General features: G+C 50.7%; 86 protein-coding genes, 1 tRNA gene and 6 pseudogenes (2 of these 93 only partly in view). 42 read left to right on the forward strand and 51 right to left on the reverse strand.

Annotated features, from left to right (window positions below; genetic code table 11):
• The 4 genes in view from C8275_RS05195 to C8275_RS05210 are tightly spaced (at most 42 nt apart) and all read right to left on the reverse strand, a layout consistent with a single transcriptional unit that may run on beyond the window.
• Positions 1–1,342: the 5' portion of a RagB/SusD family nutrient uptake outer membrane protein gene (locus C8275_RS05195; protein ID WP_106484371.1), read on the reverse strand. 644 nt of this gene lie to the left of the window's left edge; the window shows 1,342 of its 1,986 coding nt (coding positions 1–1,342); the start codon lies at positions 1,340–1,342; its stop codon lies beyond the left edge, outside the window.
• Between the two features lie 17 nt (positions 1,343–1,359).
• Positions 1,360–4,515 carry a TonB-dependent receptor gene (locus tag C8275_RS05200; protein WP_106484372.1) on the reverse strand — a complete coding sequence of 1,052 codons (3,156 nt, stop codon included), beginning with the start codon at positions 4,513–4,515 and terminating at the stop codon, positions 1,360–1,362.
• 37 nt (positions 4,516–4,552) lie between these two features.
• The gene (locus C8275_RS05205) at positions 4,553–6,169 is read right to left on the reverse strand and encodes a fimbrillin family protein (RefSeq protein WP_106484373.1); all 1,617 of its coding nucleotides are present in this window, start codon (positions 6,167–6,169) and stop codon (positions 4,553–4,555) included.
• A 42-nt stretch (positions 6,170–6,211) separates the two neighbouring features.
• A complete protein-coding gene (locus C8275_RS05210) occupies positions 6,212–6,661 on the reverse strand; it encodes a fimbrillin family protein (RefSeq protein WP_157948181.1) in 450 nt (149 codons plus the stop codon).
• Between the two features lie 510 nt (positions 6,662–7,171).
• Between C8275_RS05210 and C8275_RS05220 the strand changes: the two genes are divergently transcribed.
• The 3 genes from C8275_RS05220 to C8275_RS05230 are packed head-to-tail and all read left to right on the forward strand — an operon-like array spanning position 7,172 to position 11,657.
• Positions 7,172–9,526 carry a SpoIIE family protein phosphatase gene (locus C8275_RS05220; RefSeq protein WP_199881862.1) on the forward strand — a complete coding sequence of 785 codons (2,355 nt, stop codon included), beginning with the start codon at positions 7,172–7,174 and terminating at the stop codon, positions 9,524–9,526.
• Between the two features lie 31 nt (positions 9,527–9,557).
• Entirely contained in the window at positions 9,558–11,345 is a 1,788-nt protein-coding gene (locus C8275_RS05225; RefSeq protein ID WP_106484377.1) for an SLC13 family permease, read from the forward strand.
• 12 nt (positions 11,346–11,357) lie between these two features.
• Complete coding sequence (locus C8275_RS05230; RefSeq protein WP_106484378.1) at positions 11,358–11,657, forward strand: STAS domain-containing protein; 300 nt, start codon at positions 11,358–11,360, stop codon at positions 11,655–11,657.
• A gap of 122 nt (positions 11,658–11,779) precedes the next feature.
• Here the strand turns inward: C8275_RS05230 and C8275_RS05235 are convergent, their stop codons facing one another.
• The 4 genes from C8275_RS05235 to rplS all read right to left on the reverse strand — a co-directional run bounded on the left by C8275_RS05235 (position 11,780) and on the right by rplS (position 14,550).
• The gene (locus tag C8275_RS05235; protein WP_022385375.1) at positions 11,780–12,310 is read right to left on the reverse strand and encodes a methylglyoxal synthase; all 531 of its coding nucleotides are present in this window, start codon (positions 12,308–12,310) and stop codon (positions 11,780–11,782) included.
• A 689-nt stretch (positions 12,311–12,999) separates the two neighbouring features.
• A complete protein-coding gene (locus tag C8275_RS05240; RefSeq protein ID WP_022384786.1) occupies positions 13,000–13,605 on the reverse strand; it encodes an RNA polymerase sigma factor in 606 nt (201 codons plus the stop codon).
• A complete protein-coding gene (locus C8275_RS05245) occupies positions 13,602–14,033 on the reverse strand; it encodes a DUF4476 domain-containing protein (protein WP_106484379.1) in 432 nt (143 codons plus the stop codon). The genes C8275_RS05240 and C8275_RS05245 overlap by 4 nt, the downstream gene beginning before the upstream one ends.
• Before the next feature lie 163 nt (positions 14,034–14,196).
• Positions 14,197–14,550: a 50S ribosomal protein L19 gene (gene rplS / locus C8275_RS05250; protein WP_022384784.1), complete on the reverse strand. Its 354-nt coding sequence runs from the start codon at positions 14,548–14,550 to the stop codon at positions 14,197–14,199.
• A gap of 214 nt (positions 14,551–14,764) precedes the next feature.
• Here rplS and C8275_RS05255 point away from each other — a divergent pair, with 214 nt between their 5' ends.
• The 4 genes and pseudogenes from C8275_RS05255 to ltrA (C8275_RS05270) all read left to right on the forward strand — a co-directional run bounded on the left by C8275_RS05255 (position 14,765) and on the right by ltrA (C8275_RS05270) (position 18,760).
• Positions 14,765–15,553, forward strand: a complete 789-nt coding sequence (locus tag C8275_RS05255) for a 5'-nucleotidase C-terminal domain-containing protein (protein WP_157948182.1) — start codon at positions 14,765–14,767, stop codon at positions 15,551–15,553.
• Complete coding sequence (locus tag C8275_RS05260) at positions 15,550–16,419, forward strand: metallophosphatase (protein ID WP_106484381.1); 870 nt, start codon at positions 15,550–15,552, stop codon at positions 16,417–16,419. The genes C8275_RS05255 and C8275_RS05260 overlap by 4 nt, the downstream gene beginning before the upstream one ends.
• Positions 16,420–16,683: 264 nt before the next feature.
• A complete protein-coding gene (locus tag C8275_RS05265) occupies positions 16,684–16,851 on the forward strand; it encodes a DUF362 domain-containing protein (protein ID WP_022384781.1) in 168 nt (55 codons plus the stop codon).
• Between the two features lie 502 nt (positions 16,852–17,353).
• Positions 17,354–18,760 (forward strand): annotated as a pseudogene (ltrA, locus tag C8275_RS05270) (group II intron reverse transcriptase/maturase).
• A 256-nt stretch (positions 18,761–19,016) separates the two neighbouring features.
• Here ltrA (C8275_RS05270) and C8275_RS05275 read toward each other — a convergent pair.
• From C8275_RS05275 to C8275_RS05285, 3 genes are all read right to left on the reverse strand, one after another.
• The gene (locus C8275_RS05275) at positions 19,017–20,057 is read right to left on the reverse strand and encodes a sugar kinase (RefSeq protein ID WP_106484382.1); all 1,041 of its coding nucleotides are present in this window, start codon (positions 20,055–20,057) and stop codon (positions 19,017–19,019) included.
• Positions 20,058–20,234: 177 nt separating this feature from the next.
• Entirely contained in the window at positions 20,235–20,606 is a 372-nt protein-coding gene (locus tag C8275_RS05280; protein WP_022384779.1) for a hypothetical protein, read from the reverse strand.
• 47 nt (positions 20,607–20,653) lie between these two features.
• On the reverse strand, positions 20,654–20,878 hold the full coding sequence (locus C8275_RS05285) for a hypothetical protein (protein ID WP_106484383.1): 225 nt from the start codon (positions 20,876–20,878) through the stop codon (positions 20,654–20,656).
• A gap of 87 nt (positions 20,879–20,965) precedes the next feature.
• Between C8275_RS05285 and C8275_RS05290 the strand changes: the two genes are divergently transcribed.
• The 5 genes from C8275_RS05290 to C8275_RS05310 all read left to right on the forward strand — a co-directional run bounded on the left by C8275_RS05290 (position 20,966) and on the right by C8275_RS05310 (position 26,432).
• Positions 20,966–21,586 carry a peptidylprolyl isomerase gene (locus C8275_RS05290; RefSeq protein WP_106484384.1) on the forward strand — a complete coding sequence of 207 codons (621 nt, stop codon included), beginning with the start codon at positions 20,966–20,968 and terminating at the stop codon, positions 21,584–21,586.
• A 132-nt stretch (positions 21,587–21,718) separates the two neighbouring features.
• Positions 21,719–22,873: a PCMD domain-containing protein gene (locus tag C8275_RS05295; RefSeq protein WP_106484385.1), complete on the forward strand. Its 1,155-nt coding sequence runs from the start codon at positions 21,719–21,721 to the stop codon at positions 22,871–22,873.
• On the forward strand, positions 22,870–23,634 hold the full coding sequence (locus C8275_RS05300; RefSeq protein WP_106484386.1) for a porin family protein: 765 nt from the start codon (positions 22,870–22,872) through the stop codon (positions 23,632–23,634). The genes C8275_RS05295 and C8275_RS05300 overlap by 4 nt, the downstream gene beginning before the upstream one ends.
• Positions 23,635–23,872: 238 nt before the next feature.
• Positions 23,873–24,952: a chorismate synthase gene (gene aroC / locus C8275_RS05305; protein WP_022384775.1), complete on the forward strand. Its 1,080-nt coding sequence runs from the start codon at positions 23,873–23,875 to the stop codon at positions 24,950–24,952.
• Positions 24,953–25,076: 124 nt separating this feature from the next.
• The gene (locus C8275_RS05310; RefSeq protein WP_106484387.1) at positions 25,077–26,432 is read left to right on the forward strand and encodes a dipeptidase; all 1,356 of its coding nucleotides are present in this window, start codon (positions 25,077–25,079) and stop codon (positions 26,430–26,432) included.
• Positions 26,433–26,533: 101 nt separating this feature from the next.
• Here C8275_RS05310 and C8275_RS14955 read toward each other — a convergent pair.
• Positions 26,534–26,674: pseudogene (locus C8275_RS14955) on the reverse strand (IS1380 family transposase); the annotation flags it as partial.
• Positions 26,675–26,764: 90 nt separating this feature from the next.
• Between C8275_RS14955 and C8275_RS05315 the strand changes: the two are divergent.
• From C8275_RS05315 to C8275_RS05390, 16 genes are all read left to right on the forward strand, one after another.
• A complete protein-coding gene (locus tag C8275_RS05315) occupies positions 26,765–27,364 on the forward strand; it encodes an RNA polymerase sigma-70 factor (RefSeq protein ID WP_106484388.1) in 600 nt (199 codons plus the stop codon).
• A gap of 23 nt (positions 27,365–27,387) precedes the next feature.
• Entirely contained in the window at positions 27,388–28,446 is a 1,059-nt protein-coding gene (locus C8275_RS05320; RefSeq protein ID WP_199881864.1) for a FecR family protein, read from the forward strand.
• Between the two features lie 222 nt (positions 28,447–28,668).
• Positions 28,669–32,247 carry a TonB-dependent receptor gene (locus C8275_RS05325; RefSeq protein ID WP_234395708.1) on the forward strand — a complete coding sequence of 1,193 codons (3,579 nt, stop codon included), beginning with the start codon at positions 28,669–28,671 and terminating at the stop codon, positions 32,245–32,247.
• A 13-nt stretch (positions 32,248–32,260) separates the two neighbouring features.
• Positions 32,261–33,724 carry a RagB/SusD family nutrient uptake outer membrane protein gene (locus tag C8275_RS05330; protein WP_106484390.1) on the forward strand — a complete coding sequence of 488 codons (1,464 nt, stop codon included), beginning with the start codon at positions 32,261–32,263 and terminating at the stop codon, positions 33,722–33,724.
• Positions 33,725–33,731: 7 nt separating this feature from the next.
• Complete coding sequence (locus tag C8275_RS05335; protein ID WP_106625733.1) at positions 33,732–34,637, forward strand: hypothetical protein; 906 nt, start codon at positions 33,732–33,734, stop codon at positions 34,635–34,637.
• A gap of 16 nt (positions 34,638–34,653) precedes the next feature.
• Positions 34,654–37,191 carry a zinc-dependent metalloprotease gene (locus tag C8275_RS05340; protein WP_106484391.1) on the forward strand — a complete coding sequence of 846 codons (2,538 nt, stop codon included), beginning with the start codon at positions 34,654–34,656 and terminating at the stop codon, positions 37,189–37,191.
• A gap of 1,972 nt (positions 37,192–39,163) precedes the next feature.
• Entirely contained in the window at positions 39,164–40,570 is a 1,407-nt protein-coding gene (gene ltrA / locus C8275_RS05345) for a group II intron reverse transcriptase/maturase (protein ID WP_106484112.1), read from the forward strand.
• Between the two features lie 247 nt (positions 40,571–40,817).
• Positions 40,818–42,545 carry a lysine--tRNA ligase gene (lysS, locus tag C8275_RS05350; RefSeq protein ID WP_022383714.1) on the forward strand — a complete coding sequence of 576 codons (1,728 nt, stop codon included), beginning with the start codon at positions 40,818–40,820 and terminating at the stop codon, positions 42,543–42,545.
• A 10-nt stretch (positions 42,546–42,555) separates the two neighbouring features.
• Positions 42,556–43,557, forward strand: coding sequence for an NAD(P)H-dependent glycerol-3-phosphate dehydrogenase (locus tag C8275_RS05355; protein ID WP_022383713.1), 1,002 nt, complete (start codon positions 42,556–42,558; stop codon positions 43,555–43,557).
• 13 nt (positions 43,558–43,570) lie between these two features.
• Positions 43,571–44,917 (forward strand): glucose-6-phosphate isomerase, encoded by a 1,347-nt coding sequence (locus tag C8275_RS05360; RefSeq protein WP_106484392.1) that lies wholly within the window; start codon positions 43,571–43,573, stop codon positions 44,915–44,917.
• A 132-nt stretch (positions 44,918–45,049) separates the two neighbouring features.
• Positions 45,050–47,086 (forward strand): patatin-like phospholipase family protein, encoded by a 2,037-nt coding sequence (locus tag C8275_RS05365; protein WP_106484393.1) that lies wholly within the window; start codon positions 45,050–45,052, stop codon positions 47,084–47,086.
• 21 nt (positions 47,087–47,107) lie between these two features.
• Positions 47,108–47,842 (forward strand): HAD-IA family hydrolase, encoded by a 735-nt coding sequence (locus tag C8275_RS05370; RefSeq protein WP_022383710.1) that lies wholly within the window; start codon positions 47,108–47,110, stop codon positions 47,840–47,842.
• Positions 47,843–48,064: 222 nt separating this feature from the next.
• Positions 48,065–48,373 (forward strand): DUF4286 family protein, encoded by a 309-nt coding sequence (locus C8275_RS05375; protein WP_106484394.1) that lies wholly within the window; start codon positions 48,065–48,067, stop codon positions 48,371–48,373.
• 4 nt (positions 48,374–48,377) lie between these two features.
• Positions 48,378–48,614, forward strand: a complete 237-nt coding sequence (locus tag C8275_RS05380) for a (4Fe-4S)-binding protein (RefSeq protein ID WP_106484395.1) — start codon at positions 48,378–48,380, stop codon at positions 48,612–48,614.
• Between the two features lie 74 nt (positions 48,615–48,688).
• Complete coding sequence (gene ric / locus C8275_RS05385; RefSeq protein ID WP_106484396.1) at positions 48,689–49,423, forward strand: iron-sulfur cluster repair di-iron protein; 735 nt, start codon at positions 48,689–48,691, stop codon at positions 49,421–49,423.
• Positions 49,424–49,934: 511 nt separating this feature from the next.
• The gene (locus C8275_RS05390; RefSeq protein WP_157948183.1) at positions 49,935–51,515 is read left to right on the forward strand and encodes a hypothetical protein; all 1,581 of its coding nucleotides are present in this window, start codon (positions 49,935–49,937) and stop codon (positions 51,513–51,515) included.
• A gap of 118 nt (positions 51,516–51,633) precedes the next feature.
• Here C8275_RS05390 and C8275_RS05395 read toward each other — a convergent pair whose 3' ends face one another.
• The 12 genes and pseudogenes from C8275_RS05395 to C8275_RS05450 form a co-directional block, all read right to left on the reverse strand.
• Complete coding sequence (locus tag C8275_RS05395) at positions 51,634–53,730, reverse strand: peptidylprolyl isomerase (RefSeq protein ID WP_022383707.1); 2,097 nt, start codon at positions 53,728–53,730, stop codon at positions 51,634–51,636.
• Between the two features lie 169 nt (positions 53,731–53,899).
• Positions 53,900–55,162 (reverse strand): hemolysin family protein, encoded by a 1,263-nt coding sequence (locus tag C8275_RS05400; RefSeq protein ID WP_106484398.1) that lies wholly within the window; start codon positions 55,160–55,162, stop codon positions 53,900–53,902.
• A 5-nt stretch (positions 55,163–55,167) separates the two neighbouring features.
• The gene (gene lptC / locus C8275_RS05405) at positions 55,168–55,791 is read right to left on the reverse strand and encodes an LPS export ABC transporter periplasmic protein LptC (RefSeq protein WP_199881866.1); all 624 of its coding nucleotides are present in this window, start codon (positions 55,789–55,791) and stop codon (positions 55,168–55,170) included.
• Positions 55,792–55,817: 26 nt separating this feature from the next.
• On the reverse strand, positions 55,818–56,579 hold the full coding sequence (locus C8275_RS05410) for a hypothetical protein (protein ID WP_106484400.1): 762 nt from the start codon (positions 56,577–56,579) through the stop codon (positions 55,818–55,820).
• 15 nt (positions 56,580–56,594) lie between these two features.
• Positions 56,595–57,932, reverse strand: coding sequence for a hypothetical protein (locus C8275_RS05415; RefSeq protein ID WP_022383703.1), 1,338 nt, complete (start codon positions 57,930–57,932; stop codon positions 56,595–56,597).
• The gene (locus C8275_RS05420) at positions 57,919–58,647 is read right to left on the reverse strand and encodes a type III pantothenate kinase (RefSeq protein ID WP_022383702.1); all 729 of its coding nucleotides are present in this window, start codon (positions 58,645–58,647) and stop codon (positions 57,919–57,921) included. The genes C8275_RS05415 and C8275_RS05420 overlap by 14 nt, the downstream gene beginning before the upstream one ends.
• A gap of 321 nt (positions 58,648–58,968) precedes the next feature.
• Positions 58,969–59,709: a hypothetical protein gene (locus C8275_RS14705; RefSeq protein ID WP_199881868.1), complete on the reverse strand. Its 741-nt coding sequence runs from the start codon at positions 59,707–59,709 to the stop codon at positions 58,969–58,971.
• 374 nt (positions 59,710–60,083) lie between these two features.
• Positions 60,084–61,340, reverse strand: a complete 1,257-nt coding sequence (locus tag C8275_RS05435; RefSeq protein ID WP_106625735.1) for an ATP-binding protein — start codon at positions 61,338–61,340, stop codon at positions 60,084–60,086.
• Positions 61,341–61,669: 329 nt separating this feature from the next.
• A pseudogene (locus C8275_RS14805) lies at positions 61,670–61,750 on the reverse strand (DNA-binding protein); the annotation flags it as partial.
• A 74-nt stretch (positions 61,751–61,824) separates the two neighbouring features.
• On the reverse strand, positions 61,825–62,010 hold the full coding sequence (locus C8275_RS14810; protein ID WP_234395709.1) for a hypothetical protein: 186 nt from the start codon (positions 62,008–62,010) through the stop codon (positions 61,825–61,827).
• Between the two features lie 98 nt (positions 62,011–62,108).
• Positions 62,109–62,546, reverse strand: a complete 438-nt coding sequence (locus C8275_RS05445) for a hypothetical protein (protein WP_106484401.1) — start codon at positions 62,544–62,546, stop codon at positions 62,109–62,111.
• Between the two features lie 86 nt (positions 62,547–62,632).
• A complete protein-coding gene (locus tag C8275_RS05450) occupies positions 62,633–62,824 on the reverse strand; it encodes a hypothetical protein (RefSeq protein ID WP_106484402.1) in 192 nt (63 codons plus the stop codon).
• Positions 62,825–63,452: 628 nt separating this feature from the next.
• On the opposite strand from C8275_RS05450, the gene C8275_RS05455 reads away from it, so the two are divergent.
• The 7 genes from C8275_RS05455 to C8275_RS05485 all read left to right on the forward strand — a co-directional run bounded on the left by C8275_RS05455 (position 63,453) and on the right by C8275_RS05485 (position 72,485).
• Positions 63,453–63,989, forward strand: a complete 537-nt coding sequence (locus tag C8275_RS05455) for a hypothetical protein (RefSeq protein WP_157948184.1) — start codon at positions 63,453–63,455, stop codon at positions 63,987–63,989.
• A gap of 7 nt (positions 63,990–63,996) precedes the next feature.
• Positions 63,997–64,551, forward strand: a complete 555-nt coding sequence (gene fic / locus C8275_RS05460) for a protein adenylyltransferase Fic (protein ID WP_106484404.1) — start codon at positions 63,997–63,999, stop codon at positions 64,549–64,551.
• Between the two features lie 93 nt (positions 64,552–64,644).
• Positions 64,645–65,823: a DUF4105 domain-containing protein gene (locus C8275_RS05465; protein ID WP_106484405.1), complete on the forward strand. Its 1,179-nt coding sequence runs from the start codon at positions 64,645–64,647 to the stop codon at positions 65,821–65,823.
• A complete protein-coding gene (locus tag C8275_RS05470; protein ID WP_106484406.1) occupies positions 65,820–67,394 on the forward strand; it encodes an alkaline phosphatase family protein in 1,575 nt (524 codons plus the stop codon). The genes C8275_RS05465 and C8275_RS05470 overlap by 4 nt, the downstream gene beginning before the upstream one ends.
• A 126-nt stretch (positions 67,395–67,520) precedes the next feature.
• Positions 67,521–70,823 (forward strand): preprotein translocase subunit SecA, encoded by a 3,303-nt coding sequence (gene secA, locus C8275_RS05475; RefSeq protein ID WP_022383692.1) that lies wholly within the window; start codon positions 67,521–67,523, stop codon positions 70,821–70,823.
• A gap of 129 nt (positions 70,824–70,952) precedes the next feature.
• Entirely contained in the window at positions 70,953–71,954 is a 1,002-nt protein-coding gene (locus C8275_RS05480; protein ID WP_157948185.1) for a DUF6340 family protein, read from the forward strand.
• 87 nt (positions 71,955–72,041) lie between these two features.
• A complete protein-coding gene (locus C8275_RS05485) occupies positions 72,042–72,485 on the forward strand; it encodes a hypothetical protein (RefSeq protein ID WP_022383690.1) in 444 nt (147 codons plus the stop codon).
• 869 nt (positions 72,486–73,354) lie between these two features.
• Here C8275_RS05485 and C8275_RS05490 read toward each other — a convergent pair.
• From C8275_RS05490 to C8275_RS05515, 6 genes are read right to left on the reverse strand one after another with little or no spacing between them, the layout of a single operon-like run.
• Entirely contained in the window at positions 73,355–75,577 is a 2,223-nt protein-coding gene (locus tag C8275_RS05490; RefSeq protein WP_106484408.1) for an endo-1,4-beta-xylanase, read from the reverse strand.
• Between the two features lie 39 nt (positions 75,578–75,616).
• A complete protein-coding gene (locus C8275_RS05495) occupies positions 75,617–76,621 on the reverse strand; it encodes a DUF5627 domain-containing protein (protein WP_106625736.1) in 1,005 nt (334 codons plus the stop codon).
• A gap of 45 nt (positions 76,622–76,666) precedes the next feature.
• Entirely contained in the window at positions 76,667–78,442 is a 1,776-nt protein-coding gene (locus C8275_RS05500; protein ID WP_106484409.1) for a RagB/SusD family nutrient uptake outer membrane protein, read from the reverse strand.
• A gap of 20 nt (positions 78,443–78,462) precedes the next feature.
• Positions 78,463–81,306 carry a SusC/RagA family TonB-linked outer membrane protein gene (locus C8275_RS05505; protein WP_106484410.1) on the reverse strand — a complete coding sequence of 948 codons (2,844 nt, stop codon included), beginning with the start codon at positions 81,304–81,306 and terminating at the stop codon, positions 78,463–78,465.
• Positions 81,307–81,340: 34 nt separating this feature from the next.
• Positions 81,341–83,242, reverse strand: coding sequence for a RagB/SusD family nutrient uptake outer membrane protein (locus tag C8275_RS05510; RefSeq protein WP_106484411.1), 1,902 nt, complete (start codon positions 83,240–83,242; stop codon positions 81,341–81,343).
• 12 nt (positions 83,243–83,254) lie between these two features.
• Positions 83,255–86,380 (reverse strand): TonB-dependent receptor, encoded by a 3,126-nt coding sequence (locus C8275_RS05515; protein ID WP_106484412.1) that lies wholly within the window; start codon positions 86,378–86,380, stop codon positions 83,255–83,257.
• A gap of 1,387 nt (positions 86,381–87,767) precedes the next feature.
• On the opposite strand from C8275_RS05515, the gene C8275_RS05520 reads away from it, so the two are divergent.
• The gene (locus tag C8275_RS05520) at positions 87,768–88,328 is read left to right on the forward strand and encodes a flavodoxin (RefSeq protein ID WP_106484413.1); all 561 of its coding nucleotides are present in this window, start codon (positions 87,768–87,770) and stop codon (positions 88,326–88,328) included.
• Positions 88,329–88,504: 176 nt separating this feature from the next.
• Here the strand turns inward: C8275_RS05520 and C8275_RS05525 are convergent, their stop codons facing one another.
• The 18 genes and pseudogenes from C8275_RS05525 to sppA all read right to left on the reverse strand — a co-directional run bounded on the left by C8275_RS05525 (position 88,505) and on the right by sppA (position 105,835).
• Entirely contained in the window at positions 88,505–89,308 is an 804-nt protein-coding gene (locus C8275_RS05525) for a hypothetical protein (RefSeq protein ID WP_157948186.1), read from the reverse strand.
• Between the two features lie 4 nt (positions 89,309–89,312).
• Complete coding sequence (locus tag C8275_RS05530; RefSeq protein WP_199881957.1) at positions 89,313–90,479, reverse strand: tetratricopeptide repeat protein; 1,167 nt, start codon at positions 90,477–90,479, stop codon at positions 89,313–89,315.
• A complete protein-coding gene (locus C8275_RS14710; protein ID WP_199881869.1) occupies positions 90,463–90,741 on the reverse strand; it encodes a hypothetical protein in 279 nt (92 codons plus the stop codon). The genes C8275_RS05530 and C8275_RS14710 overlap by 17 nt, the downstream gene beginning before the upstream one ends.
• 14 nt (positions 90,742–90,755) lie before the next feature.
• The gene (locus tag C8275_RS05535; protein ID WP_106484416.1) at positions 90,756–92,918 is read right to left on the reverse strand and encodes a zinc ribbon domain-containing protein; all 2,163 of its coding nucleotides are present in this window, start codon (positions 92,916–92,918) and stop codon (positions 90,756–90,758) included.
• A gap of 81 nt (positions 92,919–92,999) precedes the next feature.
• Positions 93,000–93,065: pseudogene (locus tag C8275_RS14960) on the reverse strand (zinc-ribbon domain-containing protein); the annotation flags it as partial.
• A gap of 6 nt (positions 93,066–93,071) precedes the next feature.
• Positions 93,072–94,667 (reverse strand): C25 family cysteine peptidase, encoded by a 1,596-nt coding sequence (locus C8275_RS05540; RefSeq protein ID WP_157948189.1) that lies wholly within the window; start codon positions 94,665–94,667, stop codon positions 93,072–93,074.
• Between the two features lie 27 nt (positions 94,668–94,694).
• Positions 94,695–94,760: pseudogene (locus tag C8275_RS14965) on the reverse strand (zinc-ribbon domain-containing protein); the annotation flags it as partial.
• Between the two features lie 5 nt (positions 94,761–94,765).
• Complete coding sequence (locus C8275_RS05545) at positions 94,766–96,034, reverse strand: DUF6175 family protein (protein WP_157948190.1); 1,269 nt, start codon at positions 96,032–96,034, stop codon at positions 94,766–94,768.
• 5 nt (positions 96,035–96,039) lie between these two features.
• Positions 96,040–96,918, reverse strand: coding sequence for a penicillin-binding protein activator LpoB (locus C8275_RS05550; protein ID WP_234395710.1), 879 nt, complete (start codon positions 96,916–96,918; stop codon positions 96,040–96,042).
• Between the two features lie 509 nt (positions 96,919–97,427).
• Positions 97,428–98,249 (reverse strand): annotated as a pseudogene (dinD, locus tag C8275_RS05555) (DNA damage-inducible protein D); the annotation flags it as partial.
• On the reverse strand, positions 98,246–99,196 hold the full coding sequence (gene rhuM / locus C8275_RS05560) for a Fic family protein (protein ID WP_106484420.1): 951 nt from the start codon (positions 99,194–99,196) through the stop codon (positions 98,246–98,248). The pseudogene dinD and the gene rhuM, both read right to left, overlap by 4 nt.
• Complete coding sequence (locus C8275_RS05565; RefSeq protein ID WP_199881870.1) at positions 99,183–99,347, reverse strand: hypothetical protein; 165 nt, start codon at positions 99,345–99,347, stop codon at positions 99,183–99,185. The genes rhuM and C8275_RS05565 overlap by 14 nt, the downstream gene beginning before the upstream one ends.
• Before the next feature lie 42 nt (positions 99,348–99,389).
• The gene (locus C8275_RS05570) at positions 99,390–100,157 is read right to left on the reverse strand and encodes a DDE-type integrase/transposase/recombinase (protein WP_106484421.1); all 768 of its coding nucleotides are present in this window, start codon (positions 100,155–100,157) and stop codon (positions 99,390–99,392) included.
• 750 nt (positions 100,158–100,907) lie between these two features.
• Positions 100,908–100,980, reverse strand: a tRNA-Phe gene (locus tag C8275_RS05580).
• Between the two features lie 164 nt (positions 100,981–101,144).
• Entirely contained in the window at positions 101,145–102,185 is a 1,041-nt protein-coding gene (gene thiL, locus C8275_RS05585) for a thiamine-phosphate kinase (RefSeq protein ID WP_022383656.1), read from the reverse strand.
• Between the two features lie 9 nt (positions 102,186–102,194).
• Positions 102,195–103,004 carry a purine-nucleoside phosphorylase gene (locus tag C8275_RS05590; RefSeq protein WP_106484423.1) on the reverse strand — a complete coding sequence of 270 codons (810 nt, stop codon included), beginning with the start codon at positions 103,002–103,004 and terminating at the stop codon, positions 102,195–102,197.
• Complete coding sequence (gene lpxK / locus C8275_RS05595) at positions 102,964–104,055, reverse strand: tetraacyldisaccharide 4'-kinase (protein ID WP_106484424.1); 1,092 nt, start codon at positions 104,053–104,055, stop codon at positions 102,964–102,966. Before lpxK ends, C8275_RS05590 begins: the two co-directional genes overlap by 41 nt.
• 13 nt (positions 104,056–104,068) lie before the next feature.
• On the reverse strand, positions 104,069–105,835 hold the full coding sequence (gene sppA / locus C8275_RS05600; RefSeq protein ID WP_106484425.1) for a signal peptide peptidase SppA: 1,767 nt from the start codon (positions 105,833–105,835) through the stop codon (positions 104,069–104,071).
• Between the two features lie 919 nt (positions 105,836–106,754).
• Here sppA and C8275_RS05605 point away from each other — a divergent pair.
• Positions 106,755–107,732: an acyltransferase gene (locus C8275_RS05605; protein ID WP_106484426.1), complete on the forward strand. Its 978-nt coding sequence runs from the start codon at positions 106,755–106,757 to the stop codon at positions 107,730–107,732.
• A gap of 288 nt (positions 107,733–108,020) precedes the next feature.
• Here C8275_RS05605 and C8275_RS05610 read toward each other — a convergent pair whose 3' ends face one another.
• Positions 108,021–108,422 carry a GNAT family N-acetyltransferase gene (locus tag C8275_RS05610; protein WP_106484427.1) on the reverse strand — a complete coding sequence of 134 codons (402 nt, stop codon included), beginning with the start codon at positions 108,420–108,422 and terminating at the stop codon, positions 108,021–108,023.
• Positions 108,423–108,436: 14 nt separating this feature from the next.
• Positions 108,437–109,324: a helix-turn-helix domain-containing protein gene (locus tag C8275_RS05615; RefSeq protein ID WP_106484428.1), complete on the reverse strand. Its 888-nt coding sequence runs from the start codon at positions 109,322–109,324 to the stop codon at positions 108,437–108,439.
• A 59-nt stretch (positions 109,325–109,383) separates the two neighbouring features.
• Here C8275_RS05615 and C8275_RS05620 point away from each other — a divergent pair, with 59 nt between their 5' ends.
• On the forward strand, positions 109,384–110,904 hold the full coding sequence (locus tag C8275_RS05620) for an IS1634 family transposase (RefSeq protein ID WP_106484429.1): 1,521 nt from the start codon (positions 109,384–109,386) through the stop codon (positions 110,902–110,904).
• A gap of 142 nt (positions 110,905–111,046) precedes the next feature.
• On the opposite strand, the gene C8275_RS05625 is transcribed toward C8275_RS05620, so the two are convergent.
• Positions 111,047–111,307 (reverse strand): AraC family ligand binding domain-containing protein, encoded by a 261-nt coding sequence (locus tag C8275_RS05625; protein ID WP_106625738.1) that lies wholly within the window; start codon positions 111,305–111,307, stop codon positions 111,047–111,049.
• Between the two features lie 189 nt (positions 111,308–111,496).
• On the opposite strand from C8275_RS05625, the gene C8275_RS05630 reads away from it, so the two are divergent.
• From C8275_RS05630 to C8275_RS05645, 4 genes are all read left to right on the forward strand, one after another.
• Positions 111,497–111,802, forward strand: a complete 306-nt coding sequence (locus C8275_RS05630) for a hypothetical protein (RefSeq protein ID WP_106484430.1) — start codon at positions 111,497–111,499, stop codon at positions 111,800–111,802.
• A 91-nt stretch (positions 111,803–111,893) separates the two neighbouring features.
• Positions 111,894–112,808: an AEC family transporter gene (locus C8275_RS05635; RefSeq protein WP_106484431.1), complete on the forward strand. Its 915-nt coding sequence runs from the start codon at positions 111,894–111,896 to the stop codon at positions 112,806–112,808.
• A 338-nt stretch (positions 112,809–113,146) separates the two neighbouring features.
• A complete protein-coding gene (locus C8275_RS05640) occupies positions 113,147–114,655 on the forward strand; it encodes a sigma-70 family RNA polymerase sigma factor (RefSeq protein ID WP_199881872.1) in 1,509 nt (502 codons plus the stop codon).
• Positions 114,656–114,744: 89 nt separating this feature from the next.
• Positions 114,745–115,343 carry the 5' portion of a methyltransferase domain-containing protein gene (locus C8275_RS05645; RefSeq protein WP_106484433.1) on the forward strand. 175 nt of this gene lie beyond the right edge of the window, so 599 of the gene's 774 nt are visible here — the first part of the coding sequence; it begins with the start codon at positions 114,745–114,747; its stop codon lies beyond the right edge, outside the window.

The raw sequence follows: 115,343 nt of genomic DNA on the forward strand, positions 1-115,343 counted from the left end.
CGTAGGGCTGTCCGCCCATCACGCCTGCAGGAGTCGACCAGTCGAGCATTTTCGGCAGTCCGTTGACGCGGGCACTCTCATAGAGACGCGGGTCACGAGTCAGCGTCAGGTCGCCCCCTTCGAGCGTGCCGGTCATGAACATGGCGTCCAGCCTTCCTTCCGCCTTGGTCTTGTCCCAGTCGAAAGGTTTGCCGTCAGCCCACGGGAACATCTCGACATACTCCTGCGTCGGAGTGTAGGAGTTGCGTCCCAGGTCCGCCCAATAGTGCCACATGTAGGTGGCGGACTTGAAGGCATCATAGCCATTGGTGCGGACGGAGTGCAGAATCTCGCGGCTGTCCTGTGCGATGTACGCCATGCGGTAAGCCCAGCGATAGCCTGCCGGGGTGTTGTTGACCGACTGCTTCAGTTCGTAGAACCCGTTCTGCCGGAGCGCGTTCATGAAGTCCTCGCAAGCCTTCAGGCAGTTGTCCCACAACTCTTTCCTGTAGCCTCCGTACCACACGAGATGTTTCTGTTCCGCCTCCGACGAACCCCCGGCGTAGCCTTGCGCATCGTTGAACAGAGGAGAAGCGGCAAACTGCCAGATTTTGCACTTCAGCGCCATGGCTCCCGCCTTCGTCCATCGTCCCGTGTAAGTCGGACTGGTGGCTGCGGTGGAGCCGTCGTAAGCCCAGGGCAGTGCGCCCGAGTTGATGGCGTCGTCGAGCATCTCAATCATGAAGTTCACGGTCTCCTCCACCGTTGCCCGCGGATTACTGTAGCTCGATTCGTTGCCGATGAATGAAGAGCGCAGGATGGGCAGTCCGCCATAGTGTCGGAACATGTCGAAGTAGCGGGTTGCGATGAGGCACTTTGCCTCTGCCACCATGCGGGCTTTCTCGGAGGCACTCAGGTCGGGCACCTTGTCGATGTTTTCGATGAGCAGCCAGCACCAGCGTGTGACCTCCCAGACCTTTTCGTCGTTCCAGCAGAACTTGTCCTCGCGACGGACGTAGTTCGCCTTGTGGATGCCCGTGTAGTATTGCGAATAGATGGTCGGTGCCGCCCAGTGCAGCTGCCAGCAGTCGGACAAGGCTTCCGCTTTGCCCACATAGGCGCTGCTGGAGACGGGCAGCGAGGTGTCGTCCTTGTACGGCAGTCCGTAGTATTGCCGTCCGTAGATGGCGTTCAGGAACTGCTGGGTGTAGAGCGCACTGGAGAACACCGTGTCTTTGGTGGCTGTTCCTCCCGGTGCCTTGTCCAGGAAGGCATTCCCGAATTTGATGTCATCCACGCACGAGGCAGCTCCGACGGACGCGAAGAGCAGGGCGCCGATGACCCAGGTATATGTAGTTCTCATAGTTGTTTGCTTTTAAGTTAGAATCCCAGTTTTAAGCTCAGTGTGTAAGTGCGTGCCAGTGGGTAGGACGGGGCATTGCTAGCCCGGGTCTCCGGGTCTCCCCAGAGATAGGGTGTGAAGGTCAGCAGGTTGTAGCCGCTCAGGGCAAGCTGGCAGGTGTTCATCTTCAGCTTCTTCATCCAGGGGAAGTTGAAGTTGTAGGCCAGCTGGAGCGTCTTCAGGCGCAGGTACTTCGAATCCTTCTCATAGAGCGTGCTCGATGCGTAGTTGTTGGTCGCATTCTCCCAGGTCGGACGCGGATACTTGGCGCTCTGCGACGGATTGTCGGGTGTCCATGTGTTGTCGAGGTGGTAGGCCAGCAGACCGCCCGTCGTGGGTCCCGTTGCCGAGGTGAAGGGCTGTCGGAACACATCGGAAATCATGCGCGACACGTTCCACGCGGCTGTCCACTGGCTGTTGAACTCCCAGTTCTTCCAGCTGAAGCCGAAGTTGAAGCCGAGCATGTACTCCGGGTCGTCGGTGTAGCCGTAGTCGCGGCTCATGTCGTTCACGTCAATCTTGCGGTCACCGTTCAGGTCCACATAAACGGCGTCACCCGGACGCAGTTCCGCCATCTGTTGCGGATAGGGGCGGTGGAAAGTCTGCTCATACAGGTCCGGCGTCTGTTCGTCGTAGTAGCGCCAGAACACATATTGCGACCGCGCCCCGATGCGGTGTCCCTTCTGATACTGGTAGAGGTTGCTTTGCGGAGCTTCCTTGCGGTCGATGACCTCGTTCTGGTTCTGCGACAAGTTGAGGTTTGCCCAGTAGCGGAAGTCGTCGCCGAACTTGTCGTTCCACTTCAGGGACAGTTCCCATCCCCAGCTGTCGACAGCTCCCAGGTTGGCAAAAGGCACGCTGAAGCCGATGATGCTGGGAGCGGTCCCGTCCTGCAGCAGGATGTTGGTGCGGTGTTCCCGGTAGTACTCGAAGGTCGCGCGCAAGCGGTCGTCGAAGAAGTTGGCGTCGATACCGTAGTTCTGTTTGAAGGCTTTCTCCCAACCGACGTCGGCATTGTTCTTCGATGCTTCGCGGGCGCCCAGGCTGATGGTTCCGTTCTCGATGCCGAAGTTGTATCCATAGCCTCCGTTGCGGTTGGGGGACTCGCTGTTGTTGATTTCATACGGGTCTGCCAGGTAGAGGAAGCGCAGGTCCTTGTTTGTGGTCTTGTCGTTGCCCACAAATCCGAAGCTGACGCGCAGCTTGAGGAAGCTGACGTACTTTTTCAGCGGTTTGAAGAAGTTCTCCTCGCTGAGTATCCATCCCGCTGAGCCGGCAGGGAACGTACCGAAGCGACGTTCCGGAGCGAAGTTCTCCGAGCCGTTGTAGCCGATGTTGAACTCAGCCATGTAGCGGTTCTTGTAGTCATAGGTTGCACGTCCGACCAATCCGACATAGCCGCGGGGAATGTCGCTGTAGGTCGAGCCGTAGTAGTACTCCTTCGACTGGTTGTAGAGCACCAGGGCGCTGACACTGTGGTCGCCGAAGGTGCGTGCGTAGTTGAAGCCAGCCTCCATGTACCAGTCGCGTCCTTTGCCGGTCTTCTGGCTGTATCGGATGTCGGTGTTCTCGCCCGACTTGCGGTACTTCAGTGAACCGTCCTCCTGAATGACCGGCGTATAGACTGCCACGGCGCCACCTTCGCCATACTTGTAGATGGTGAAGTCGCTGTTGTAGGAACCTTTCAGCTTGAACGAGAGTCCCTTGGTCAGGAAGTCGAGCTTTTGGTCTATGACGAGGTCGGCGTTCAGCTTGTTGTTGCTCTGATGATTGGTGCCGGTACCGTAGTAAGCCATGCCGGTGCCTCCCGTGAACGGCAGCTGCAGGTCGCTGTAGTCGGTGGCGGTCACGATGTAGCGTCCGTCGATGATGCCGGGGCTGGAGAACGGTGTGGCATAGTACATGTTCTTGATCATGCCCGACGCGCCCTGGCTGGTGTGCGGCTTGTCGGAGTTGTCCACGTTGCCGCTCAGGTTGATTTGCAGCGTGGTGCTCTTTGTCACGGTGAAGTCGAGGTTCGAGCGGTAGTTGAACCGCTGGTAGGAGTAGTCCAGGTTATAGGGGAGGCTGAAGTTGTTGAACAGGCCGCCCTGCGTATAGGCTCCGGCAGAGATGAAGTAGCGCACCGTCTTCGTGCCGCCCGAGATGCTCAGGTTGTGCTGGCTCTGGAGCGTCCGGTCCTTCATGATGTAGTCCGCCCAACGGGTGTCGGGGAAGCGGATGGGGTCGGAGTGGTCCTTGAACTTCTGGATAATCTCGTCCGAGAACATCGGTGTCATCCCGTCCAGCTCGCGCATCCGGTTGTAGAACGTGGCATAGTCGTAAGAGTCTGCCTGTTCCACCATCTTTGTCGGTGTCAGGATACTGGCAGACGTGGTGAAGGATATCTTCGCCTTGCCTTCTGCGCCACGTTTGGTCGTTATCAGGACGACGCCGTTTGCCCCTCGGATGCCGAATACAGCCGTGGCGGAAGCATCCTTCAGGACGGTGATGCTCTCGATTTCATTCGGGTCGATGTCGTTCATGCTGCGTTCCACGCCGTCGACCTGAATCAGCGGCGATGAATCCCCGAAGGTCGCCTTGCCGCGGACGAAGATGCTCGCCGCATCCGAGCCCGGCTCTCCGGAATACTGCACGGTGGTCAGACCGGTCATCTGTCCGCCCAGGACATTCGATACCGAGCCTACCGGTGTACGGGTCAGGTCTTCGGTCTTCACACTGGCGACTGCACCGGTCACGGTCACTTTCTTCTGCACACCGTAGGCGACGACCTGCACCTCCTGAATCATCTGTGTATCCTCGTGCAGGGTGATTGTCATGCCCGGACGGGCCTCCATGGTCACCGTCTGATAGCCGATGAAAGAGATGGTGAGCCTTGTGCCCGGTTTGACTTTGATGGAGAAGTTTCCGTCGATATCGGTGATGGCACCCGCCTTTACACCTTGCACCTGTACGCTTGCACCGATGACCGGTTCGCCTTTATCGTCCACGACCGTACCCTTGAGGATGCCCTGCTGCTGTTCCATCCGTGTCTCGGCAAGGACCCTGCTCCCGGCGAGGGGCGAGGCTGCAAATGCCGACACAAACAGGACCAGGGGTAGGGTCGTGCCTGTTATGTAGTTTTTCTTGTTCATAGATATCTGTCTTTAGGAGTAAGGAAGCATGCGGCAATCAGAAGGCTGCCATCATGCGGAATTGTCCGGCTCGTGAGCCGCGTTCAGCCAGGACGGTATAGAGCCCGCCTTCCATGCCGTGGGTCCATTGGTATACCTCGCTGCGCAGGACGCTCGTCCAGTAGTGTCCGGACTGTGCGGTAGTGGAGACGAGTTCCTGTCCGCCGGCTTTCGTCAGGCTGCTGTTGAGCTGGCTCAGGTTGTCTGCTACCTGTTGCAGACCTTTGGCGGACGGGAGGTACCACGGACTTGCCGATGCAGGAAGTTCCACGGCGGAGCGGTATGCCTGGATGAACTTGCAGGCATAGTCGCAGGTCGAGGGAGAACCTTTTCCCTCTTCCGTCACCATGGTCATGAGGACCGTGTTGTTGTAACCGAAGAAGGCGGGATACATGGCGAGCACATCGTTCTTCAGGCTGCCGTTGCGGCTGGTGTTGCAGTAAACGAACTTGCCTGCCCATTCCGCATCGTCATCGAACCAGGTATCATACGTACCTGACTTGCCGGAGTGGTATTGGGAAGTGGTGGAGCCGTCTTCCAGCGCAGCATTGTTCAGCGCCAGTATCAGTCCGTGAGAAGCGGAAGGATAGTCGCGGAAGAGCGCGTCCTGCACATCGCTGCAGGCATCCGGAGCCATGACGTGCGGCTGCGGATTGCCGGCGTATGCCACGATGCCCACGACATTTGCCGGGACCGTCTCCGCATCCTTGCTTACCAGGGAGCCGTCGGCGCAGAAATAGTCGCCTATGGCAAGGGTATAGCTGATCTTGCCTGCATCCTTTATGGTGTATTTCTTTGCGTTGCCACCTTGCAGGTTCCCTTTGGCGCTGTACTCCATCAGTTGGGTACCGGTGTAGGAACCGCCGATGGTGAAGTCCTTGCCGGGATTGACCAGTGCCAGGTAGGTATGGGTCGCTGCGTCGTAATGCGGATGTGCTGCCTTGCCGTTGATTTGGAAGTCCGCAGGTGAAACGTTCATCTGATAGTCGTCCAGTCCCGGATTGGTGAAGTCATAGGTCAGCTTCGGCATCTCCAGCACGACGAGGCTCATGCGGTGGGTCATCGTGAAGGCTACTTTGCCTTGCAGACGTTCCCCCTCGGCATCGCTTGAACTGGTCATGAGGTCTTGCTTCGTGTAGTTGTCGCCGCTTTGGTCGGACTGGATGTTCCAGGTGTTGACATACGATTCGAACGGGTCGCCCGTCTGTGTGGCTGCATCCCATTTCCCGGCGTCGAACTTCACATCTTCGCTGTAGGGATAGTAGGCGAAGAACTTCATGTATTTGAATTCCGTGCCCTTGTATTCGATGGGTTCACCCTCCAGCTCCCAGTTTCCCTCCTTGAAGGTGAACTTGCGGTTGGATATTTTCTCGACCACCTTGCCGCTGCGTACGGCAAACACGCCGATGGCATCCCCATCGGTGAAAGTGGTCTTGTAGGCTTGGTCGATGGCACGTGTGCCGTCGGTCGTGGCATAGCCGGAATCGGAGATGCTGATGGTCAGTCCTTGTACGGAAGAGGCGGTCAGGTCAGGCTCGTTCTCTTGGGAACAGGAAACGGTGGCAGACATACCGGCTGCCAGCAACGCGATGGATAAGTATGCGGATAGTTTCATGATATGAACTTGTCTTAGTCTGTTAATAAGATGAGATAAAGGCTATTTCTTCGGGGTTGCCTCGATGTCCTCGTTGGTGATGGTGCCCCAGTCTGAAGGGGTCATGGTGGTCTCTGTACCCACTACGCCCGGGTCAGGCTCCAGGTTGCCGCCGTCGACATCTTTCCACGGGCTGATTTGCGTCCCGGTGATGGTCAGGCGAATCGGGCTGTCGTTGTAGTCGTTGGCTGTCAGGGTGTAGTTGTAGGAGTAGCCCGGAAGCAGCTCTTTCAGGTTGGTGATTTCCACCTTATAATATACGCGGGTTGTTTTCGTGCTCATGGCACCCTCGATGAGCAAACCTTCGCTTCCGAGAGTCTGCGGAAGGAAGAAGCCGGTGAAGGTGTGGTTGTTCGCATCGGTCAGGCTCTGGTAGACACTGGCGCCGGCAGCGTCCTCGTCGACAGCGGTCTGTCCTGTCTTGGGGTCGAAAGTTCCGTTGAGTTTCGTCAACTCTTCACAAATGTATGTAAAAAGCGTTATCTGCAAGAGATTTCCCGGTCATTCTGCTAAAAGGGGCAGAAAATACATGCTTTTGGTAAATATTCCATGTCCGCTTCCTTCCCGTACAGCCCGTAATGGGGCGGTTTTAACGATTCCGGGACTCCTGAAGAGGAGAGACTATGTACTGTTTGTTGGATAAATAGGATGTTTGGTATGTTAAGAATTTTTCTTGCGTCCGCTTCCCTTGTTTCCTTCTTCGTTTCTATTTTGTCCGCTGCTCTGAACTGCATTTCAGACCTTGCCAATATAGGCGATGCTGTGCCTTTCTACCTTCTTTCTGCTGCTGTCTGAAGAAAAATACGGTCATTTTTGTATAGCTATGCCGCGAGATTCTTCTAAATTTGCACGGTTAATAGAATGGACAGGGTCTGCTTGCGAGCCGGAACTTATCCATTTGTAGCTGAAGAGTTATCTTGTTGCTTTAGTCCGGTTATACCCGGAAAGAAACATACACATCACATGAAAAGATGGAACCCCGACTTCATGAGCCATTCCTTTACGGCTCGTTTGCGCGTTTATGTCGTAGGCTTCACCGCCTTGCTGTTCATTCTCGCCTTTTACGTGATTTTTCGTTTTTCCTACCGCTTCATCCGTGAAGAGGCGGTACACCGTGCCGATGCACAGCTCGATAACACCATCCTGCGCATTGACGGTGTGCTCAACTCCGTGGAGACGGCAGTTGCCAATTCCTCTTGGGCGGTCGGCGAAGAGCTGAACAAGCCCGACTCCCTCTATACACTCCTGACCCGTTTCGTGGAACGCAATCCCATCATCAGCGGGAGTGCCGTTGCCTTCCGCGAAGACTTCTTCCGCGACAAGGGCTCCTACTACTCACCCTATGTGTTCAAGGACGCCAATGGGGATATCCGTCGGCGACAGCTGGGAACCGAACGCTACAATTACAGCGAAAAGGAGTGGTTCTCCCGTCCGATGCAGACCGGAAAGGCGCATTGGAGCGAACCTTACTACGACACCGGAGGAGGAGAGATGCTCATGACGACTTATTCCCAACCTCTCTATGATGCCGATCACCGCATGTACGGCGTCTTTACGGCAGACATCTCGCTGGCATGGCTAACCGAGCTGGTGAACGGAATACGCCCTTATCCGCGTTCCTACAACCTGATGATTGGCAGGGAGGGAACCTACATTGTCCATCACCGTCCGGAACGTATCCTGCATGAGACCATCTTTTCCGCTACCAAGACCATGAAGGACTCGACTACGCAGAAAATCGGGCGCGACATGCTGGCAGGCAGACGGGGTATGGAGGTGTTGCAGAACGACGACACGCTCTCCTACGTGTTTTATGCACCCATCGAGACGACGGGATGGTCGGTCGCCACGGTCTGTCCACGCGAGGAAATCTTTGCCAGTCTGGACAAGATACAGTGGTGCGTGGTGCTGATTGCCGTAGTGGGACTGGTGGTGCTCGGACTGGTCTGCGGACACATTATCCGTCACATTCTGAACCCTTTGTCACGCTTTGCACAGGCGGCCCGGCAGATTGCGGGAGGAGACTTCCAGACACCGTTGCCTCCGAGCCCGTATGACGATGAGATGGGACAGCTGCGCGATGCGTTCGAGTACATGAAGCGCGAGCTGGCGGAATACATGGAGGAGCTGCAACAGACGACGGTCCGCAAGGAGCGCATCGAGAGTGAGTTGCGCATTGCCAGTGAGATACAGATGGGCATGATTCCCAAACTTTTCCCGCCTTTCCCGGAACGGAAGGACATCGACCTCTATGCCATCCTGAAGCCGGCAAAGGAGGTGGGCGGCGACCTGTATGACTTCTTTATCCACGAGGAGAAGCTGCTCTTCGTGATTGGCGACGTGTCGGGCAAGGGGATTCCTGCCTCACTGCTGATGGCGGTTACCCGAAGCCTGTTCCGTACGATTGCCGTTCACCGGAAGACGGCGGGTGAAATAGTTGCTGCCCTGAACCGTGCGGTGGCGGACAACAACGAGTCGAACATGTTCATCACCCTGTTCGTCGGAGTGCTCGACCTGGCATCCGGCGAACTGGACTACTGCAATGCGGGGCACAATCCCCCGGTGTTCCTGCAGACGGGGGGGAAGCCGCGCCTGTTGTCCTGCCTGCCCAATATACCGATAGGTGTATTCAAGGACTTCGACTACGTGGCGGAGTCCGGACGTCTGGATAACGGCAGCCTCCTGTTGCTCTACACCGACGGACTGACCGAGGCGGAGAACCCGTCGGAGGAGTTGTACTCCGTGGAACGTCTGCTGGCGACCCTCGAAGGCATGCAGGAACTGCCGGCACAGGAAATTATCCGTACACTGGAGCGGAGCGTGAAGGACTTTGCCGGTGAGGCGGAACAGAACGACGACCTGACCATGCTGGCTCTCCGCTTGAAGCACGACCCGGATTCGCAGGAGATGGAACTGGTGCTGGAGAACCGGCTCACGGAGATTCTCCGTCTGGAGGACTTCGTCAAGCAGGCGGGGCAACGTGCCGGTATCCCTGCCGATGAGACGGAGATGGTGCTCCTGGCAGTAGAGGAGGCGGTCACGAACGTTATCCGTTATGCATACGGTGACGGGGAGGGTCTTATCCGTCTGACGGCAGCATGCCGGGACGGCAACCTGGTTTTCGAGTTGCGGGACAGCGGACAGGCTTTTGACCCGACACAGGTTCCGGAAGCCGACGTGACGCTTCCCGCAGAAGAGAGGACGCCGGGAGGACTGGGACTTCTGCTGGTGCGGCGCATCATGGACGAGGTCCGCTACCAACGGACGGACGGTGAAAACCGGCTGACACTGGTGAAGAGGGGCAAGCTGACAAGCTGAAACAACATTTCTAACTAAATAAAGCAAAACGATGGAAAGTATCATTTTTCTAGGAATGAATCCGGATATGTGGATTGTCTTGCTGACCATACTGGTGGTCTTCGGCTTGATGCTCTTCACAAAACTGCCGGGTGATTATGTGTTTATGGGCAGCATGGTGGTGTTTGTCACTACGGGTGTCCTTCCGGTGGACGAAGCGCTCAGCAGCTTCAGTTCGGAGTCGGTCATCATGACGGGCGCCCTGTTTGTCATCATTGCCGGACTGGTCTATTCCGGTGTCCTGCAATGGATTGTCAAATACTGCCTGGGCATGCCCAAGACGTACGGGAAGGCACTGTTGCGCCTCATGTTTCCCGTGGCCATGCTGAGCACGGTGTTGAGCAATACGACGGTGGTTGCCCTGTTCCTGCGTGCGGTGAAGATGTGGGCAAGAAGGTTGGGCATCGCCCCTTCAAAACTGTTGATTCCCTTGAGCTATGCCTCGTGCATGGGAGGAACCATCACGCTCATCGGTTCGCCTACCAACCTGGTGATTGCCGGTTTTTATGCCGACGATACGGGGGAGGCGATGGGACTGTTTACACCGACGGTCGTGGGTGTGTTCTGCCTGGTGGTCGGTATTCTCTCCACACTGGCATTGAGCCGGTTGCTGCCTGTACGGAAATCGCAGGAGGATGCGTTGGAGAATGTCTCTGACTACACGGTCGAGCTGCTGGTGCCGACGGAATGTCCTCATGTGGGAGAGACTGTCGAGGAAGCCGGGCTTTACAAGGTCCCCGGCGGACACATCATTGAGATTATCCGTTTTGACCATGAAATCATCTCCCCGGTGAGCAAGGACGAGTTCATCTTCGGTGGTGACCGTCTGGTGTTCTCCGGTGATGTCGAGCGGATTCTGGAACTGCGGAAGTCCCATCAGCTGGTCAATGCCACCCACCACGTGTTTACTCTGGATGAAGTCGACCGCAACCGGCGCCTGCAGATGGCGAACGTCCGTTTCACCAGTCCGCTGGTGGGCAAGAAGATGGAGGACACTGACTTTGAAGAGAAGAATGATGTGGTCCTGATTGCCGTTGCCCGGGAGGGAGAACGCATCCAGCAGAGTCCCCGTGAGGTCGTGCTGGAGAAGGGAGACACGCTGCTGCTGGAGTGCAGCCCCTCGTTCCTGAAGCATCCTGCCAATTACCAGGCGGACCTGCAGTTGTTTGATTCGGAGAAAGTGCCCAACATCGGTTCCAAGACCATTGTGTCTTCGCTGATTATGGTGGCGATGATTCTGCTGTCGTCATTCAATGTGCTGCCTCTCATGACCTCCTGTTTCCTGGCAGCCTTTGCCATGATTATCACCCACTGTTGCAGCATCCGGCAGGCACGCGAAAGCATCGACTGGGGCATCCTGCTGATTTTTGCAGGTTCCGTCTGCATGGGACTTGCCATTGAGAAGGTGGGTCTTGCCGAACTCCTGGCAGCCAAATTGTTGTCCTTCTCGGGGAACAGTCCGCTGCTGACCCTGACCTGCGTCTGCCTGTGTGCTATCATCCTGTCCGAGCTGGTCAGCAATACGGCGGCTGCCGCCATCCTCTATCCGGTTGCCTATCAGGCTGCACTGACGATGAACGTCAACCCCATGACATTCTGCATCGGGCTGCTCATTGCCGTCAGCTGCTGCTTCGCTTCTCCCGTGGGTTCACCGACACACATGCTGGTGTACGGTCCCGGCGGTTACCGTTTCTCCGACTTCATGCGGCTGGGTCTCATCATGAATGTCATCATCCTGGCAGCTACCTTGTTCATAACCCCGATTGTTTTCCCTTTTTAACTCGATAAAATCATGAAAGTATCTCTTACAACCAACGATTCAAAAACGACCGTCCGCATTGAAGGCCGGCTGGACACGGTTGCAGCGAACGACCTGGAACAGGCATTGTCCCCGGTGTGGGAACAGAGCCATCCCGATTTGTACCTCGACTGCCGTGACATGGAGTACATCAGCAGTTCCGGCTTGCGTGTGTTTTTGAAGCTGAAGAAATATGTGTTGGCTCAGAACGGACGTCTTGAAGTCAGTGAACTACAGCCGATGGTGAAAGGCGTGTTCGAAATGACCGGCTTCGCCAAGTTGCTGCTCAGCTGACGGGTAAACAAGCGGACAAGGAGGTTGCAGCCGTATCCCGACACGTTCGTTGTCTCGGGACAGCTGAAACCTCCTTGTCCGTTTTTCAATGTTTTCGTTTCCGGTCCGACTTTCTCCCTCCGTTAGTCCTCGGACTTCTTTCTGTTTTTCCGCTTTTTCACCTGTTCTACAGCCTCCGAAACGATGGGGCGGTTGGCGAAACGTTGGGCATAGTTGGTATAGTCGGGATGGATGCGTTCATACGTCGGGTCGGTGAAGAGCGGACTGGTAATGATGTGGTCCGCTGTCGAGCGGTTGCAGCAGAACACGATGTTCTCCACGCCGGCAAGACGGGTCAGTGCCTTCACATCGGTGTCGTGCGGCTGCAAGGTCATGGGGTCGGTGAAGAAGAACAGGTAGTCGATCTCCCCCTCCACGATGCGCGAACCAATCTGCTGGTCTCCTCCCAGGGGTCCCGATTTCAGGAGGGTGATGTCCCATTCGATGTCGGGATGCTTTTCCTCCAACGCCTTCTTGATGAATGTTCCCGTAGTACCGGTGCAGTAGAATTTATGTCCGATGAGGCGTTCCGAGTTCCACAGCACCCATTCAATCATGTCTTTCTTCATGGCATCGTGCGCCACCAATCCGATTTTTCGAATAACTTTTGTCATAAGTATTTCATTTTTAGTGAACTTCCAGCACAAAGGTAGCGAATCGCCGGAAATGTGCAAGCAAGTCCTGACGAAAAGTTCTGGACGAGGTCCTGAAAACAGAATGTAAGCGATTCCTCTGTTTTGCTTGACAGAATTTCTCATTTGACTGTTTCCAGCTAACGCGTACTTTTGAAAAATCGGGCAAGATAGGCTTTTTTAGGAATATTCATGCGATGGCTCGTGCATACTTATTCCAAATCCGGGTCAAAAACGAATAATTATACCGCGAAACAATATTGTTTGGGAAGTCAAACACTTGTGTTTGGTACGTCAAACAATATTGTTTGATGAGTGAAACAATATTGTTTCATCCGTCGAAGTCAAGATTTCGAACAGTGAAACACTTGTTTTATGGTTTGGGAACAATTATTTAGTGATTTTTGCCTCTGGCTTGTTCCGGAAGACGTTCGATTGGGAACTATGATATTGACAGGTATGTGTTTCATTCTCCTTTCTTGCTGATGATATTTTCGTCCCAGTTTGTGTATGTATGCAGGCAATTATTTCCCGGTTCTGACAATGTGTATTTTGCGAATCGCCCGAGAAGGCCCGTTTTGCGCACAAACTTGCAGTTGGCTGCGAGGAAGGGCACTCTCAGGCGATTCGTTTGACACTTTGACAAAGTGATAGTTGGGGGTGGAATGCAATCACCCCATAAGCAGCAACCAGAGCATCCATTTCCCTCCCAGTTTCTTGCGGAGCTGCGAGAGGGCATAGGCATAATGGTTGCGGACCGTGTGGGGTGAAATGTCCAGTTGGCTGGCAACTTCCCGGTAGGAGAGTCCCTGGAAGATAATGAGTCGGAGTACCTGACGGGCACGGTCAGGCAGGGCATCGATGGCACGGTGAAGTCGCCCGAGGATACGCTCGCGGTCGGAATCACTCTCGGCAGTCAGCTCGTCGATGAGGCTGTCGGTCACGCTCTCCAGGTCGACGAAAAAATAGCGTTGCTCCTCCTCCATGCGTTTCAGAGAAGCCTTTGCCACTGCCCCGAACAGGTAGGCACGCACCGAACCGGTGAAGAAACGTCCGCGATGATTGCGCCACAGCGAGATGAAGGCCCCTTGCACGAGGTCCTCGATGTCGTCGGGGGACAGCAGGTAACGGGTGGCATAGAGGCAGAGCGGACGGTAATAGTGACTGAAGGCAAGGCGCAGGCACGTCTCGTCATCCTGTTGCAGCAGGGCGGCAATCTGTCTGTCCAGGTCAGAGACGGACGGACATCGGGTGGACTTGAGGGTATCGGTTGTCATCGGCGGGGACGGAGCAGCTCACGGGCTGTGTCGCGGTTGGAGGAGAAGGAGAATTCGTCCAGGATGTCGATGATGTTTTCCGGGTCAGCAAGGTTTCCGCGGACGAGGCGTACGATGTCCAGCCGTTCGTCGTCAAAGTCTGCCAGCTCTTTCATCAGACGGATGCACTGGTCGCAGGTGATGTGGCGTTCGATCAGGGCAGCTTCGAGCAGACAGCGGCGGTCGTCGCTGAAGGAGACTTCTTTTGCCAGCTTGATGATGCGTCCGAGTGCATGGTTGCTCAGCACCTGCATCCGGTAGTGGTGGGGGTACTGTTCCACGGAAGTCCGTTCCGGAACAGACGGACGGGTGGCGTTGTCGTTCCCGTCTGCAGAAACGGAGACGGACAGGAGCAACAGACCGAGAACGGGAAAGAGGATTTTTTTCATCGGTATGAATGGTTTGCAACGGGTTGGTGTCGTGAGAGGCACCGTTGGTTGGGGTTTAGGGCGGCAAGATAGCCAATTCGTGTGAGAAGACCATAGGGACGAGGCAATAAAAAAGGGAATCCGTAGTTTCGGACTCCCTTTTTTATGCTGTTTAGCCAACGAATTAGAGGCTGACTCTCTTTTCTTTGATTCTGGCTTTCTTACCGGTAAGTGCACGCAGATAGTACAATTTGGCGCGACGTACTTTACCGATTTTGTTGACAGTGATGCTGTCGATGGCCGGAGACTCGATGGGGAAGATACGCTCAACACCCACTGTGCCGGACATTTTGCGAACCGTGAAACGCTTTTTGTTTCCGTGTCCTGCGATTTTGATAACAACACCGCGGTACATCTGTACACGCTCCTTGTTACCCTCGACGATACGATAAGCTACGGTAACGGTGTCACCAGCTTTGAATTTCGGATGCTCTTTACCGGTAGCAAATGCTTCTTCTGCAATTTTAATTAAATCCATTTGTTCGTTTTATTAAATTGTTTATCGTGACCAACGCAACATATCAAGTTACTCTTCCTGTGACAGCGATTGCGCGGAAAGCGGTGCAAAAGTACACGATATTTGTCACACTCACAAGGCTTCCCTTCAAATATTTTCCTGAAAGAGTGTGATTCTTTGCTTTTTACGTACCTTTGCACGTCTTTCCGCCCGGATGCGGTCTGAAATTGTTTTTATGAAGAGAAGCATAAACCCCCGACTGACCCTGATTTACAGCATCGCCTTGCTGCTGTCTGCCTCCTGTACGTCGTCCCGTCCGCCGGTCATCCATTCGCTGACGGGTGGACGGTTGGAACTGACAGCTGCCCTTGATGCGGCTCCCGACACGGCGGTGCAGAGGTTGGTCCACACTTATAAGAATCGCATAGACCGTGTGATGAGTCCGGTGATAGGTCGTGCCGCCGTACCGTTGACGGCAGACAGCATGGACAGTCCATTGTCCCTACTGGTGGCGGATGTGTTGCGTGAGGCGGCTGTCCGTCACTGTGGCAGGAAGGCGGACGTCGGCATCATCAACATCGGTGCCATCCGGAGTGCATTGCCTGCCGGCGACATTACGTTGCGCCACCTTTATGAGGTGCTTCCTTTCGATAACCGTTTCTGTGTGCTCACCCTGTCGGGCAGCCAGCTTCGGGAGTTGTTTGCCGCGGCGGTGCGCGAACGGTCGGTTGCCGTTTCGGGTTGCACACTGACGGCGGATGCGTCGGGACATCTGTTGGCAGCGACGGTCGGCGGAAGTCCGCTGGATGACACATGCACCTATCGGGTGGCGACCATCGACTATCTGGCGGAAGGAAACAGCAGGATGGTGGTCCTCGGGACCGTGACACAGAAGGAATTTCCGCCGGGTGTCTACCTGCGCGACCTTTTCGCTGACCATCTCTCGTCCCTCCGTGCTGCCGGAGACTCGCTGACAGCTCCGTCACAGCGCCGTATCCTCTTACAATCAGAAACAGCACCATGAACCGTTTGAACATCTTCCTGCTCTGCCTGCTGATGGGGTGGTGTGTCGTCCTCCCGACGGTGCAGGCACAAGACAAACTCTACATCTATCACACGAACGACACCCACAGCACCATCGACCCGGTGGAACCTGCTTATCCCGACACGGCATTGGCAGGCAAGGCAGGAGCCGTCCGTCGTGCCACCCTGCTTCATCGGCTGCGCAAAGAGCATGGCGCCGACCGGGTGCTGCTGTTTGATTCGGGCGACTTCTCGCAAGGCTCCCCTTACTACGCCCTGTTTAAGGGAGAGGTGGAGATAGACCTGATGAACGCGATGGGCTATGATGCCTGCACCCTGGGCAACCATGAATTTGATTTCGGGTTGGACAACCTGGCACGTCTCGTTCGCCGGGCACACTTTCCTGTGGTCTGTGCCAACTACCACTTCGAAAACACACCGCTCGACGGGCTCATCAAGCCCTACGTCATCCTGCATCGGGGCGGACTGAAGATAGGCGTATTCGGACTCAGCCCGCGTCCGCAAGGACTTATTTTCTCGGAGTACTACCGTGGCGTACGTTACGAGGACCCTGTCGTTGCAGCCAACCGGGTCGCTGCCCTGCTGAAGCGGAAGAAACATTGTGACCTGGTGATTTGCCTCTCTCATTTGGGTTGGAAGGGAGCGGAGAGCGACGAGACGCTGATAGCCTCCACCCGTCATATCGACCTGGTGCTGGGCGGTCATTCGCATTCCTACTTCGAACATCCGTTGACTTATCTCAACCTGGACGGACTCCCTGTCCCGGTGCAGCAGATGGGCAAGTACGGACGTTTCCTGGGCTGGATAGAGGTGGATTATAGCCGGGAATCCTCCCGCTCGGAGTGATGCTTGTTTAGAAACACTTTTTTTGAAATGACGGAAGCAACCTTCCGTCGTACCGTTCATCCCGAAACCTATCTTCCTGCAATCCTTTTCCTTACAAACGGTTAAAGACGAATAACGAACAGTAGTTCCCTGTCCGTCCTCCGATGCCGTTATTTAGAACGGATACAAATTATCCCGTTTTGCCTAGTAGAGATTACAATCAATGGAAGAAAGGTGTATATTTGCAGCGTTGAATTGGTACTAACAACTTAAATTGATAAGAAAATGGCTTACGTAATTAGTGACGATTGTATCGCTTGCGGTACTTGTATTGACGAATGTCCGGTTGGAGCAATCTCTGAAGGTGACAAATACTCTATCAACCCGGATATGTGCACCGAGTGTGGTACTTGTGCAGATGTTTGTCCTTCTGAAGCTATCAGCTTGGGCTAATATCCGAAGAACTACAAAGTCAGACAAAGATTTAGACGAAGGGTGCGTCGCACGAAGCGATGCACCCTTCTTTTAGTACGCTCGGCATGAGTGTTGTCTAACGGGTGCAAGTCCCGAGTAAGCCCTAATAGCGGGAATTACATAGCCCCAGGCAAGGGTGTTCATCGCGAGGTGAAATCTGAAGGAAGCCGTCGGCAAACATCTGGCCTAACGAACAGAAACTTCATACAAGGCATATGACCGTGGGTAAGATTGCTAAACAAATCGAAGCCCTATAGCTATTCGGAACGGTCGGTGTAGATGAAGTAGGTATAAGATGGAAAGACAACGCCCTTATCCGAGGAGGTCTCACGGACACTTCGAATAGTTTTTTTTTTTTACGAAAGAAGTGGAGTAAAGCTTGTCGTGAGAAGTCAGCAGACGCCATAGTAGTGCAGCTGTCGATAGAGTTTCATGAAGGGCAGAACCTAGCAATTAAACGATAGTAATTTAAAAATACCATATGAAGGACAGAATGCAGAAAACAATATCACGTTTGTATGGCTGCCCTCAAAGGAATAGGTTGGAAGCCGAAAGATATGGGGGAGTGCAGACCTTTATGTGAATGTGTGAAGACAACATCGTGGAAGTACCATTCGACAAGGAACACCTTTTCGAGCAAATTCTCAGTCCGTCAAATCTCAACAGAGCCTACAAAACAGTGGTGAGAAACAAGGGATGTGGTGGTATCGACAAGATGTCGTGCGAGCAATTGCTCCCATGGCTCCTGACCAATAGGGAAATGCTCCTTAGTTCCTTGATGGACGGCTCTTACCGTCCGAACCCGGTAAGAAGGGTAGAAATCCCCAAAGACAATGGCAAGATGCGCCTTTTAGGTATCCCCACCGTGATAGACCGATTGGTGCAACAAGCCATAAACCAAGTGTTGACTCCCATCTATGAGAACCAATTCTCCAAGACAAGCTACGGCTTCCGTCCGAGAAGAGGATGCCATGACGCACTACGTGAAGCGCAGAGGATAATCAATGAAGGCTACGTATATGTTGTAGACCTTGACCTTGAACTCTTCTTCGACACGGTGTGCCACAGCAAGCTCATAGAAATCCTCAGCCGTACCATAAAAGACGGCAGAGTGGTCAGTCTTATACATAAGTATCTCCGTAGCGGTGTAATGAATAAAGGCTTGTTTGAAGCGAGCGAGGAAGGAACTCCCCAAGGAGGTCCGCTAAGTCCCTTGTTGAGCAACATTATGCTCAATGAACTGGACAAAGAGCTGGAACTCAGAGGCCTCCCTTTTGTGCGCTATGCGGATGACTCGATGATATTCTGCAGGTCCCGAAGGGCAGCAATGCGAGTGAAGGAGAGCATAACCCGATTTATAGAGAACAATCTATATCTCAAAGTCAACCAGGAGAAGACCGTAGTGTCGTATGTGCGCGGAGTGAAATATCTCGGCTATTCCTTTAATGTAATGAAAGGTAAATGCCAACTTACGGTACACCCGACATCCAAAGCCAAGATGAAGTCAAGACTAAAAGAACTGACAAGTCGCAGCAATGGATGGGGATATTCCAAGAGAAAGCAAAAGCTCAAAGAATACATAAGAGGATGGGTCGGCTATTATCATCTTGCCAATATGAAACGTCTTCTACTTACCACTGACGAATGGTTAAGGCGTAGAATACGTATGTGTATATGGAAAGCATGGAAGAAAGTCAAGACAAAAGTGGCAAACCTCATTAGATGCGGTATCGATAAGTACAAGGCATATGAATGGGGTAATACTCGCAAGGGCTGCTGGCGCATAGCAGACAGCCACATAATGCACAGGGCAATCACAAATGAGAACTTGCGCAAAGCAGGGTATGCTACTTTAATGGGTGAATATCTCGAATGGTACCCAAAATAGGNATGGGGTAATACTCGCAAGGGCTGCTGGCGCATAGCAGACAGCCACATAATGCACAGGGCAATCACAAATGAGAACTTGCGCAAAGCAGGGTATGCTACTTTAATGGGTGAATATCTCGAATGGTACCCAAAATAGGAACCGCCGTATGCGGAACCGCATGTACGGTGGTGTGAGAGGACGGAAAACGAAAGTAGGAAGAAAACTACGTCGTTTTCCTCCTACTCGATCCTATTCATTCCGAAGCTGATGACTCTCATCGGCTCACCTCTCCGCTCTCGCCTTTCTCCACGAGCGATTCAATCTCGGCAGCCTTCATCATGTTATAGTCTCCGGCGATGGTATTCTTCAACGCCGATGCCGCAGCTGCAAAATCCACCCGTTTCTGGTCATCGTCATACACCGTGTGTGCATAGAGCAGGGCACCCACAAAGGCATCCCCCACACCGATGCAGTCGATGATGTTGTTGATGTCATAGACCCGTGTGAACTTCGTAGTTCCGTTGGAATGAAGGGCACCGGCAAGCGTGTGGTGCTCTGAACTCAGGACATTGCGCAGGGCGATGTAGATGTGCTTGCATCGGGGAACGGATTTGCTGATTTCCTTGCAGAAACTGTCGTAGGCATAGCGGTCGATGCCGTCGGCAGCCGACTTCGAGTCAAAGCCCGGTGCCGGAATGCCCAGAATCTTGGCATATTCCCCTTCGCTGCCAAACAGGATATCGCTGTGCTGCATCAACGGAAGCATCACCTCGCTTGCAGTCTTGCCGTAACGCCACAGGTTCTTGCGGTAGTTGATGTCGCAGCAGATGGTCAGCCCCATCTCGTCAGCCACCTGGATGGCCTCCTCGCATACGGCAGCCAACCCGTCAGTCAGGGAAGCATCAATGCCCGACCAGTGGAAGATGCTGGCTCCCTCGAATACGCTGTGCCAGTCGATCATGCCCGGCTGCAAGTCCGTGAAGGAAGAGCCTTCGCGGTCATAGATTACCTCGGAGTTACGCAAGGCTACGGCTTTTTCCATGTAATACGTTCCCAGCCGCTTCCCGCCGCGCAAGATGTTCCGGGTGCCGACATTGTGCGAACGCAGCTCCGTGATGCAGTTCTCACCCAATGCATTCTCCGGCAAACGGGTGATGTAGTCCACTTCGCCCCCGTAGTTGGCAATCGAAATCGCCACATTGGCTTCACTGCCTCCATAGTTAGCCAGGAAGACGCGGCTCTGCTGGATACGCAGATTGTCGGGAGGGGTCAGGCGTAGCATGATCTCGCCAAAAGTTACAATTTTCTTACTCATATTCGTGTTTGTTTCGTTTGATCGTTTATCACAACCTGTGACCTTGCAAAGTTACGTAAGAAAACCCGGTCAACAAGCAAAACGAAAGTAATCATAGCATAAAAAAAGCAGAAGAGAAACATTGTCCTCTTCTGCTGTGCTTTTCTCTCTCTCGATTAATTGTATTTGTCTTTCTTATTAATCCAAATAAACATCAAGCCCTTTATTGTGTAAAGTCAAATTTAACAACGTCACATATTTTCTGTATTGTTGCTCGCTCAATGCCGATTTCATCAGCTTCAGGTTGCCCCAGACCGCCTTGCGGACCAGTGCCGAACGGGAAGCCTCGTCTTTACTGCGCGCTGCCTGCAACAATTTGTCTGAGAAATATTCGCAAGCCGTGGATACCTCGTCATACTGATTGCTGTTCAGCTCCAGGTAGTTTGTCAGACGTCCGGCGCTGACTGACCAGTTCCACGCATTACCACTCACATTCGCGATTCTTTCTCCTGCAAAGCTTGTAGCGCCAACAAATAGAGACGCTACAAAAAGTAATGTAATCCTTTTCATAATCTTTCTCCTTTTTACCTTAAATGTTATTCCTAAAAACTAATTACCTAAATTTTTCTCTTTTCTCTATCATTTTGACACTGCAAAGATATATAGCTTTTCACCACTTCCAATCCTTTTGGTGTTAATAAACGTAAATGTAAATCTAAATCGTCACTTATTTGATTTATATCAAGAGAATCTATCATAAAAATGACCGATTCTGCAAATATATGTAAGAATATCGGGTAAAAAGCAAGCATCCTTTGCAAAATTAGCTTCTTTTCTTCCATATATCGCTGGAGATTTATGTATCTTTGCCCACCATTAGTATTATCTATTTAACCAATCCTATTTATTAATTGCATATATATAAGTATATGGAGAATAACGCAAACAAATACATTACCGTGTCCTACGAGTTGTATGTGGACAATGACGGTAAAGAAGTCATGATGGAAAAAGCTCCGGTGGAGCATCCTTTCCAATTTATTTCGGGCATGGGCATCACACTGGAGAGTTTTGAAGCCAACATAGCCAAGCTCGCCCAGGGCGATGCATTCGACTTTGTTATCCCCGTGGCTGAAGCTTATGGTGAAATCGATCCCGAACACATCCTCGAACTGCCGAAGGACTTCTTCGTAGTGGACGGCAAATTTGACTCCGAGCGTGTGTTTGCCGGCAACATCCTTCCGATGCTCAACAGCGACGGCAACCGCCTGAACGGGACTGTCGTGGAGGTGAAGGACAATGTAGTCGTGATGGATTTCAACCATCCGTTTGCCGGCAAGGACCTCCACTTTGTAGGTACTGTGACGGAATCCCGTCCGGCAACAAATGCTGAAATTCAGGAAGTGATCAATATGTTTGCCGGTGAAGGTTGTGGCGGTGGCTGCGACTGCTGCGGCGGAGGCTGTGGCAGCGATGACTGTGGCGACGATTGCGGCTGCGGTGAGCACGGACACCACCATGACGGTTGCGGATGTGGCTGCCACTCCTGATGAAACGAAGACATTTGTCCTGAACAACTGAACAGGAACCATCTATGGAATCTTCGGAAGGTTCTGCCCCATCTTTCGAGGTACAGCCCTTCCGAAGATTCTTTTTTATACCTCGTAACAAAACCAAGCACAATGAAAAAGTTTCCTTTACTCTTATTGCTGAGCATGTTCTTCTTCGTGTCTTGTATCCAAGACGAAGCTCCGAACGCTGAAGCCGACATTGTGAGCTGTGTGCTCGATGGCAATGTGCTGAAACGTCCGCCTCTCATCGAGAATGACAAAGTGACCCTCGTGGTCTCTGTAGGCGTGAATGCCGCCAATCTCGCTCCTCAATTTGAACTGACACCGGGTGCCACCATCGAACCGCCCAGCGGGACGGCACGCAACTTCACCTTTCCCCAGACTTACACGGTGACCTCGGAAGACAAGAAGTGGAAAAAGACTTATACCGTTACCGTACAGCAAGACCGGAGCATCCTGTCCGATTACGACTTTGAAGGGGTAAGTCTTGTCCGGGTAGAGAATCCCGGAAGCTATCCCTATCACTATCATCAGATCGAAGAGGTTGACTCGCAAGGTTCGACGACCCTGGTATGGGCCAGTGGAAACAGCGGCTTTGTCCTGGCTGCCAAGCTGGACGGTCTGCCCGACGACCCGACGGTGTTCCCGACCTGTTCCTGGGACGAGGGACGTACCGGCAAATGTGTCAAGCTGGTCACCTGCAGACCGAAGGCCAGTGCTGCCGTAGCGTTGGCACCGATTGCTGCCGGAAACCTGTTTACCGGAAAGTTCGTGCTGGAAAACATCAATGAACCTGCCGTCTGCACCCACTTTGGTGCCGGTGAAGTGTTCCCCTACAGACCCATCAGCCTCGAAGGCTATTTCAAGTACAAGGCAGGGGCAACCATGACCGTGGGTACTCCTGAACAGCATAAGCACGACACCGACATGTGGGACATCTACGCCGTGCTCTACGATGCCACCAAGGCAACCAATTCCTACCTGGATGGCTATAACATCCTGAGTGACCCGAGCATCGTGCTGCTGGCTCACCTTCCGCGTGAAGAACGTCACGAAGCCGACGACTGGACCCACTTCTTCATCGAGTTCCAACCGTTTGAGGGAGGAACGGCATTCGACGAGGCGAAAATGAAGAACGGAGATTATAACCTGGCCATCGTCATGAGTTCGAGCGAGGAAGGAGCCTACTTCAACGGAGCCGAAGGTAGTACGCTCTATGTCGACGATGTCAAACTGCACTATGAAGAAGAGGAGGGTAACCAATGAAAAAGCAATTCATCCTTACAGCCATCGCCTTGTTGCTCTGTCTGGGACAGGCCAAGGCACAACAGTTGTTCCACTACAACCTGAAGGAACATCACATCGACTTTGAAGTCAAGGCCGGATTCAGTATCGGCGGCACTTCACCCCTTCCTCTGCCGGAGGAAATCCGCTCCATCGAGAGTTACAACCCGGGACTGGCGCTGTCGTTGGGTATCCAGGTGACTAAGTGGTTTGACAACCAATGGGGCTTCAGCAGCGGCATCTCGTTCGACAACAAGAAAATGAGTACCGAGGCACGTGTGAAGAACTACAGCATGGAGCTGATTGACGGAGGCGGACGCATCAAGGGCAACTGGACCGGACTGGTGCAGACTGACGTCACCAATTCCTACCTCACCGTGCCCGTCATGGCAGCCTACAAGCTTAGTTCCGTCTGGGACTTGCGTTTCGGTCCCTATGTGGCATACCTCATGGACGGCAAGTTCTCCGGACACGTCTCTGACGGATACCTGCGCGAGAATGACCCGACCGGACAGAAGGTGCCTTTCACCGGCGATGCCACCGCCACCTATGACTTCTCGGACAACCTGCGCAAGTTCCAGTGGGGACTTCAGGCAGGAGGTTCCTGGAGGGTCAACCGCCACTTCCGGCTCAATGCCGACCTCCAGTGGGGGTTGAACGACATCTTCGAGAAGGACTTCGAGACCATCACGTTCAGCATGTACAACATCTACCTGAACCTGGGCTTCGGATACGTGTTCTGAGGCACATGCCCAGGGTCAGCCCGGCAGACAAGAGGCACGGAGATGCAGAGTCAGACAAAAAACTCTGCGCCTTCGTGCCTCTTGCTGTTGATACTTCCAACTATTCACGCTATATTTGGCACGCTTATAAATTCAGCACCTGACTCATTCGACTTTCGCAGGCTCGCGTCGGGTTGACAAGAAACCAGCCGGTCCGGTGGAATGCCTGCGAAGCTTACGTAACTAATACAAACGCATTATGTTCAACAGTACATTTGGGAACCTGCTGCGCCTGACCTCCTTCGGAGAATCGCACGGCCCTGCCGTGGGGGGAGTCCTCGACGGATTTCCTGCAGGCATCGAGATTGACACCGACTTTGTACAGGCGGAACTGAACCGACGCCGTCCGGGACAAAGCCGCATCACCACCCCACGCAAGGAGCCCGACGAGGTGGAATTCCTTTCGGGCATCTTCGAAGGACGCTCCACAGGTTGCCCCATCGGATTCATCGTCCGGAATACAAATCAACATTCATCAGACTACGAGAACCTGCGCAACCTCTACCGCCCCTCACACGCCGACTACACCTACAGCTGCAAATACGGCATCCGTGACCATCGCGGAGGCGGACGCTCGTCGGCACGGGAAACCATCTCCCGCTGTGTGGGCGGAGCACTTGCCAAACTTGCCCTGCGACAGCTGGGCGTGCGCATCACCGCATACACCTCGCAGGTGGGCACCATCGCCCTCGAACATCCCTACACACACTACGACTTCAGCCTCATCGAGCAGAACATGGTGCGCTGTCCCGACCCGGAGAAGGCAAAGGAGATGGAAGACCTGATTGCCCGTGTGAAAGGCAAGGGGAACACTGTCGGGGGAGTCATCACCTGTGTGGTGAAGGGCTGTCCCGTCGGACTGGGACAACCGGTCTTCGGCAAACTGCATGCCGCGCTGGGTGCTGCCATGCTCGGCATCAATGCCGTGAAGGGATTTGAGTACGGCGAAGGCTTCGGCGGCATGGACCTCCTCGGCTCCCAGCAGAACGATATCTTCTACAACAACGACGGACGTATCGACACCCGTACCAACCACTCGGGAGGCATCCAGGGAGGTATCAGCAACGGACAGGACATCTACTTCCGTGTTGCCTTCAAGCCCGTCGCCACCATCCTCATGGAGCAGGAGACCGTCGACGTCAACGGAAACGATACCCGCGTCACGGCACGCGGACGACACGATGCCTGCGTCCTGCCCCGTGCCGTACCCGTGGTCGAAGCCATGACTGCCCTGACCCTGCTTGACCATTACCTGATGGACAAGGCGACGCGTCTGTAGAACACGGACGCGGGCAGCCAGGTGCGCACTCAACAGACATTTCAAACCTCAGCGGGAGCTTGCGGGAACTGTCGTCCCACATCCGACGGACAGCCCTGCGGCTCTGCCTATAAACATCAAGCTTATGGAAGTTAAAGACTACATCCGGGAAAACGAACCCCGGTTCATGGACGAGTTGTTCAGCCTCATCCGCATCCCCAGCATCAGTGCCCAGCCGGAGCACAAGGACGACATGCTCGCCTGTGCTCAACGCTGGCGGGAACTCCTGCTCGCTGCCGGAGCTGACGAGGCGATGGTGATGCCCTCACAGGGCAACCCTCTGGTCTATGCCGAAAAACGTGTCTCGCCCGACGCACCCACCGTGCTCATCTATGCCCACTATGACGTCATGCCGCCCGAACCGCTGGAACTCTGGAAGAGCCAGCCTTTCGAACCGGAAATCCGTGACGGACACCTCTTCGCACGCGGTGCCGACGATGACAAGGGACAGTCATTCATCCAGGTGAAGGCGTTCGAGTACATGGTGCGCGAGGGAGCGTTGAAACACAACGTGAAGTTCATCTTCGAAGGGGAGGAGGAGATAGGCTCGCCGAGTCTGAATGCCTTCCTGAAGGAGCACAAGGAACTGCTGAAGGCGGACGTCATCCTTGTGTCGGATACCAGCATGCTGGGCGCTGACCTGCCCTCGCTCACCACCGGACTGCGCGGACTTGCCTACTGGGAAATCGAGGTCACCGGACCCAACCGAGACCTTCACTCGGGACACTTCGGCGGAGCCGTTGCCAATCCCATTAACGTGCTCTGTTCGATGCTCTCTCAGGTAGTCGATGCCGACGGACGCATCACCGTCCCCCACTTCTATGACCGAGTGGAGGAGGTGTCCGATGCCGAACGTCGCATGATCGCCCAGATACCTTTTGACGAGGAACGTTACAAGACCGCCATCGGCGTCGACGAGTTGCAGGGTGAAAAAGGCTACTCCACCTTGGAGCGCAACAGCTGCCGTCCGTCGTTCGATATCTGCGGCATCTGGGGTGGCTACACAGGCGAAGGGTCGAAGACCGTCCTTCCCTCGAAAGCCTATGCCAAGGTGTCCTGCCGGCTCGTTCCGCATCAACAGCACGAAGAAATCTCCCGGTTGTTTGCAGACTACATCCAGTCCATCGCCCCACGTTCCGTCAAGGTGAAAGTGACCCCGATGCATGGTGGCGAGGGATACGTCTGCCCCATCGACCTCCCTGCCTACAAGGCTGCCGAGAAAGGGTTTGCCAAGGCTTTCGGCAAGCAACCGCTGGCAGTGCGTCGGGGTGGAAGCATCCCCATCATCTCGGATTTTGAGCAGATCCTAGGTGTCAAGACCGTCCTGATGGGCTTCGGCTTGGAGAGCAACGCCATCCATTCGCCGAATGAAAACATCCCCCTGGACATCATCCGCAAGGGCATTGAAGCCGTCGTGGAATTCCACCGTCAAGGTTTCTGATGCTCTTCCATTTTCCCGCCTGTCAAACGGAGGCACAAGGACACGGAGCCGGCAGGGGAGAGGTCTTTCCTTTCCTTGCGTTCCGCCCCCCCCCTTGTGCTTCCGTTTTTTTTGCTCCGTAATCCGAGCTTTAGGGCTATTGATTGAGGCAAAAGAGCTTCAAAAAGCTCCGTTATTGGAAATATACCGCCAAAGGGAGTAAGCTTTTCTGATTTTATTTGTACTTTCGCTACGCTTGTCAGGAATTGTTTGATTTTTATTATGCAACACTAAGTTGAGTGATTCCACAGACAAGGCAAAACTGTGGGGCCCCTTTTGTTGCCCATGGTTCTATGAAAGTAAGGAGTAACAGTGTTGCGGATTCAAAGGTCTTTATCCTTTTCAATCAAATGGATCACAGCCAATATGATGCACAGACATTCGAAGAACTTTTCCGGGAGTATTACTCCCGTCTCTATTACTATGCTCTTGACTGGGTGGAGAATGAAGAGGCTGCCAAGGACATTGTCAGTGGACTGTTCGGTGACTTGTGGAACAGCTTTTCTAGTTGGAATCCCGACAATAGAGAGGCTTATCTTGCACGAGCAGTGCGAAACCGTTGCCTGAACTATTTGAAGCATCGGGCTGTGGAACGTGATACGTTGGGCAAGTACCTGACTGAAAAACAAAGACTCATCGATACAGACTTGCAGGAGCATGAAGAGTTGATGAAGCGAGTCAAAGGCATTATGGATGGACTTCCGGAGCGGACCAGGTTCGTGGTGGAGCAGTGTTACATCGAGGGTAAGAAGTATAGTGAACTAGCAGACTTGATGGAGACCACGCCGGGCATGATACACAAACACATCAGCAAGGCTTTAGCAATTTTTAGAAAAGCTTTAGAAGTAAAAAGGGGACGAAAGGGTACCGATACAGTTGTCGGTGAGTCTTAATATAATAAAAGCCTATGGAACACATGAAAGACATAGATGAACTCAGTGAAGAAGAAAAACAGCTGCGTGCATTGGTGCAGATGAACCATCGGCGCGTACATGCATCCCGACCGGATGTGGACGAGGCATGGAGCGAGTTCCAGCGGAATCATGCAGGGCGTCAGAAGCCACGCCGGCGATTCTCCTTGTGGCACATGTCGGCAGCCGCTCTGATTGGTGCGGCAGCCATGTTGGTCGTCGTGTTTCTATTCCCTTCTTTATTTTATAAAGCTGACCGGCAGGCTGCTTCAAGCTTTGTCGCCTTGCAATACGACCAGACTCCGCAACACGTCAAGTGGGAACAAGACGATGAAACCATGAACCTGGGCGCGGGTGATTCTCTCTCATTCCTTGCGGTGAAGTCATCTCCGACGATAGCTGCCGATACCCATGTTTCGGAGGTCAAGACACAGCGCCTTTCCACACCGCGTGGCATGGACTTCAAAGTCACGTTGCCTGACGGTTCGGAGGTATGGCTCAACGCCGAGAGTACCATCGAGTTTCCTGCTGCGTTCCGTGACGGTTTGCGCCAAGTGTATTTGCAAGGTGAAGCTTACTTCAAGGTGGCACACTGTGAAGATGCTCCCTTCATTGTCATGTCCGACCGCATGAATGTGCGCGTGTTGGGCACTTCGTTCAATTTCCGTAGCTATGATGCCGAAGCCCCCCATGTGGCGTTGGTAGAAGGTAAGGTCGAGGTGATGCGTCCGGGAGACACACAGCCCGACGCAATTTTGCAACCAGGAGAGGAAGCATGGTTGGGAGATGACGGTGCACTTCATGTGCAAGAGGTCGATACGTATGCCATTACGCAGTGGGTTAATGGTTTCTTTTATTTCCACAATGAACCGCTGGTGGAAGTGCTCCGCGCCTTGGGTCGGTGGTACAACTATGGTGTCATCTTCCACAATACTGATGTCATGCACCAAAAGATACATTTTTCCGCTTTGCGAAATGACCATATAGGCGTAGCTATCGAGAGTCTGAACCGTCTGCGCCATGTCTACGTACAGATAGAGGGAGACAATCTGGTGGTTTACTGATTCGTATTGGAGAAAGAATGCATTCATGCCCACACTTGTGAGTCGTTCACGGGTGTGGGCATGATGTATTTATGCCTGGACTCCTAGGGAGCAAACAGAAGCCGCCGTATTGGGATAATGTGATAAAATATGAACTTTTTAGCGGAAAAGTGGTACCGATTATGAGCTTGCATTGTCTTACAAATGATGATTGATATTATCTAACTAAAAACAATTAAATCTATGTTAAACTTAAAGAGAAGAGAAATGAACAGGCAAATAGGAAGTTTTCTCCTTTTGTTTGTAACGATTTTTCTGTGGGGGGGGGTAAGTTATGCCCAACCTAATCCTCGGGAGAGTAGGAAAGTCACCTACCAGTGTACGAACCAGCCACTTCACAAAGCGTTGTCCGAAGTGGAACGTCTCTCAGGTTATTACCGTATCCAGTACGTCATGGCCGATGTAGAGCCTTACACTGTGACAGTGAACATGAAAAACCAGACCATCAGTCAAGCGGTGGCTCAACTGCTGAAATCCACTCCTTTGAAGTATGAAGTCAGCGAGCGTTTCGTGCAGGTCTACAATCCCGAGGCGCGTCCCAAACAGGACAGTGGGCGTGGCATGGTAACCGGACAGGTACTCGATGAGCTGGGTGAACCGCTCATTGGTGTGACCGTGCGTGAGCCGGATGGCAAGAACGGTACGGTGACTGATATGGACGGACGTTTTTCGCTTCGTATGACAAGCGGTTCCGGTCAGTTGCTCTTTTCATATATAGGTAAGAAAGAAGTGGCGATGCACGCTTCACCCCGTCGCCCGCTGACGGTGACGATGGAAGATGACACTCGCCTGCTCGACGACGTGGTGGTGACCGGTTACCAAGAAATAGATCGGCGTAAACTGGCAAGCTCCATCCTTTCCATAAAAGGTTCCGATCTTATAGGCGGCGAATATATGTCTGTCGACAAAATGCTACAAGGACGCCTTCCTGGTGTTGCGGTTATGAATATGTCATCTACACCAGGTGCAGCCCCTAAGATACGAATTCGTGGCTCTTCATCCATAACCGGCAACAGAGAGCCTGTATGGGTTGTAGATGGTATCATTCTAGAAGAACCTGTCAATATCTCAACTGAAGAATTGAACAGTCCCGACAAAATCAACTTGATAGGTAATGCCATAGGTGCATTAAATCCGGAAGACATTGAACGGGTAGATATCTTGAAAGATGCAAGTGCTACAGCAATTTATGGAGTAAAAGCAGCTAATGGAGTTATCGTAGTGACTACCAAGCGAGGTAAAAAACAGAAGCCTTCAATTTCATATACGGCAACATTAGGCATTACAGCTCCTCCCACATACGACAAAATGTTTAGAATGAACTCAGCTGACAGAATCGATATGTCTGTCGAGATGCAAGAGCGAGGTCTCTCGTTCGGAAGCTACAAACCGTCGGACATAGGATATGAGGGTGCTTTACAACATCTATGGAATAAAGATATCAGCTATAAGGAATTTTTAGATCAAGTAAAAGCTTTGAAACAGCTTAATACCAATTGGTATGATTTATTGTTTCGCACCGCATTTACTCACCAACATTCGGTTTCAATCACTGGAGGTAATGACCGTAGCGACTATTATATGTCTATAGGATATTCCAACAATCAAAGTGTTACCATTAATGAAGGGTTAGAACGTTATAATGTATTGGCAAAAATAAACACGAAAATTAGCAGCAATCTTTCATTGGGATTGAAAGTAAGTGGTACGCTCTCTAAAGCCAAACATCCGCATACTACTATCGATTTGTACGAGTATGCTTATAACACTTCACGGGCTATTCCAATGCGAACTTCTTCGGGCGATCTTCACTTCTATGCACACGAATCCGGCTATAATGGGATATTGATGTATAATATTCAAAACGAGCTGATTCACAGTGGAAACAATATCGACAAATCATCAATAGACATCACGATGAATCTTGATTGGAAAGTAGCTTCATGGATGAAGTTTTCTTCCGTATTGGGATTAAGTAGAAGCAATGTCGCACAAGAAACATGGGCTGATGAACAATCTTACTATATATCCTCTATGAGGCAATCGCCTTACGGTGCTACACTACCAAATCCTACTGAGAACAGTGCCTTCGCAAACCGTTACTGCCTGCTCCCGTATGGCGGGGAACTTATAACGACCAATACTCGACACACCTCATATACTTGGAGAAATAACCTATCGTTAATCCACGGTTTCGGGAAGCATGAAGTATCAGGAAGTATTGGACAAGAAGTCCACTCTTCCAAGTACGATGGCCTGCAATCCACCCAATACGGATATTTACCTGAAAGAGGAAAGCGATTTGTTGACATTGATCCCACTCTGTGGAAAAGATACGGCATGTTGTTAAAGAACCATCCGGATGTGGTGACAGATACTAAAAACAATGTTATTTCCTTCTATGCAACAGCAGCCTACGTATATGACAGTCGTTACATCTTCAACTTCAATATACGTACAGATGGCTCAAACAGATTCGGGCAGGACAAAAGTGTACGTTTTCTGCCTATATGGTCTGTATCAGGACGATGGAACGTCATTAATGAAGAGTTTATGAGAAATGTCAATTTCCTGAATGACTTGGCTGTACGTGCATCTTATGGTATACAAGGTAATGTGCATCCCGACCAAACCCCAAATCTGATAGCTAGCCTAGGAACTTTGGAAACAATGCCACAGGAATATGTGTCGACACTATATAAATTACCCAATAACAAATTAACATGGGAAAAGACTCGTTCCTATAACATAGCACTTGACTGGGCATTTTGGAACAATCGGATTTACGGTTCACTGGATTTGTACTATAAGAAAGGAATTGATCAAGTAGTTACTAAAAACGTAGCTCCATCGACAGGCGCAACCAACGTTTCCATAAATGATGGAGATGTGGAGAACAAGGGTTGGGACTTGGCAGTATCTATAGTTCCTGTTCAGACCAAAAACTGGATATGGAGTTTGTCATTTAACACCGGAAAGAACTATAATAAAGTGCTGAACGCCGGAAATTCGGCTGCGACATGGGAAGATTACGTTGCCGGGACACTTGTCAGCAACGGACAAGCAATAAATAGCTTCTATTCTTACAAGTTCGATAAACTCGATAGCAATGGTTATCCCACGTTTAAAGATACAAATGAGAAAGATGAAGACGGCAATTCCATTGTTCATTCACAACAGGAGATGTACGATCGGGCATTCATCCTTTCGGGTAAGCGCGAACCCGACTTAAATGGAGGATTTTCTACCTATCTGAAATATAAGAATATAACATTCAATTCCTTGTTCTCTTTCAGTTTTGGTAGCAACATCCGTTTGAATGATCTCTATTCATCTTCAGGACAGAATCTGCCTTATCCGGATCAGAACATGTCCAGCGAATTTGTAAACCGTTGGAGAAATCCGGGAGATGAGGATTTCACTAACATCCCAGTCCTGTCTGACAAGAGTTTGATTATAAGAGATAAAGATATCACTTATCGCATTGCAGACAACGGTTGGGACATGTACAATAAGAGTGATCTGAGAGTCGTGTCCGGTAACTTCCTGAGATGTCGTTCGATGTCTATACGTTATGACCTTAAGTCTGAATGGTTGAAACCAATCTTTCTGAAAGGGGCAAGCATCAGTTTTGATGCAGGCAATGTATTTGTATTGAAAGACAAAGCATTGAAAGGGCGCGATCCGGAACAGATTGGATTAGGTTCACGCAGCATTCCTCCACAGCGTTCTTATTCTTTTCGGTTTAATATAGTTCTCTAAATAAAGCGATAAAATGAAAAAGATAATATACATGTCATTTCTTCTTATGTTTGCAGCCTTGTCTGCATGCAGCAATCTCCTTGAAGAAAGCTCACAAGACTTGCTGATCCCCAAATCCGTAAAGGACTATAAAGAGTTGTTCTTTGGAGAAGTCATGAAAAACGGTGAAGTGCTTCATCCCTATTTGGAATATATGACAGATGATGTAGCAGATCAATGTTACTATGGTAGTTTCCCCATACTGATATCCAATGATTGGCGGGAAGCAGTATGGTCTTACTATACTTGGCAGCAAAGTCCTGAGATTGGTAAATCCAATGAATTTACCGCAGACGTCGCTTGGAGTTCTTATTTTCATAAAATATTGATGACTAATATCATTCTGGATGAAATTCACAATATGAATGGAACAGAAGAGGAACGTATTGATTTGGCCGGAGAAGCTTACTTCATGCGTGCATTCTCTTATTTTATGCTAGCTAATCTCTATGGGTGTCCTTACGATCCAGCTACTGCTGACAAGGACTTATGCGTACCCATCAACGATGAAATCAGCCTGTCTGATAAGATGATGCAACGTGCTACCAATGCTGTAGTATATGCAAGAATGGAAAGTGATGTACTCCATGCCATTCAATGTTTTAAGAAATCTGGAAACAAGAAAAGTATTTTCCGTCCTAACTTGGTAGGTGCCTATCTGTTGGCTTCCCGCATATTTCTGTTCCAGAAGAATTATCCACAGACCATATTATATAGCGACTCCGTAATTAGAAATGTTCCCCAAGGACTCAATAGGCTGACGGAAGAAGAGAACAACAACATTTTCTTGTCATATTCCAATAAAGAAATAATATTCTCTTACGGTACTACGACTCTAGAATCATATATGCAGACTGATTTTACTTATAAAGGCAATCTTACGGCAAGCTCTGACTTGATAGCACTATATGACGAGGCAGATTTACGCCTTTCACATTATTTCCATCACACTAAGGGAAATCAAAGGAAACCAGTTAAAAAAGAGATCGAATTCTATACTCCAGCCAAATGGAGCAGAACATCTCCTACTGTTTATTCAAATGCCTTTCGTTTATCAGAAGCTTATCTGAATCGCGCAGAAGCCTATGCCGAACTTGGCAATACGGAAGCAGCCTTAGCGGATATCAATACCCTTCGTGATCATCGGATGAAAGCAGGAACTTCTCAATTGACAGTCGACAATGATGGAATCGTTGCCGCAGTCCGTAAGGAACGGCGGCGAGAATTGGCCTTCGAAGGATTCCGTTGGTTTGATCTACGCAGATACGGATGTCCATCTTTGGAGCATACATATTCATCCTCAGAAACTGAGGGAGCAGGTGATAAGTTTAAATTGGACGACAAAGAACTGTATACATTGCCTATTCCTAAAAGCGAAAGAGATAGAAATACAATGATAGAAACTTTCAACCGCCCAGTCAATGATCCTATCAAATAGAATTGTTATGAAAAAGATAGTATTACTAATATGCTTGGTAGCAGGAATTAGTTCCTGCGAGCACGAAGATGCATTAAACATCCCCGATCAAACAGATAAATATGGAGTGTTGCAAGATACTCCTACAGACCCTACCCGCCACTTCATATACCAATTTTATCAGCAATATGGGACTGTCATCATAACCAATCCGACTGAAGCTGATTACAAATTCAACTTCACTTCGGATAATGGTATAAAGATTACCTCACCCGAACAAAAAGAGGATGTCATAAATGCCGGTATCGATTTCTTAAGAAAATCATTATTGGATCTGTATCCGGATGATTTCTTGAAGAAGAATCTGCCTTTCTCAATTATATTGGCTGAACAGATTCGAATGGATGCGTGGGGAGAAACTACTACTTTAAACAGCTATGCGAGTGGTAGTTTTATTGCTATAAGTAATATAACCTCTGCCTTAAAAAATATGTCGCAAGAAGACTTTGTCAAACTGAGGGGAGATATCAATGCTTACTTTTGGGCTAAATATATGTTGGAAGTAAGAGAAGTGTTTACTGTCCCAGAGGAATTTTATAAAGCGAGCGAGGCTGTTGTCTCTGACATTTATAGTGGTTACTATTATTTAGGATATGAGTCTCCTGCTGATACAGACTTTTATCATTATGGATTGATTAGCTATAATACAGATTCTTCCTATATTGACGAAGAAGATCCCGATTCCCCTTATTATTCACTATATGCACCTACTAAAGAAATGGACCTGTTGCAGTGGATAAACTTTGTGTTTGAGAAGCCTCAAGACGAGCTTCAGGGTATATTTGATAAGTATCCTATAATGAAGAAAAAATATGATATCATAAGAGAAGCTATGCTGGCAAGTGGATTTGATTTATCGCAATTAGAACTATAAAATAAAACGATATATTATGAATAAATTTTTCAATGTATTATTCTCCGGAATGTTAATTTTAGGTGTAATGACTGCTAACGCTGAGCCTCAAATCTTTAAAAAGAAGAAAAAGAAAAGAGCCGAGACAGAACAAGCAGATTCTATCAAGAAAGACAACGTGTCTGACTACAAAAAACTATTGAAGGGGGCTAAAACCATAGAAGGAATGTTCAAAATACATCAGGTCAAAGATAAATACTATTTTGAAATTCCCAAAAAGCTGATGGCACGGGATTTTATGATTTCATCTAGGGTGTCAAGAACGAGTAATAATAAGGATGTAGCTGCCGGACAAATGCCTCGCAATCCGGTCGTGGTAACATTCTCTGCTGATGACAAGAAAGTGTACATGCATAAAAAGATGTTACGTAATCTATGTGATACGACATCCAATATGTATGCAGCCTTTCAGCGTAACTTCTCTGATCCGATATGGGAAGCCTACAAAATAGAGAGCTTTTCACCTGACTCGTCAGCTTATGTTATTGATATGATGTCTCTATTCATTACCGACGTTCCTGAGTTCAGTCCGTTCCGTAACGGGAACATCATGGATGTGCTGGCGAAGAAAAAACCTTTGTCAGGCAGCTTATCTCCTTCCAAATCCAATATTTTAAGAGTAAAATGCTTCCCTCAGAATATTAATATCAAATCATTGATGAGCTATAATGTCAATGATAATCCATTCACAGTGACAATGACGCGCAATATCATTCTTTTGCCGGAAAAAATGATGCGCCCAAGGTATGGCGACTCACGCATTGGATATTTTGACGAGAATAAATATCTGTTTACTGAGAAGGAAGATGGCATGCAAGAGTTGTCATACATTAATCGTTGGAATCTACAGCCGAAGCCGGAAGATATAGAAAGGCATAAGCAGGGAGAATTGGTTGAACCACAAAAGCCAATCATTTATTATGTAGATACGGCTATCCCTGATAAATGGAGAGAATATATTAAAAAAGGTATTGAAGATTGGCAGGTAGCTTTTGAAGAAATAGGATTCAAAAATGCGATTATGGCCAAAGATTATCCTAAAGATGATCCCAACTTTGATCCGGACGATATTCGTTACAGTTGTTATCGCATGATTACCACGCCTGAACAAAACTCAATGGGACCTTCTTGTGTAGATCCTCGTTCCGGAGAAATCATTCAAGGAGACGTTCTCTTCTATTCGAATGTAGTGAAATTGCTGCACAACTGGCGTTTTGTACAAACAGCAGCAGTAGATCCTAAGGTACGACAAGCTGTATTTGATGAAGAAACCATGGGAAGTTCCCTGCGTTATGTGGCGGCACACGAAATTGGACACACCTTGGGATTGATGCATAACTTTGGGGCCTCGTATTCGTATCCTGTAGATTCGTTGCGTTCTGTAACTTTCACTCAGAAATATGGTACTACTCCTTCCATTATGGATTATACTCGTTTTAATTATGTAGCTCAGCCCGAAGATAAAGGCGTTTCTTTAATGCCTCCTCACTTGGGGGTATATGACAAATATGCGATAAAATGGGGCTACAAACCGATATACGAAGCTGCTACTCCAGAGGATGAAAGAAAAGTCCTGCATGCGTGGATCAAAGAGAAAGAGAACGATCCGATGTATAAATATGGACCACAGCCTTTCATTAATGAATTAGATCCTTCATGTAAGGCGGAGGATCTTGGTGATGATGCGGTTAAGGCTGGTAGATACGGCATTAAGAATCTGAAAGTAATTATGAAGCATCTACCAGAGTGGACAAAAGAGGATGACTTCCAATACACTCGGATGGCGGAAGCCTATCAAGAGATAGTTATGCAAATGCAACGTTACTTATTACATGCTATGGTATCAATCGGCGGTATTTATCTAGATGAGCCCAGACGTGACAACATGAAAGCAATAATAAGATTTGTTCCGAAGGAAGAACAAAAAGAAGCTCTCAATTTTGTCTTAGAAACAATGATGGAACTACCGGAATGGATATATGATAAGAAAATCATTGACTGTATTGGTCCGGTTTATTCACCTAGCACACTTCAGTCTATTATTGTTAGTCGCTTATTTTTCGATTCAATCTCTTCCAGTCTTGTATTATTCGAAGAACTGTATCCACAACAGGCCTACCGCTACAGTGATTTTATGGATGACTTCTATAACTTCGTATGGGCAAAGACCAAGCATGGAGCTAAACTAAATATGTATGATTGTAACCTGCAAGTGGCTTATGTAGAAAAGTTGTTAGATGCCGGAGGATTATCTAAGCAAAAATCCTCTCTTTTGCCATTCAAGAAATTAAATGCGGTTGAGAAACAATTACTGACAGATAATATAGATTGGCAGAAAGCTGGTTTTGAATTGGATACGATGGGGACAATTGAAATGTTGAAGAATCCAGTAGTCTATCAGAAGCTTATAGACAGCTATAACTTGATAAAGAGTAGGATTGGAGTTGGAGATGCATTTACCCGAGCCCATTACCGTAGTCTGGAATTCAAGATAAGGCAAGCTTTAGAAAAATAAGCCCCATCCGTCATTTGCAGTGATACTTTTATGAGTACAATTATATTCTATTCCCCCTGTCTTCTAACGATATGTCTTTATTCTTTAGGATATGGCGCAGGAGTGATTATCAGTGTATGAATAACTATGGAATGATGCAATGTTTTTTTGATTTATAGCATTATATCACTAGTGTCTCATTCAAATTGGGACACTGGTGATTTGCTATAATCTCCTCATACTTTCTCGACGACAGTCACCTCGTGTACTCTTATGGGTAATACCCTCAACCGCCCCTTCTCCCTTTCATCGTAAGTCGAGCTATCTGTCAAAAAGCAACCAATTCCTCTCATCCGCTGGACGAATTTATCCAAAAACACTATTTGTGCTAACTCGCACTTTTCGAAAATCCGATAATCTGGAGACGAAACGTGAATGATTGCAAACGGAATGCCTGAAAGAAGCCTTTGATTTTAGAAAACTATACATTTCATTTTCGGAAAATAGACAAAACGTGCCCGGAACAATATTGTTTCGCGAGCCAAACAATATAGTTTGAGGCGTCAAACAATATAGTTTCACCTGCCAAACACTATTGTTTCGTGCTCGGAAGTCAAATCTTTGGAAAATGGAAGCAAAAAGAAGTGAGTTTCACTCTCCCGAAGATGTGCCGTGTCAACAAATCGGAAGGTAATAAAAAGCATTGGTCAAGAGGGCTGGTGTATCCGGATGTAAGCCTATCCAATTCTAATGTGTGATATGGATACCCTTTTCGTTGAATCTGTAGCAAAGTGTATTTTGCAAATCGCCTGAGAAGGCCCTTCGAATCCACCAAACTGTATTTTGGTGCGAGGAAGGGCACTGTGGAGGGCTTCGTTTGACATTTTGTCAGAAGGATAATTCGGGGTTGTACCTCTTTAAAGTTGGCTCAACCCCGACATTGTGAACGAATGTTCGTCGTGATTGACTATCTCAATAAAGCCTTTGAATGTGCATTTACTCGTATTTGGAGACGTGCAAATACTCGTATTTAGAGCGAATATTTCGAAATGTATTTGTGTAATTAGTTGTAGGTAAATGTTTTATGCTTGTTTTTAAGGAGGGGTCTGTTATTGATAAAATCAACTTCTACATTATACCTCCTCTTCGAAGACCATTTCCCCTGTAATGAAATATATGAGGATATCTTTGCTCGTTTATTGCAAAGTCTTTCCGATGGAAAGCTTTTGCAATGGAATGAATTGTAGCTGGACAAGACGATGGATTCCGTCAGTATCCACTCTTTGGCTGTCAAAAAGATTCAAACGTTCGGCTTTGGACTATTTGTGAGACAATTCCCGGATTTCATACACGAACTGATAATCAATTGCTTCAAGAATGCAATGAAATGATAGCCGGAACTTAAAAAACTGCATAAAATGTTTGTGCGTAATAAAACTATCTCTATATTTGCACCAAAGACAAAGGGGATTGTGAAATTCCCGAGAATAGAATAGTTTAGTTAAGTCTAGTTTAGTTTTTGTGTTGGAAAAGCATCGTAAACATCCGTTTTCGATGCTTTTTTTAGTACGCTCGGCATGAGTGTTGTCTAACGGGTGCAAGTCCCGAGTAAGCCCTAATAGCGGGAATTACATAGCCCCAGGCAAGGGTGTTCATCGCGAGGTGAAATCTGAAGGAAGCCGTCGGCAAACATCTGGCCTAACGAACAGAAACTTCATACAAGGCATATGACCGTGGGTAAGATTGCTAAACAAATCGAAGCCCTATAGCTATTCGGAACGGTCGGTGTAGATGAAGTAGGTATAAGATGGAAAGACAACGCCCTTATCCGAGGAGGTCTCACGGACACTTCGAATAGTTTTTTTTTTTTACGAAAGAAGTGGAGTAAAGCTTGTCGTGAGAAGTCAGCAGACGCCATAGTAGTGCAGCTGTCGATAGAGTTGCATGAAGGGCAGAACCTAACAATTAAACGATAGTAATTGAAACATACCATATGAAGGACAGAATGCAGAAAACATTATCACGTTTTAATGGCTGCCCTCAAAGGAATAGGTCGGAAACCGAAAGATATGGGGGAGTGCAGACCTTTATGTGGATGTGTGAAGACAACATCGTGGAAGTACCATTCGACAAGGAACACCTTTTCGAGCAAATTCTCAGTCCGTCAAATCTCAACAGAGCCTACAAAACAGTGGTGAGAAACAAGGGATGTGGTGGTATCGACAAGATGTCGTGCGAGCAATTGCTCCCATGGCTCCTGACCAATAGGGAAATGCTCCTTAGTTCCTTGATGGACGGCTCTTACCGTCCGAACCCGGTAAGAAGGGTAGAAATCCCCAAAGACAATGGCAAGATGCGCCTTTTAGGTATCCCCACCGTGATAGACCGATTGGTGCAACAAGCCATAAACCAAGTGTTGACTCCCATCTATGAGAACCAATTCTCCAAGACAAGCTACGGCTTCCGTCCGAGAAGAGGATGCCATGACGCACTACGTGAAGCGCAGAGGATAATCAATGAAGGCTACGTATATGTTGTAGACCTTGACCTTGAACTCTTCTTCGACACGGTGTGCCACAGCAAGCTCATAGAAATCCTCAGCCGTACCATAAAAGACGGCAGAGTGGTCAGTCTTATACATAAGTATCTCCGTAGCGGTGTAATGAATAAAGGCTTGTTTGAAGCGAGCGAGGAAGGAACTCCCCAAGGAGGTCCGCTAAGTCCCTTGTTGAGCAACATTATGCTCAATGAACTGGACAAAGAGCTGGAACTCAGAGGCCTCCCTTTTGTGCGCTATGCGGATGACTCGATGATATTCTGCAGGTCCCGAAGGGCAGCAATGCGAGTGAAGGAGAGCATAACCCGATTTATAGAGAACAATCTATATCTCAAAGTCAACCAGGAGAAGACCGTAGTGTCGTATGTGCGCGGAGTGAAATATCTCGGCTATTCCTTTAATGTAATGAAAGGTAAATGCCAACTTACGGTACACCCGACATCCAAAGCCAAGATGAAGTCAAGACTAAAAGAACTGACAAGTCGCAGCAATGGATGGGGATATTCCAAGAGAAAGCAAAAGCTCAAAGAATACATAAGAGGATGGGTCGGCTATTATCATCTTGCCAATATGAAACGTCTTCTACTTACCACTGACGAATGGTTAAGGCGTAGAATACGTATGTGTATATGGAAAGCATGGAAGAAAGTCAAGACAAAAGTGGCAAACCTCATTAGATGCGGTATCGATAAGTACAAGGCATATGAATGGGGTAATACTCGCAAGGGCTGCTGGCGCATAGCAGACAGCCACATAATGCACAGGGCAATCACAAATGAGAACTTGCGCAAAGCAGGGTATGCTACTTTAATGGGTGAATATCTCGAATGGTACCCAAAATAGGAACCGCCGTATGCGGAACCGCATGTACGGTGGTGTGAGAGGACGGAAAACGAAAGTAGGAAGAAAACTACGTCGTTTTCCTCCTACTCGATTTCGCTTATGCCAAATAAATTCGTATTTTTGCCCCAAACAGCTATTAATTCAGCTTTCGCAAACCCAAGCTGCAGCGGACAGGCAGTCGGAAGACCGCCCTCGTCGGTGGCAGGATGGGTGTAAGCGAAACTTAAATCATTGACAGACAAGAAAGATGAATATTTTAGAACTAAGCGAACAAGAGATTAACAGACGCAACAGTCTGAATGAGCTGAGAGCCATGGGCATCGAGCCTTATCCCGCCGCAGAATATGTGGTCAATGCCTACTCGACGGAAATCAAAGAGAACTTTGACGACAACGCCGAGCCGCGCAAGGTGTCCATCGCCGGACGTATGATGACCCGCCGCGTCATGGGAAAAGCTTCGTTCATCGAGTTGCAGGATTCCAAGGGCCGTATTCAAGTATACATCACCCGCGATGACATCTGTCCGGGTGAGAACAAGGATTTATATACTACTGTCTTCAAACGTCTGCTCGACCTGGGCGACTTCATCGGTATCGAGGGCTTCGTGTTCCGTACCCAGATGGGCGAAATCAGCGTGCATGCACAGAAGCTGACCGTCCTGTCGAAGAGCATCAAGCCTCTCCCCATCGTGAAGTACAAGGACGGGGTGGCTTATGACAAATTCGAAGACCCCGAGCTCCGTTACCGTCAGCGCTATGTGGACCTGGTGGTGAATGACGGCGTGAAGGACATCTTCCTGAAACGCAGCAAGGTGTTCAACTCCATGCGCGAATATTTCAACTCCAAGGGATATGTGGAGGTGGAGACACCCATCCTGCAATCCATCCCCGGTGGTGCGGCAGCTCGTCCGTTCATCACCCACCACAATGCACTCGACATACCTTTATATATGCGTATCGCCAGCGAGCTGTACCTGAAACGCCTCATCGTCGGTGGATTCGAAGGTGTGTATGAAATCGGCAAGAACTTCCGCAACGAAGGTATGGACCGTACACACAACCCCGAGTTCACCTGCATGGAGATTTATGTGGCATACAAGGACTACAACTGGATGATGGAGTTCACCGAGAAGATGATTGAGAAAATCTGTCTGGATGTCAACGGAACGACCGACGTGCAGGTGGGCGAAAATACCATCAGCTTCAAGGCTCCGTTCAAACGTGTCACCATGCTCGACTCCATCAAGGAGTTCACCGGCTATGACCTGACGGGCAAGACGGAGGATGAAATCCGCGAAATCTGCCTGAAGCTGAACATGGAAATTGACGACACCATGGGCAAGGGCAAGCTCATCGATGAAATCTTCGGCGAGTTCTGCGAGGGCAACTACATCCAGCCGACGTTCATCACCGACTATCCCATCGAGATGTCTCCGCTCACCAAGCGTCACCGGAACAACCCCGAGCTGACCGAGCGGTTCGAGCTGATGGTCAACGGAAAGGAACTCTGCAATGCCTATTCTGAGCTGAATGACCCCATCGACCAGCTGGAGCGCTTCGAGGAACAGATGCGTCTGAGCGAGAAGGGCGACGACGAGGCGATGATCATCGACCAGGATTTCGTACGTGCCCTGGAGTACGGCATGCCTCCGACTTCGGGCATGGGCATCGGTATGGACCGCCTCGTGATGCTGATGACCGGACAGAGCACCATCCAGGAAGTCCTCTTCTTCCCGCAGATGCGTCCGGAAAAGAAAGCCCCCAAAGACCCGGCTGCCAAGTACGTGGCACTCGGTGTGCCTGAAGAGTGGGTACCGTTGATCCAGAAGGCCGGCTACAACCTCGTTGCCGACATGAAGGATGTCAATCCGCAGAAGCTCCATCAGGACATTTGCGGCATCAACAAGAAATTCAAACTCAATCTCACCAACCCGTCCGTCGACAACGTGGCAGAGTGGATTGGCAAGATTGAATAACGATAGAGAAATGTCAGAACTTCCAACCGGTAAAATAGCAATCATTGGCGGGGGCAGCTGGGCTACGGCGCTCGCCAAGATTGTGCTCACCCATGAAGACTCCATCAACTGGTACATCCGACGTACCGACCAGATAGAGGACTTCAAGCGGCTGGGACACAATCCTTCGTACCTCACGGGGGTGCATTTTGACGTGAGTCACATCCAGTTTTCATCGGACATCAACAAGGTCACGCGCGAGTCGGACATCCTCATCTTCGTCACGCCGTCACCCTATCTGAAGGCTCAGCTGAAGAAACTGAAGACCAAGCTCGCCAACAAGTTCGTGGTCATTGCCATCAAAGGCATCGTGCCCGACGAGAACATGATCATCTCCACCTATTTCAACCGGGTACTCGACGTACCGATGGAAAACATCGCCGTCGTGTCCGGTCCGTGTCATGCCGAGGAGGTGGCACTCGAACGTCTGTCTTATCTCACCATCGGCTGTCGGGACGAAGAGAAAGCGGAGCTGTTTGCCAAGAAGTTGAACACATTCTACATCAAGACTTCCGTCAGCAACGACGTCGACGGCATCGAGTATGCGTCCGTCCTGAAGAATGTCTATGCCATCGCTGCCGGCATCTGCACGGGGCTGAAATACGGAGACAACTTCCAGGCGGTCCTGCTGTCGAATGCCATTCAGGAGATGGAACGTTTCCTGTCGGTCATCCACCCCATCCCGCGTGACATTGACAAGTCGGTCTATCTGGGCGACCTGCTCGTCACCGGCTATTCCAACTTCAGCCGGAACCGGGTCTTCGGTACGATGATCGGACGAGGATACTCCGTCAAGACCGCCCAGATTGAAATGGCAATGGTGGCTGAAGGATACTACGGGACAAAGTGCATGAAGGAAATCAACGAACACTTCCATGTCAATACGCCCATCTTGGACGCGGTCTACAACATTCTCTACAAGCGCGTCCCCCCGATGACGGAAATCAAACTCTTAACCGATTCGTTTAGATAAAAACATTTATAGTATGAAGAACATCTGCTTAAACATCGACAAAGTGGCGAAGTTCGTCTCCAAGGAGGGAATTGCCGCTTACGAGCCTCAGGTGAAAGCCGCCATGAAGACGCTCGAAGAAGGAACAGGACTGGGTAACGATTTCTTGGGATGGCTCCACCTTCCGTCGACCATCAGCAAAGAGCACCTTGCCGACCTGAAAGCTACGGCACAAGTGCTTCGCGAGAACTGCGAAGTGGTGATTGTGGCAGGCATCGGCGGCAGCTACCTGGGAGCCCGCGCTGTCAATGAAGCTCTCTCCAACAGCTTCCAGTGGTTGCAGACCAACCACAACGGTCCGGTGATGATTCATGCCGGGCACAACATCAGCGAAGACTATTTGTACGAACTGACCGAATACTTGAAGGACAAGAAGTTCGGTATCATCAATATCTCCAAGTCGGGAACGACCACCGAGACGGCTCTGGCATTCCGTCTGCTGAAAGAGCAATGCGAACGCCAGCGTGGCAAGGAGATGGCACGCAAGGTCATTGTTGCCATCACGGATGCCAAGAAGGGCGCCGCCCGTGTGACAGCCGACAAGGAAGGCTACAAGTCATTCATCATCCCCGACAACGTAGGCGGACGCTTCTCCGTACTGACTCCGGTGGGTCTGCTTCCCATCGCTACAGCCGGTTATGACATCGAAAAACTGGTGGAGGGAGCTGCCTCAATGGAGAAGCTGACTGCCTCTGACGTGCCCTTCATGGAGAACCCGTCGGCTGTGTATGCAGCAGTGCGCAATGCCCTGTATGCACAGAATGGCAAGAAGATTGAAATCCTCGTCAACTACCATCCGAAGTTGCACTATGTCAGCGAATGGTGGAAGCAGCTTTACGGCGAGTCGGAAGGCAAGGACCACAAAGGCATCTTCCCCGCAGCCGTGGACTTCTCAACCGACCTTCACTCCATGGGCCAATGGATTCAGGAAGGTGAGCGCATCATCTTCGAAACGGTCATCTCCGTCGAGCAACCGGCATGCCATCTCGAAATCCCGAGCGACGCCGAGAACCTGGACGGCCTGAACTTCCTCGCCGGCAAACGGGTCGATGAAGTGAACAAGATGGCTGAGCTGGGTACACAGCTTGCACACGTGGATGGTGGAGTGCCCAACATGCGCGTTGCCGTTCCCGAGCTGAACGAGTTCTACCTGGGACAACTCATCTACTTCTTCGAGAAGGCTTGCGGTATCAGCGGCTACATCCTGGGTGTCAATCCGTTCAACCAGCCGGGTGTGGAAGCCTACAAGAAGAACATGTTCGCCCTGCTCAACAAGCCGGGTTACGAAGAAGAGTCTAAGGCCATCCGTGCCCGTCTCTGATGCTTTCGGCTGCCTCACTGGCGGTCTGTAATAGCTAAAGAATATTCCATAAGTCGTTAATTCGTGTATTTGTTATGCCGGATTAACGACTTATTTTGTAACTTCGGGCTCAAATCAAACGAGTGCAGATTCATGAGAAAGCTATGTTACTTGCTCCTGCTGTTGCTGGCAGGCATCCTCACCACACAGGCAGCCCAGCCGCCCCGCAAGAAGGTGGCAGTTGTCCTGAGCGGAGGAGGAGCCAAGGGAGTGGCACATATCGGCGCGCTGAAGGTCATCGAGGAGGCAGGAATCCCCATCGACTATGTGGTCGGTACCAGCATGGGGTCCATCATCGGCGGACTGTATGCCATCGGCTATACACCGGCTCAGATGGACAGCCTCGTGCGGATGCAGGACTGGAGCTTCATCCTCTCCGACGCCGTGAACCGCAATGAAGAACTGCTCATCAAGAAACAACGCTCTGAACAGTATACACTCACCGTTCCCTTCAAGAACAAGCCCAAGGACGCGCTCAAGGGAGGCATCATCTCCGGGCGCAACATTGCCCGTCTCTTCTCCGAACTGACGGTGGGCTATCACGACTCCATCGACTTCAACAAGCTTCCTGTCCCGTTTGCCTGCGTAGCCGAAGACCTTGTCGACGGCAAGGAGTATGTGTTCCACAGCGGCAAGCTTGCCCTTGCCATGCGCTCCAGCATGTCCATCCCCGGCGTGTTCGAGCCGGTGAAATGGAAAGGGATGGTGCTGGTCGACGGCGGCATGATCAACAACTATCCGGTGGACGTTGCCAGGCAGATGGGTGCCGACATCATCATCGGTGTCGATGTGCAGGAAGGGCTGGTCGGTGCCGACAAGCTCAACACGTTGGCCGACATCACGGGGCAAATCATCAACCTGATGGGGGTGGAAAAGTACAATGAGAACGTACAGAACAGCGATGTCCACATCCATGTCAACGTGAAAGGCTATTCGTCTGCCAGCTTCAACGAGCAGGCCATACAGGTGCTTCTGGAGCGGGGCGAACTGGCAGCACGGCGCAACTGGGAGAGCCTCCTCGACCTGAAACGCCAGATTGGCATCGCACCGAACTTCGTGCCCAAACCGCATGGTCCCTTCGTCAGCCGTTCACGACGGGCACAGGAGAAGATTGATGTGGTCCCCGAAATAGACCCGGGCGAAATGCCTGAGAACACCATCAGCGTGGGTGTCCACTTCGACAATGAGTCACAGGCGGCACTGATACTGAATACGAACGTCAGCCTGAACAAGAAAAAGACCCACCAGGCATCGCTCACCGTACGTCTCGGTCAGCAGATGTCCGGGCGTCTCGACTATACGGCCCATCCGTTTGACCCGAAATGGTACGTCACCCTCAGCTATCAGTTGGACGACAATGATATGGACCTCTACAACGACGGGAGCCAGTTCAGTACCTACTCTTACCTGCATCACCTTGCCCAGGTCAACATCTCGCGCAGCTGGAACAGCATCCGCTGTTCGTTGGGCGGACGTTATGAGTACTTCAACTACAAGCACGTTCTGTTGCCTTCCGGTTTTGACGACGGTACGCTCGACTTGCAGAACCAGCACCTCATCACCTATTACGGGCACATGCAGTTTGACAGCTTCAACCGCCGGACTTACCCGACCAAGGGAATCAAATGGAATGTCCTCGCCGAAATCTATACGACCAACGGCGTCAACTTTGACGAGGGTCGTCTGTGTCCCGTCATCAGTGCCTTCTGGGAGGGAGCTTTCCGGGTGCGCAACCGTTTCACCATCCTGCCATGGATTGGCGGACGTGCCATTCTGAACCGGACCTACAGCTTTGCCATTGCCAACATGATGGGCGGTAACAATCCCGGGCGCTATGTCCCGCAGCAACTTCCCTTTGTCGGTGTCGACTACATGCAGCTTGCCGGTTCCAAGCTTTTCACTGCCGGCATCCGTTTCCGTCAGCGTATGGGCTCGAACCACTATGTCACCCTGACGGGAAATACCGGTGTACAAAACGACGAATGGCAACACCTGTTCCGCGGGATGATGTGGGGAGGCGGCCTGTCCTATGGCTACGACACCTTCCTGGGTCCGATTGAGATTACCTTCAACTATTCCAATGTCACCCATAAAGTGGGTACATACGTCAGCCTGGGGTATGAGTTCTAATGAGAATAATCACTTGACACTATGTATACAAACGCTATCGAGAACTATCTGAAACAACATTCCTACCATCACATCCATCTGAAAGCCGTCCTCTTCGACATGGACGGTGTCCTGTTCAATTCCATGCCCAACCATGCCCGTGCGTGGAACGAGGCGATGAAGCACTACGGGATGCATCTCTCCTGTGAGGAAGCCTACCTGCATGAAGGACGGACCGGTGCATCCACCATCAACATTGTCAGCCAACGCGAACGGGGACACGATGCCACGCCGGAAGAAATCGAACGCATCTATCACACCAAAACCGAAATCTTCAATTCATATCCCAAGGCTGAACGCATGCCGGGAGCCTGGGAAGCCATCCGCCAGATGAAGGCCGACGGACTGACCATCATGGTTGTTACCGGTTCCGGCCAGGCTTCTCTGCTGGAACGTCTCAACCGGAACTTCCCCGACACCTTCCGTCAGGAACTCATGGTGACCGCTTATGATGTAAAGCATGGAAAACCCAGTCCCGAACCCTATCTGATGGCTTTAGAGAAGGCGGGTCTTCATCCCAATGAAGCGATTGTTGTGGAAAATGCTCCGATGGGGGTACATGCCGGAGTGGCAGCAGGTATCTTTACGGTTGCCGTGAATACCGGTCCGCTCCCTGACCGGGTCTTGCTTGACGAGGGGGCGAATCTCTTACTTCCTTCCATGCTGGCACTCAGCGAACAGTGGGAGGAGCTTTATAAAGAGCTGGGGGAAGAATAAGGTGGAAGTCCGGAAGATGGACGATTCTTTCGGATTCCCGGCAGACTGCTCTTTGATTTTATTACAAAATAATAATGTATATTGAAATCTCCGTCATGGGTTATTCAGTCAGATAAGACTACCTTTGCACCGTTTGACAGATCCTTTTACAGGTATGTGGTGGCTGTTGTCATTCTGTCCTTCTTTCTGTCGTTGACTATCTTTTTTGATATAATATAAGCCATGATTATTTATAACATTACATTGAACATTGAGCATGCGGTTTTGGCTGATTGCCTCCGTTATTTGAAAGAAGAGTTTATTCCGGCTACGGTTAGCACCGGCGAACTGGAAAATCCCCGTCTACATCGCATCCTTTGTGATGAGACAGAAGAAGCTGTCAACTATGCGTTGCAGTTCAGTACCAAGGACATTGCGACCCTGGAGTTCTGGTTGGAACGGAGAGGAGCGGAGTTGCAGCAAAAGCTGGTCAAGGAGTTTGGACCACAAATCATCGGATTTGCCACACGTCTGGAAGAAATAGAACTGTAACGTCATGAAAGAATACAGGACAGACGAACTGATTGTGAGTTGGATGCCGGAAAAGTGTCAGCATGCAGGCATTTGTGCCCGGACACTTCCCCAGGTATTCAAGCCCAAGGAACGTCCGTGGATTGACTTGACTCAGGCGGACACTGAGTTATTGATACAGACTATCGCGAAGTGTCCGTCGGGGGCATTGACCTGTCGGTTGCGCACAAACAAAGAAACCGGAAAAAATGCGCCCGTGTAACGTATGTGACACTTTTCCCGGAAGCTGTATCCTATCTTTGCCTTCGTAATTAACCAAAGGAAAGGAAAAAGGATATGGATTATACACAGAAAAGCGTAGGACAAATCGTTGCCGCCGACTTTGCGACGGCTGAAATATTCCGTCGTTTCGGCATCGACTTCTGCTGCCACGGCGAAGTGAAGTTCACGGAAGCCTGCCGGGCTGCAGGGGTATCCCCCGAAGACGTAATCAAAGCTCTCGAAGCAGGTGAAGGCGGCAGTTGTGGTTGCGGAAGCGCCGCGCCCAACTTCAATGCCTGGCCGCTCGACCTGCTGATTGACTATGTGCTGAAAATTCATCACCGTACCATCCGTCGGGAGGGTCCGCAGACGCTTGACCTCCTTGACAAGGTGGTGAAGGCACACGGTGACCGTCACCCGGAACTGCATGAAGTGCGTGCACTCTTTGCCGAATCACTCGGTGAACTGGATGCCCATCTGGGTAAGGAAGAAGAAGTGTTGTTCCCCTATGTGCTCGAACTGTTCGAGGCTTCCGAAGCAGGACACCGTCAGGCTCCTATGCACTGCGGAACGGTGGCAAACCCCATCCGTGTGATGAAGATGGAACATGAGGGCGAAGGTGTGCGTCACGCACGCATTGCCGAACTGACCCACAACTATACTGCACCCGAAGATGCTTGCGGAAGCTATCGGCTGGTGCTGGAACGTCTGCGCGACTTTGAACGAGCACTTCACGAACACATTCATATAGAAAACAATATCATCTTCCCCCGCAGTGTCGAACTGGAGGCACGTTGCGTGGTCTGGTGAAGATGAATGCTTGGGTTAGAGATGTAAATTGGGCAGCGCGTCGGGGTAAAAGCCGACGCGCTGTGTTTGTATCCGGAGGACTGGAGGCACGTGCCTTTGGCGTGATAGACATGTGCCCTGTGTCAATCAGGAGCCTGCCTTTGACAGACCTAAGTATAATACTTAGGGGGGCAAAGTATAATACTTAGGTAGGCTAAGTATAATACTTAGGTCTATCTATCCCTGGTACGTATCACGTCCATCACGGGTAAGTATCGCGTTTATCACGGGTAAGTCAGTAATCCCCGTCGGTAACTGTTGATGAAAAGAACGACAGACGGGAGGTGAGAAGCTTGTGATTGCAGGGCAATATCCGTATATTTGTCGCACATTTTAACTCCAATCAATCTCTTCGGACTCTGATGCTATCGGGGTCTGAAGCAGGAAAGCCCCGTATGTGCCCGTTAACTTGCCAACCGAACCGTGAGCATGCGGGAGCCGACTAATGAATTAATAAACATTTATGATGTACATGAAGAAATGGCTATTGTGCGCCCTCTTGTTGGGCAGTGGGTTGAATTTCCCCGTACAGGTGCAGGCGTATGAGGCGCCCCGGCGTCCTGAGTATGTAATTGTAGCTTCCTACCGTGTGTCAAATGACCCGGAGTGGAGAGACGTCATCGAGGCTTTGAAAAAGAAACACAAGGGGGCGGAAGTCTGCTATTACAAAGAGTCGCCCCGTGAGGCTTTGGGCAACTTGCGCTGGTATAGTCCGCGCTACGTGGCAGTGGTGGAGAAACCCGAACAGATCGGGCGTGACTTTGTGGTCGACCTCAACCGCATGAGCCGGGAAGTGGACGATGACATCTATGCTGACTTCCTGTGTGGCATTATCACGGGATATGACGCACAGGCGGCGTTACGTCTGGTGAACGATACGGAAGAGCCGAAAGTGCTCCGGACAGCACTGAGCACGGTGAGTGTATTGGGCGACGGACATTGGTTCGACAGTTTTGCTTATATTTCCGATGCGCGTCCCGGTCTGGTGGGTGAGCGTGAGAAGGGACAGACAAAGCTCACCGAGACCCTGGTAACCGACAGCATCGATAACCGCATGTTCCGCGACATGATACGCAAGGCGCAGGAGTCCGGCAAGCAACTCCGTCTGCCGAAAGACTTCTCAGTGAGCAAGCCGAACTTGCTGAAGCGGTTCTGTGACTACTATGCAAAGTATGACCCCGATGTGATTATCACGGCATCGCATGCTACGGAGAAGAATCTGGAGATGCCTTTCTCCAGCGGTAACCTGATGTGTCGTGACGGCAAGCTCTACGCCGACTTTCCCGATGCACCGACGGACCTCACGGAGTCGGGCAAGACACGCGTTTATCTTCCGGTAGGTAACTGCCTCATGGGTAACATCGACAATACGAAGAACAGCATGGCGGTCGCCTTCATGAACAGTGCACGCGTGGGTATGCTTGCCGGAGGTTATGTCGTGGAAACCTGGTACGGACGGAACGGATGGGGCGGCTTGTGCTACTTCATGAACAATCCCGGACGTTATACCATTCCGGAGGCGTTCTACCTCAACCAGCAGGACATGATGTTCCAGCTCCGTCAGATGGCTCCCGACTTGGTGAACAAGCCGTTCCCCTTTGCCGGCGATGACCCGATGCATGTGGAGCGTGAATATGCGGCAGTGGCAAAGATGAACGGTGGAAAGATTACGACCGATGCCTTCGGGTTCTTCTATGACCGTGATGTCGTGGCACTCTATGGTGACCCTGCCTGGGACGTCCGTCTGGCAGAACAACCCAATCCGAACGACTATGAAGTGAGTTGCAAGGTGAAGTCCGAGGAGTGTGTGGTGACCATCAAGACCGGTCCCAACTACAGCGAAGAGCGTCTGCGTGGTTCGGATTTCCGCTCACAGCACGTAGGCGAACTGCCTTTCAGCTTCTTCTTCCCGAAACGTCTGCGCAATCCGCGTCTGGCTGAAGGTCAGAACTGGCAGGCGGCAGTCGACGAGAATTTCCTTCTGGTCTATAAGCCCGGCTTCGAACCGAACAAGAAATACACGATTGTGTTGACTACGGATCCTGTACGCTGATACCGGTCCGTGGTTCATCTGACTTGAAAGGCTGTCTCTTCCCGCAGCACACACAAAAAAACTCCCCGATGCGCGTTGCACCGGGGAGTTTTTTGTACTATGTGCGTTCCGGAATCGGTTAGAAGAACCGGTAACGGAGGTCTTTCACGTCAGCTTTCTGATAGAGGTCGTTGATGAAGCGGCTTGCCATGTTCTGGTTCATGGTTGCCAGTGAGTTGGCTTCGCTCTTCTCGTCATAGGTCTCTTCCAGCTTGGTCTTGTTGTAGGGTTGGAAGATGTAGACACCGCCATTGCCCTTCACCGGTTTGCTGAGCTGACCGACAGCCACTTTGGCAGCAGCTGCGCCCAAGGTCGGTTCGTTGCTGCGTGTGATGGATACGAATGCCGGAGCAGCGAACGATACGTGTTTCACAGAGTCGGTGCGGATGTCGGCGATAGCCTTGGCTTCATCAAAGGTCTTTACGGATGCCAGTTTCGCAGTGAGTTGCTCTGCCTTCTTGTCGCGCATGATTTCAGCACGCAGCTCGCCCTGTACCTGTGACACGGGGAGATAGCCTGCCTTGTTCACACCGGAGAGTGCAACGACCATGAGGTGTTCGTTCTCACGTCCGCAGTTGTACAGCGGGGAAACAGAGTGCTTGTCTGCGTCGAATACCCAGCGCAGGGCTTCCGTACTTCCCGGAACACCGCCTACCACATGCTCATCGCTTCTGAAGCCTTCACGGCTCAACAGACGGTAGCCATTGTCTTCGGCATTCTTCACGAAGTCATCGTAATCCTGGTTGCCGGCAAGGAACTGGTTGATTTTGTTGTAAGCCTCGTTGTAGGTCTCGTTGCTGAACTTCACGGGAACTTTCACGACAGCCACCTTGTATTTGTCGGTCATGGCTTTGCGGTTGACCACCTGAACTACGGCGTTGAACTGTCCGAGGTCGATGTTCTCCACTCCATTTACGCCGAGTGTGTTCAGGGCGTTGATGAGTTTGGTCGTGTTGAGGTCGAGCATCTGTCCTTCATACATCTGCGAGCTGATCCATTGCGATTCGCCGGTCTGGTTGTACTTCTTGGCGAGTTCTGCAAAGTCTGCACCGTTCTTCAGCGCGGTCGTGATGCTGTCAGCCAACTTCTTGGTGGCATCGATGGTAGCACCCACAACTTGCAGCTGGCGGAACTCCACAGAGTCGGGAGCAGCCTGCTTGCTGAGGATTTTGAAGGTATTGTAGGAGTCGTCCGTCTGGCTGTAGTAGGGACCATAGACTTCACCGACCGATGCGGAATCCAGGCGGTTGGCAACGTCGGTGGGGAATGCACGCTTGCTCAGAAGCACGTCCGTGAAAGGAACCGTTGACTTCGAGGAACGTACGATGGAAGAATATTCGTTGGAAGCGGCTTTTGCCAGTTCGTTGCTGCTTTCGGTCACTTCAGCTTCCGTAGCCTTGCGGTCGCTCTCGCTCGGAGTAACCACGTAGTCGATGTACTGGATGTTGCGGGTCTCGGCGAGGTTTCTGAACTGCTCCTTCTTCTGGTTATACAACTCCTTGATTTCAGAGTCAGAGATGTTGATGGTCGAGTCAGCAATTGAAGAGTAGGGGAGGATGGCAAGCTGGAGGTCTGTCTCATTGACACGTCCGTCGAACGACATTTGTGCCGAAACAGGGTTGGAGATGAGGGACTTCATGACCAGTGCCTGGTATTTGCTGACAAGCAGGCTCTGCTTCAGATTCTTCTCGACGAAGTTCATGATGAGTGACACCTGTTCGGGATTGCCTTGTGTGGCAAAAGCCTCCATGATGCCTTTGTCGAACATGCCGGTCTGCGGGTTGACGAACGGGGTGCTGTTGAGCAAGGGGCTGGTACCGTCCTGAAGCATCTGCTTGATTTCATCATCGGTAACGGTCAGTCCCAGTTTGTCGGCTTCCGTTTCGATGAGTTTGTAGGTCACGTAGGATTGCCATACCCCGTCGCGTATCTGGGTCAGCGCGTCGTCTGAGATATGGTTGTTTGTCAAGAGTTCTTGTACGCGGGTGTACTCTTCCACCATGTCCTGAAACTCTTGTGCGGAGATTTTCTCTCCGTCTACCACACCGGCATCACGCTGATTCTGGTGCGGCTGGAAAATCTTCCAAGCATCTCCGGCAATGAAGGCGAAGAGTGCAAGGCCGATGACAATGACCAACAGGGGTCCTTTGCTTCTGATCTTTTGTAATGTTGCCATTTGCTTTTATTTTATTGTTTATTATTCATTTGCTTCCGTTCAATGGTCGAACGAACCTTTTCCCCGGACGGCATGACGAGGGACACACCCCGGGTTTAAGGTTGTTAATTTAGCGCACGAAGATACAAAAAAGGACGATACATAGCCATCAAATACGTAAAAAATTGTGCTACTCAACGACTTTCAGGCGTACCAGTTCGATTTTGGTTGTTGTCCGCTTGATGATTTTGAACTGATACTTCCCGACGTTGACCGTTTCGTTGAGCTTGGGGAAGCTTTGGTAGACGTGGAGTATCAGTCCGCCGATGGTGAGATAGTCTTCATCTTCAGGCAGGGAAAGCTCGAACATCTCGTTGACTTTCTCAATCTCCAGGCGTGCCGAGAGGATGTATTCCTGCTCGTTGAGCTGCTTGGCGATGTAGGAAGTCGTGTCGTGTTCGTCCTCGATGTCTCCGAAGATTTCTTCCACCAGGTCCTCCAGGGAGACGATGCCCGATGTGCCTCCGAACTCGTCGACTACCACTGCCAGGCTCTTTTTCTGCTGCATGAAGATTTCCATCAGTTTCTGGGCTGCCATGGTCTCGGGGACGATGGGAACCTGCCGGACGTGGGAGGTCCAGTCTTCGGGATGACGGAACAGTTCCGACGAATGTATGTAACCCACGATGTTGTCGATGTTCCCCTGGTAGACAATCAGTTTCGAGTGTCCCGACTCGATGAAGTGCAGTTTGAGGTCGTCGAGACTTGTCGAGGTGTCGACTGCCTGTATCTCCGTGCGGGGGACAATGCAGTCGCGTATCTTGATGTTCGAGAAGTCGAGTGCATTCTGGAAGATGCGCACTTCCGGGTCCAGATTCTCTTCATCTTCGTTCGCCGGAAGGCTCGACTGGATGAAATAGTCGAGGTCGGTCTTGCCCAGTGCGTTGCGGGTTGCTGTCCGGTCAATGCGGTTACCTGTTAGCCGGAGCAGTCCGCGTCCGAGCAGCGACAGTACCTTGGCCAGGGGATAGAGCACCACGTAGAGCAGGAACATCGGAAGGGCGAAGACGGTCATGGTCCGGTTGGGGTTGATGCGGAACACGGTCTTGGGAAGGAACTCCCCGGTGATGAGCATGACGCATGCCGCTATCACGATTTCGATGAGCAGGAGGATGCCGGGATATGCCGTGACCGTCGCCGGCAGCCAGCTTTCGACAGCTTCTGCCACAAGGATGCCGTAGACGACCAGCGAGAGGTTGTATCCGGTGAGCAGTGCCGTGACGAAGTCGTCAGGGTGACGGTAGTACAAGGCAAGCAGCTTGCTGATGAGGCCCTGTCTGTGTGTGTCGAGCTGGAAGCGCATCTTGCTGGCCGAGGCGAACGCCGTCTCTACGCCGGAGAAGAATGCCGCGAACACCATTGCCGTCAGGATATAGAGATAGATGGTATGCATGGCGGTCAGGAATGGATGGAATCTGTGCGCACCGAGTCTTGCGGAGCGTCCTCCACGGGGAAGATACCGGCGGTGTTGTGGATGATGTAGTCGGTGAACTGCTGGTTGGAGGTGAAGCCGTAGCCCGTCAGGATTTTGTCTATCTGCTGGATACGGATGAAGCGGTCGGAGTAGACCTGCTCCTTCGCCTGGTCCCAGAACAGCTGTTCGGTGTTGAACTTCTCGCCTTTGATGTTCATGATGTCCACATGTCCGCGCAGGTCCCACAGCTTGAGTTTGTCGTAATAGTAGGCGGTGTCTGCCTTTACCTTGGCATCGATGCGCATCAGGTTGTCATATTTCTCCAGGTAGACGCCCTTCTCGAACGCCCATTTGCTGGTGTCGAGCCTGTCGTACACATCCCATTGCTCGGCAATGATTTTGTATCGGATGACTCCGGAGTCTGAGATGAGGGTCGAAACGCCAGTGCTGGTCATCATCGGACGCACGATGGAGTCGTTGACGGCAGGAGCCAGTGCCTTCTCGCCGTTGGAGCATGCCGCAAAAAAACAGGCGGCGAGCACGAGGCCTGCCACCAGGGTGAGTCCGCTATTTAAAAGGGTGCTATGTGTCGTTTTCGTCATAATCATTGATTGGGAACGTCGGGGAGAGAAGGTCAGGGATGCAGGGTGACTCCAGTCGTCTGTACGATAGGCTCATAATCGTCCACGCCGCCGGCGCGGAATGTCGCGTTCACACGTGCCAGTGTCTCGTCCCATATCGGACGGTTGATGTCGCATGCGATGGCAGAACTCTCCCGGATGAGCTTTACAGCTTTATGATAATCGTTGATGAAAGTCGGTTTGAACGTCGGGTTGTCCCGAAGGATTTTCAGGTTGACATCCATCCATGTCAGCAGCAGGTAGCACGAGGGAGTATCCTCCACACTTGCCACAGCCTCCTGTACCAGCCGGTAAGCCGTCTCCAGGTCGAGGGCGTCGCCCGCATAGTTGGCATAGTCATAGGCTTTGGCTGCCAGCAGATGGTCTTTGCGCACGGTGGTCCGCACGAAGTGTTGCAGCTGGTCCCGGTATACAATACCCTGATCGTAGAGGTGCATGAGCTCTTCCAGATACAGGCTGTGACGTTTGGTATTCCGTTCGTTCCGGAGCAGTTCATGCAGGATTTTCACTCCGTCGCTGTAGAGGCAGGCTTGCGAACCGGGAGAGAGTGTGAATGCCTCCTTCCACGGCGTATAGGCCTTCCGGTATTCGCCCTTGCGCACATGTTCCCTCATGATGCCCACGTTGAGAAGGCACTTGATGCTGTCTTTGCCATGACCGAACCGCGAACTTCCGCCGGTGTTCTGTTGGGCGAAAGCCGGGAGGACCAGGAGCGACAGCAACAAACCGAGGGTGATGAGCGCCGTGCGTCGCATAGTGTTCTCTGTGTTTTATTGTACGAGCATCTTGCGGAACCAGTCTTCGTTGAAGGTGAATCCTATGTTGATGCGCAGGTAGTTTTCCTTGATGAGGCTGCTGCCTTTCGGGCTGACGTTGATGTATTGCGCCGTGATGGACAGCAACGAACGGTTGTTGTAGTGGTTCATGATGGGGATTGCCACACCGCCTTCCACGCCGAACTCGCGCATGTCGGAGTTCTTCACCTGGATGTAGGGGGTGGAGTAGTAGGCACCCACACGGTAACGCAGACGCTGGAAGAAGCCTCGTCCCACGGGGTTGGGCACATATTCCGCTCCGACAGAGATGCGCGAGAGGTTGTTGAACTTCCACTGTTCGTAGTCGTTCTCGCTGTTCCCCGTGTCGAACTCGCTGTTCTGCTGGGTCTGGAAGTGAGGGAACTTCACACCGCTCCACTGTTGCAGGCTGTAGTCGGCGCCGATAGTCAGTCGGTTATCATAGACATAGGTCAGACCCACACCGATTTTCTGCGGCAGTTCGAACGCGCTGCCGATGGTGTCGATGTGTTGCTGCATGACTGTCGACGAGCTGGTCATCTGCTGTATCTTGTAGGCACTGCTGCCTATTTCGTGTCCCAACGAGTAGGTGGCACCCAGTGTTAGGGCATGTTTCTCCTTCAGGTTGAACGAGTACTGCACACCGAAGTCCAGCTTGTAGCTGTTGATGTCTGCCTGGTAGTTGCGGACGTTGCTCCACGCCGAACTGTTGCTGTAGGTGTTGGTGATGGTGTGCGTGTAGTCTCCGTAGAGGTAGGAGAAGTTGGCACCGATGGAGAAGTTCTTGAACAGCTCCACGCCGACACCGATGAATGCCTGATGCAGTCCGCCGTCGCCCGAGAAACTCTCGTAGGAGGTCGTGCTCGTGCCGGTCTGTCCACCGTCGGTGTTGGGCACTTCACGTCCGTCGCTGCTGAAGCTGTAGTTGATGTTCGAGAAAGGGAGAAGCCCCACGGTGATTCCGATGTGCTTGCGCAGGCGGAATTGCAGGGCGATGTAGTCGAGGCTGGAGTTCTTGGCATTCATGCTGAGGTCGCCGTTACTGAAGTTGGCGTTTTGCAGACTGATGCCGGCATCAAACAGGAATGTGATGGAGTCGATGGCAGAATAGGATGCCGGGTTTCCCACGTTGATGAGTTTGTTTCGCAGACCGTAGGATATGCCTCCCATACCGCGGTTGGCTGTGGTACTCTGGTCGGAGAGTAGTCCGAAACCGTATCGCGTATAAGGTGAGTTTACTCCGTTTTGCGCCAGGGCAACGCCTCCTATCATCAAGAACAACAGCGCAAAGATTATCTTTTCACATCTTATCATTGTAGTCTAGTATTCTGTTTAAGCCTTTTAGAACTAAAAATTTATCTGCAAAGATGATATTTTTTAGGTTTGTATCAAAAGAAAATTCATCGCCTCCGGTTAAAAAAACCAAAAGGTCAGGATATTTCTTCTGCATCTGTAGGATGTATCCCGTAATCTCCAGTTCAATGCCGTGTATGACTCCGGCACGGATGGCAGTCTCGGTGCTGTAGCCGAATTCGGGGATGTCGCCGTCGGGGTTGATGACCGGCAGTTTGTCGCAATAGGCACTCAGCGCCTTGATGCGTGTATATTTTCCCAGCGAGATGTTGCCGCCGTGATAGCATCCGTTGTGGTCGATGAATTCATACGTTAGTGCGGTTCCGGCATCCACCACGAGTATGTCTCTTCCGGGAAAGCGGGTGTATGCACCGACGACGGCTGCGATGCGGTCTGAACCGAGCGTCTTGGGTGTCCGGTATAGGTTGGTGATGGGCAGGGGAGTCTTGTAGTCCAGCTTGAGGAGGGGGAAATCCAGCCGTTTGAGTTGTGAGCTGATGATGTCGTTCATGTGTATGACCGACGAGAGGATTCCTTTGCGGATGGCATATCGCTCACAGATATTGTCCAGCTTTTCAAGCGCATGGTTGGTGTCGTAGACCATGTCTATCATCTCGTTTTGATGAAAGACAGCCAGCTTGGCAGCAGAGTTTCCTATATCTATAATAAGGTTCACGTTTATTTTCTCATTTCTTGATTTGAGGCTGCAAAGTAATAGAAAATCTATGGGAGTGTGAAGAAATGGCCGTTTTTTCTACATCCCGTCTGCAATAATTTCGTCATTTTTTCGTGCCACTTCTTCATGCACTTTTATTCAAGCGTCCATTTAACAGCTTACAGATATCTTTTCCTTTCATGGTCAGATTATAGGCAGGAAGGCTTTCGATTGAGCCAGCCACCTTGAGATTGAATGCCATTACACGCTGTACAAGACCGGGTGATGTCTTCAACTTATGCGTCAAGGGCTTTGCCTTTGTTAGACTTGGATAATCAAAGCTTACGAAATGTATTTTTTCAGTTTTTCACTGATGACTTTCAAATCGGATTCGATATTTCGTTTAAGTTTTTTGGTAGTTCCAAAATCTGAATAATGGAGGACAATAATGTTAATGCCATGTTTAGGTAATACATCGATACGTCTTTGATCGTAAATACGACGTTGTTTATCCCTGGATACTCCGCTTACAGTCATTTTCTTATCGAAAAGAGGAACCGAAGAGTTGTGTTGATACTCGTGATATTCCACAACTAACTTCAACTCTTCGTAATATGCATCAACTGGCAATCTATGTCCTGTGTCACCAACTAGAAAATCAAATTTGTGCTGCCTTGATGCCTTCTGATGAAGTATTTTATCGCATAGGTCAATGATGTAGAATTCATCTGAACTTCCCCTTCGATGGGTGCCTGATGAAGTTTGTCTTTTGATAGTTATCTCTGATTTATCATCAACCGGTTTAGCAGAATTTGTGGAAGAAATATCCACAAAGAACCAATATCTATTAGAATCTTTACGTTCAACCCATACATAAGGTATTAAGTCCAACATATTATTGTCATCAAGCTTGCGAAGGTACTTCCTAAGAGGTGACCCATCCCGATGATTAGAGGGGAAAATCCCTTTATCCATGAAAGAGCTCATTAAAGACTTGGCTTTTACCTTTTTGGGACTAGAAGGTAAACTGAAGTACTCTTTAAGAGCTTCATTTATCTTTTTAGCTATGTCTTGTTTATCCATATCTTATAAATTTTTATGTGTTATGATATTCCATTCTTAGGATAACATTATAGTATAGAATCCTTCTCATCTTTAGCTAATTCTGAAACGATAATGTTTGGCAGCTAACCAACCTTTTCAGAGAATGTTAAGCCGCTTGTAAATCGTTTTACAAAACCTCTAAATCATTTATTTTTATCTTATGTTCATTGGGGAAGCAAGAAAGCGAAAGAGTCAAATCACTTTGCTCTTCTTTCTCACTCCATAGAGGAATATATATATCTATCTGTTTATCGGAAATTTGATAGGATAATGCCAAATCAAACGCTTTTGCAGGTAGTGGTATAATAGTAACTTTCTCATATTCATTCCGCCTTCTCTAATCCCGTCGCACCTTAAAGTTCCAGTGAATTTTCCTTCAGCAAGAAGTCGTAAATGCTGATGGTCGTAATCCCGGATTCATCCCTCGTCACGGGGCTTTCTTCTCCGGTGACGATAATCTTTTTGAAGGAATCGTCCACTCGCAACAGAGATGCCCGTTCCTGCCTTATCTTTTCGTCGGATTCCATCCGGTAGGCCGACTGTATGTAATAACGCCTGCTCCCCAAGTTGCAGACAAAATCGACTTCAAGGCTGGAACGGTGCTGCTTCCCGTCCTCGCCTCTATGGATGACAGGGACAACGCCCACATCCACATTGAAGCCACGCATCCGCAGCTCGTTGTAAACCATGTTCTCCATCAGATGGCTCTTCTCCGATTGGCGAAAGTTGATACGTGCGTTGCGCAATCCCAAGTCCATGAAGTAATACTTATAGGGGGAATTGATGTAGCGTTTTCCTTTGATGTCGTAGCGGGTGGACTTCTCTATCAGAAAAGCATCGCAGAGGTAGTCAATGTAATTCTTGACGGTATCGCCGGACAGGGGCGATTTCTTCTCGCTTTGGAACGTGTTGGCCAGCTTGTTCGGATTGGTCAGCGCACCGATGCCCGAAGCCATGATGTTGATGAGTTCCTCCAGATCGTCGTCCTTGCGTATCTCGTAACGGTCTTTGATGTCCTTGAGGTAGGTCTCGTCGAACAGGGATTTCAGGAAGCGCACCTTCTGTTCTTCCGTTTGGTAGGACAGAATCTGCGGCAGCCCGCCGTACATCATGTATTCGTTGAACCCCGCCTGCACCGTTCCGGGATAGGCGGACATATATTCGCTGAAACTCAACGGGTACATTTTCACCTCGAAGCCACGTCCCCGGAATTCCGTGATGATGTCTTTGGACAGAAACTTCGCATTGCTGCCCGTCACATAAATATCCGCATTGCGTATTCGTAGAAAGCCGTTCAACACGTCTTCAAACTGGTCGAGCATCTGCACCTCGTCCAGCAGGATATAATACATGTCCCCGTCCGTGATGCGGCTCTCCACGTAGGCATAAAGGTTGTCCGGATTTCTTAGGACGCGGTTCTTGTAATCCTCCAAATCCACTTGGATAATATGGTCCGGGGCGATACCGTTGCTTTCCAGATACGAGATGAATATCTCAAAGAGCAGGTATGACTTGCCACACCTGCGCATCCCGGTTATAATCTTAATCATGCCGTTGTTCCGCAAGGAAATGAGTTCATTCAGGTATTTTCTTCGTTCTATATGTTCCATGCTAATCGAGATTTGTGTCACCAAGTGACAGAGTTCCCGATTACAAAGATAGGGGTTCTTTCTTTAAATCCGGCAAACGCTACTCGGAAAAAGTGTCATTGGTGACAGTTTTCCCGAATAGAGCATCCGTCATTATCCCAATGTGCCACAATCACAATCTCAGTTTGCTCATTCCGGCGGAATCCGCCGCCATCCCCGCCAACTCGTCTTCGCAAGTCTGGCAACCTAGCGGGACGGGTTGTGGAGGCTTTAACCCAAGGGGGGCTCGGTCGTGTCCTCGTTGTCCTCGCTGCCGCCGTTGTCGTTGCTGCTCTCCATGTTTTGTCCAGTCACACGAAGTCCGCTTTTTGCATGGCGGCTTTCATTTCGTTGGCGGGTTGGAAGTTGATGTTCACCCGCTTCACGTTGTGGACGGTGAGGTCTTCCTTGCGCTCGGCGCCCTCGGTGTTGAGGGTGACGTTGAACGTGCCTCAGTCGCCTAGCTTCACGCTCTTGCCGTCCAGCAGCAGGCGTTACACCACCTTGCGAACTGGCGTATCGCCATCGTCGCCTCATCGGCTATCAGCATAGCCACTTCGTTCTCGTCCACCATCTTCGTGGTGTACTGCACGGGATACCATTTCTTCGCCTCGTTGGGCTTGAGTGGGTTGGTGCGTTGCACCGGTTTCAAAAAATACTCATGTCTTTTAAGTTTTTAGGTTGTTAATTATTATGATAATGTTTGGCAGCGTTCCGCTTATTCAGTCGGTAGTGCTGTTTGTTATCAAATTATTGATTCATATAGGGTGACTCAAATTCTTCAATTTTTAGCTGTGTATTTATATTGCCTATAGATATTGGAGATTCATAAGAAACAAAATACATATAGTAATCATATCCAAAATGAAATTCCAATTTGTTTGAACGCAGTTTGCACCATAATTTTTCACGCAGTATATCACGAATCAAAGGTTCTATATATACACATTGAATCTTATCTCCATTATGATAATCCAAGTTCTTATAGTTTTCCAAATCAGTTATTTTGTAATCCCGAATATCAAATAACACAGAAACATCCTTGAATAACTTGATAAATTCATTTTCGGTATATAAATAATCCTCTTCCGTCACCAAAGAACCAATATCATAAAAACTAATCCATTCATTGTTACCCGGTAACGGTGATATATATTTATTAACCCTATATGAATAATATTTTTTCATTTTCTCAATTTGATAATGTTATACTATCAGCCGATTTGGCTGTTATTTTCTTCAAGTTGATATTTAGCAATATAGCAATAGAAATATTAAATTGTCATGGCTTTACTTTTTAATTTGATATCCTTTATAATTCCGGGTACGTGCCTCAAGGCATCGGATAATGGTTTGTCCTGCTCTATCCCCATTTTACTGAAATCGACCACCACCGCTTCGTCTTGGCGATAAATCCAATTGCTTTCGACGACAACCTCTTTCAGTGTTTCATTTCTGAGCTCCATATAGTATGAACCATTTGTTTTCTGGAGTGCTACGTGGAGAGGTTTGAAGGAGACGTGGCTAAAGGAAAGTCTGAAATTGCTTTTCCATGAAATGCTGTCCAATCTGAAGTGTCCATTTTTATCTGTAAGGGCAAACGGACTGTCGCCTCCCTCTATCCGTACGAAAACATGCTCGATGGCTGTTGAATCTGTCGAGTCCAGTACGATTCCTTAGACGACTTGTCCCATAGCCGGTGTGACGGTGAGGAAAAGCAAACAGATGATATGTGTTGTGATTTTTCTCATTCTCTACTTTTTGACGTCTGCAAGGTATACATATTTATTTCATAAATCAATGATTTACGAATATATTTTCGACGATGGACGACAAGTGGTTTTCGATGCTTGAAGCGATTGCAAACTTTTCGGTTTTCTCCTGTCAAGGGATGAAATGACAAAGTGTCAAAACGTCAAACGAATCGCCTGAGAATGCCCTTCGTTGCACCCGACGGCGAGCTTGTGCGTAAAAACGGCCTTTTCAAGCGATTTGCAAAATACACTTTGCTTGAAAATAGGGCTGTCAGATGTCGTTTTTGAGGAATTTGTGGTACTTTGGAAGGTGTACTGTTAAAGCGGAGGCGAATAAACTGTGCAAAATAACAGTTCTAAAAATGAAGTGTCCGCGCTTCTTTTGGAACGCAGATGTCTGGAATTTTTCTTTGCTGTTCTCTTTTCTTTACATCGACGGACGAAACAATATTGTTTCATCGGTCAAACAATATTGTTTCAAGAGTCAAACACTTGTGTTTGGAAGCTCAAACAATATTGTTTCGCGCATGAAAAAGAAGTGTTTGAGGTTAATAAATATAAAACGAATAGGCGTTGTAGAAGTTTCTTGTTAATCGGATTTAGCTTTTGCCCGCTGGAAGGAGGAGTTTTTCAAAAGTACGCGTTAGCTGAAAACGACGAATCGGGAAATTGTGTCAGGGAAACGGCTTGTTTGCCTCTCAGATTGTCAATGGGTGAGGAGGGGGTTGCCTGTTCTGTCCCGATGGGGGCTGCCGTGTCTGTGCTGATATGCAAAACGAGTTTTACTATTAATCTTTTATCGTTACCTTTGTCTTCAAATAAAACGATAAACAAAGGCAAACTGCTTGTTCCCATCAAGGAAGAGCCAGGTAAGTGACACCCGTATGACAACAAAAGAAATAGACGAACAGTCTTTGACAAAGGCATATCGCCTTTTTGAATCAGGCGATATAAACACGATACCGGTTGGTACGACGGCAGGACTCCAGCAGATACACCGCTATCTGTTTGACGGTTTATATCCTTTTGCCGGCATTATCCGGGACAAGAATATTGCCAAAGGAGGTTTCCGCTTTGCCAATTCGCTCTATCTCAAGGCGGCTCTCGCGGCAGTAGAGAAGCTGCCCGAAGACACCTTTGAGCAGATTATCGGGAAATATGTCGAGATGAACGTATGTCATCCTTTCATGGAAGGCAACGGACGTTCCATGCGTATCTGGCTGGACATGATGCTGAAACGCTCGCTCGGCAAGGTCGTCAACTGGCAGTATGTGGACAAGGACCAATATCTCTCGGCTATGGAGCGTTCTCCAATAAACGATCTCGAAATACGCTATCTGCTCTCGCAGAACCTGACTTCTGACACGGAGAACCGTGAAGTGATATGCAGGGGTATTGAGCAGAGCTATTATTATGAGGGGTATGAGAAGGAAAAATGAACTTTTGATGAGTAACTGTGTCGATGATGGTACGGTATTTCCTCCAAAACCCTTACCTTTGCACCGTCCATCCAAGAACCGGAAACCACAGAAATGAAAAAGCTATATATTCTCCTTGTCCTCCTGCTGGGAATGACACAGATGACATCGGTGCGTGCTGCCGAGGCAGACTCCGTGCGCATCAGCCTGATGACCTGCTCTCCCGGTAGTGAGATTTATGCCCTCTTCGGCCATACGGCAATCCGGGTGGAAGTGCCTTCCCGGAAGATTGACTGGGTGTATAATTATGGTATGTTCAGCTTCAATACGCCCAACTTCATCCTGCGCTTCGTCACGGGAGAGACCGACTATCAGCTGGGCATCATCCCTTATCCTTATTTTGAGGCGGAATATGCCGGACGCGGGTCCTACGTCGTGCAGCAGGAACTGAATCTCCTGCCGGACGAGAAGGCGCGTCTGGTGGAAATACTGGAAACGAACTACCTCCCCGAGAATCGTACCTACCGTTACAACTATTTCTACGACAACTGCACCACCCGTGCCCGCGACAAGATTGAAGAGAGCATCCGTGGCAAGGTGGTCTATCCCGTGGCACGCGATGCCGCGACCTTCCGTCAGATTGTCCACCGTTTCACCGACGGACATGCGTGGGACGAGTTCGGCATCGACCTCTGTCTGGGGGCTGAAGCCGACCGCGCCATCGATACCCGTGCCCAGATGTTCGCCCCGTTTGTCATGATGGATGAGGCGGAAGGAGCCGTGATCCGTTCAGCGGACGGCAGCGAGCGTCGGTTGGTGAAGTCGACCGTCCGTGTGGTCGACCCCGAGCCACTTCAACCGGAAAAGGGATTTCCGTTGTCACCTATTGCCTGCTCGCTGCTGGTGCTGGCACTGACGCTCGTCCTCTCATGGATGGAGTGGAAAAAGGGGGCGCGGCTGTGGCTGTTTGACGCGGTACTGTTCGCCTTCCAGGGGTTGGCAGGCTGCATCGTGGCGTTCCTGTTCTTCTTCTCACTGCACCCCACGGTGGGGTCGAACTGGTTGCTGGCCATCCTTAATCCCATTCCGCTGGTCTACCTGCCGTGGATGATTTATAAGTCCGTCAAGGGGCGGAAAGACCTCTATCATGTAGGAAATGCTGTTGTATTAACACTTTTTATAGTGTTCTGGTGGCTTATACCCCAAAAAATAACGTTAGTAATCGTACCTTTGGCGCTGAGTTTGTTGGTACGTTCCGTGACACGACTCCTCGTAACAAGTAAGAAAGCATGAAAGGACGCATATTAACCTCACTAGTGGCGGCATTGGCGCTGGCAAGTTTGCAGGCGCAGACCCTCTCTTCGGCTCCGAAGTTGGTGGTCGGTATCACCATCGACCAGTTCCGTACGGACTACATGGAGGCGTTCTCTGCACTCTACGGGGAGAAGGGCTTCAAGCGTCTACTCAAGGAGGGGCGTGTCTACACCAACGGCGGATACACTTTCAAGCCTGTCGACCGTTCGTCGGCTGTCGCAGCCATCTATTCCGGCACTACACCTTATTATAATGGCATCATTGCCAACAGCTGGCTGGACCGCGAGACCCTGCGTGTGATGGCATCGGTCGACGACAAGAACTTCATGGGCATGTACACCGCCGAGAACTCTTCGCCGCGCAAGCTGCTCTCCTCGACCGTAGCCGACGAGCTGAAGGTTGCCACTCAGGGAAAAGCCCTGGTGTACGCCATCAGTCCTTTCCGCGATGCAGCCATTTTCGGCGCAGGACATGCCGGCGACGGTGCCTTCTGGATTAATGACGACACCGGGAAGTGGGCAGGCTCCACGTTCTATGGTTCGTTCCCGACATGGGTGATGTCCTACAACGACCGTCAGGCACTCGACTCGCGCATCTCCGGGCTGGACTGGGAGACGTTGCAGAACCGGGCGCTCTACACCTACTTCTCGCCCGAGCAGCCCCGCGGGTTCAAACATTCCTTTTCAGATTACAAGAAATACCGTCAGTTCAAGACCTCCGGTCTCGTCAATGAGGAAGTCAACCGCCTGGTGGAGCGTTGCCTGCAGAGCACGACCCTCGGCATGGACAATGTGCCCGACCTCCTTTCGGTGACCTACTATGCCGGAAACTATGAACACAAGTCGACCACGGAATATCCCGTGGAGATTCAGGATACGTACGTCCGTCTCGACCGTGAGATAGGCAACCTCATCGACATGGTCGACAAGCGGGTGGGGCTGCGCAACGCCCTCTTCTTCATCACTTCGACGGGGTACAACGACCCCGAGAAGATGGACCTGGCTGCCTATCGCATCCCTACGGGCGACTTCTATATGGACCGTTGCACTGCCCTGCTCAACATGTACCTCATGGCAACCTACGGACAGGGAAAATACGTGCAGGCGTACAACGGGCTGAACATCTATTTCGACCATAAGCTCATCGAACAGAAGCAGCTGAGTCTGCCCGAGGTGCTCAACAAGTCTGCCGAGTTTCTCGTGCAGGTCAGTGGCGTGAAGGCTGCCTACACTGCCCATCAGCTGGCACTCAACGCCAATACGCCCGAACGGCTTCTGCTGCGCAACGCGTTCAACATCGACGCGTCCGGTGACATCCTGCTGGAGCTTGCCCCCGGCTGGAAACACGTGAGCGAGGACCCGCTGGTCGACAGCCACTACACGTCCGCATCCCTGATTAATTTCCCCATCATATTCTTCGGTCACTCCGTGAAGCCGGAGATTATCCCGGTGCCTGCCACAGTGGACTGCATTGCACCCACGGTGACACACTTCGTGCGCATCCGTGCCCCTAACGCATGCCGCTCAACTCTCTTGGGCGGAATCCGCTAAATCTTTTACCGTCTGAAAATTGCCGTAAAGTCGGCTCTTTCAATTAACTTTGCACGCTGTTGGCGGACGGCGTGTCAACACACTTATTCTATACTCACATAAGCAAATAATAAAAACAATACGATAATGGGATTTAATGAATTTTTGAGTAAGCTGTTTGGTAACAAGGCTACTCGCGACATGAAGGAAATCGTGCCTTGGGTGGAGAAGGTGAAAGCAGCCTATCCGGACATCAACAAGCTGAGCAACGACGAGCTGCGTGCGAAGACAAAGGAATTGCAGAAGTTCGTCAAGGACTCTGCCACCGACCTGCGTGAGAAAATCGATGAGCTGAAGTCCAAGGTCGAGGAGACCGAGCTGGAACAGCGTGAAGGGCTTTTCGCCCAGATTGACAAGCTGGAGAAGGAGGTGCTCGACCGCTATGAGAAGGCGCTCGACGAAATCCTGCCGCAAGCTTTCGCCATCGTGAAGGATACGGCACGCCGCTTTGCCGAGAATGCTGAAATCGAGGTGACGGCAACCGACTTCGACCGTGAACTGGCTGCCACGAAAGACTTTGTCCGCATCGAGGGTGACAAGGCAATCTACCAGAATCACTGGATGGCGGGAGGTTCCGAAATCACGTGGAACATGGTGCACTATGACGTACAGCTCTTCGGTGGTGTCGTGCTGCACAAAGGCAAGATTGCCGAGATGGCGACCGGTGAAGGTAAGACCCTGGTGGCTACTCTGCCGGTATTCCTCAATGCCCTGACCGGAAACGGTGTACACGTGGTGACGGTCAACGACTATCTGTCCAAGCGTGACTCCGAGTGGATGGGACCGCTCTATGAGTTCCACGGTCTGAGTGTGGACTGTATCGACAAGCATCAGCCCAACTCCGACGCTCGCCGCAAGGCATACATGGCAGACATCACCTTCGGTACGAACAACGAGTTCGGTTTCGACTACCTGCGCGACAACATGGCAAACAGTCCGCGTGACCTCGTGCAACGCCAGCATAACTATGCCATCGTCGATGAGGTCGACTCGGTGTTGATCGACGATGCCCGTACGCCGTTGATTATCTCCGGTCCCGTGCCCAAGGGAGAGGAGCAGCTCTTCGAACAGCTCTGCCCGATGGTGGAACGTCTGGTCGAAGCACAGCGCAAGCTGGCTACCCAGTTCCTCACCGAAGCCAAACGCCTCATCCCTTCCGAAGACAAGAAAGAGCGTGAAGAAGGCTTCCTCGCCCTCTTCCGTTGCCATAAGGCGCTCCCCAAGAGCAAGCCCCTCATCAAGTACCTGAGTGAACCGGGCATCAAGGCCGGCATGCAGGCTACCGAGGAAATCTACATGGAGCAGAACAACAAGCGCATGCCCGAGGCGGTGGAACCCCTCTACTTCGTCATCGACGAGAAGCTCAACAGCGTCGACCTGACCGACAAGGGTATCGATCTCATTACCGGCAACTCGTCCGACCCGAACCTCTTCGTGCTGCCTGACATCGCTTCCGAACTGTCTGCCTTGGAGGCAGAGACCGGACTGAGTGACGAAGAGAAGCTCGCCAAGAAGGATGCGCTGCTCACCGACTATGCCATCAAGTCGGAGCGTGTACACACCATCAACCAGCTCCTCAAGGCATACGCCATGTTCGAGAAGGACGACCAGTATGTGGTCATCGACGGACAGGTGAAAATCGTCGACGAGCAGACGGGACGTATCATGGAGGGTCGCCGTTACTCCGACGGACTCCATCAGGCCATCGAGGCCAAGGAGCGCGTGAAGGTGGAAGCTGCCACGCAGACCTTCGCCACCATCACCCTGCAGAACTACTTCCGTATGTACCACAAGCTCTCCGGTATGACCGGTACGGCTGAGACGGAAGCAGGCGAGTTCTGGGACATCTACAAGCTCGATGTGGTGGTCATCCCGACCAACCGCCCCATTGCGCGTATCGATATGAACGACCGCGTCTACAAGACCAAGCGTGAGAAATACAAGGCAGTCATCGAGGAAATCGAGAAGATGGTGAATGCCGGACGTCCGGTCCTCGTAGGTACGACGTCGGTGGAAATCTCCGAGATGCTGAGCAAGATGCTCACCATGCGGAAGATTCAGCACAACGTGTTGAACGCGAAGCTGCACCAGAAGGAAGCCGAAATCGTGGCAAAGGCAGGTCTGAGCGGTACGGTGACCATCGCCACCAACATGGCAGGTCGTGGTACGGACATCAAGCTCAGCCCCGAAGTGAAGGCTGCGGGCGGTCTTGCCATCATCGGTACCGAACGTCACGAGTCGCGCCGTGTGGACCGTCAGTTGCGTGGTCGTGCCGGACGTCAGGGAGACCCGGGTTCGTCAGTCTTCTTCGTTTCGCTGGAAGATAATCTGATGCGTCTGTTTGCCTCCGAGCGTATCGCCAAGGTGATGGACAAGCTAGGCTTCAAGGAAGGCGAGATGATCGAGGCAAAGATGATTTCCAACTCCATCGAGCGTGCACAGAAGAAGGTCGAGGAGAACAACTTCGGTATCCGTAAGCGTCTGTTGGAATACGACGACGTGATGAACAAGCAGCGTGTGGTGGTCTACACCAAGCGTCGTCACGCCCTCATGGGTGAACGCATCGGCATGGACATCGTGAACATGGTGGAAGAGTGCTGCATCAGTGCCGTGGAAGGCAAGGAGTATGAAGACGCCAAGATGGAGGTGCTCCACAACTTCGCCATCGAGATGCCGGTGACCGAAGAGGAGTTCCGCCGTGAGAAGCCCGAGGTCATCGAGACGAAGCTCTTCGATGCCGCCATGGCAAACTTCAAGCGCAAGACCGAGCGCATGGCACAGGTGGCTATGCCGGTCATCAAGGAAGTCTATGAGGCACAAGGGCACATGTATGAGAACATCCTCGTGCCCATCACCGACGGCAAGCGCGTCTACAACATATCCTGCAACCTCAAGGCGGCTTACGAGAGCGAGTGCCGCGAAATCGTGAAGGCATTCGAGAAGGCTATCCTGCTCCACACCATCGACGAGGCATGGAAGGAGAACCTGCGTGACCTCGACGAACTGAAGCACTCCGTGCAGAACGCCAGCTACGAGCAGAAAGACCCGTTGCTCATCTTCAAGCTGGAGTCGGTCAACCTCTTCGACAGCATGGTGAAGAAAATCAACGACCAGACCATCTCCGTCCTGATGCGTGCACAAATCCCGGTACGCGAACCGGAACAGGTGCGTGAGGCTGCTCCCGACCCACTGCCCCAGCAACGTCCGCGTTACACCGAGACCAAGCAGGACCTGAGCGATCCCAACCAGCAGGCTGCAGCCGCCCGTGATACCCGCGAAGTCAAACGCGAGCCGATTCGCAACGAGCAGACCATCGGACGGAACGATCCCTGCCCCTGCGGCAGCGGCAAGAAGTACAAGAACTGCCACGGGCGGAACTTGTACCAATAATCCGGTGACGAGTCGATAATACATGACGAGGGGACAAGCAGACAAGTGGACAAGGAGAATGTGACAGACACGCTCCTTGTCTCCTTGCTCGCTTGTCCCCTCGTTGGCAAATAAACCTCTTCAGAATCAATGAAACATTTACTCCTGGGACTTCTGGCATGTGTGGGCTTCAGTGCCTGCGCCAGCATAGATGTGATGTCGGTCGACACCCTGATGCCCTCCGACGTGAGTTTTGCACCCGGTGTGAGACGGGTGGCGGTGCTCAACAACATGTTTCCTGCGGAGGCTCCGGCAGACGGTAAGCTTCCGCTGAACACCCCGGTGCCGCTCGACGGCAAGGTGCTTGCCGAGGAACTGGCCGGGCAGCTCGCCAACGCCGGGTATTTTGAGACGGTGATGATCAGTGATTCGCTCTTCCGTCCGGCAAAACCGGAAGGACAGGTACTCTTCTCGCCCCGGGAAGTGGAACAGCTGACGTCCGACCTGCAGGTGGACCTGCTGCTGACGGTCGATGACGCCTCGCTGGTGCCCGGTGCGACCGAGATGTATACCCCGTACAGCGAGGAGGAACGGGTAGCTGTCTTCACGGGAGCACTCTCTCTGGAGACACGTGTATACCTGCCGGGACGCGACCGTCCGTTCCAACGCTTCATCGACCGTGACACGCTCTACTGGGAGTTGGACGGACTGACCCGTCAGCAAATCGAGGAAGACGCCACACGGCATCTGGCAGAACGCCCCGTGGGTCACCTCGTCCCCCTGTGGCAGACAGTGAACCGGTACTTCTACCGGGGAGGAAGCGTCAACATGCGCGATGCCGCCGTCTGCCTGCAGGAAGGCGACTGGGACCTGGCCGCCGAGAGCTGGAAGCTCGACTTCGACCTGCGCAAGGGAAAGGCGAAGATGCGTGCAGCCTTCAACCTGGCACTCTACAGCGAAATGAAAGGCGACCTTCCGGCTGCCCTGCGCTACCTCGACGAAGCCCGCAACGCCTTGCGCGGCAAGAAGGAGGGGACGGACTACCGGACATCGGAAGACGGACGGCTGATAGAGGCATACGCCGACGAACTGCGTCGTGCAGCCTTGGCGCGGCAGAAACTCGACCTGCAGATGAAGCGTTTCAACGAGTAGAATGTAAAAATTCATGCTTCATGGTGGTCGGAATGATTGTTTTTTGTACTTTTGAGTGCTTTTAGCAATCATCAAATCAATAACGTCATGAAACTCAGTTCACAGTCACAAAACAACGTCGAAGAAGCCATCAAGGCTGCCTTGTCGCGCTACCGGGCTGCCGGCGACGGGCAGTCGGCAATCACGGACATTCACCTGCAACCCAACTTTGACACGGGGGAGCTCGTCATCATGGACGATGATGACAACCGCCTGGCATGCACCGAGGTCGGTGAATGGTCGGAAGACGGGTCGTATGAAGAGGCGGAGGCGCCCCTGCGCAACGTCTTGAAGCGCCTGAAGGAGAAAGGTGCGCTGGACGAGGTGGCACTGATGAAGCCCTATTCGTTCACCTTGGTCGATGGTGACAAGGAGACCGTTGCCGAGCTGTTGCTGGTCGATGACGACACGCTGTTGCTCAATGACGACGAACTGTTGAAAGGCCTGGATGCCGAGCTGGATGCCTTCCTGAAGGACCTGCTGGAAAAATAGACTGCCCAGGCTCTCAGCTGATTATTGCTTATTCTTTCAAATATGCCGATGGCGCGGACGATGCAGCACGATGCTTGCATGTTCCGCGCCATTTTTGTTTGAAGGCGTGTCTAATCCTGTGTGTTTACTAACCTGTTGCTCCTTCCGTTATCAGGGCTTTGTTCAGGCAAACACCGTTGTCCGACGGATGGAACACAAGAGTTCGATTTGTCAAATGCATTAGTTTGACTCACCAAACACAAGCGTTTGACCTGACAAACATAGTAGTTTGATAGACCAAAGTATAATACTTAGGTAGGCAAAGTATAATACTTAGGTAGGCAAAGTATAATACTTAGGTAGGCAAAGTATAATACTTAGGTAGGCAAAGTATAATACTTAGGTAGGCAAAGTATAATACTTAGGTAGGCAAAGTATAATACTTAGGTAGGCAAAGTATAATACTTAGGTAGACAAAGTATAATACTTAGGTAGGCAAAGTATAATACTTAGGTAGGCAAAGTATAATACTTAGGTAGGCAAAGTATAATACTTAGGTAGACAAAGTATAATACTTAGGTAGACAAAGTATAATACTTAGGTAGACAAAGTATAATACTTAGGTAGGCAAAGTATAATACTTAGGTAGACAAAGTATAATACTTAGATATATCAAACTAATTACTTTGACAGGTCAAACGCTTGTGTTTATCCGGTCAAAGACCTGTGTTTGCCCGGTCAAACGCGAATGTCCGGAGGGCTTTTCATGGAAAAGAGACAGGCTGAAGCTGTCTGTGTCGGGGGACGGGATGCCTTCCGTCCGCTGAAAGGCAAAAAGAAAGGGAACCGGAACGGAATCCGGCTCCCTCTCAAGAAACATACTCAGAAGATCACTCTGCGGCTTCTCCCGGAGCGTAAGGAACCACAATTACCTCCCCGGCAAGGCCGTTGGCAAAGCCTCCGTATGCCGGCTTGCGGTTGTAGTTGAGGTCCCACAGACCTACCGGTGAGTTGGCACGCCAACCCGAATTGGCAGGACTGTCGGTCATACACCACTGGGTGATGCCGTATTGTTGAGAAACGGGAATAATCTCGAAATACTTCTCGATGATGAACTGGTAGTAGTCTGCCATGCGCAGTGCCTGTTCGTAGGTGACCTCTTCGGTCGGGATGTCCTGTCCGTCCAGTCCGACCAGTCCCATGTCGAGCTCGGAAATCTTCACGAGCTTGCCCGAGGCTGCCATGATTTCAAACATCTTCACCACATGTTCCTCCTTGCTGCGCTGGGTGTTCTCATCCATGTAGCAGCTGACGTGCATCTGCGAACCGATGCCGTCGATCTTGGTGACGCCGTCGGCTTCCCAACGGTTGATCCACTCGACGAGGCTCTTCACCTTGGCGTTGTCGTCCCAGTCGGACTCCAGGTTGTAGTCGTTGATGAAGAGCTTCAGGTCAGCGGCGTTGCCTCCGTGTTCGGCAAAGTGTTCACGTGCCAGGCGGACAACGGTACGGACGTAGTCGATGTCGCCCAGGTAGTCCTGCCAGTAGAAGTTGTTGGCTGCGTCGCTTGCCGACACGTTGCTTGCCGACTGCAGGTCGTAGATGCCGTCGCCGTCATAGTCTGCACCGGAGATGGCTTCGTTGACAGCATCCCAAGCGGTGACGTATCCGCCGGTGGCTTCCATCATGCCGTTGATCCAGTTGTCCATTGCCCAGGTGAGGGTATCCTTCTTCTCTTCGGGAGTCATCTCGACAATTTGGTCACCCGTGCCGCCGTATCCCTGTCCGTCGTCGGAGAGACGGAACGAGTGCTCGCCTTCGAATATCTGCCAGCCGGCATCAAGGCCGTCTTCGAAGTCACCTCCGTTGATGAGGTTGGTCGTCGAGCCTTCCGCCATGATGCTCACGTTGTCCAAGTAGATGTCCCCCACAATCGTACCGATGTTGAGGGTGAACTTGTCATAGGTGTTGTCCTTGTCCACGGTGAAGGAACCCGAGATGGAGGTCCACTCCGTTCCTACATTCCAGCCTGCGGGATATTGCTGGTCGCTTGTGGTGCTCGACTGGATGAAGGGAGACAGGGTGTAGGCTTCCGTTGCCTTTGCCATCGCCTTGAAGTTGTAGGTCACGCCAGTCTGGAAAGGAGTGGCAACCTTGTAGAACACCTGTGCATTGTAGTTGTTCTCCTTCATCGTCGGGTTGCTCATGATGAGACAGTGTCCGCCATCGCTGGCAACTTCAGGAGTGTACGAGTGTGTCACCTTCAGCCACTTCAGGCGGATTTCACCTTCATACGTTCCCGGTTGGAAGACGACGAAGGCTGAGGTGATGTCGGGACAGCCGGGGTACTCGATGGTGACTTCCGACCAGTCTTCGCCGAAGCTGACCTGCTTGTCCTGCAAGGCTCCCCAGTTTCCGAACTGTACGTTCATGGTGCCCTCGCTGCTGCCCTTGACGCAGATGGTCACGCTGTAGTCGTCGCCCGGCACGGCGGTGATGCCGTCGGCAACGAAGTACTGGTACCACTCACCCGGATAGCGGCTGATGAGCGACTCGCCGTCAAATTCAGGCGTGTATCCCATCACGTAGAAGGGGAAGGAGGTGTAGGTCGAGTAGTCCTCGTATTTCACTTCCTCCTCGACGGGTTCTACCGGGGGAGCCGGGATGATGGTCGAGGCAATCAGGCTGTTGAGGTACTTGTTGTTCTGCTGCGAGTGCCAGGCGAGCGTGTGTCCGTAGATGGTGATGCCGGCTTCGCGTGCATTCTCGACAAAGTCGCCCACGGTGGTGAAGTTCATCGTTCCGTCATCGGAGACACAGGAGGCATACTTCATCTCGTTGCCGGCGGTCATCTCGTCGAAGTTGGAGGTGATGAGTTCGTAGACTACGCCCTTCTTGTTGAAGTCGGTGGCAGCGATGGCGCCTCCCAGGTGGAAGTTGGGGTGTGCAGCGCGGTCGATGTACGTCTTCAGCGGTTCGTAATTGCTCAGATACTCGTATTGAGCCACACTCTCCGGCTTTGCCACGTCGAACGGCTCCAGCTTGTAGTCCGCACACGCTGTCACGGCAGCCGCCAGGGCAAGTGTTGGAAATAATTTGATGTATCGTTTCATAGTCTGTTTTCTGCTTGGTAAGTTCCATTACTTGAGTTCCTATTGTTTGGTCACGGTGAACCACTCGCCCTTCACCTGACGGTCGCGCATCACGAGGGTATCCCGGGTGGCATACTTCGTGTCTCCCAGGTCGACGGTATAGTCGAGGTAGATGACGTCGCGGTCTCTGTTGTTGAACGAGTTCTTTTCTCCGTGAGGCACATATTCGCCGGTACCGCTGACGGTGCATCCCTCGGTGTCGGTGCTGAGCGTACACTTGTTGTTCTCGTCAAACTTCAGGATGAGGTTGCAGGTCTTGTTGCCCAGTCCCAGTGACCATGCGGCTTCGGTGAGCGAGCGGGTGGTGAACTCCACGGTCTGGTCGTCCACGACTGTTGCTCCATGACGTACCACGGTCGTGGTGGTTCCGTCGGCGGTAATCTGGTCGACTCCACGGCGCAGCAGGATGCCGTCCCACGGATTGACGTACTTCACGGCGTAGAGCACGAAGTTCTTGGGTTGCTCTACCCAGTCGGACGTGATGCGCGGGTCAGGATTGTCCACGTTGGGCTGTCCCTGCAGGATGGAGTCGGCGTTCTGCACGTCGGTCATGCGCAAGGGGATGACGTAGTTGGTCAGGAGCGACTTCGGGTCGGCGAAGAAGGCGTCGGTGAACTGCACCTCCACGCCGCCGCTGATTTCACCCTTGGGGATGACAATCTGGTCGGCTGCCAGCTGGTAGTAGCCGGCAGGCATCGGTTCCACTTTTTCGCCCGTGCTGAAGTAGAGATCGTCGCAGAGCGAGTTGTCCACCTCGATGTCGATGATGCGGTTGGCTCCGTTCTCATACACACCGCCCAGGACAGCCTTGATTTTACACTTGTGCTCGTTGTCGAGGTCGTTGTTATACTCCTCATCGTTGCCCAGTGTCAGGGTACGTACCGGGAACTGGTAGGCGAAGTAGACGGTAGAGTAGTCGTAGTCGGGGAACGACCAGTCTCCGTTCTCACACGCCGGGAAGAGGGTCAGTGCTGCCAAAGCAAGTATAGATGTCAGTCTTTTCATAATCTTCATGAGTTAAGTTTGATGTGTTAGTTCAACGTTTCTGTGTTACCAGCCCTTGTTCTGCTCCAGTGCGTCGTACTTCAGCGTCTCGGAGTAGGGGATGGGACCAAAGTTCATGTAGTCACGGTAGCTGCGTGCCTCGACTTCAAACGGAGTGTAGACACCGCGGCTGATGCGGATACCCATGGCGGGCTCGTTGATGTCGAGCTGCCAGCGGCGTACGTCCCAGAAGCGGAAGCCCTCGAAGCAGAGCTCCAGGCGGCGTTCGTTGCGGATGAGCTCGCGCATCTTGTCCTTGTCGCCCTTGATGCTCTCCAGGTAGGCGTCGCCGTTGTCGGTTCCCACGCCGGCACGCTGACGGATGGCCTTCACGACATCGTAAGCGGAGAAGCCGTATTCACCGGTTCCCTGCGGACCGTATGCCTCGTTGGCGGCTTCGGCATAGTTGAGGAAGATTTCGGTGTAGCGGACGCGGGGCACGTAGTGTGTCTGGCCGTTGTGGCTACCGCTGGCGTTGAGCACGACATCTTCACGCAGGTGTTTGCGGAGGTAGTATCCGGTACGGGTGGAGTGGCCCTGTTCGCGGTTCAGACCGTCGTTGTTCGAGGTGTTGTCGACGCTGGTGTCGATGACAGTGTTGTTGTTGCCCATGGTGCTGCCGTTGTACACGATGTAGAGGCTCAGACGCGGGTCGCGGTTCGCGTACGGGTTCTGGTCGTCATAGCCGCTGTTGGGGTCGTCGATGGGGTAGCCGTTCGCCATGGGGAAGGCATCCACGAGGTTCTGCGTCGGGTTGATTTGTCCGCCTCCCAGGATACTGGGCGGGAACTGGTTAAGCTCCAGGCTGTAGTCATTGGTGGTCTTGCCCTGACGCCAGAGCATCTCCTGCGGATTTTCGCCTGCACCCAGTCCGTCGATTTCCGAACTGTTCTTGTACCAGGTGTTGCCGGTTGCCGACAATCCCGACACGCCGCCGATGAGGTTGAGCAGTTCGCCGTTGTAGCGTGCGGCGTCTGCCCAGGTTACGGTTGTGCCCGAGGCGAAGGCAGGGCTGGCAGCCAGCAGGGCAGCCTTGGCACGGAATGCCATGGCGATGCGTCCACTCATGCGGGTCTTGAACTCGTTGCCGAAGACACGGTTGAAGTCATAGAACGAGACGCCCATCTTCTGATAGTACTCCGGCATCTCTTCGTCAGACGACAGGGTCTGATAGTCGAGCGGCAGGATTTCTAAGGCGGCGGCAACGTCGTCATAGATGGCCTGGATACACTCGTCGAAGGTGTTGCGCGGGCGGTTGAAGTCGCTCGTGACAGTCTCCATCTCGTTGACTACGGGGACGCCCAGCAGACGTCCATCGTCAGTCCAGCCGGCATGTGCCTGGAGGAGGTAGAACATGTTCATGGCGCGCAGACCGTAGGCTTCTCCCTTGAGGCGGTTGCGGAACAGGCGGTTTATGGTGGAGTCCTTGGCAAAGCTGGTTTGTTCCACTTCGCTCAGGAACATGTTGATGTACTGGATGGCAGCCTTGCAGCCGTCCCACTGGTTCACGGGGTTGTTGTTCGCCGTCCATGAGCCGGTCGCCATCAGCAGGTAGGTGTTGTCCGTCTGGTTGGTCACGGCATCGTCGGTAGCGACGTCATTGAACGATTGTGCGTTGTAGGGGTTGCGCGTATAGGCATTGGCCAGGATACCCTCGGCAAACTGAGGGTCTGTCCGTCCGTCTTCCAGTTGCTTGATGTTCTCAACGGCAGGGGTGAACAGATCGTCGCATCCGGCTGTCAGGGCGGCAACCGCCAAGCATATGAATAATGTCTTTTTCATGAATCTAAGTGATTAATCAGTTAAAAACCAATTTTGAAACCGATGTTGTAGAAGCGGTTCTGCGGGGCGGCACTCGTGTTCAGTTCCAAGAGCTTGCGTTCCTTGGCAATGGTGAACACGTTGCTGGCGTATGCATAGACCGACAGGCTGCGTACCACCGAGCCATGGAAGAGTGAGCTGGGCAGGTCATAGGTCAGCTGGAGCTTCGAAAGGTTGAAGCGGTCGTTCTTGTACATCCAGAAGTCCGAGTTGCGGAAGTTGTGCGTGTTGTTCTGGGTGGTCAGACGCGGATAAGTGGCTGTCGATGCCGTTTCCGGTGTCCAGCGTCCACGCACCACTTCGGAGTACTTGCGGTCACCATATACCCAGTAGTATTCGCTGCTCTTCATGGCTGCTGCGCCGAAATAGCCGCTGCCGGCTGCGAAGAGGGTGAAGTTCTTCCATTTCACGGTAAAGTTGAGACCCAGGGTGAAGGGGGAGCCCCACACTTCGCCCAGATAGACTTCGTCCTTGTCGTCGATGACGCCGTCGCTGTTCTGGTCGACGTACTTCAGGTCACCCGGCTTCACTTCGCCAAAGGTCGATTCGGGGGAGTTGGCGATGTCGGCTTCGTCCTTGTAGAAGCCGTCGGTCACGTAGCCCCAGATACCGTCGGTCGGTTTGCCCTCGCGGTAGCGGTAAGCCTCGTCATACATCTCATCGACCTTGGTGTTTTCGCTGGTGTAGTAGGTTCCCGTCAGGCCGACGCTCAGGTCCACCTCACCGAACTTCTTGTTGTAGTTGACGGCAAAGTCGAAACCGGTGCGCGAGCTGTTGTTGTAGTTGACGTAGGGAATCAGCGTAGTATTCTCAGGCCAGTAGGAGAAGAAGTAGCTGGGGAAGGCGTTGCGTGCCTGTACGGGCAGACCTTCCACGCTGTTCATGAAGAACGATGCGTCGAACGACACCATCTTGTTCCACAACGAGCCGCGCAGACCGACGCTGACTTCCTTCCGTTGGATGAAGTCCAGGTTCGGGTTGGCACCACGGCGCGATTCGGTAGCTTTGCTTTGGTTACCGTCAGCCCATCCCCACCAGGAACCGTTGGACGAGTCGTAGGTTGACTCATACATGTAGTAATCGGTGAGGTCGAGGTCGGTGTTCAGGATGGAGGCGGAAGCCGTCAGCATCAAGTCATCCACCACGGGCGAGTCGTTCAGGAAGTTCTCCTTTGACAGACGCCAACCCAGGGTGAGCGAGGGCGAGAAGGCGTTGCGGTTGTTTTTCGGCAGACGGGCGGAGTGCACCAGTGCGCCGCCGAAGCTGGCGTAGTACTTGTTCTGGTAGTTATAGTCGAGCTGGAGACCGAGGTTGACATTGCTGGTCTTGTGATAGACGGCAGTCTCGCCCCGTTGCCATCCGGCTGCGATGAGGCTGGCAGCCACGTTGTGGTTGTCGCCGAAGCGGTTCTGGTAGTCGAACTGTGCCGAGAAGGTCATCGTCTGGCGGTCGTAGCTGTCAGCGACGTGCTGCGTTCCGTCGTGGGTGTCCTGTCCGTACTGGGTCAGTCCGATGATGACATCCTTGCCGTTGACGTTACCCCACTGCGGCTCGTAGGTGGCGTAGCTGTTGCCGTAGTAGTGGTTGTAGGTCGTGGCGTAGTCGATGGCGTACATCGTCTTGAACGAAAGTCCCTTCAGCACCATCGAGAGGTCGACGTTCACACCTAGGTCGAACTGGTACTGGCGGCTGGTGTAGGTGTTCGTACCTGCCACGAGGAGGTTGGCAAGCTCGTTGGTCTGGTCGAGCGACGTACCGCCCAGGAGGTACTTGCCGTCGATGAGGTACATCGACGAGTTGACATAGTCCCATGCCGTCTTGTCGTTGGGCATCAGCATGTCAATGGGGATAAGCGGGGTGATGCGGTTGGGGCGGAGCGAGCCGGCTGCCGTCCAGAAGTTGCCGCGTGCCCCCTGTCCGTCATAGAACGTGGCGTTGGCGTCGGCGTAAGCCTGTACGTATTCGCCCAGGTCAACATCGATGTTACCACGGACGCTGAAGCGGGTGGTGTGGTCGTTGTCCGCCTCGCCGAACTTCACGAGCGAACCGATGTTGTAGAAGTTGATATTCGTGTAGAAGCGGGCGCGTTGCGAGCCGCCGGAGATTTCTGCCGTCACGTCCGACTCGTTGTAGGCCTTCTTCAGGTACTCGTCCGAGTAGAGGTTCACGTCCGGGTAACGGAAAGGATTGGTCTTGTTTGCCGTGTGATAGATCTGGGTGTCCGTGTAGGTCGGGTCCAGTCCGTCGTTGAGGCGTGCCTCGTTGTAGAGTGTCATGTATTCGGCTGCACCCAGGTACTCCGGATAGCTGACGGGCACGTGGAAGCCCGTGTTGCCCCGCACGTCGATGCGGGTCTTGCCTGCCTGCCCCCGTTTGGTGGTGATGTAGATCACACCGTCGGCGGCACGGCTTCCGTAGAGGACCACAGCCTGTGCACCTTTGAGGAAGGAGATTTGTGCGATTTCAGACGGCAACACGTTGTTGGCGTCGCGGGGTACACCATCCACCAGCACGAGATAGCTGTCCATGCCCCAGAGGTTGCTGCCGTTCCATCCGCCGACGTAGCTCTGCATGTCTGCCAAGCTGTTGCTGCCGATGTAGTTCTTCTCCATCAGCTTCTCCACGTTGACGAACGAGACACCTCCCAGCAAGTCGTTCTGGTTGACTTTTCGATAGGCCACTTGCACCTGCTCACCCTCGGCGTTGGCGGTCAGTGAGTCGAGCTGGGCGACCGGTGCGGCGGTCTCGGCTTCCTGAGCCTGCGCGTACATGAAGGCGGCGGCAAAGGTCATACATAAAACAGGTCTTATTTGTATGTGTTTCATCTTCTTTGTGTTTTTAGTCGTTCATACTCACCGATTACCATCCGGGGTTCTGGTAGAACTCGGGATAGATGGTCACGTCGTTGGTCTTCAGAGGCATCCAGTAGTGCTTCTCCGAGAGGTTGCGTCGCAGGATTTCTTCCTCGCGCCAGTTGGCCACGCGGCTCTGCGTCGGGTCGTCGGTGTTCAGCTCTACACGGTCGAACTCCTGTGAGGTCTTGATGTTGTAGGGGTAGACGGTGAGGAGCAGCCAGCGGCGCAGGTCGTTGAAGCGGAAGCCCTCGTAGGCGAGTTCCACGGCACGTTCGCGGCGTACTTCGCTGTTGAAGTCGTCGAGGTTGCCGGTGTACTTGCTGTTGACGTCAGCCACGCCGGCACGTTCGCGGATGCGGTTGATGGCGTCGACTGCTGTCAGGCTGAAGCCCGGAGCCGAGCTGGTTGCCGAACCGTAGCCGTTGGCGGCAGCTTCGGCGTACATCAGGTAGACGTCTGCCAGACGCATCCAGCTGATCTGGATGGTCAGGGCGTCGCCGTAGTCACGGATGCCCTGGTCGTAGTAGTTGACTGCGAGCGGAGTGAACTTGCGCAGCAGGTAACCCGTACGGCTCTCGTTCACCTCGTCGCGGTAGTTGCCGCCGGTGTAGAGGTTGGCATACTGGATTTTCTGTTTGTCGCGCTGGTCGGCACTCAGGGCACTCAGGTTCTCGATGGTCTGCACGCCGTCATAGATGAAGTCGTTGTAGAAGCGGGGGTCACGGTCGCGCCACGGATATTCGGGGTCGAAGCCCGAGTCGGGGTCGTCGAGCGGAAGTCCGTTAGCCATACCGAAGTAGTTCACATAGTTGGCTGTCGGCGTGAACAGCGTGGAGTTCGTTTCTCCCGACTGGTTGGAACCGACAAACTGAGGACCGAGGCTCCATCCCGAACCCATCCACCAGTCGTACATCGGGCTCTGGAAGATGGCTTCCGTCGAACCGGGGTTCATGGCGTTCTGCTGATAGGTGTAGAAGATGTCCGAGTAGTGGTCGAAGTCTACGAGGGCGTACTGTGTCTGTCCGCTCTCCACCAGCTCCAGCAGCTCGGCAAAGGTGTCGGCTGCCTTCTTGCAGTAGTCGGCGTTGTAGGTGCGGCTGCCCTGGGACTCGTAGTTCATCAGCGGACTGCCTGCCCAGAGGTAGTTCTTGCCGAGGAATGCCAGTGCCATGATTTTGTTGATGCGTTGCTGGTTGTTGCCCAACGTGGCAGCTCCGGCGGTCGTTTTGTCCCAGTCGATGGGGAGCAGGTCGGCTGCCCGACGCAGGTCTTCGGCAATGAGGTCAGCACACTCTTGGTAGCTCAGACGCGGATTGCTCAGCGGTTCGGATGCCGACAGCACGGTGTCGATGTAAGGCATGCCGCCGAAGTACTCGATGAGCATCAGGTGGAACCAGCCACGGAAGAAGTAGAGCTGTCCCTCGATGAGGTTGCGCTCCTCGTCGGTGGCGTTGATGAGTTTGTCAAGGTTTGCCAGGCCGACGTTCGTCTTGCGGATGCCATACCAGGCGAGCGGCCAGAACTTCTTCTGCATACGGTCGGTCGAGGTCGACGAAACATTGCTGCCGTCCATCCAGCAGCAGCCCCAGCCGTCGAAGCCCGACTGCCAGCCCCAGAAGTCGCCCAGGTCGATCTTGTAGCCCATGAAATAGTCTTTACCGAAGGAGATGATTTCGTCCTCACCCCAGTTGAAGGAGTTCTGCCAGTAGCAGTGTGCATGGTCGGGGAGGCAGTAGTACAGCTCTTCCGTGAAACCCTGGAAGGTGCGGAAGGTCTTGAAGGCATCTTCTTCCGAAACAGTGCTCTCGTGGGTCTTCTCCAAGTAGTCTTCACACGAAGTCAGACCGAAGGACGCAGTCAGGAGCCCTGTATATAATAAGGTACGTAAGTGATTCTTTATCGTCATGGTGTCTCTAGTTTATAAGGTGAATTTAAGACCAAAGTTCACACGCTTCACCGTCGGGTAAGCGCCTTGCGAAGCCCAGCCCGTTCCGGCAAAGTTCGATTCGCGGTCATCCGGCATCTTGGTGTGTACCCAGAGGTTGTTGCCGTTGACATAGAGCTTCAGGCTCGACAGACCCAGATGGCGGATCCAGCCGTCGGTGAACGTGTATGCCAGCTCGATGTTCTTCAGACGGATGAACGAACCGTCGTAGAAGTAACGGCTGCCATGGAAGTAGCTGTTGACCGAAGAGCCGAAGCGGGGCGTAGGCACGTCGGGATGCGGGTTGTCCTTTGACCAGATGGAACCCTCGTCGTAGGCAATCAGGCGTTTCTGGTCGAACGTGCTGAACACCACCTGACGGGTCACGTTCGTCACGCCGTAGAACTGCATGAAGAAGCTCCATCCCTTGTAGTCGAAGCCGACTGAACCGCTGTAGGTGTTCTGCGGATTGCTGGAGAAGCCGTAGGGGATGTTGTCCTCGTTGTTGATGACACCGTCGCCGTTGTAGTCGATAATCTGGTACATGCCCGGCAGCTTCTGGTCGTCGAGCGCCTCGAAGGCGGTGCTGCCGTAGAGGTCGTCGATGGTCTGCGTGTAGCCATGGTCCACATAGGTGTAGGTCTGGTTGACAGGCTTGCCTTCCTTTTTCTGATAGTATGGCTTGTAGAGTGCGTCGTCGCCGTCGACAACCTCGCTGATGGCGTGGGTCATGTTGAAGTTACCCCAGAGGTGGAGTCCGTTGCGCAAGGTCTTGTTGATGCGCAGCTCCAATTCGTAACCTTTGTTGTCAATGGTTCCCAGGTTTGCCCACGGAGCCTGCGTGATGCCGCCGAAGAACGACGGAGTGGCACGGTTGGCACCCTGGAGCAGGACGTCGGTGCGCCGGTCGCGGAAGATTTCGACGTTACCGGCAAGCAGACCGCCGAAGAACGAGTAGTCGATACCGAAGTTGAACTTGCGGACTACCTCCCAGTGGATGTCCGGGTTGCCCACGGTCTTCTCGCGGTAGAACGTGTAGGGGCTGGCGGCGTTGTAGAGACCCGTGAGGATGTTTCCGCCCGTCTCCCACTGTGTCATGTAGAGCCAGCGGTAGTTGGCATCCCACTCGTTGCCGATTTCGTCGTTACCGATTTCACCGTAAGAAGCACGGAGCTTCAGCAGGTCGATGAACTTGAGCGGCTTCATGAACTTCTCCTCGCTGATCATCCAGCCGATGGCGCCGGAGTTGAAGAAGGCGAAGCGGTGGTCGCTGGAGAACTTGTCAGAACCGTTGTAGGCGCCGTTGTACTCGAAGAAGTATTTGTCGGCATAGTTGTAGGTCACACGGAATGCCCAGTCCTCGCGGTAGTGGGGCACGATGCTGCCTCGTGTACGCTCCTGACGGCTGAAGAGTCCCATCGCCGTCACGTTGTGGTCGCCGAACTGGCGCGCCCAGTCGAGCTGAGCCTGATAATAAAGGTGGCGTTCGGTGGCGTTGTTGTCCACGGTTCCGCCTTCAGCCTTCCAGTTGTTTGTCGGGAAGAAGTCGAAGTTGTGGGTACCCTCGGTGTACTGATGACTCTCTTCTCCCGTCTCCGGGTTGATGTACTTGTAGTCGGCTTTGTCGTCCGTCCAGGCACCGCGGTTGCTCTCCAGGAACACGTTGTCCCAGGAGATGGATGCTCGGGCGCTCAGCCCCTTCAGGATGAAGTCGAGCTTCTGCTCCAGGATGAAGTCGGTGGTCAGTCGGGTCGTGGTTCGTGTGTTCTGCGGAGCCAGGGCAAGCTGTGCCACGGAGTTGTTGTCACTGTCCGGGCTGTAGCCCCAGGTACCGTCGGAGTATTGCGGCATCATGGCGTTGGGCGGCGTGGTGTACACACTGCCCCAGATGGTGTATTCATAGTCCGTGCGCGGACCCTGCTTGACGCCGTAGGAACCGAAGAGGTTGGTCTTCAGCAAGGTCGTCTTCGTCAGCTGGAAGTCGAGGTTGCTGCGCATGTTCACACGGTCGTAGCCGTAGGTCGTCTGGTAACCCCGTCCGTTGTCATACTCCTTGAACAAGTCACCCTCGTGCTGGTAGTCGATGGAGGCATAATACTTCACGAACGACGTACCGCCGCTCATGCTCACGTTGGCGTTCTCCGAATAGGCCACATCCTTGAACATCCAGTCCGCCCAGTCGACGTTGGGGTAACGCTCTGCCTCGGCGAGGTTGGCAGGATGGCGGTATTTGTCCATCTCGCTCTGCGACATCATGTGCTGCCAGGAGTCGGGCGTCAGTCCCAACTCATGTTCCACAGCCCGGTTGCGCAGGTTGAAAGAGTCATACGAGTCCAGCTTGTTGGGGAGCTTCGAGGGCATCTTCATGGCCATGCTCACCGACGCGTCGATGGTTGCCTTGCCCTCCTGTCCGCGCTTGGTGGTAATCAGGATGACGCCGTTGGCACCCTTCACACCGTAGACGGCGGTTGCCGATGCATCCTTCAGTACGGAAATCGATTCGACCGAGTTCACGTCGATGCCGCTCATGGGTCGTTCCACACCATCGACGAGAATCAGCGGTGAAGAGTTGTTCCACGTACTGATGCCGCGGATGACGATTTGCGGGTCTTCCTCACCCGGCATACCCGTACTGGACATGGTGATGACGCCCGGCAGGTTACCGGTCAATGCCGAACCCAGGTCGGACACACCACCCGTACGTTCCAGAACCTTGGCGTTGGTCTGTGTGATGGCACCCACGACCGAAGCCTTCTTCTGCTGACCGTAACCCACGATGACCACTTCATCGAGGAGCTCGGTGTTGTCGCTGAGCACGACTTTCATCACACCGTTTTTCGGGATGCGCAGTTCCTGCGACTGCATGCCGATGAATGAAATGACAAGGAGAGAGTTGTCTTCGGGAACCTTCAGGGTGAAGTTACCGTCGATGTCGGAAATAGTTCCGATCTGATTGTTGCCTTTTACTATGATGGAAGCACCGATGATGGGTTCTCCGTTATCGTCCAAAATCGTACCCTTCACCGTTCGTTGTTGCTGCGCCCACATTGTTGTGCTGCAAAACAACAGGGATAAGCACAAGGCAGGAAATTTCTTCAGTTTGTTACTAACATTTTTCATTAATCTTTAGTTTAGAGATTAAACCAATAATTCATTTCAACCGTGTCCGATTGATTTACTCAAATCCTCCCTCTTGCAGCGAGGAATGTTTCCGTGAGGGAGGTGTCTACCCGTCGTCGTTGATTTTTGCTTTCATGGTTGCGATTATTAAGGAGTGAATAATCAGGTATGTTTTCAATGCGCCATAAACAGGCACGTAGAGCTTCGTGTATGTTTTGTCTCGAAGACTACATCCACGCCGCTCTTTCTGACCCTAAAATTACGTACTGGATGTTAAAGAAGATAAAGAACGTGTAACGTAAAACTTCACCAGTGTTACATATTTATTACTATATACTTTCTCTATGTTTCAAAATTCTTTGATTGTGATACATAAGAATAATGTAAATATTTATTATATAATTAGTTGAACGTTTATAACGGATATTCTTAAGAAAAAAGAGGAAAAGAAGACTGAAGACTCTTAACAACGGGCGATGTGACAAGTCGGAATGTCAAAATTTGCACCTGTGACAGGTCAGAAAAGAACCCCTGTCTCCGGGGTCAGGCACCGGGGTTGTTGTCATCTTTTTGTATACCTCCAGGCTGTTCGGCGGAAGCACTTCAGGAACACATCGTCGGCGTGAGGAGGTTCCCGTCCGCTTTTTATCCGGCTTCCGCTGAACAAAATGATGCAATATTTCTCCTTTTGCTTGACAAAACAATCGAAAAGGAGGGTTTCGGCTAACGCGTCATTTTGTAAAAACGCGCAAAGTAGTTTTTTTTAAGAATATCCATGCAGAACGAACTGCATAGATATTCCTTCTGAAGGGGAAACACACATATTTATGCACTCAAACACACGTGTTCGACCTCCCAAACAATATCGTTAACACTCCCAAACAATATTGTTTGGCGGGTGAAACAATATTGTTTGACTCGTCAAACACTTGTGTTTGGCACCTGAATGTCAAGATTGTTCTTTGATTTAACAAATACCTCTCCCGCTTAACATTCATTTACTTCTGGTTTGCGTCAGAAGATGGTGATTCGGAAAGTGTTATTTTGAAATGTTATGGGGTGAATATGCCTTCCAAATGATGGATGTATTGGGGTATGGTGCTCAATAGGGTAGGGAAGATGGAAGAGTGATGTCAATGTGTATCTGGCGAATCGCCCGAGAATGCCTGTTCTGCGTTCCAACTCGTATTTGGACGCGAGGAAGGGCACTCTCAGGCGATTCGTTTGACACTTTGACATTTTGATTTTCATCGTCGGTGTGTTTCAAGGATGGTGTGCAGCTGTTGTGCCGCCTCCATCTGTAAAGAAGGTAGGAATGTCCGTAATTTGGATACGTCCGTATTTTTTAAAAGGATTTATCTTTGCTATCGAACAAGAATCTACAGCTATGAACAAGTTATTACTGACGCTTGCGGCAATCGTGGCATTCGGCTTCACCGCTTGCGCCCAAAAGAAAGACAATCAGTCTATGGAAGCACGTAAAACATTGGTAGCGTATTTTTCGGCTACAGGGACGACAGCCAGGGCTGCCAAGGCGCTTGCCGAGGTCTCGGGCGGCACGCTCCATGAGATTGTTCCCGAGAAGACTTACACGTCTGCCGACCTCGACTGGCACGACCAGCAGTCGCGCAGCAGTGTGGAAATGAATGACCCGAAGTCCCGTCCGGCATTGAAAGCACCCGGGACAGACCTCTCGGCTTATGAGGTGGTGTTCATCGGTTATCCCATCTGGTGGGACCAGGCACCACGCGTCATAAACACGTTTATCGAGAGTCACGACCTGAAGGGCAAGACACTGGTCCCCTTTGCCACTTCGGGCGGCAGCGGAATAGGCAACAGTGTGGCTAAGCTGAAACAGAGCTATCCCGACCTGAACTGGAAGGACGGCAAGTTGCTGAACCGCGCAGACCGTGCCACCCTCCAGCAGTGGGTGGAAAGTCTGAAGTGACGGCTTCGGATGAAAGCATGGAGACGCATGTCAAGTTCTGTCGTCAGTCTGTGGCAATACTGTTTTGGGGGATATTGATTGAGATGTGAAAATCATCTGCGCCATGGATGGACAGGGACTTGCGTGCGTCTCGCTGTTGGGGAAATGAGGTTGTAAGAGCTCTTTATTGTCACACCTCATGAATGATCTCCTCTCAAATCTAGCTTCAGGTCCATCAAGGTCGTAAACCATCCTCTTTCCATAATCATGCAAAATACCTTGTAGAAGTTTAGAAAAGCCTTTTCATCCGTAACGGATGTATGGGATGACATGTTGCGTGCCTCCCGGATTTCCTCCCATTTTTTACATAATCCGGAAGCGATGGCTGCCAACGACTCCGGCATTTGCTTTTGGAAACCTTCCATCAGGAACTTTATGTTTCCGAGAGTCTGTGTGCGGAGTTCATTGTTATGCTCCCTGTCCGCTTCGTTCAAATCAATCTTGTCGGAAATCCTGGCATTATGTCCTGGCTTGACTCGATTATAATAGCGGGGCATTTCGATTCCTTTTTGGCAGCGTATCCACTGTACAATCGAATTATTCAGCTCGATTTCAAGTACTCTAGACAAGCTGCTGATGAGTGCCGAGAAGTCCCAGCAATCGCAGGATTCTCTCTTTTCGTATGACAGCAAACGTACATTCCGGGACATGTTCGGATGATAAATCTTCACCAGCATCTCATTGAATGTTTTCAGGATGAGTTTTGATTTTTCATCAATTCGGGGGTCTACCTTCACACGTCGGTCTGTCCATTGTGAATCTTCGATAATAATCAAAGAACACTGGAATACCCCTTCCTGTGCCAAACAGTCAGAGTGGTCTTCAGCAGGTACACTGAACACATCTTCTGTAGAAAATGGATTAGAGAACGGATTGACTTGCTCGTCCCGCATCCGTTCTCCATAAGACTGGTGAAGTAAATCTTTAAAGAAGTTTCCCATAACCTTATCTGTATCTGCTTAAGGCCTTCTCTGCTTTATCTGCATTCAAGGCATTGGAGGTTATCGTTTCTTCATACCATTTCTTAGCCAGGGTACGGTTGGACTCGGTGCCCTGTCCCAGACGATACATCTCAGCCAGTTCATAAAAAGCATCAGAAGCTCCACCTTCTGCAGCCTGTTTCATATACGAAAAAGATTTTCTGACATTCTTGGTGACTCCTTTCCCCTGCTTGTACATCATGCCCAGATAATAAGCAGCTTCCGCCTTTCCTCCCTGCAAGGCTTTCTCCAGATAGAGTGAAGCCTTTGTATATTCACCTGCAGCATAAGCTTTCTGTCCGAGTTCCAGTTGGCTGGGTGTTGGCTTGGGAGTCTCCACCGTTTTTTCAGCCTTTTCTGTTGTCTTTCTTGCACCCCTTGATGTTGTCTCCAGGTTCGGTTGGACCGTCGTTGCAGGGGGCGTCTCTTTTTGAGGGGGAGTCTGCTGCATCTCCACAGGCTTCAAGTCCGGTTCCGACTTGGAATCATCTCTGCCATTTCCCCAAAATATCAATCCGGCTATTAAAGCTACGCCAACTGCAATACCTCCGTAAATGAGAGGTCCTTTGTTAATGGGCTTGGATGTGGTATTGGGGTCTATAGGTTCTACTGCTGTTTTTGTTGAGCCTGTCGTTTCAGTAGACGTCATGTTGTTTCCCGGAGTCAAAGGAGGAATGCCTGCTTTCTGTCCCTCACTTATCCTTTTCTGGTAACACTCACGGCACATCAAGGCATTTTCTACATAGTATTCTTTTGAAATACGTCTTTTACACTTGGGACATACTACGGTGTCAATGATTTGTACCGTTTTGCCGGACAGCTCGCATTGCACGACCTTACGACCTTCGTCTACAATATTATTAATATTGTTGATAGTCGTATTGCTGGTATTTGTTACCGTTCGGTTGTCTACGTTCTGCGCATTGAAGTTATCTCCTCCGATGGTTACCTTATCCCCTTTATGTATCCGGTTATCCTGTTGGATTGTGGTCGGTTGTCCCGACGAAGGTAAAGGATTGTTTGCCACATCCGTCACGGTCTCCTCTTCCATAAAAGGAGTTCCACATTTCGGACAGAAATTTTCATCAGGAGTTACCTCAAATTCGCCGCAATATTTACAATGTTTCTTCATTTTCCTGTTCTTTTTTTGGTGCAACTTCGTTTGTCTCAACCAGTGATTCCACGGAAAGATATTTCTTGTCATCCGACAGTTCTCCGGTAATGACTACGTCCTTCCGGTCGAAATCATAGAAGAAGGAATCGTTGATGGGGAAATTCTCCGGACGATATAGTTGATAAAGCTGCAAGTCATTTGTCAGTAAATACGTATACCATCCTTCCGATTTCGAATCACGATTCCGATACCTCATCAAAAGCGTACCCTGCACTTCCATTGTTCCTGTTTTTTTTAGATTTCAATTCCACAGTTCTCACAGAAACGCGCATCGGCTGTGTAAAGCCGGTGGCAATGAGGACACTCTTTGTGAGCGAGCTGTTTGGGCTGTTCTGCCGTCGGCTGTGCGTTTTGTTGCATGCTTTGTTGTGCCTTCTGTGACGGTCCCCCTTCTTTTGCAGGTATAATCACGGTATTTCCCTGCGGATAGCGGGTCGTATAGTTCAATGCACGATCCTGATGAATGTCATGGCGTTCTTGCTCCCGGTGCAATTCCTCACGGTATTCTTCCCGCTGCTCGTTCCGACTTTGCACCATGTTGTTCGACATGGCACTCATGTTGCGCATCATTTCCATCATCATTTCCTTCATGTCACTGTCTTTCTGACGGCGTTCATCAGCGGCAGCCTGGCGTTCCCGTTCCATGCGGTCCTGATAGGCTTCTGCCTGACGAAGCTTCTCTTCTGCAATTTCCCGTTCCCGTTCAGCATTTTTGCCGGCAGAAACAGAGCGTGCCAATTCTGCCTGAGCAGTTGCGTCCAAATCACTCCGTGCAGCCAGTATCTGCTCATACGACATATTCTGTTGAGCCTGTATCCGTTCTCTTTCCGTCTGTTGCTGCTCCTGCGTCATGCGCAGGGAATAGTCAAATTCCTGTTGCCGTTCTTTTATCCGACGTTCAGATGCCCGGTCTTCCAGTTCTGCATCCAGACGTTCCATTGCCTGCAGGCGCTCCATCTGTGAGCGCTGTCCTCTTTCAGCCAAATCATAGGCAAACAGCGTCTGGTCATTTTGCAGTTTAAGTTTCTCTCTTTCAAAATCCAGGTTCGCCCGCTGTTCATCCTGTCTCCGTTGCAGGGCTTTGTAAAAGCGCTCTTCCTCCAGTTTGTCCTGTGCCTGGACAATCTCCAGCTGATGGGCCAGTTTCATCATTTCCAGCTCTTGTTCGCTACCCAGTCTGCTTTTTTCATATTCGGCAGCATCGGTCAGCTGCATCAGCTTGACGGCAAAGCCTCGCTTGTAGGCACGTTCCTGAATCTGGAATTTCATGATTTCCATTTCTTCCTGTCGCAGCAGACCGGTTCTTTGGATTTCATCAAGTGAAGCTTGTACCTGGTCCATTGCCTGTGCTTCATTCAAAGCACTTTGTGCTTCCCGGATTCTTTTTTCCCGCGAGAGAACCATGTAAAACTTGTCAAATTCATCTTGTGCGAGTAATTGATCCTTATTGATTTCCTGCAAACTCCTGAATAGTTCCAGGTCTGTCCGTGCTTCGTCGATTTTCTGCTGGTTCTCCACGGTAGCCAGGCGATTCTTGAAATCATTCGTTCTCCTCAGGTAATCCATTTCCTGTTCAGAAAGATACATTTCACGCGCCAAGGCATGCATACGTTCCAGGTCTTCGTTGTCAATCGCAATCTCTACAAGCTCTTTCATCGTAAGACCATGGAAATCCAGCGCTTGCAAGCGTAGTTTGATCTGGGCATAAATGGAGTCCGGAATACGTGTGTCCTTGAGTTCACAGTCTCTCAAGAGTTCCTGTAATACAGCCTTTACCTGTGGCATGATTTCTTGTGCCAACCCTTTGCTTGTTACCCGGTCGTTGTCACCCAGATAGTAGGAAGAAAAGGCTTCGAAGTCTGTAATATGGAAAAAGGCTCGCACTTCTGCCTGTATATCGTGATAGCGGGTCCGTATGCTCATGGGAAGCAAATCCGTTTCACCTCCTTCAGCTTCTTTCAGGTCACCTATTACCAAAAGGAATTCCTTGTCCAACTTCAATGTTACGGAGAATAATTCTCCGCTTTTCATATATTCGATGACCTGATCAAATGACTGTAGCTTCTGCAATTCATTTTCTTTCGGTTCTTGAATCTGCTCAATGACCTTCTTCCCCCAAAACAGATTCGTGATGAAGCGCCAGCCTCTTTTGAACTTGGATATTAGTTTCCCATCTACACGACTCTGAAGGATTCGTTCCAGTTCCACCGGATTGATGAAATCATAGTTGCCTCCGTGCAATACCATTAACAGCTTTCCGTTCGATTTGATATAAGCTGTTGTGCCGTCATTGACAATCAATCCTTGAGCAGAATCATAATTGAGGAGTTCGACTTCATTAAAACGATGTACAATTTCTCCACGTACAATGTTCCAGAATATTTTCTGCTTGATCATTGTTATGGGATTCGGTTGACTCCCATCAGTTGGTTTTGTAACTGGGGTTGGGGTATTCTGGGGTTCATTCACAGGCTGTTTAGCTCCGCATCGGGTACAAAATTTAGCATCGGGCCTTAAAGGAGCACCACAAGATATACAATTCATGGTTTTCTATATTTTCGAGGTTAATATTTCTATGATTTGATGTTTCCCATTCATGCTTACCAGAATTTCATTTCCATAATTTCCGGCAAACTGATAAAGCATGGATTTGCGTCCGGAGGCGCTTCGAATTTCAAAAGCACGTGTCAGTGAACGAGGTTTTATGCCATAAACAGTATACAGCTCTTGGTTAATATAATCTATGATTTCCTGCATATTCCGGTCTACCGATTGACGGAGCCGATCCAATAAAGAGCCGCTGCCGGAGCAGTCATAAACCGTTCTTACCTCTATACACTCGGCATGAGCACAGAGTATAGGACTTGCAGCAGACTCCTCCTCTTCTGATTCATCTTCATATTCCGAGAAAATAGATAGGGCCGGATCGCCAAACAAGTTGAACTCGATCAACGTGACCAGATGAGAATTGGAGATATCAAGGGTGGACAATAAGGCCTTCCTCGCCAGCATGAGAGCTTCTCCGGCTGTATATCCCATACACAAAGTGTGCATAAAGACGCCTGCCATGATATCAGCCTGAATCAAGGGACATTGCTTGTTTTTCAACAAATCATCTGTGCATCCGTAGGCTACTCGTGAAGCCCCCAGGAACAGTACGGTCTGGTTGTTGATTGAAGACACCAGCATCGATTCTTTCGCGTTCTTCTGGATGAAACGAGCACCATAACAGGCTTCGGTTACGACAACATTAGGCTTTCGTACGCTACCTAATTCGGTGGGAGTGATTCCTTCTATGTTACGACCATTCTGTATGCCATAAAAGCCTGCCATGCCAGGAGCGTCACTGCCATGCATGTTGAAATAATAAATAGACGCCTCAGGATGAAAGAATTGTCTTATATTCGTCCGGGTAACGTCCGGTGTCAGCACCAAAGAGTCATAAATATAAGTCTCGTCATCACTCGGACTGGGAACAAAGCAGTTGCTGGTCCGAAACTGTTCCGTAATCAGCGAACTGACCACTTTCCAACTGTTATCAACCTGTCCATAAATTCCGGAAAAATCAATCCCTTGGTCGGCTACCTGAATGACGCGCTTTAAATATGCCTCAAAGCAGCTGATGTCCATATCCGGTGACACCGGAAGACGTCCGGCATGCATCATCTGCGGTTTGGCAAGCAGGGTGTGGTCAGCCAGCATCTTTAAAGTCTGTTTCCCATATAAGAAACTATACGGGAGATCAGAATCAATCGTTTCGCCAGGATTGATATAATGCGGGAGTTCCGGCATAGGAATGATGTCATTTCCTCCGATAATAAACAGGTAGCGTACGTTTTTGCCGTCAGTTTCTGTGTCATACGTATATTGGTCTGTCAACAATCGTTGGTATACTTTCCAATCGTCTTCCGGAACAAGCTGATACACTCTGCCGGCTACCTGATTGACGGCAAGCTTGGGCTCATAACAGGACACATCCACAATGCTATAAAAAATCCCCTGTTGGCTACGTGCCTCTATATAAGCTTTCAAGATTTTCCTTATACGAGTTTGTGTAACCTTCAGTCTGAGAGCCAGCAATTCCAGATTGGTAAACAGATAGCCATAGGCAGCGTTTGAATCGTTTGCTGCATAGGATGTTTCCATCTCCCCGGAAATAGTTTCTACAGCAGCACCACATGCCGGGCAAAAACGATCTCCGGGTTCTATTCTGGAACCGCAGTTGTAGCAGAAACTCATAGCATTTAATTTAAGGTAATATAGATTGTCTTTCCATCCAGTTTCATTTCACAGGGTACCCCTACTTCTGAATTCAGATAAAACAGCAGATTGTCTCCAAACTGTGCCGCATTCATTGGCAGACCGTCTGCATCCTTTGATGGTATTTTGATATCATCAAAAATCATAGCCTCGGGCACCAAACCCCGTAAATGGAATCGTCCATCTTGAGCATTGGCACGTACCCAGCGTCTGATCAGACTGGAAAGAATATATTTCTGTGGTCCCACCTGCGAATTCAGGTCTAATTTGGATTGCGGTCCTTTGGCTATGTGCAGGACAACAGATGTTCCGTCTCCGATTGTGCGAGCGAAGTTCAGGGCTATATCATCAAGAAAGCCTTTTAGCTGTCCTTCTACGGCATATACACACAGCCGGTCCAACTCTGTTGTACGAAACCGGTTAGTCCATTCCTGACGTGATGCCAGGATATTTCCAGACGCTGTTTCATAGGCTTTCATATTCAGTGAAACGCGACTGCCTTCTGTGGAAGATATATCCTTCTGGATGTCTACAATCACATAGACGTCCGCATCTGAATTCATCAGCAGACTCTTTTCATCGGAATCCGCAGTATTGGCATTAAAATCCATGCTGCGCCACATTGCATTCAGTCTGCCTTCAAAGTCAACCGTGGTTACTCCCAGCTGGTTAAATCCATCTTGAACTTTTGACACTGCCATACGACGGTCAAAATCATTTTGAAGGATAGACTGATAGGATTCATCCTCTTTCTTATAGGGAACGACCATGATGCTTGGCAGCCCGATTTCCTTCTTTGTGTCTTCCATCGTCACTTCCGACAAAGGATTATCCATTAACTTTTCAAATACCAAGTCTTTTACAAGCGCTTTGATCAGGATACTGACTTCAACCTGAGCTTTATATTGTTTGGTATCTGACAGTTTCTCCGGTTCACTCAGTGTCTTGGACGATCTGACAAACATGGTATAACGATTGTCTAAGAACTTGTCTACATAGTATTGGTTATTCCTTTGGATCAGCGGCTTATTGTTATTATAGCCACTGATTCCCCGGTAGAACAATGTGTAGAATGCAGATTTTATTGCATTAGGAACAGCTTCTTTCTTTTTGTCACTTACTCCAAGTGATTGTAAGGTCAGCACCTCGTCTGAGGAGCTGACCAATGTTGCTGAAGTCGAATATTCTGTTTGTCCCCATGATGAAACTGCAAATAGTGCAAGCATCACCAAGATAACTCCCAACTTCTTCATAATCATTAGAACAGACTTTTGGTGAATGAGTCGATCACAGTCCCTTTCCTGGAAATGACAATCAGTTTCTGTCCTTTCTGGAAAGCTTCCTGAATTTCTTTACCACCTTTTGTAACTTTGCACAGGGTGCGCTGTGCACTGACTACCTCCTTTGCACTTAAGGCTCCGATTTCTGTACGACCGATTTCTCCGGCGATGTCGGTTTCCAGGAATACATTAAAACGCTGACCGTCTGTTACTCCTTGTGCATTTCCCAAGTCAATGTAAACAGTCTGAGCTTTATCCTTTTTTACAGTCTCTACCTTTAAGATCAAGCCTTCTATTGGAAAAGTTTCGTTCACAAAATTGTCCATGCTGTTTTTTGCATAGTCACAAGTCTTGGCTATGGCTTCATTACGGGTATCCCCTCTGCTTCCTGTAAATCCTGAATGGTCAAAAGTCTGAGTGGTTTTCAAGGTTCCTGTTGCAGCATCAATCACTTTTATGGTCCAGTGTATGCTTCCCTTGTAGTACAGTTTATTGTCACTGTCTCTCTGCTCTGTAGCTGTCATCGTTGCTATAGTGCCCGTAATGATATAATCGGCTCCCAATGTTCGCATTTCTGAAGTACGTGCAGTCATGTCTCCCATGGCGCTTTCGCTTTTGCGGCGTTCAGCTTCGTCTTTCAATTCTGCATGCGAAGCCACATCTATGACTTGTAAACGCTGTGTCTCCTGAATGCCTTCTATTACTTTCCCTCTTAAAGTCTCTATTAAGGCCTTGTTTGCATTCGAAGGAGCGTCAAAATAGTCAACAAAAACTACGGGCTTTTCTTTTACTTGTCCATACATTGTGAAGAATCCTAATAACCAGGATAATGTGAGCATTAATGTTTTTAATTTCATGGCTTTATGTTTTTTAGTTTAATGTTTGTATAATTTGATGGATTTATCTCGTTTTAATATGAGAGTTTATCAGCTGTTTAATAGTTTTTTATATCTCTAAGTTTACTCTCTTATTCCTACCTAAAGGGTTGATAAAAGAGATATTATATTGGTTTAACTGATAAACAGTGGCAAGTTTATAGAAAAATTTTTATATTACAAAGACCATAAGCAAAAACATTCGCTTCGCTCCATCTTTCCTATTATTTTTTGTTTTGTTAAGATAGTTATTAATGGTCTAAGTCTATTCCCTACTTTGTTTATAGGAGAATCGTTGATTATTATTACTGTATATGGAAAGTGTCGGCTGACAACGGCTAACAATGGGACTCATTTAGAAGAGGGTGTATCAAAAAGCGCCCCTTCTTTTTTATGCACAAATAAGATGTGTCATTTTCTTCCTTTAACCCGATTACAATTCTTACAAAGCATTTTCTACTCCTTTCCTTTTTTAGACGATTTCTTTGTGTTTGCTTCTTGGTCAGTGATTTTTCCTCAGACTTCAATCGTCGTTCTACCTTCTTCACATCCTCTCCAGCAGGCAATTGCTCTGGAACAATTCCACGCTGTAGCAACATATTTCTCACGGCTGTATTGTTGTCCACGTGTTCACGAGTGATTGGTTCTTGTCCGTGCAAATCTTTTTGTTGTACGTTCACGGAAGTCATTTCTGCAGCAAAATCCTTGGCTTTGATGCTGATTGTCGGAAGAAAATCAGCCAAAGGTCGATTGTCGGGAGCACCTAATTTACGTTTTAATAATGCAGTGTCCAAATGGAATAAAGCCTTGTCGCCTTTGGAACGAATGATGCCGAATCCTTTGCTGTCTACCCCGCGTTCATATAGGATGCCCGACAAACGGTTTTCTGTTTCTGCCAATTGGTTACGTGCCATAACGCGTTCATACTCCAATATTCGTTTCTGTACAAGTTCTGCCCGGCGTGTCTGCACTGCAAAATAGTTTTGTGCGAATGCTACTTGTGGTTTGCGCGGGTCTCCATTTTGGGCCACAAGGTAGCAGGCGTAGCGCGTCAGCATATAGTCATTTATCTCACGTTGAGCACCTTTCGCTAAGTCTATCATTTTGCTGACGTCAGCAAAATGATACGCAGCTTCTTGTCCTGCATTCCCACATGCAGTTTTTGCTTTCTCTATGATATTCTCAAAGTTACGCCATTGGGCATAGCCCAATAGAGTAGAGAGTTCTCTTGCGCTCCAGCATTCCACACCCTTATATTCGTTTGCGATGGATTCAAACTGGCGGAACAGTTCTATGATTTCTTCGGCTTTCATTGCTTCTTGATTTTGCGGATTAATATTCTTGTATATTGAGACTTTAGGCTTTCGTTAATCCTTAATACATTACACCTGTCAGCTATGCGCTTCGTACCGTCCTGATTGTAAAGGATACCATTTCCTGCCATGAACCACAGGAAGAGCGTGGCAGCAATGCGCTTGTTGCCATCGCTGAACGAATGATTCTTTGTGACCAGATAAAGCAACATGGCAGCTTTCTCCTCCACGGACGGATAGAGGTCTTGCCCACCGAAAGTCTGATAAATCTGACCGATGGAGCTTTTAAACGAATCGTCTTTCTCATGGGCAAACCATTTGCTTCCGCCAAACTTCGCCTTCAACTCTTCAATGGCTTGCATAGCTCCCTCGTAGGTCGCATGAAACCTTGCTTCGTTGGTTGTTTGTTCCACAGCCAGTTGCTGGTAATCGTACTTATCCAAGGTATCAAGGGCATAGGCATAGTCGGAAACCACCTCTACCAAATTGAGCGCATCATCAGAAGTCAATGCTTCTTGTGCTTTGACTGTTCTGCCCAAGACAGCTACCAATTGCTTCAGTTCCGTATAGCGTTGTTCCGTCAAGGCCTTATTGACGGCATAGCCTTTCACCAGATACTCTTTCAGTACCTTGTTGGCCAAAATGCGGAATTGTGTGCCACGCTGGCTTTTTACACGATAGCCTACCGAAATAATGACATCCAAGGAATAAAAGGCAACAGGTTGTTTTACCCCATCAACACGCAAAAAATGCGTGTTGTTAGCTTTTTCCAATTCACATTCGGAAAAGACATTATTAACGTGCTTTCGTATAGTCTTTTCATCCCGATCAAACAAAGTGGCCATCTGGTTAGCCGAGAGCCATACCGTATCGTTTTCCAATTTTACGTTGATGGATGTTTGTCCATCAGCAATGCTGTAAATTACAATCTTGTCATTCAAGTCCATATCCTAATTCTTTAAACAGGTTCAACAACTCTTTTTTGATCTCTTCTTCTTGCCGGAGCAGTTCACGCATCTCGCCTTGCAGCCGTTTCATCTGGGTATCGAAATCGATGCCTTCGTCTCGGTTCTTGAACTCGATGTACTTGCTAGGCACAAGCGATTAACCTTTCACTTCGATTTCTTCCAACAAGTGTTTCTATGTCGTGAAGGTTCGCCCATAGAAGAAATTCTTTTTCTCGTATTTCACGACATTCTCAATCTTACCCTTCGATTCCGGATCTGCCTTCCGGCAAAATACCGGTTGGAAATTCTGTTCCTTGACAAATGTATGGAATGCTTTTGTCAGGATGTAGTCTCCCAGGTCCTCACGATGGGTGAAAATCTTGTCCTGGTCATAGATGATTTTCCTCGGTTTGCCTTGCCAGAACTGAAAGGCAGGTTCATGTGTAAAGAAATAGATTTTGATGCTTATGCCATTTTCCTTCCTCATCCACGCTTCTCCAAAATCAACCTGGGCTTCCTGTCCATATGGGGTGTCAGGCAGCTTCTCGTAGATGCGCTTGGATGGAGTAACCTTAGGTATATCGTATTTCTTCCGGACTTTGCAGACAACATTATAGATAGTCTTGTTGGATTCCGAAGGCATTGACGGGCCATATTCCTTAATCCAGTCACCGACTTGTGCTGCTGAGAGTCCGGGATGTTTACAAAGAGTTTCCTTCACATAGGACTCATATTTTCCCTGCTTTTCCGGACGGTTTCCTCCGGAGGACAGACGGGACAGCAATTCCGATTCCGACATCTTGCAATATCGGATGACGGAGCTTCTGTGTACTCTCGGTAGCCGGGCTATTTGCGATTTCTTGAACCGCTTGGATAGCAAATGATGAATTTTATACCACATTGTAATTCTTTTATTTTCATCGTACTTCATACTTTTGTTATTGAGTTTTATAGGTGCCATAAAGACAGTATATACGTTGCATTTAGTTCTCTTTTTTCAGTAGCCACTAATTCCATTAACGGCTGTACCTCCTCATAGGACCGGATGCATTCTGATATCTGTTTGTTCATAATCATATATCGGTCCCTATGCGAGTTCTGTGCAAAGATAATTATTTTATATTTTATTTATATATAAAAAGACTATTTTCTATAATGGGGCGAAATTCTAATTCCTTTGTATATGCTGAAATGGCAATAGTACAGGATGAAAAAATTCGTGAACACCGCTTTTATCATGGCGATTCTGTAATATATAACGAATCCGATGTGGAACTTACAGACCCTATACGATTCTCCCGCTCCTCCAAAGGAGAATCGTGCGGTTTTATGATGAATGGGAAGATTTACATCGACTCGAGGATTGTCACAGCCGAGGCGCCCATCCATGAATAGCCAACGACAAAATAAGGGGACATAGAAAAAAGAAATCAGCAAATGATACCGCACTACCGGAGCAAAATGCTCTTTCAAAGGTCTCCGTCATATCATTTGCTGACAGCGCAAATATACGAAAAATCTTGGTAGTATAGTTCCTAAATATGAATTTATTGAAAAACCATTTGGAGATACTTTTATTACAGATTTGGGCAATGTAATAGATAATTTGGGTAATGTAATAGATAATTTGTGCCCCCCAATTCGGAACCCTTGGAACAAAAGAAAAACGCTAACCATCTTATATCCTAAGCGATTAGCGTTTCTTTTAAAGTGGTGCCACCAGGAATCGAACCGGGGACACAAGGATTTTCAGTCCTTTGCTCTACCAACTGAGCTATGGCACCGTTTTGTTTTGCGTGTGCAAAGGTAGAGAAAATATTTTATCATGCAATAGGAATGGGCACTTTTTTGCAGAAAAACGCGAAAAAAGTGGAAAAGGCTAAAGCCTCCTTCCCGGAATGAACACATTCAGGCGGGAAAGAGGCTTTAGGAAAGAGGCATGAGGGGCCTAAGATTCGCGCAGCGGATTCCAACCCTGTGCCTTGAGTTCGAATTCCTGACCGTCACGGGTGATGAGGGCCAGTCCCAGCTCGGGCTTGGTGATGTAACCGATGATGCGGATGCCGTCCAGTTGGGAGACCTTCTCGTTGTCGGCCAAAGGTACGGTGAACAGCAATTCATAGTCCTCACCGCCGTTCAAGGCACACGTCGTGACATTCATGTTCAGCTCCTCCGCCATGACTGCCGTCTGGTAGTCCAGGGGAATGCGTTCTTCGTAGATGCGGCAACCGGTATGGCTCTGGCTGCAAATGTGCATCAGCTCCGATGAAAGGCCGTCGGAAATGTCCATCATGGCAGTGGGCAGGATGTGATGTTCGGCAAGCTTGCGGATGATGTCTCCGCGTGCTTCGGGCTTCAGCTGACGTTCCAGCAGGTACTCTTTGCCTGAAAAGTCCGGATTGACCTCCTGCTGGCCTTCAAAGACCTTCTTTTCGCGTTCGAGCAGCTGAAGTCCCATGTATGCAGCCCCCAGGTCGCCACTTACGCAGATGAGGTCCGTCTCATGGGCACCATTGCGGTAGACGATCCGGTCCTTCGGTGCATCGCCGATGCACGTGATGCTGATGGCAAGTCCCGTGAGCGATGAGGTCGTATCGCCGCCGACGATGTCCACGTGGTGTGCGGCACAGGCGAGCTTCAGTCCGGCATAGAACTCCTCCATGTCCTCGATGCTGAACCGTTTCGACAGGGCAAGCGACACGGTCATCTGACGCGGCGTACCGTTCATGGCATAGATGTCGGAGATGTTTACCATGGCGGATTTGTAGCCCAGGTGCTTCAGGGGGACGTAAGTCAGGTCGAAGTGTACCCCCTCCATCAGCAGGTCGGTCGTCACCAGCACTTCACTGTCGGGGTAGGAGAGCACGGCGGCATCGTCGCCCACTCCATATCGGGTCGAAGTATTTTCCAGCTTGATGTCCTCGGTGAGGCGGCGTATCAGTCCGAACTCGCCGAGTGTGGCAATTTCTGTTCGTTGTTTCTCTTGCATAGTTGTATGTTAGGTTCGTTGAATAAGTTCGCGGATGAGGGTGGTCATGTGGGGCTGTGCGGCGTGGGCGGCTTCCTGCACTTCCTCGTGCGACACTTCCGCCACCGCATCACCCAGTCCCAGATCCGTGATGACGGAGATGCCGAACACGCGGATGCCGCAGTGGCGTGCCACGATAACTTCGGGGACGGTCGACATGCCCACGGCATCGGCTCCCAACCGGTGGAACATCCGGTACTCGGAGGGAGTTTCGAAGGTCGGTCCTTGCGTGCCGAGGTAGACACCTTCGCGCACGTCGATGTGGTGTTCGGCAGCGATGGCCCTGGCCTGACGGAGCAGTTCGCGGTCGTAGGCTTCGCTCATGTTCGGGAAACGGGGACCGTAGGGGATGTTGCGTCCGCGCAACGGATGCTCGGGAAAGAAGTTGATGTGGTCGGTGATGAGCATCAGGTCTCCCAGTCGGTGTTCCGGATTCACGCTCCCTGCCGCATTCGACACGATCAGGGTGCGGATGCCCAGTTCACGCATGACGCGCACCGGGTAGGTCACTTCCTTCATGGAGTAGCCTTCGTAGTAATGGAAGCGACCTTGCATGGCGAGGACCTCCTTGCCGTCCAGCTTGCCGAAAAGCAGCCGTCCGTTGTGCCCTTCCACCGTGGAGACGGGGAAGTGGGGGATGTCCCGGTAGTCGATGGCTACGATGTCGGTGAGGGCGTCTGCCAGACTGCCCAGTCCTGTTCCCAGGATGATGGCTGTCCGTGGACTGAAGGGCATCCTGTCACGCAGGAAGGCGGTTGTCTCTTGAATAGGTTCCAACATAGTCCAATATCTTTTGATTAAACACGGGTCGTTCGCCGAAGAGGATATCCACCTCGATCGGCAGTATGTATAGATTTCGTTTCACTTCGTCGCTCAGCGGAAGGTGGTGCAGGCGGGTCGCGTCCTTCTCGGTGGTGAGGAGGAGGGTGCCTGCTCCGGCTTCGGCAAAGCGTCGGTTGATGGTCTCCGCGTCGCCGTCCGTGAACTGATGGTGGTCGGGGAAGCGGAGGGAGCTGATGCGCCGCGTGTAGCCTTGCAGGTCGTGCAGCAACTTGTCGGGACTGGCTATGCCGGTCAGCACCAGCACGGGGGTGTCCTCCGTCAGGCTGGACAGCGGACGGGTGGCGTCCGTCGGTCCGTCAAAGGGATGGAGGTCGCCGTAACGCAGGGTGGAGAAGAACAGTGACTGCTTCTCTTCCAGACACAGACGTTGCCGGATGGCTTCCGCTTCGGATTCCGACAAGCGAGGCGGACATTTCGACACCACCACGATGTCGGCGCGGGACTTGCCGGAGAGGGGCTCACGCAGACGTCCTGCCGGCAGCAGTGCATCCTCGTAGATGGGGCGTCGGTAGTCCGTCAGCAGGATGTTCAGCCCAGCCTTGACGTAGCGGTGCTGATAGGCATCGTCCAGCAGGATGACATCGAGGGGAGGCGTCACCTCCGGAGCTGTCATGCAGCGGATGCCATGCGGACGGTCGGCATCGACGGCAAGGCGGATGTCCGGGAACTTGCTCTTCATCTGGAAGGGTTCGTCGCCAATCTGTTCCATCGGTATGCCTGCATCCGCCCAAAGGAAGCCCTTCGACTTACGCTTGTAGCCCCGGCTCAACACCCCGGTGTGCATCCCGGAGGCAGTGAGCAGGCGGATGAGGTATTCCGTGTGGGGGGTCTTGCCTGTTCCGCCCACGGTGAGGTTGCCGACGCAGATGACGGGCAGGGGAAACGAGACGGAACGCAGGACGCCGCAGTCAAAGAGGGCGTTGCGCAGCCGTACTCCCAGCCCGTAGAGCCAGGCGAGCGGATAGAGGGATTTGTATGTCTTCACCATCGGTCAGTGGTTTTCAGAGATTCAGACGGAGGACGTAAGGCAGGCGTGCCTGTACGGGAGCCTGCTGACGGATGTGTTTCACGAATTGCAGACTTTCGTAGTCGCTGCCCAGCAGGTCGCGCAGTTCAGCCTGCACGAAGCCACCCCAGGAGTTGTTCAGCAGCATGTCCCACCACTCGGCAGGGGCAGGATGCCGTGTGAGGCTGTATTCCGTCAGTCCGGCTTTCTCGGCAGCCAGGCGGATGGCAGTGTCGATGCCGCCCAGTTCGTCGACCAGTCCGATACGCTTTGCCATTTCCCCGGTCCATACACGGCCCTCGGCGATGCGGCGGATGGAGTCGGTGCTGAGTCCGCGTCCGTCTGCACAACGCTGCACGAAGAGTGCATAGCCGCGCTCGATGTTCGCCTGCATGCCTGTCCGTTGGGCATCGTCAAGTGGACGGAAGAGGCTGGCTCCTCCGTGGCGGTTGGTCGACACGCCGTCAAAGGTGATGCCCACCTTGTCCGCCACTCCCTTGAAGTTGGGTATCATGCCGAAGATACCGATGGATCCGGTCAGTGTGCCGGGGTCTGCCACGATGCTGTCCGCAGCACACGAGATGTAGTATCCTCCTGACGCGGCATAGCCTCCCATCGACACGATGACGGGTTTTCGGGCTTTCAGGTTCATCACTTCGTGCCAGATTTGTTCCGAACCGAAGGCGCTGCCGCCGGGAGAGTTCACACGGAGGACCACAGCCTTGACCTTCTCGTCTTCCGCCAGCTTGCGCAGGTCTTCACACATCAGGGGCGCATGGATGTTGCCGTCGCCACGTCCCGAGGTGGCATCGTCGATACCGCCTTCCGCATAGTAGACGGCAATCTGTGGATGCGAGGCCTTCAGTGCCTGTGAGGTTGCCAGCGAGACGAGGTCGGCAGCTTCCACCAGGCGGAAGTCTTCCTTGTCCGTGTTGTATCGTTGGTTGATGTCGTCCTCCACGTCGTTGCGGTAGATGAGGGTGTCCACCAGACGGCAAGCCACCAGTTCCCTGGCAGGAGCTGCGGAGAGCAGACGGTCGGCGTATGCCTGAAGCGTGTCGGGGGCAATGTCGCGTGCAGCAGCCACTCCATCGACTACGCCGTTCCAGATGGATTGCAGGAAGGCGGTGGTCTGCTCACGGTTCGCCTCGCTCATCTGCGTGGCGGCATACGGCTCGACAGCCGACTTGTACGTCCCGACCTTGAATATCTGTACCTCGACACCGGCTTTCTCCAGCAGGTTCTTGTAGAACATCACTTCCGTGCTCATGCCCTCCCAGGTCATGTCGCCGACGGGATTGAGCATCACTCGGTCTGCCAGCGAGCAGACGTAATAGGTCCCCTGACTGTAGGAGTCGGCATAGGCCGTGATGAATTTGCCCGAATCCTTGAAACGCTCCAGTGCGCCGCGCAGCTCTTCAAGGGCGGCAGGCGGGGCGGCAAAGCTGCCGGCAGTGAGACAGATGCCTTTGACCTTGTCCGACGATTGGGCGTAGGCGATGACGTCGAGCAGCTGTTGGAGCGTCAGGTCCGTACCTCCCTGACTTGTCAGGGTCTGGAGGGTGAGCGGTTGGGGCTGTTCAGTCAGTTCCCCTTCCAGTCGGATGACGACCAGCGAGTTGTCGTCGACACTGACCGGGGTACTTGAAGAGAAGGAGGCTGCCATGCCGACGAGCATGCCGACGCCGATGATGACCAACACGATGCCTGCGATGACCAGTCCGGTCACGGTGGCGAGAGTGTACTTCAAGAATTCTTTCATAGCTGATGGTTTTTTTGATGAGTTGGGACAAAGATAAAGATTTCGGCACAGAGCTGCCAAGCAATCGGGAGAATTATTCGCCGGGAATGTTCCGTTGATGAGGCACGGACGGGTATTCCCGCCTTCTGATTCTTCTTTTCCACCCGACGGAGCGAGGTAAGGCGGAAGTGACAAAGTGTCAAACGAAGCCTTTCCTGGTGGCTTTCCCTGCACCAAAATATGTCTTGGCGGATTTTTTTGCATTCTCAGGCGATTCGCGAAATGCAGATTGTCGCCAGTTCCTTCTTTTTCGTTTCCTCCCGGGTGTTCCAGCGGACGGGACGTGTCGTTTTGTCTGTTCACATCGGTTTCTATCTGCTCTTTTAATAGCTTCCGAAATGTTGACTGCCTCGTTCTTCCAGAGAGTGAAACTCGGAATTCCTTTCTTTCATTTTCCAAAGATTTGACTTCCGCGGACGAAACAATCGTGTTTGGCAGGTGAAACTATATTGTTTGACGCCTCAAACTATATTGTTTGGCTCGCGAAACAATATTGTTCCGGGCACGTTTTGTCTATATTCCGAAAATGAAATGTATAGTTTTCTAAAATCAAAGGCCTTTTCGGGTATTTTCGTTTGCATTATTTAGCGATTGCTCTCTGGTTTGATGGGATTGTTCAAAGTGTGCGTTAGCCTGAGTGGCTGTTTTTGCTGATTCTGTCAAGCGGAAGGGTTGAAACGGTTTCTTTTTGATAGTTGGGCGTCCGGGCAGGGAGTGAAGAGGACCATCAAGTTGGCTGTATGAATTATACTAGGGAAAAGAAGTGGGCAGTGGCAGGTTGGAATAATTTTATAGGTGTACAATAATAGTTTGATTGGAGAACTTGTTTCCTGTCTAAATTGTGTATGTTTGCAACATCGTAATCATAGAAGTTTTGTGTATGAAAAAGCCGGTCTATAATGATGTCATAGACTTTCAGCGCGCCCTATTGATAGTGATGGTCATTTTGGTGCATATCGTGAACTTCGGCACACTCTATCCCGAAGTGAAGGCGAGGATATTCTCCTTTTTCATGCCTGCATTCCTGATTATTACCGGCTATTTGGTGAATATCAGGAAAACGCCACGACAGTTTGGAGTATACCTTCTCCAGATGGCTATCCCATATACCATAATGGTCATAGGCTATATGGTGCTGTCTCTGTATCTGCCCGTTAGGGATGGCATAACGGAATTGAGTTGGGAAACCACCTTTCGCATTCTCTTCATCCGTTCCATCGGTCCCTATTGGTTCTTCAGGGTGATAATTATTTGTAGTACGCTGTATTACATCGTCTTCAAATGTGCAGATGGGCTAAAAGTCCGTTTATGGAAAAGTAAGTCAGGAAAAGAGGATACCGCAAAGGTCGGAGAGCTATTTGTACTGTTGGCAACCTTATTCATCGTATCACGGCTTACCCCTGCTTTGCCTTGGGATACAGCTTTTTATTTTGTGTGTGGGGTAACGATACGTCTTTTTGTGCATGATTTCGACAAGGTTTGCCCCAGAAGTTGGATGGCTTGCGTCCCATTCACACTTTTTCTATATGTTTATCCCAAGGATTTGCTCAATGTGTCAGTGCTGATACTGGTTTTCTGTTTCTTTTCGTTGACAGCTCAACTCTCCACGGTCATAACAGGCCGTTTCAGATTAGCCTTACTTTATATTGGCCGGAACACGCTGCCCATCTATATCTTTCATCCTGTTTTCACGATGGCAGGTAAATTCTTATTGCCCATATTCCAGTTTGACAAAAGTGGGCTTTGTCATGCCAGTTGTGTAACTTTATTGGCTCTTTTGGGCTCAATAGCCATAGCCCGGGTGGCTGACAAACTACACTGCTCGTGGATTATGGGGCGGGCTAAACTACTCCGCTAATGGTGATGTAGGAATGGTCGTTTCATTCCGTCATTATGAGTCATCCGCCAGACAGTGCTTGTATGTTTCCGTTTGAACTCATCCTTTTTACTCAAGTTGCTGGTTTGGGTCCTCAGAGTAACGCTCTAACGCCTGATTTCGAAATACGAAACTTGAGTTATTGAGGATAAAATTATTCAGTAATTCTGCACAAGGAATATACTTGTTTGGGTAACTCTTACGGCAACAAAACAGTATGCATAGAAAAAACATTCACTTGCTTTTTATATTTAAAAGAGGACAATTATGTCATAAATGTCTAATCTGCATGGCTGCTCCCTCTTCCAGCAGAGTAAAACCGTTTCTTTCATAAAAGGCGATGTTCTTGTTCTCATCGGGCATAATATTGAGATAAAGGAATGAACGGTATTTGTCTTTAGCCATTAACAAAAGATGTTTGGCTATGCCCATACCTTGATATTCCGGACGAACCAGCAAATAATGGAGGAAGGCTACCATTTCCTCGTCATCAAGCCCACGTATCAGTCCTACCAACTTGTCGCCATCCCATGCCGTAATGACCAAGGATGATGATTTTAACGCTTTTATCAGGCGTTTGGGGTACTTGCCCGACAGCCAGTTTACCGATAAAAAAAGCTCTTCTACTTCTTTTTCGGTGAAATCTCTTGTTTCTTTATAGGTTATTTCCATTATCTAAATATGATTTATTGTTCCCTGAATTCAGCGGGCAAGCAACCCGTATGTCTCTTGAAGAACTTGACAAAATAAGACGGGTCTTCAAACCCTAATTGGAAAGCGATTTCCTTCACTTTCAGGCTGGAATGGAGAAGCTGGCGTTTGGCCTCCAACACGATGCGCTCGTTAATGAGGGCAAGAGGCGTGCTGTGCGAACTTTCATACACGCAGTTGGTCAGTGTTTTTGAAGATACGTTCAAATGGCCGGCATATTCCTTGACGGTGTGCATCGTGCGGTAATGATGTTCAAGCATCTGGCGGAAACGGACGAACGTGCGATTGGCAGCATTGTTGATACATAAGGGGATGCCATGCCCCCGTTCTCCTGTGCGCTGTATATGTATCAGAAACATCTTGATGAGGTATTTCAGCATGTCCTTGTGCGCGAAAAGCCCCTCATGGACTGCTTCCGTTTCCATTTCCCGGACAAGGAAGTCCAGTCGTTCCGCACTTTCCGACTTTATGTGGTAATAAGGCGCAGCATCAAACGCATTGAACACATTGTATTTCAGGAAAACGTTCTCGCTGCTGCCTTCGTCCGAAAGGAAACTTTCGTTGAAATGGATGATGCTTCCTTCTACACTGCGGTTGTCTTCAAAATAATGAATCTGCCCCGGCGAGATGAAAAACACGGTGTTGTCTGTCACCGGATATTCTTTGAAATCGACGTAGTGCATTCCTGTTCCTTTCTTGAACCATATTATCTGATAGAAACTGTGAATATGCGGTTCAAAGGGATGCTGCCCGTTGTTTGCAAAGAAAGCGGGAAGCTCTATCATCTCAAATTGTGCGCCCGATGGTTCCTGACTTTGACAGCTTGATATTTCAACAATTGTAACATTTTTAAAATCAGCCATTCCAGAAAATCTTCATGGTGACGCGGGTGACGCAAACCTAAAATGAGTACCTTTATGGCATGTTTGTACGCAAGAAAAAGAACCGTAGCGGCACTGTGAGCGTGGTTATCGCAGACAAGAGCAGTGGCAAGTTCAAGGAGCTTAAGACAATTGGAGTATCGTCTGCCCCCGACGAGATTGTTCGCCTTGAGGTCAAAGCGCGTCAATGGATAGACGAATATTCCGGTCAGATGACACTTGACTTTGACGAGAGCGCTCAGGCGCTCCAAGAAGCGAGAAATACCATTGCGCGCATCGAGAGGACGCTCCAGAACACGCCACAAGTTATCCTCGGCCACATATATGACAGAATTGGCTTTGGAGTAATCGGGGACAGCATTTTGCGCCATCTCGTCATCGCAAGGGTCTGTCATCCGCAGAGCAAGGTTGCCACAGCGTCGTATCTGAAGTCCTACTTCGACGAAGACGTTCGGTTACATAACATCTACCGCTATATGGACAAGCTGTATAATACGCAGCGCGAGAAGGTCCAGCAGATAAGCGTAGAGCACACGATGAGGATTCTCGGCGGACGGATTGGGGTCGTTTTCTACGATGTGACCACACTTTACTTCGAGTCCGCACCACAGCCGGACGATGTTCTTCGTCAGGCAGGCTTCTCAAAGGACGGCAAGATGGCAGAATCGCAGATAGTCCTCGGACTGCTGGTGAGCGAGGACGGCTACCCGATGTCCTACTCTATCTTCAACGGCAGCCAGTACGAGGGGCGCACAATGATTCCCGTAATCGATGACTTTGTCCAGCGCTTCAAGCTGACAGACTTCATCGTTGTGGCCGACTCGGGCCTTATGAACACAAAGAATGTGGAGCTGCTGGAATCCGCCGGCTACCGGTATATTATCGGGGCGAGAATCCGAAACGAGTCTCCAAAGATTAAAGACTGGATTCTTGCAATTGACAGGACGGACGGGAACATTATTGAATGTTGCAAGAATGATTGCCAGAGGCTGGTTGTGAGCTATTCAGATGCACGGGCAAAGAAAAACGCATGGAACCGCAACAAAGGCGTCGATAGACTCCGCAAGGCCTATGCGAAAGGTACTCTGACCAAGGACAACGTCAATAAGCGAGGCTACAACAAATTTCTCGATATCAGCAAGGACATAACCGTAAGTATCAATGAGGAAAAGATAGCAGAAGACAGTCTTTGGGATGGACTGAAGGGGTATATAACGAATACGACCCTGTCCGGGAAAGAGGTCATATCACAATACCATGGCCTTTGGATGGTTGAGAGGGCTTTCCGTATTGGCAAAGGGACGCTCGAGATGCGTCCAATGTTCCATTTTACGGAGAAACGTATCGAGGCCCATATCTGCATCTGCTTTGTAGCCTACAAGGTGTATAAGGAACTTGAACGGGTCATCAGAGAAGTCGGCATGAAGATGAGCGTTGACAAGGTTCTTGAAATCGCCAAGACAATAACGACGCTCAGAATAAGGCTGCCCAACGGCTCGGTATATACTGAGACTNNNNGGTGTATAAGGAACTTGAACGGGTCATCAGAGAAGTCGGCATGAAGATGAGCGTTGACAAGGTTCTTGAAATCGCCAAGACAATAACGACGCTCAGAATAAGGCTGCCCAACGGCTCGGTATATACTGAGACTCTATTCACAACACCACAGCAGGAGACCATCAAACCATTGTTGGAGGCATTAGATCAAGACAAAAATAAAGCAGGGTGACGCATTGTCAAAGTCAGGAAAAACACGGTGTTGTCTGTCACCGGATATTCTTTGAAATCGACGTAGTGCATTCCTGTTCCTTTCTTGAACCATATTATCTGATAGAAACTGTGAATATGCGGTTCAAAGGGATGCTGCCCGTTGTTTGCAAAGAAAGCGGGAAGCTCTATCATCTCAAATTGTGCGCCCGATGGTTGATGCGGAGTCAAGTCATATCGTGTAAATACATCTTTCATGCCTGCAAAGGTAGCACGTTCCACGTCCGCATAATAGGACAAACGGGAATAATCATGGTAAATTAGGGTATGCAGAGTGCGGTATGGATAGAAGATTCCCAAAATTACCATTCATTGTCTGAAATGTGCACCACTCATTCTGATGTACCCGTCTATTTTTGTGACGTCAAACTTAAAAAAACAATAGATATGGCAAAAGGAAACAATGTTGGTGCATTTCTTGAAATCACCATGAAGATTAACGAGAATGACCGCGCTGCGGCTGCGGCAGTGTACACGAAGTATCGCCAACCGTTCTTGGATGACATTGAAGGTGCACACTGCAAGCATCTCTTGGTGCGCGGCGAGGATGTGCAGGTTCTCCACGGTTTTGCATCGGTGGCAGATGCGGAAAACTACCTGAAGTCCGACCTGTTCACGCAAGACGTAGTGGTTGAGTTGAAGCCTTACTTCCAGTCCGAACCGGATGTACGGATTTACAGCGTGGTAGGCTAAACGCCGTACCTTTATCTAAAAGTGGTCCGCCGGGCGATAGGTTTTCATATCCGTCCGTCGGACTTTTTGTGGAATATAAAGACTGTCATACATGATTGGAATAATCACACAGATTGCAATCGTATTCATCGTGATTGCCATTGGATATGCTGCCAACAAGCTGAAAGTACTTGATGAAGGGTTCAACCGGAAACTTTCCAAGCTGGTTATCTTGATAGCCTGTCCTTGTCTGGTGCTGTATTCGGTCATGGGGGAAAGCGTACCGCAACGAGGACTGATACTCCCATTGCTACTGATAGGACTGCTCTCTCATACCCTGCTGTTGACTGTGGGTGTTCTGTTGCCTCGTTTGTTCTGCCGATGCCCCATACGGAGAGGAATTTACAGTTTTATGATTGCGTTCAGCAACATCGGTTTTATTGGCTATCCCGTCGTAGCCGCCATTTTCGGGATACACGCCTTGTTTTATGCGTCCATATTGATGCTTCCCTACACCTTGTTCGCTTTTACGGCTGGAATCTATTTCGTGTCTGGAGGAAAAGAAGGAGTCCGTTTCGACTACCGTGTGCTGCTGTCGCCCATGATGGCAGCATCTCTGCTTGCCATTGTCATGGTCTGCACGGACATGACCGATGTACCCGTTCTCATCTTTCGCCCGTTGCAGTTGGTTGGTGGCATCACCGTGCCCGTAGCATTGCTCGTCATCGGGTCATCGCTGGCCGAAGTGCCGTTCCGTGGCATCTGGATACACAAGTCGTTGTATGCCGTTTCATTCCTGCGCCTGCTCCTTCTTCCCCTGCTGATATACTCATTGGCAGCCGCGTTGCATTTTGACAAGTCCGTAAACCAAATCAATACGGTGCTGATGGGCATGCCCGTCTCAACCTACGGCACAATGTTCTGTTATAAAGCGGACAAGGATGGCACTTTGATGACTTTGGGGATCTGCCTTTCCACCGTGCTGTCCATCGTCAGCATACCGCTACTTGCCCGGCTGATTTTGTGAGGATGAATAAGAATATAAGAGCTGTTCAGCCGAATTTTCTTACTTTTATATATTGACATCAACTATTGCAAATTATGAAGCTTGGAATTATCAGACGTATGCAGACCGAAGACTTCCATATTTTCCATTTGAACTCATCCTTTTATCTATCTACGTTCCAGGTGGTCTGGCATTAAGCGCCTGCGTGCACTGAAGTGTGTCGCTTCGCTTCGTCCCATGACAATCCGGTGCATACGTTGGAACGCATTGAACTGTTAACATTATGTAAAATAAGCGCAGCTCATGCAGTATCCGTCTGTTTGTCCGCTCTTATCAAGACAAAACATATGGAGTGGTGTATGGACAAACGTAAGTTGGTAGAACGATGTCAGGAGGGCGACAGGCAGGCATTGGGCTTGCTCTATCGGAATTATGCAGACCGGATGCAAAAGGTGTGTGCCTGCTATGTACATGATGAACAAGCCGTGCAGGATATTCTGCATGATGGCTTTATCATTATCTTCTCCTCCATTGCCACGTTACAGTCGCCTGATAAGCTGGAGTCCTGGATGGGGACGATTATGCGTAATCTGGCACTTCGCTATCTCAAGCAGGATAAGACCGACCCTACCATCTCGTTGGATGAGCTAAGTGACGAGGAAGACCTGGGACTCACGACGTCCGATGATAATCTCCCGACCTATGAAAGCATGCTCCAACTCATCGAGCGTCTGCCTGAAGGGTATGGCAAGATATTCAGGCTCTCCGTGCTGGAAGGGCTGTCACATAAGGAAATCGGTGCTTTGTTGGGAATAGCTCCTCACTCGTCTTCCTCGCAACTGTCGAGGGCGAAGGCACTGTTGCGTAAACTTCTCTCGACGTATCGGTTCTTCGGACTGTTGCTCATCCTGTTGATTGTCATTCTCTTCCGGTTGTATCGAGTGGCGGAAGAGCATCCTGCGGAGTCGGAAGATGTATGGGTCAGCGGAAGCCAACAGAACGGGGACAAACCGGAAGTCTCCCTTTCGGCAGATACATCCCGTCATGTACCGGTTCAGCTGGTGGATGCCCGTGAGCATTCCGCGATGGAAGTCACTGAACAGGCGCCCCATCCGTCCCAGGTATTACCTCGTAATCCTGTCCGGCACGAAGAGGATACCCTTCCTGTACAGAAGCGGCGTGAGTTGCTTCCTCCCGATGAAGATGCGCATTCTCATGGCTGGCGTCCCTCTTACGGACAGCCGCGTAAGCGTGGAGGCTGGTCTCTGGCTTTATCCTATGTGAACGGAACGGGACAGACCAATCTTCAGCAAAAGTTGCTTCCTGGTGGCATAGGCTCTGCATTGCCGACAGAGGTGGTGGAGAAAGCCCATCACCATGTTCCGCTGACGGTGTCGCTGGCCGTTCAAAAGCGATTCAACCACTCGTGGAGTCTCGAAACCGGTGTGCAATATACCTACCTGCATTCCGATTTCACACTTGCTGATGACGTGTACACAGAACGTGTACAAAAGCTTCACTATCTGGGAATCCCCTTGAAGGGGACATTGACTTTGTGGCGCAACAACAGGTTCTCCCTTTACACTTCTGTCGGGATGACACTTGAAATTCCAGTGAAAGCTTCCGGTGAGGAATTTGTCTTTGAAGGGAACCGGCAGGTCCAGCGGAACTCCTATCCATTACACCCTTCCTGGCAATGGTCCACCCATTGGGGACTCGGTCTTCAATACCAGCTGACTCCGAAGTTGGGACTTTATGTGGAGCCGGGGTTGCATTACTATCTGAAGAATGGCGACGGGATAGAAACACTCCGCACGGAAAAGCCTTTTGAGTGCCTGCTTCCTGTCGGGATACGCTTTTCATGGTGAAAATGTGTGCTGCCCGTGCAGTCTTTCAGACGGTGTGGTATCTACAACAAAGAAGACGCGATGGAGTGTCTTTGTCAAAATCATACCGTATGCAAAAACGTCATCAGGATAGAAACACCTATTTCAACGAGCTGGCTGTCACGAGTGAAGCCTGTTTCCTGCCCTATATCCGGCAGTGGCATGTTGTGGAAAACGGAACGGACGTGTTGGAGGTCGGCTGTGGGGAAGGCGGCAACCTGCTCCCTTTTGCCCGGATGGGTTGTCATGTCACAGGTGTGGATTTGTCCGTGCGTCGCATCGAGGAGGCAAGAAGCTTTTTTGGGCAAGCCGGAGCAAAAGGGGAATTTATTGCCGGGGACATCCTTGAAGTGTCGGGGTTAGAGCATCGTTTTGACGTCATCCTCTGTCACGATGTCTTGGAGCATGTTGCAGACAAGAACCGCCTGTTGCTTCGTCTGGCAGGCTTTCTGAAAACGGACGGCATCCTGTTTATGGCTTTTCCGGCCTGGCAGATGCCTTTCGGGGGACATCAGCAGATAAGCCGGAACCGTATACTGGCACATCTGCCTTTTATCCATCTGCTTCCGTTACCCCTCTATGAAGGGGTGTTGCGACTCTTTGGAGAAGATGCAAAGACCATTCGGGAACTGTTGTCTATCTGGCGCTGTCGGGTGACCATCGAGCAGTT

Source organism: Bacteroides sp. Marseille-P3684 (assembly GCF_900291465.1).
GTDB lineage: Bacteria > Bacteroidota > Bacteroidia > Bacteroidales > Bacteroidaceae > Phocaeicola_A.

Coding starts and splice junctions, on each gene's coding strand:
- C8275_RS05245 (WP_106484379.1), bottom strand. CDS start 14,033: ATGAAAAAAATCCTCTTTCCCGTTCTCGGTCTGTTGCTCCTGTCCGTC.
- fic (WP_106484404.1), top strand. CDS start 63,997: ATGACAACAAAAGAAATAGACGAACAGTCTTTGACAAAGGCATATCGC.
- C8275_RS05355 (WP_022383713.1), top strand. CDS start 42,556: ATGTCAGAACTTCCAACCGGTAAAATAGCAATCATTGGCGGGGGCAGC.
- C8275_RS05225 (WP_106484377.1), top strand. CDS start 9,558: ATGGAAAGTATCATTTTTCTAGGAATGAATCCGGATATGTGGATTGTC.
- C8275_RS05280 (WP_022384779.1), bottom strand. CDS start 20,606: ATGAAAAGGATTACATTACTTTTTGTAGCGTCTCTATTTGTTGGCGCT.
- C8275_RS05615 (WP_106484428.1), bottom strand. CDS start 109,324: ATGGCTGATTTTAAAAATGTTACAATTGTTGAAATATCAAGCTGTCAA.
- C8275_RS05550 (WP_234395710.1), bottom strand. CDS start 96,918: ATGAAATTAAAAACATTAATGCTCACATTATCCTGGTTATTAGGATTC.
- C8275_RS05230 (WP_106484378.1), top strand. CDS start 11,358: ATGAAAGTATCTCTTACAACCAACGATTCAAAAACGACCGTCCGCATT.
- C8275_RS05540 (WP_157948189.1), bottom strand. CDS start 94,667: ATGGAAACATCCTATGCAGCAAACGATTCAAACGCTGCCTATGGCTAT.
- C8275_RS05545 (WP_157948190.1), bottom strand. CDS start 96,034: ATGAAGAAGTTGGGAGTTATCTTGGTGATGCTTGCACTATTTGCAGTT.
- C8275_RS05635 (WP_106484431.1), top strand. CDS start 111,894: ATGATTGGAATAATCACACAGATTGCAATCGTATTCATCGTGATTGCC.
- C8275_RS05275 (WP_106484382.1), bottom strand. CDS start 20,057: ATGAGTAAGAAAATTGTAACTTTTGGCGAGATCATGCTACGCCTGACC.
- C8275_RS05315 (WP_106484388.1), top strand. CDS start 26,765: ATGAAAGTAAGGAGTAACAGTGTTGCGGATTCAAAGGTCTTTATCCTT.
- C8275_RS05290 (WP_106484384.1), top strand. CDS start 20,966: ATGGAGAATAACGCAAACAAATACATTACCGTGTCCTACGAGTTGTAT.
- C8275_RS05365 (WP_106484393.1), top strand. CDS start 45,050: ATGAGAAAGCTATGTTACTTGCTCCTGCTGTTGCTGGCAGGCATCCTC.
- C8275_RS05395 (WP_022383707.1), bottom strand. CDS start 53,730: ATGGCAACATTACAAAAGATCAGAAGCAAAGGACCCCTGTTGGTCATT.
- C8275_RS05435 (WP_106625735.1), bottom strand. CDS start 61,340: ATGGAACATATAGAACGAAGAAAATACCTGAATGAACTCATTTCCTTG.
- C8275_RS05625 (WP_106625738.1), bottom strand. CDS start 111,307: ATGAAAGATGTATTTACACGATATGACTTGACTCCGCATCAACCATCG.
- ltrA (WP_106484112.1), top strand. CDS start 39,164: ATGAAGGACAGAATGCAGAAAACATTATCACGTTTTAATGGCTGCCCT.
- C8275_RS05310 (WP_106484387.1), top strand. CDS start 25,077: ATGGAAGTTAAAGACTACATCCGGGAAAACGAACCCCGGTTCATGGAC.
- C8275_RS05415 (WP_022383703.1), bottom strand. CDS start 57,932: ATGATAAGATGTGAAAAGATAATCTTTGCGCTGTTGTTCTTGATGATA.
- lptC (WP_199881866.1), bottom strand. CDS start 55,791: ATGATTATGACGAAAACGACACATAGCACCCTTTTAAATAGCGGACTC.
- C8275_RS05390 (WP_157948183.1), top strand. CDS start 49,935: ATGAAGAAATGGCTATTGTGCGCCCTCTTGTTGGGCAGTGGGTTGAAT.
- C8275_RS05525 (WP_157948186.1), bottom strand. CDS start 89,308: ATGGGAAACTTCTTTAAAGATTTACTTCACCAGTCTTATGGAGAACGG.
- C8275_RS05360 (WP_106484392.1), top strand. CDS start 43,571: ATGAAGAACATCTGCTTAAACATCGACAAAGTGGCGAAGTTCGTCTCC.
- C8275_RS05530 (WP_199881957.1), bottom strand. CDS start 90,479: ATGAAGAAACATTGTAAATATTGCGGCGAATTTGAGGTAACTCCTGAT.
- C8275_RS05265 (WP_022384781.1), top strand. CDS start 16,684: ATGGCTTACGTAATTAGTGACGATTGTATCGCTTGCGGTACTTGTATT.
- C8275_RS05445 (WP_106484401.1), bottom strand. CDS start 62,546: ATGAAAAAATATTATTCATATAGGGTTAATAAATATATATCACCGTTA.
- C8275_RS05605 (WP_106484426.1), top strand. CDS start 106,755: ATGAAAAAGCCGGTCTATAATGATGTCATAGACTTTCAGCGCGCCCTA.
- ric (WP_106484396.1), top strand. CDS start 48,689: ATGGATTATACACAGAAAAGCGTAGGACAAATCGTTGCCGCCGACTTT.
- C8275_RS05400 (WP_106484398.1), bottom strand. CDS start 55,162: ATGCATACCATCTATCTCTATATCCTGACGGCAATGGTGTTCGCGGCA.
- C8275_RS05490 (WP_106484408.1), bottom strand. CDS start 75,577: ATGAAACGATACATCAAATTATTTCCAACACTTGCCCTGGCGGCTGCC.
- C8275_RS05480 (WP_157948185.1), top strand. CDS start 70,953: ATGAAACATTTACTCCTGGGACTTCTGGCATGTGTGGGCTTCAGTGCC.
- C8275_RS05220 (WP_199881862.1), top strand. CDS start 7,172: ATGAAAAGATGGAACCCCGACTTCATGAGCCATTCCTTTACGGCTCGT.
- C8275_RS05325 (WP_234395708.1), top strand. CDS start 28,669: ATGTTAAACTTAAAGAGAAGAGAAATGAACAGGCAAATAGGAAGTTTT.
- C8275_RS05505 (WP_106484410.1), bottom strand. CDS start 81,306: ATGAAACACATACAAATAAGACCTGTTTTATGTATGACCTTTGCCGCC.
- C8275_RS05340 (WP_106484391.1), top strand. CDS start 34,654: ATGAATAAATTTTTCAATGTATTATTCTCCGGAATGTTAATTTTAGGT.
- C8275_RS05610 (WP_106484427.1), bottom strand. CDS start 108,422: ATGGAAATAACCTATAAAGAAACAAGAGATTTCACCGAAAAAGAAGTA.
- C8275_RS05570 (WP_106484421.1), bottom strand. CDS start 100,157: ATGGCACCTATAAAACTCAATAACAAAAGTATGAAGTACGATGAAAAT.
- C8275_RS05520 (WP_106484413.1), top strand. CDS start 87,768: ATGAACAAGTTATTACTGACGCTTGCGGCAATCGTGGCATTCGGCTTC.
- rhuM (WP_106484420.1), bottom strand. CDS start 99,196: ATGGACTTGAATGACAAGATTGTAATTTACAGCATTGCTGATGGACAA.
- C8275_RS05630 (WP_106484430.1), top strand. CDS start 111,497: ATGGCAAAAGGAAACAATGTTGGTGCATTTCTTGAAATCACCATGAAG.
- C8275_RS05200 (WP_106484372.1), bottom strand. CDS start 4,515: ATGAACAAGAAAAACTACATAACAGGCACGACCCTACCCCTGGTCCTG.
- C8275_RS05320 (WP_199881864.1), top strand. CDS start 27,388: ATGAAAGACATAGATGAACTCAGTGAAGAAGAAAAACAGCTGCGTGCA.
- C8275_RS05255 (WP_157948182.1), top strand. CDS start 14,765: ATGAAGAGAAGCATAAACCCCCGACTGACCCTGATTTACAGCATCGCC.
- C8275_RS05510 (WP_106484411.1), bottom strand. CDS start 83,242: ATGACGATAAAGAATCACTTACGTACCTTATTATATACAGGGCTCCTG.
- C8275_RS05500 (WP_106484409.1), bottom strand. CDS start 78,442: ATGAAAAAGACATTATTCATATGCTTGGCGGTTGCCGCCCTGACAGCC.
- C8275_RS05590 (WP_106484423.1), bottom strand. CDS start 103,004: ATGTTGGAACCTATTCAAGAGACAACCGCCTTCCTGCGTGACAGGATG.
- C8275_RS05370 (WP_022383710.1), top strand. CDS start 47,108: ATGTATACAAACGCTATCGAGAACTATCTGAAACAACATTCCTACCAT.
- C8275_RS05285 (WP_106484383.1), bottom strand. CDS start 20,878: ATGGAAGAAAAGAAGCTAATTTTGCAAAGGATGCTTGCTTTTTACCCG.
- C8275_RS05485 (WP_022383690.1), top strand. CDS start 72,042: ATGAAACTCAGTTCACAGTCACAAAACAACGTCGAAGAAGCCATCAAG.
- C8275_RS05240 (WP_022384786.1), bottom strand. CDS start 13,605: ATGACAACCGATACCCTCAAGTCCACCCGATGTCCGTCCGTCTCTGAC.
- aroC (WP_022384775.1), top strand. CDS start 23,873: ATGTTCAACAGTACATTTGGGAACCTGCTGCGCCTGACCTCCTTCGGA.
- C8275_RS14705 (WP_199881868.1), bottom strand. CDS start 59,709: ATGGATAAACAAGACATAGCTAAAAAGATAAATGAAGCTCTTAAAGAG.
- C8275_RS05300 (WP_106484386.1), top strand. CDS start 22,870: ATGAAAAAGCAATTCATCCTTACAGCCATCGCCTTGTTGCTCTGTCTG.
- C8275_RS05410 (WP_106484400.1), bottom strand. CDS start 56,579: ATGCGACGCACGGCGCTCATCACCCTCGGTTTGTTGCTGTCGCTCCTG.
- C8275_RS05495 (WP_106625736.1), bottom strand. CDS start 76,621: ATGAAAAGACTGACATCTATACTTGCTTTGGCAGCACTGACCCTCTTC.
- C8275_RS05470 (WP_106484406.1), top strand. CDS start 65,820: ATGAAAGGACGCATATTAACCTCACTAGTGGCGGCATTGGCGCTGGCA.
- lysS (WP_022383714.1), top strand. CDS start 40,818: ATGAATATTTTAGAACTAAGCGAACAAGAGATTAACAGACGCAACAGT.
- C8275_RS05465 (WP_106484405.1), top strand. CDS start 64,645: ATGAAAAAGCTATATATTCTCCTTGTCCTCCTGCTGGGAATGACACAG.
- rplS (WP_022384784.1), bottom strand. CDS start 14,550: ATGGATTTAATTAAAATTGCAGAAGAAGCATTTGCTACCGGTAAAGAG.
- C8275_RS05295 (WP_106484385.1), top strand. CDS start 21,719: ATGAAAAAGTTTCCTTTACTCTTATTGCTGAGCATGTTCTTCTTCGTG.
- sppA (WP_106484425.1), bottom strand. CDS start 105,835: ATGAAAGAATTCTTGAAGTACACTCTCGCCACCGTGACCGGACTGGTC.
- secA (WP_022383692.1), top strand. CDS start 67,521: ATGGGATTTAATGAATTTTTGAGTAAGCTGTTTGGTAACAAGGCTACT.
- C8275_RS05515 (WP_106484412.1), bottom strand. CDS start 86,380: ATGAAAAATGTTAGTAACAAACTGAAGAAATTTCCTGCCTTGTGCTTA.
- C8275_RS05330 (WP_106484390.1), top strand. CDS start 32,261: ATGAAAAAGATAATATACATGTCATTTCTTCTTATGTTTGCAGCCTTG.
- lpxK (WP_106484424.1), bottom strand. CDS start 104,055: ATGGTGAAGACATACAAATCCCTCTATCCGCTCGCCTGGCTCTACGGG.
- thiL (WP_022383656.1), bottom strand. CDS start 102,185: ATGCAAGAGAAACAACGAACAGAAATTGCCACACTCGGCGAGTTCGGA.
- C8275_RS14710 (WP_199881869.1), bottom strand. CDS start 90,741: ATGGAAGTGCAGGGTACGCTTTTGATGAGGTATCGGAATCGTGATTCG.
- C8275_RS05375 (WP_106484394.1), top strand. CDS start 48,065: ATGATTATTTATAACATTACATTGAACATTGAGCATGCGGTTTTGGCT.
- C8275_RS05640 (WP_199881872.1), top strand. CDS start 113,147: ATGGACAAACGTAAGTTGGTAGAACGATGTCAGGAGGGCGACAGGCAG.
- C8275_RS05450 (WP_106484402.1), bottom strand. CDS start 62,824: ATGGAGCTCAGAAATGAAACACTGAAAGAGGTTGTCGTCGAAAGCAAT.
- C8275_RS05335 (WP_106625733.1), top strand. CDS start 33,732: ATGAAAAAGATAGTATTACTAATATGCTTGGTAGCAGGAATTAGTTCC.
- C8275_RS05535 (WP_106484416.1), bottom strand. CDS start 92,918: ATGATCAAGCAGAAAATATTCTGGAACATTGTACGTGGAGAAATTGTA.
- C8275_RS05380 (WP_106484395.1), top strand. CDS start 48,378: ATGAAAGAATACAGGACAGACGAACTGATTGTGAGTTGGATGCCGGAA.
- C8275_RS05205 (WP_106484373.1), bottom strand. CDS start 6,169: ATGAAACTATCCGCATACTTATCCATCGCGTTGCTGGCAGCCGGTATG.
- C8275_RS05260 (WP_106484381.1), top strand. CDS start 15,550: ATGAACCGTTTGAACATCTTCCTGCTCTGCCTGCTGATGGGGTGGTGT.
- C8275_RS05235 (WP_022385375.1), bottom strand. CDS start 12,310: ATGACAAAAGTTATTCGAAAAATCGGATTGGTGGCGCACGATGCCATG.